This window comes from Kocuria sp. ChxB, assembly GCF_044359605.1.
GTDB classification, from domain to species: domain Bacteria; phylum Actinomycetota; class Actinomycetes; order Actinomycetales; family Micrococcaceae; genus Kocuria; species Kocuria rhizophila.
Map to the genome: position 1 here is coordinate 517,621 of NZ_CP121123.1, position 115,343 is coordinate 632,963.

The 115,343-nt window shown below is 71.1% G+C and carries 100 protein-coding genes and 4 tRNA genes (2 of these 104 only partly in view); 26 read left to right on the plus strand and 78 right to left on the minus strand.

Features of this window, described 5'->3' with window-relative positions; translation table 11 throughout:
- Window positions 1–866, plus strand: the 3' portion of a protein-coding gene (locus P8S73_RS02210) for a beta-ketoacyl synthase (RefSeq protein ID WP_029603089.1). It extends 397 nt beyond the left edge of the window; the window shows 866 of its 1,263 coding nt (coding positions 398–1,263); its start codon lies beyond the left edge, outside the window; the stop codon is at window positions 864–866.
- 360 nt (window positions 867–1,226) lie between these two features.
- Here P8S73_RS02210 and P8S73_RS02215 read toward each other — a convergent pair whose 3' ends face one another.
- The 19 genes from P8S73_RS02215 to ftsY all read right to left on the minus strand — a co-directional run bounded on the left by P8S73_RS02215 (window position 1,227) and on the right by ftsY (window position 20,081).
- Window positions 1,227–1,730 (minus strand): DUF3145 domain-containing protein, encoded by a 504-nt coding sequence (locus tag P8S73_RS02215; protein WP_019308985.1) that lies wholly within the window; start codon window positions 1,728–1,730, stop codon window positions 1,227–1,229.
- Between the two features lie 204 nt (window positions 1,731–1,934).
- Entirely contained in the window at window positions 1,935–3,092 is a 1,158-nt protein-coding gene (locus P8S73_RS02220) for a tyrosine-type recombinase/integrase (protein ID WP_019308984.1), read from the minus strand.
- The gene (dprA, locus tag P8S73_RS02225) at window positions 3,064–4,341 is read right to left on the minus strand and encodes a DNA-processing protein DprA (RefSeq protein ID WP_019308983.1); all 1,278 of its coding nucleotides are present in this window, start codon (window positions 4,339–4,341) and stop codon (window positions 3,064–3,066) included. The genes P8S73_RS02220 and dprA overlap by 29 nt, the downstream gene beginning before the upstream one ends.
- On the minus strand, window positions 4,338–5,897 hold the full coding sequence (locus tag P8S73_RS02230; protein ID WP_019308982.1) for a YifB family Mg chelatase-like AAA ATPase: 1,560 nt from the start codon (window positions 5,895–5,897) through the stop codon (window positions 4,338–4,340). Before P8S73_RS02230 ends, dprA begins: the two co-directional genes overlap by 4 nt.
- Window positions 5,898–7,882: 1,985 nt before the next feature.
- Window positions 7,883–8,248, minus strand: coding sequence for a YraN family protein (locus P8S73_RS02235; protein ID WP_019308980.1), 366 nt, complete (start codon window positions 8,246–8,248; stop codon window positions 7,883–7,885).
- Window positions 8,249–8,617: 369 nt separating this feature from the next.
- A complete protein-coding gene (locus P8S73_RS02240) occupies window positions 8,618–9,376 on the minus strand; it encodes a ribonuclease HII (protein WP_019308979.1) in 759 nt (252 codons plus the stop codon).
- A complete protein-coding gene (gene lepB / locus P8S73_RS02245) occupies window positions 9,373–10,134 on the minus strand; it encodes a signal peptidase I (RefSeq protein ID WP_019308978.1) in 762 nt (253 codons plus the stop codon). The genes P8S73_RS02240 and lepB (P8S73_RS02245) overlap by 4 nt, the downstream gene beginning before the upstream one ends.
- Before the next feature lie 86 nt (window positions 10,135–10,220).
- Complete coding sequence (gene lepB, locus P8S73_RS02250; protein WP_181950971.1) at window positions 10,221–10,910, minus strand: signal peptidase I; 690 nt, start codon at window positions 10,908–10,910, stop codon at window positions 10,221–10,223.
- Window positions 10,911–10,920: 10 nt separating this feature from the next.
- Window positions 10,921–11,283: a 50S ribosomal protein L19 gene (gene rplS / locus P8S73_RS02255; protein ID WP_019308976.1), complete on the minus strand. Its 363-nt coding sequence runs from the start codon at window positions 11,281–11,283 to the stop codon at window positions 10,921–10,923.
- Window positions 11,284–11,458: 175 nt separating this feature from the next.
- Window positions 11,459–12,304, minus strand: a complete 846-nt coding sequence (gene trmD / locus P8S73_RS02260; protein WP_039100514.1) for a tRNA (guanosine(37)-N1)-methyltransferase TrmD — start codon at window positions 12,302–12,304, stop codon at window positions 11,459–11,461.
- 3 nt (window positions 12,305–12,307) lie between these two features.
- Window positions 12,308–12,877: a ribosome maturation factor RimM gene (gene rimM, locus P8S73_RS02265; RefSeq protein ID WP_039100513.1), complete on the minus strand. Its 570-nt coding sequence runs from the start codon at window positions 12,875–12,877 to the stop codon at window positions 12,308–12,310.
- A gap of 125 nt (window positions 12,878–13,002) precedes the next feature.
- Window positions 13,003–13,245: an RNA-binding protein gene (locus P8S73_RS02270; protein ID WP_029603087.1), complete on the minus strand. Its 243-nt coding sequence runs from the start codon at window positions 13,243–13,245 to the stop codon at window positions 13,003–13,005.
- 2 nt (window positions 13,246–13,247) lie between these two features.
- The gene (gene rpsP, locus P8S73_RS02275; protein WP_019308972.1) at window positions 13,248–13,676 is read right to left on the minus strand and encodes a 30S ribosomal protein S16; all 429 of its coding nucleotides are present in this window, start codon (window positions 13,674–13,676) and stop codon (window positions 13,248–13,250) included.
- A 200-nt stretch (window positions 13,677–13,876) separates the two neighbouring features.
- The gene (locus tag P8S73_RS02280) at window positions 13,877–14,794 is read right to left on the minus strand and encodes a hypothetical protein (RefSeq protein WP_039100512.1); all 918 of its coding nucleotides are present in this window, start codon (window positions 14,792–14,794) and stop codon (window positions 13,877–13,879) included.
- On the minus strand, window positions 14,791–15,285 hold the full coding sequence (locus tag P8S73_RS02285; protein ID WP_047978140.1) for an NUDIX hydrolase: 495 nt from the start codon (window positions 15,283–15,285) through the stop codon (window positions 14,791–14,793). The genes P8S73_RS02280 and P8S73_RS02285 overlap by 4 nt, the downstream gene beginning before the upstream one ends.
- 6 nt (window positions 15,286–15,291) lie before the next feature.
- Entirely contained in the window at window positions 15,292–16,857 is a 1,566-nt protein-coding gene (gene ffh, locus P8S73_RS02290) for a signal recognition particle protein (protein ID WP_039100510.1), read from the minus strand.
- Between the two features lie 192 nt (window positions 16,858–17,049).
- Window positions 17,050–17,388 carry a P-II family nitrogen regulator gene (locus P8S73_RS02295; RefSeq protein ID WP_019308968.1) on the minus strand — a complete coding sequence of 113 codons (339 nt, stop codon included), beginning with the start codon at window positions 17,386–17,388 and terminating at the stop codon, window positions 17,050–17,052.
- A complete protein-coding gene (locus P8S73_RS02300; protein WP_396350472.1) occupies window positions 17,385–18,698 on the minus strand; it encodes an ammonium transporter in 1,314 nt (437 codons plus the stop codon). The genes P8S73_RS02295 and P8S73_RS02300 overlap by 4 nt, the downstream gene beginning before the upstream one ends.
- Before the next feature lie 264 nt (window positions 18,699–18,962).
- The gene (gene ftsY, locus P8S73_RS02305; protein WP_059281891.1) at window positions 18,963–20,081 is read right to left on the minus strand and encodes a signal recognition particle-docking protein FtsY; all 1,119 of its coding nucleotides are present in this window, start codon (window positions 20,079–20,081) and stop codon (window positions 18,963–18,965) included.
- Between the two features lie 31 nt (window positions 20,082–20,112).
- Between ftsY and P8S73_RS02310 the strand changes: the two genes are divergently transcribed.
- Both P8S73_RS02310 and P8S73_RS02315 read left to right on the plus strand, forming a co-directional pair.
- Complete coding sequence (locus P8S73_RS02310; RefSeq protein WP_059281892.1) at window positions 20,113–21,480, plus strand: MFS transporter; 1,368 nt, start codon at window positions 20,113–20,115, stop codon at window positions 21,478–21,480.
- Window positions 21,477–22,082, plus strand: coding sequence for a hypothetical protein (locus tag P8S73_RS02315; RefSeq protein WP_059281893.1), 606 nt, complete (start codon window positions 21,477–21,479; stop codon window positions 22,080–22,082). Before P8S73_RS02310 ends, P8S73_RS02315 begins: the two co-directional genes overlap by 4 nt.
- A 47-nt stretch (window positions 22,083–22,129) precedes the next feature.
- Here the strand turns inward: P8S73_RS02315 and smc are convergent, their stop codons facing one another.
- Window positions 22,130–25,774 (minus strand): chromosome segregation protein SMC, encoded by a 3,645-nt coding sequence (gene smc, locus P8S73_RS02320; RefSeq protein WP_396350473.1) that lies wholly within the window; start codon window positions 25,772–25,774, stop codon window positions 22,130–22,132.
- 285 nt (window positions 25,775–26,059) lie between these two features.
- Between smc and P8S73_RS02325 the strand changes: the two genes are divergently transcribed.
- From P8S73_RS02325 to P8S73_RS02335, 3 genes are all read left to right on the plus strand, one after another.
- On the plus strand, window positions 26,060–27,085 hold the full coding sequence (locus P8S73_RS02325; RefSeq protein WP_019308962.1) for a 3-oxoacyl-ACP synthase III: 1,026 nt from the start codon (window positions 26,060–26,062) through the stop codon (window positions 27,083–27,085).
- A 26-nt stretch (window positions 27,086–27,111) separates the two neighbouring features.
- Window positions 27,112–29,841 (plus strand): alpha/beta fold hydrolase, encoded by a 2,730-nt coding sequence (locus P8S73_RS02330; protein WP_396350474.1) that lies wholly within the window; start codon window positions 27,112–27,114, stop codon window positions 29,839–29,841.
- A gap of 272 nt (window positions 29,842–30,113) precedes the next feature.
- Window positions 30,114–31,235, plus strand: a complete 1,122-nt coding sequence (locus P8S73_RS02335) for an NAD(P)-dependent oxidoreductase (protein ID WP_235005052.1) — start codon at window positions 30,114–30,116, stop codon at window positions 31,233–31,235.
- Window positions 31,236–31,380: 145 nt separating this feature from the next.
- On the opposite strand, the gene mutM is transcribed toward P8S73_RS02335, so the two are convergent.
- The 5 genes from mutM to coaD all read right to left on the minus strand — a co-directional run bounded on the left by mutM (window position 31,381) and on the right by coaD (window position 34,468).
- Window positions 31,381–32,310: a bifunctional DNA-formamidopyrimidine glycosylase/DNA-(apurinic or apyrimidinic site) lyase gene (mutM, locus tag P8S73_RS02340; RefSeq protein WP_019308959.1), complete on the minus strand. Its 930-nt coding sequence runs from the start codon at window positions 32,308–32,310 to the stop codon at window positions 31,381–31,383.
- Window positions 32,311–32,317: 7 nt separating this feature from the next.
- A complete protein-coding gene (rnc, locus tag P8S73_RS02345) occupies window positions 32,318–33,022 on the minus strand; it encodes a ribonuclease III (protein WP_396350475.1) in 705 nt (234 codons plus the stop codon).
- Window position 33,023: 1 nt separating this feature from the next.
- Window positions 33,024–33,227 carry a 50S ribosomal protein L32 gene (rpmF, locus tag P8S73_RS02350; protein WP_012398114.1) on the minus strand — a complete coding sequence of 68 codons (204 nt, stop codon included), beginning with the start codon at window positions 33,225–33,227 and terminating at the stop codon, window positions 33,024–33,026.
- Between the two features lie 2 nt (window positions 33,228–33,229).
- The gene (locus tag P8S73_RS02355) at window positions 33,230–33,820 is read right to left on the minus strand and encodes a DUF177 domain-containing protein (RefSeq protein ID WP_019308957.1); all 591 of its coding nucleotides are present in this window, start codon (window positions 33,818–33,820) and stop codon (window positions 33,230–33,232) included.
- Window positions 33,821–33,997: 177 nt separating this feature from the next.
- Window positions 33,998–34,468: a pantetheine-phosphate adenylyltransferase gene (gene coaD / locus P8S73_RS02360; protein ID WP_059280915.1), complete on the minus strand. Its 471-nt coding sequence runs from the start codon at window positions 34,466–34,468 to the stop codon at window positions 33,998–34,000.
- A gap of 180 nt (window positions 34,469–34,648) precedes the next feature.
- On the opposite strand from coaD, the gene P8S73_RS02365 reads away from it, so the two are divergent.
- Entirely contained in the window at window positions 34,649–35,890 is a 1,242-nt protein-coding gene (locus tag P8S73_RS02365; RefSeq protein ID WP_059280914.1) for an aminotransferase class I/II-fold pyridoxal phosphate-dependent enzyme, read from the plus strand.
- 43 nt (window positions 35,891–35,933) lie between these two features.
- Here the strand turns inward: P8S73_RS02365 and P8S73_RS02370 are convergent, their stop codons facing one another.
- From P8S73_RS02370 to thiL, 4 genes are read right to left on the minus strand one after another with little or no spacing between them, the layout of a single operon-like run.
- Window positions 35,934–36,554, minus strand: a complete 621-nt coding sequence (locus tag P8S73_RS02370) for an RsmD family RNA methyltransferase (RefSeq protein WP_059280913.1) — start codon at window positions 36,552–36,554, stop codon at window positions 35,934–35,936.
- Complete coding sequence (locus tag P8S73_RS02375) at window positions 36,551–38,941, minus strand: ATP-dependent DNA helicase RecG (RefSeq protein WP_224764818.1); 2,391 nt, start codon at window positions 38,939–38,941, stop codon at window positions 36,551–36,553. The genes P8S73_RS02370 and P8S73_RS02375 overlap by 4 nt, the downstream gene beginning before the upstream one ends.
- Complete coding sequence (locus tag P8S73_RS02380) at window positions 38,938–39,885, minus strand: DAK2 domain-containing protein (RefSeq protein WP_224764819.1); 948 nt, start codon at window positions 39,883–39,885, stop codon at window positions 38,938–38,940. The genes P8S73_RS02375 and P8S73_RS02380 overlap by 4 nt, the downstream gene beginning before the upstream one ends.
- Window positions 39,875–40,981, minus strand: a complete 1,107-nt coding sequence (gene thiL / locus P8S73_RS02385; RefSeq protein WP_059280912.1) for a thiamine-phosphate kinase — start codon at window positions 40,979–40,981, stop codon at window positions 39,875–39,877. Before thiL ends, P8S73_RS02380 begins: the two co-directional genes overlap by 11 nt.
- Before the next feature lie 86 nt (window positions 40,982–41,067).
- Between thiL and P8S73_RS02390 the strand changes: the two genes are divergently transcribed.
- Entirely contained in the window at window positions 41,068–41,718 is a 651-nt protein-coding gene (locus P8S73_RS02390; protein ID WP_396350476.1) for a DUF3515 family protein, read from the plus strand.
- Here the strand turns inward: P8S73_RS02390 and P8S73_RS02395 are convergent.
- From P8S73_RS02395 to leuC, 7 genes are all read right to left on the minus strand, one after another.
- Entirely contained in the window at window positions 41,709–42,803 is a 1,095-nt protein-coding gene (locus P8S73_RS02395) for a sulfite oxidase (protein WP_059280911.1), read from the minus strand. The genes P8S73_RS02390 and P8S73_RS02395 overlap by 10 nt on opposite strands.
- 46 nt (window positions 42,804–42,849) lie before the next feature.
- On the minus strand, window positions 42,850–44,001 hold the full coding sequence (locus P8S73_RS02400) for a D-alanine--D-alanine ligase family protein (protein WP_396350477.1): 1,152 nt from the start codon (window positions 43,999–44,001) through the stop codon (window positions 42,850–42,852).
- On the minus strand, window positions 43,998–45,068 hold the full coding sequence (locus P8S73_RS02405; protein ID WP_019308947.1) for an NAD(P)H-dependent glycerol-3-phosphate dehydrogenase: 1,071 nt from the start codon (window positions 45,066–45,068) through the stop codon (window positions 43,998–44,000). The genes P8S73_RS02400 and P8S73_RS02405 overlap by 4 nt, the downstream gene beginning before the upstream one ends.
- Window positions 45,065–45,877 carry a 1-acyl-sn-glycerol-3-phosphate acyltransferase gene (locus tag P8S73_RS02410; RefSeq protein WP_070638375.1) on the minus strand — a complete coding sequence of 271 codons (813 nt, stop codon included), beginning with the start codon at window positions 45,875–45,877 and terminating at the stop codon, window positions 45,065–45,067. Before P8S73_RS02410 ends, P8S73_RS02405 begins: the two co-directional genes overlap by 4 nt.
- A gap of 112 nt (window positions 45,878–45,989) precedes the next feature.
- Window positions 45,990–47,309 carry a UDP-N-acetylglucosamine 1-carboxyvinyltransferase gene (murA, locus tag P8S73_RS02415; RefSeq protein ID WP_019308945.1) on the minus strand — a complete coding sequence of 440 codons (1,320 nt, stop codon included), beginning with the start codon at window positions 47,307–47,309 and terminating at the stop codon, window positions 45,990–45,992.
- 97 nt (window positions 47,310–47,406) lie between these two features.
- Window positions 47,407–48,006 (minus strand): 3-isopropylmalate dehydratase small subunit, encoded by a 600-nt coding sequence (gene leuD / locus P8S73_RS02420; protein WP_019308944.1) that lies wholly within the window; start codon window positions 48,004–48,006, stop codon window positions 47,407–47,409.
- Between the two features lie 42 nt (window positions 48,007–48,048).
- Window positions 48,049–49,521 carry a 3-isopropylmalate dehydratase large subunit gene (gene leuC, locus P8S73_RS02425; RefSeq protein ID WP_019308943.1) on the minus strand — a complete coding sequence of 491 codons (1,473 nt, stop codon included), beginning with the start codon at window positions 49,519–49,521 and terminating at the stop codon, window positions 48,049–48,051.
- Window positions 49,522–49,676: 155 nt separating this feature from the next.
- On the opposite strand from leuC, the gene P8S73_RS02430 reads away from it, so the two are divergent.
- Window positions 49,677–50,489: an IclR family transcriptional regulator gene (locus P8S73_RS02430; protein ID WP_019308942.1), complete on the plus strand. Its 813-nt coding sequence runs from the start codon at window positions 49,677–49,679 to the stop codon at window positions 50,487–50,489.
- A 30-nt stretch (window positions 50,490–50,519) separates the two neighbouring features.
- Here P8S73_RS02430 and P8S73_RS02435 read toward each other — a convergent pair whose 3' ends face one another.
- From P8S73_RS02435 to P8S73_RS02495, 13 genes are all read right to left on the minus strand, one after another.
- The gene (locus P8S73_RS02435; protein WP_327062835.1) at window positions 50,520–52,181 is read right to left on the minus strand and encodes a GTPase; all 1,662 of its coding nucleotides are present in this window, start codon (window positions 52,179–52,181) and stop codon (window positions 50,520–50,522) included.
- The gene (locus P8S73_RS02440) at window positions 52,178–53,932 is read right to left on the minus strand and encodes a dynamin family protein (RefSeq protein ID WP_396350478.1); all 1,755 of its coding nucleotides are present in this window, start codon (window positions 53,930–53,932) and stop codon (window positions 52,178–52,180) included. The genes P8S73_RS02435 and P8S73_RS02440 overlap by 4 nt, the downstream gene beginning before the upstream one ends.
- A gap of 138 nt (window positions 53,933–54,070) precedes the next feature.
- A tRNA-Glu gene (locus P8S73_RS02445) sits at window positions 54,071–54,143 on the minus strand.
- A gap of 160 nt (window positions 54,144–54,303) precedes the next feature.
- Window positions 54,304–54,375 (minus strand) — tRNA-Gln (locus P8S73_RS02450).
- Window positions 54,376–54,571: 196 nt separating this feature from the next.
- Entirely contained in the window at window positions 54,572–56,092 is a 1,521-nt protein-coding gene (gene gltX / locus P8S73_RS02455; RefSeq protein ID WP_121566099.1) for a glutamate--tRNA ligase, read from the minus strand.
- Window positions 56,093–56,197: 105 nt separating this feature from the next.
- Entirely contained in the window at window positions 56,198–56,971 is a 774-nt protein-coding gene (locus tag P8S73_RS02460) for a fumarylacetoacetate hydrolase family protein (RefSeq protein ID WP_290147580.1), read from the minus strand.
- A gap of 104 nt (window positions 56,972–57,075) precedes the next feature.
- Window positions 57,076–58,173, minus strand: coding sequence for a branched-chain amino acid aminotransferase (locus tag P8S73_RS02465; protein ID WP_039101916.1), 1,098 nt, complete (start codon window positions 58,171–58,173; stop codon window positions 57,076–57,078).
- Window positions 58,174–58,277: 104 nt separating this feature from the next.
- Window positions 58,278–59,366, minus strand: a complete 1,089-nt coding sequence (locus P8S73_RS02470; RefSeq protein ID WP_039101917.1) for a 3-isopropylmalate dehydrogenase — start codon at window positions 59,364–59,366, stop codon at window positions 58,278–58,280.
- A 252-nt stretch (window positions 59,367–59,618) separates the two neighbouring features.
- Window positions 59,619–61,172 carry a methionine--tRNA ligase gene (metG, locus tag P8S73_RS02475; RefSeq protein WP_144999943.1) on the minus strand — a complete coding sequence of 518 codons (1,554 nt, stop codon included), beginning with the start codon at window positions 61,170–61,172 and terminating at the stop codon, window positions 59,619–59,621.
- A gap of 211 nt (window positions 61,173–61,383) precedes the next feature.
- Window positions 61,384–62,409, minus strand: a complete 1,026-nt coding sequence (ilvC, locus tag P8S73_RS02480) for a ketol-acid reductoisomerase (protein WP_121566095.1) — start codon at window positions 62,407–62,409, stop codon at window positions 61,384–61,386.
- A gap of 116 nt (window positions 62,410–62,525) precedes the next feature.
- Window positions 62,526–63,035 (minus strand): acetolactate synthase small subunit, encoded by a 510-nt coding sequence (ilvN, locus tag P8S73_RS02485; RefSeq protein WP_019308931.1) that lies wholly within the window; start codon window positions 63,033–63,035, stop codon window positions 62,526–62,528.
- Window positions 63,036–63,038: 3 nt separating this feature from the next.
- Complete coding sequence (locus tag P8S73_RS02490) at window positions 63,039–64,916, minus strand: acetolactate synthase large subunit (protein WP_047978538.1); 1,878 nt, start codon at window positions 64,914–64,916, stop codon at window positions 63,039–63,041.
- A gap of 271 nt (window positions 64,917–65,187) precedes the next feature.
- Complete coding sequence (locus P8S73_RS02495; protein ID WP_019308929.1) at window positions 65,188–66,159, minus strand: NAD(P)-dependent oxidoreductase; 972 nt, start codon at window positions 66,157–66,159, stop codon at window positions 65,188–65,190.
- A gap of 164 nt (window positions 66,160–66,323) precedes the next feature.
- On the opposite strand from P8S73_RS02495, the gene P8S73_RS02500 reads away from it, so the two are divergent.
- Window positions 66,324–66,399, plus strand: a tRNA-Lys gene (locus P8S73_RS02500).
- Between the two features lie 179 nt (window positions 66,400–66,578).
- Here the strand turns inward: P8S73_RS02500 and P8S73_RS02505 are convergent.
- Window positions 66,579–67,067, minus strand: a complete 489-nt coding sequence (locus P8S73_RS02505; RefSeq protein ID WP_102613448.1) for a MarR family winged helix-turn-helix transcriptional regulator — start codon at window positions 67,065–67,067, stop codon at window positions 66,579–66,581.
- Between the two features lie 265 nt (window positions 67,068–67,332).
- Between P8S73_RS02505 and bcp the strand changes: the two genes are divergently transcribed.
- The 8 genes from bcp (at window position 67,333) to P8S73_RS02545 (ending at window position 75,393) form a co-directional block, all read left to right on the plus strand.
- On the plus strand, window positions 67,333–67,806 hold the full coding sequence (bcp, locus tag P8S73_RS02510) for a thioredoxin-dependent thiol peroxidase (protein WP_135009960.1): 474 nt from the start codon (window positions 67,333–67,335) through the stop codon (window positions 67,804–67,806).
- 310 nt (window positions 67,807–68,116) lie between these two features.
- Window positions 68,117–68,198: transfer RNA gene (locus P8S73_RS02515), tRNA-Leu, on the plus strand.
- A 57-nt stretch (window positions 68,199–68,255) separates the two neighbouring features.
- Entirely contained in the window at window positions 68,256–69,869 is a 1,614-nt protein-coding gene (locus P8S73_RS02520) for an ABC transporter substrate-binding protein (protein ID WP_135009958.1), read from the plus strand.
- A 110-nt stretch (window positions 69,870–69,979) separates the two neighbouring features.
- Window positions 69,980–71,464, plus strand: coding sequence for a malate:quinone oxidoreductase (locus P8S73_RS02525; protein WP_019309318.1), 1,485 nt, complete (start codon window positions 69,980–69,982; stop codon window positions 71,462–71,464).
- A 254-nt stretch (window positions 71,465–71,718) separates the two neighbouring features.
- Window positions 71,719–72,108 carry a MarR family winged helix-turn-helix transcriptional regulator gene (locus tag P8S73_RS02530; protein WP_019309319.1) on the plus strand — a complete coding sequence of 130 codons (390 nt, stop codon included), beginning with the start codon at window positions 71,719–71,721 and terminating at the stop codon, window positions 72,106–72,108.
- 175 nt (window positions 72,109–72,283) lie between these two features.
- Window positions 72,284–73,363 (plus strand): YihY/virulence factor BrkB family protein, encoded by a 1,080-nt coding sequence (locus tag P8S73_RS02535; protein ID WP_396350479.1) that lies wholly within the window; start codon window positions 72,284–72,286, stop codon window positions 73,361–73,363.
- A gap of 252 nt (window positions 73,364–73,615) precedes the next feature.
- A complete protein-coding gene (locus P8S73_RS02540; RefSeq protein WP_019309321.1) occupies window positions 73,616–74,713 on the plus strand; it encodes an S-(hydroxymethyl)mycothiol dehydrogenase in 1,098 nt (365 codons plus the stop codon).
- Window positions 74,710–75,393, plus strand: coding sequence for an MBL fold metallo-hydrolase (locus P8S73_RS02545; protein WP_348614471.1), 684 nt, complete (start codon window positions 74,710–74,712; stop codon window positions 75,391–75,393). Before P8S73_RS02540 ends, P8S73_RS02545 begins: the two co-directional genes overlap by 4 nt.
- Window positions 75,394–75,612: 219 nt before the next feature.
- Here P8S73_RS02545 and P8S73_RS02550 read toward each other — a convergent pair whose 3' ends face one another.
- From P8S73_RS02550 to P8S73_RS02560, 3 genes are read right to left on the minus strand one after another with little or no spacing between them, the layout of a single operon-like run.
- On the minus strand, window positions 75,613–76,902 hold the full coding sequence (locus P8S73_RS02550; RefSeq protein ID WP_396350480.1) for a hypothetical protein: 1,290 nt from the start codon (window positions 76,900–76,902) through the stop codon (window positions 75,613–75,615).
- A gap of 9 nt (window positions 76,903–76,911) precedes the next feature.
- Window positions 76,912–80,148 carry an AAA family ATPase gene (locus P8S73_RS02555; RefSeq protein WP_396350481.1) on the minus strand — a complete coding sequence of 1,079 codons (3,237 nt, stop codon included), beginning with the start codon at window positions 80,146–80,148 and terminating at the stop codon, window positions 76,912–76,914.
- Window positions 80,145–81,365, minus strand: coding sequence for an exonuclease SbcCD subunit D (locus P8S73_RS02560; RefSeq protein ID WP_070638392.1), 1,221 nt, complete (start codon window positions 81,363–81,365; stop codon window positions 80,145–80,147). The genes P8S73_RS02555 and P8S73_RS02560 overlap by 4 nt, the downstream gene beginning before the upstream one ends.
- 398 nt (window positions 81,366–81,763) lie before the next feature.
- On the opposite strand from P8S73_RS02560, the gene P8S73_RS02565 reads away from it, so the two are divergent.
- From P8S73_RS02565 to P8S73_RS02575, 3 genes are all read left to right on the plus strand, one after another.
- Entirely contained in the window at window positions 81,764–82,477 is a 714-nt protein-coding gene (locus P8S73_RS02565) for a DUF6318 family protein (RefSeq protein WP_396350482.1), read from the plus strand.
- Window positions 82,478–82,803: 326 nt separating this feature from the next.
- Window positions 82,804–83,583, plus strand: coding sequence for a PKD domain-containing protein (locus P8S73_RS02570; protein WP_059281167.1), 780 nt, complete (start codon window positions 82,804–82,806; stop codon window positions 83,581–83,583).
- A gap of 148 nt (window positions 83,584–83,731) precedes the next feature.
- Window positions 83,732–84,793 (plus strand): ADP-ribosylglycohydrolase family protein, encoded by a 1,062-nt coding sequence (locus P8S73_RS02575; RefSeq protein WP_070638401.1) that lies wholly within the window; start codon window positions 83,732–83,734, stop codon window positions 84,791–84,793.
- A gap of 109 nt (window positions 84,794–84,902) precedes the next feature.
- Here the strand turns inward: P8S73_RS02575 and P8S73_RS02580 are convergent, their stop codons facing one another.
- From P8S73_RS02580 to clpS, 8 genes are all read right to left on the minus strand, one after another.
- Window positions 84,903–85,484, minus strand: coding sequence for an exonuclease domain-containing protein (locus tag P8S73_RS02580; RefSeq protein WP_065118191.1), 582 nt, complete (start codon window positions 85,482–85,484; stop codon window positions 84,903–84,905).
- Between the two features lie 41 nt (window positions 85,485–85,525).
- Complete coding sequence (locus tag P8S73_RS02585; protein WP_121566089.1) at window positions 85,526–86,386, minus strand: phosphotransferase family protein; 861 nt, start codon at window positions 86,384–86,386, stop codon at window positions 85,526–85,528.
- A 2-nt stretch (window positions 86,387–86,388) separates the two neighbouring features.
- Window positions 86,389–87,078, minus strand: coding sequence for an RdgB/HAM1 family non-canonical purine NTP pyrophosphatase (rdgB, locus tag P8S73_RS02590; RefSeq protein ID WP_047979172.1), 690 nt, complete (start codon window positions 87,076–87,078; stop codon window positions 86,389–86,391).
- Window positions 87,068–87,877 carry a ribonuclease PH gene (rph, locus tag P8S73_RS02595; RefSeq protein ID WP_396350483.1) on the minus strand — a complete coding sequence of 270 codons (810 nt, stop codon included), beginning with the start codon at window positions 87,875–87,877 and terminating at the stop codon, window positions 87,068–87,070. The genes rdgB and rph overlap by 11 nt, the downstream gene beginning before the upstream one ends.
- A gap of 10 nt (window positions 87,878–87,887) precedes the next feature.
- The gene (locus tag P8S73_RS02600) at window positions 87,888–88,727 is read right to left on the minus strand and encodes an MBL fold metallo-hydrolase (protein WP_019309332.1); all 840 of its coding nucleotides are present in this window, start codon (window positions 88,725–88,727) and stop codon (window positions 87,888–87,890) included.
- A gap of 26 nt (window positions 88,728–88,753) precedes the next feature.
- Window positions 88,754–89,647: a glutamate racemase gene (gene murI / locus P8S73_RS02605; protein WP_039101935.1), complete on the minus strand. Its 894-nt coding sequence runs from the start codon at window positions 89,645–89,647 to the stop codon at window positions 88,754–88,756.
- Window positions 89,648–89,715: 68 nt separating this feature from the next.
- Complete coding sequence (locus P8S73_RS02610) at window positions 89,716–90,276, minus strand: DUF2017 domain-containing protein (RefSeq protein WP_019309334.1); 561 nt, start codon at window positions 90,274–90,276, stop codon at window positions 89,716–89,718.
- On the minus strand, window positions 90,276–90,578 hold the full coding sequence (gene clpS, locus P8S73_RS02615) for an ATP-dependent Clp protease adapter ClpS (RefSeq protein ID WP_047979176.1): 303 nt from the start codon (window positions 90,576–90,578) through the stop codon (window positions 90,276–90,278). The genes P8S73_RS02610 and clpS overlap by 1 nt, the downstream gene beginning before the upstream one ends.
- A 112-nt stretch (window positions 90,579–90,690) precedes the next feature.
- Here clpS and P8S73_RS02620 point away from each other — a divergent pair, with 112 nt between their 5' ends.
- Together P8S73_RS02620 and P8S73_RS02625 are read left to right on the plus strand one after the other, a co-directional pair.
- The gene (locus tag P8S73_RS02620; protein ID WP_102613441.1) at window positions 90,691–92,031 is read left to right on the plus strand and encodes a nicotinate phosphoribosyltransferase; all 1,341 of its coding nucleotides are present in this window, start codon (window positions 90,691–90,693) and stop codon (window positions 92,029–92,031) included.
- Window positions 92,032–92,045: 14 nt separating this feature from the next.
- Window positions 92,046–92,663: an isochorismatase family protein gene (locus P8S73_RS02625; RefSeq protein ID WP_102613440.1), complete on the plus strand. Its 618-nt coding sequence runs from the start codon at window positions 92,046–92,048 to the stop codon at window positions 92,661–92,663.
- A 170-nt stretch (window positions 92,664–92,833) separates the two neighbouring features.
- On the opposite strand, the gene P8S73_RS02630 is transcribed toward P8S73_RS02625, so the two are convergent.
- The 5 genes from P8S73_RS02630 to P8S73_RS02650 form a co-directional block, all read right to left on the minus strand.
- Window positions 92,834–94,615, minus strand: a complete 1,782-nt coding sequence (locus P8S73_RS02630) for a DEAD/DEAH box helicase (protein WP_047979171.1) — start codon at window positions 94,613–94,615, stop codon at window positions 92,834–92,836.
- A gap of 423 nt (window positions 94,616–95,038) precedes the next feature.
- Complete coding sequence (locus P8S73_RS02635) at window positions 95,039–95,383, minus strand: DUF3039 domain-containing protein (RefSeq protein ID WP_223246102.1); 345 nt, start codon at window positions 95,381–95,383, stop codon at window positions 95,039–95,041.
- 32 nt (window positions 95,384–95,415) lie between these two features.
- Complete coding sequence (locus P8S73_RS02640) at window positions 95,416–97,071, minus strand: hypothetical protein (RefSeq protein WP_259897459.1); 1,656 nt, start codon at window positions 97,069–97,071, stop codon at window positions 95,416–95,418.
- A 170-nt stretch (window positions 97,072–97,241) separates the two neighbouring features.
- Entirely contained in the window at window positions 97,242–98,036 is a 795-nt protein-coding gene (locus P8S73_RS02645; RefSeq protein ID WP_396350484.1) for an ABC transporter ATP-binding protein, read from the minus strand.
- A 712-nt stretch (window positions 98,037–98,748) separates the two neighbouring features.
- Complete coding sequence (locus P8S73_RS02650) at window positions 98,749–99,759, minus strand: tetratricopeptide repeat protein (protein WP_039101941.1); 1,011 nt, start codon at window positions 99,757–99,759, stop codon at window positions 98,749–98,751.
- 144 nt (window positions 99,760–99,903) lie between these two features.
- Here P8S73_RS02650 and P8S73_RS02655 point away from each other — a divergent pair, with 144 nt between their 5' ends.
- From P8S73_RS02655 to P8S73_RS02665, 3 genes are all read left to right on the plus strand, one after another.
- Window positions 99,904–101,088 carry an AI-2E family transporter gene (locus P8S73_RS02655; protein WP_223246093.1) on the plus strand — a complete coding sequence of 395 codons (1,185 nt, stop codon included), beginning with the start codon at window positions 99,904–99,906 and terminating at the stop codon, window positions 101,086–101,088.
- Between the two features lie 157 nt (window positions 101,089–101,245).
- On the plus strand, window positions 101,246–101,941 hold the full coding sequence (nucS, locus tag P8S73_RS02660; RefSeq protein ID WP_019309344.1) for an endonuclease NucS: 696 nt from the start codon (window positions 101,246–101,248) through the stop codon (window positions 101,939–101,941).
- Between the two features lie 299 nt (window positions 101,942–102,240).
- Window positions 102,241–102,444 carry a cold-shock protein gene (locus P8S73_RS02665; RefSeq protein ID WP_012398055.1) on the plus strand — a complete coding sequence of 68 codons (204 nt, stop codon included), beginning with the start codon at window positions 102,241–102,243 and terminating at the stop codon, window positions 102,442–102,444.
- Window positions 102,445–102,737: 293 nt separating this feature from the next.
- On the opposite strand, the gene murA (P8S73_RS02670) is transcribed toward P8S73_RS02665, so the two are convergent.
- The 12 genes from murA (P8S73_RS02670) to P8S73_RS02725 all read right to left on the minus strand — a co-directional run.
- Entirely contained in the window at window positions 102,738–104,021 is a 1,284-nt protein-coding gene (murA, locus tag P8S73_RS02670) for a UDP-N-acetylglucosamine 1-carboxyvinyltransferase (RefSeq protein ID WP_059281197.1), read from the minus strand.
- 217 nt (window positions 104,022–104,238) lie between these two features.
- A complete protein-coding gene (locus P8S73_RS02675; RefSeq protein ID WP_019309346.1) occupies window positions 104,239–104,517 on the minus strand; it encodes a F0F1 ATP synthase subunit epsilon in 279 nt (92 codons plus the stop codon).
- Window positions 104,518–104,520: 3 nt separating this feature from the next.
- Window positions 104,521–105,987, minus strand: a complete 1,467-nt coding sequence (atpD, locus tag P8S73_RS02680) for a F0F1 ATP synthase subunit beta (RefSeq protein WP_019309347.1) — start codon at window positions 105,985–105,987, stop codon at window positions 104,521–104,523.
- 42 nt (window positions 105,988–106,029) lie between these two features.
- On the minus strand, window positions 106,030–106,941 hold the full coding sequence (locus tag P8S73_RS02685) for a F0F1 ATP synthase subunit gamma (protein ID WP_059281178.1): 912 nt from the start codon (window positions 106,939–106,941) through the stop codon (window positions 106,030–106,032).
- A 58-nt stretch (window positions 106,942–106,999) separates the two neighbouring features.
- Entirely contained in the window at window positions 107,000–108,625 is a 1,626-nt protein-coding gene (atpA, locus tag P8S73_RS02690) for a F0F1 ATP synthase subunit alpha (RefSeq protein WP_019309349.1), read from the minus strand.
- A 171-nt stretch (window positions 108,626–108,796) separates the two neighbouring features.
- The gene (locus P8S73_RS02695; RefSeq protein ID WP_047978492.1) at window positions 108,797–109,609 is read right to left on the minus strand and encodes a F0F1 ATP synthase subunit delta; all 813 of its coding nucleotides are present in this window, start codon (window positions 109,607–109,609) and stop codon (window positions 108,797–108,799) included.
- On the minus strand, window positions 109,609–110,160 hold the full coding sequence (locus P8S73_RS02700) for a F0F1 ATP synthase subunit B (protein ID WP_019309351.1): 552 nt from the start codon (window positions 110,158–110,160) through the stop codon (window positions 109,609–109,611). The genes P8S73_RS02695 and P8S73_RS02700 overlap by 1 nt, the downstream gene beginning before the upstream one ends.
- A gap of 48 nt (window positions 110,161–110,208) precedes the next feature.
- The gene (atpE, locus tag P8S73_RS02705; protein ID WP_019309352.1) at window positions 110,209–110,412 is read right to left on the minus strand and encodes an ATP synthase F0 subunit C; all 204 of its coding nucleotides are present in this window, start codon (window positions 110,410–110,412) and stop codon (window positions 110,209–110,211) included.
- A 114-nt stretch (window positions 110,413–110,526) separates the two neighbouring features.
- Entirely contained in the window at window positions 110,527–111,318 is a 792-nt protein-coding gene (gene atpB, locus P8S73_RS02710) for a F0F1 ATP synthase subunit A (protein ID WP_019309353.1), read from the minus strand.
- Between the two features lie 407 nt (window positions 111,319–111,725).
- On the minus strand, window positions 111,726–112,355 hold the full coding sequence (locus P8S73_RS02715; protein ID WP_141564910.1) for a hypothetical protein: 630 nt from the start codon (window positions 112,353–112,355) through the stop codon (window positions 111,726–111,728).
- Window positions 112,352–113,470: a glycosyltransferase family 4 protein gene (locus P8S73_RS02720; RefSeq protein ID WP_102613436.1), complete on the minus strand. Its 1,119-nt coding sequence runs from the start codon at window positions 113,468–113,470 to the stop codon at window positions 112,352–112,354. Before P8S73_RS02720 ends, P8S73_RS02715 begins: the two co-directional genes overlap by 4 nt.
- Window positions 113,467–115,343: the 3' portion of a nucleoside-diphosphate sugar epimerase/dehydratase gene (locus tag P8S73_RS02725; RefSeq protein WP_019309357.1), read on the minus strand. It continues 175 nt past the right edge of the window; 1,877 of the gene's 2,052 nt are visible here — the last part of the coding sequence; its start codon lies beyond the right edge, outside the window — the gene reads right to left on this strand; the stop codon is at window positions 113,467–113,469. The genes P8S73_RS02720 and P8S73_RS02725 overlap by 4 nt, the downstream gene beginning before the upstream one ends.

The following is a 115,343-nucleotide window of genomic DNA, read 5'->3' on the forward strand; positions in this document are numbered from 1 at the left end:
ACCGCCGTGTCAAGCCCATGACGGTTCCCATGCTCATGCCCAACGGCAACGCCTCCTCCGTGAGCATGGAGTTCAAGGCCCGTGCCTGCGCCATCACACCCGTGTCAGCCTGTGCCTCCGGGACCGAGGCCTTCTTCCAGGGTCTGCAGCTGATCCGCTCCGGCAAGGCGGACGTGATGATCGTGGGGGGCGCCGAGAGCGCCATCCACCCCATGAACATGGCCGCCTTCAACTCCATGCAGGCGCTGTCCCGCCGAAACGACGAGCCCGAGCGGGCCTCCCGCCCCTTCGACATGGACCGTGACGGATTCGTCATGGGCGAGGGCGCTGGTGCGGTGATCCTCGAGTCCGAGGAGCACGCCAAGGCACGTGGCGCCCGGATCTACGCCGAGCTGGCCGGTGCCGGGCTCAGCTCGGACGCGTTCCACATCACGGCTCCGGCCACCGGTGAGGCCGGCGGCCCCGCCCGTGCCCTGCGGGAGGCCATGGAATCCGGGGACTTCACCCCCGCGGACGTCAAGCACGTCAACGCCCACGCCACGTCCACCCCGGTGGGTGACGTGCCCGAGGCGAGTGCCCTGCGTGTGGCGTTCGGGGACGCAGTGGACCAGATGGCCGTGTCCGCCACCAAGTCGATGACCGGCCACCTGCTCGGCGGATCGGGTGCCGTGGAAGGTGTCCTGGCCGTCCTCGCCCTGACCGAACGGGTGGCGCCCTGCACCATCAACCTGGAGAACCAGGATCCGCGCATCGACCTGGACGTGGTCACCACGGCGCGGGAGCTGCCAGCCGGTGACATGGTCGCGATCTCCAACTCCTTCGGGTTCGGCGGTCACAACTCCGTCGCCGCTTTCCGGTCGATGTAACGGCGCCCCGGGCTCCCTCTCGGGGTCAGGAAGCGCGCCCGTGACAGAGCCCCGGTGCTCCCCGCTGTGGGGACCACCGGGGCTCTGTTGTTGTCAGGCCTGAGCCGCGCGGTCGGGCGTGAGCTGGGCGCACCGGTTCGCGGTGACGAACAAAGGAACTGCGGCGCCCCACACCGGTTCTTCCGGAGGGATCAGAACCCCCAGGTCATCGATTGCACCACCTCACCAGAGACGGCCCCCGCCACTGCGCCGTGGTGGGGGGCAGCGAGCGCCGTGGGGGGGGTGCAGCGCGCGCCGCGGACGGAGGTGCGGCTGCGCTGCCCGGGAGGCGTGTGTGCAGGTGGTCGGGCGTGCCCTCGATCAGCCCACGCGGTGGAGCCAGCGCACGGGGGCGCCCTCGGCCGCGTGGCGGAACGGTTCGAGCTCTTCGTCCCAGGCCTCACCCAGCGCAAGCGAGAGCTCCTCCACCACGGCGGCGGGGTCTCCCCCGGCCGCCTCGAAGGCGTAGCGGATCCGGTCCTCACTCACGCAGATGTTTCCGGCTACGTCCGTGGTGGCGTGGAAGATGCCCAGGTCCGGGGTGAAGGACCACCGGGACCCGTCACTGCCCTGGCTGGCGTTCTCGGTCACCTCGAAGCGCACCCGGCCCAGGGTGCGAAGGGCGGACGCGAGAAGCGCACCGGTGCCCGCACGGCCGGACCACTCGAGTTCGGTACGGACGCAACCCGGCTCGGCGTTCTGCGGGGTCCACTCGAGATCCGTCCGCCGATGCGACACGGATTCCAGTGCCCACTGGATGTGGGGGCAGAGCGCCTGGGGCGCGGAGTGCACGTAGAGCACTCCGCGCGTGGTGGGTGAAGACATAGCCTGTTCCTCCATCGTGTAGGTACGTCTTCCCCAACGTCCTGCTCGGAGGTTCAGCGCTGCCAGCTCGGCGCCGTGATGCAGTTGAAACGAGCGAGGTGACGTCCGCCACGGATTCGAGGCCGGGGCGAACTTCCGCACTCTGGTTCATTGTCCAGCAGGGCCCACCCACGGTCAACCTGGTGGGCACTGCGAGCTCGAATGTCAAGCTCGGGGGTGAGCCTGTGAGTACGCCTTTCGGAGCCGATCGACGGACACGTGGGTGTAGATCTGCGTGGTGGCCACGGTGGCGTGGCCCAGGAGCTCCTGCACGCTGCGCAGGTCCGCTCCCCCGTCCAGCAGGTGGGTGGCCGCGCTGTGCCGCAGGCTGTGGGGGCCGCGGGCGCCGGTGTCCGGAACGGTGTCGAGCGCCCTCGCGACGACCCCCCGGGCTACGCGCGGATCGATGCGCGCCCCACGAGCCCCGAGGAACAGGGCATCAGCGGCGCGCGGCCCTGCCAGGGCCGGCCTCCGGTGCTCCCAGAGGGCGAGTGCTTCCCCCGCCCTCTGTCCGTAGGGCACTCGCCGTTGTTTGTTCCCCTTGCCCGTCGCGGTGAGCACGTGCTGCGTGCGGTCGAGGTGGGCACGGTCCGCCCCCACCAGCTCGCCGATGCGCGCACCCGTGGCGTAGAGCAGCTCCAGCAGGGCCCAGTCCCGCGCGGCCAGCGCGGCAGCCCTTTCGTCCTCGTGCTCCCCCAGCGCCGTGTCCGCGAGAGTCTCCAGCATGGTGGACAGTGCGGTGGCTCCGACGACCTCCGGCAGGTGGCGGGCGGGGCGGGGGCCTTTGAGCCCGGCGGCCGGATCGTGACGCAGGCCCTGGGTGTCCACGGCCCAGCGGAAGAACGTGTGCACAGCGGCGATGCCCCGGGTGATCGAGCTGCGGGCCAGTCCCCGCTGGTGCCGGTCGGCGAGCCAGCCGCGCAGGGCGTCCCTGTCCAGCAGGTCGATGTCGTCGATGCCCGTCCCATGCATCCAGCGCGACAGGTCCGCGATGTCGGTGGTGTAGGCCCGAACCGTGTTGTCGCTGCGCGAGCGCTCGAGACCGAGATGGGCACGGAATCCTGGCAGGTAGTGATCGAGCGGCCCGGGTTCCGTGCTCGTCGCCGGGGACGTCCGCTCGGCGGCGTCGACGGGCCGGGAGGCGCGCGTGCGGGGAGCGGCTCTCCCGTTCGTGGCTGCTCGTCCCACCGCGACGGTGCGCTCGACCGCCGAGGGACGTCCCCCAGCGGGTGTGCGTCCGCCCGGGGTGGGAGGTCCGCCAGCGGGTGTGCGCCCGTCCGTGAAGGTGCGTCCGTCAGCGGGGGTCTCGTCCTGGCCGGCCATGCTGGGAGCCTACTCGTCGCCACCCCAGGAGCGAGTCCGTGGCCAGGCCGCGCTCCCGGAGAGTGACCAGACCGGCGAGGACGTCCCCCGGCGCCAGCCCCGAGACGCGGCAGAGCGACGAGGGATCCGCATCGCGGTGCAGGGGCAGGGCGTCGAAGAGGCGCAGCAGCTGGGGGTCCAGGTCGTCCTCGGGACGACGGTCCAGACCGCTCGCGCCTGGGTGGGTCTCGTCGGGCGGGGTGCCCAGCGGTGCCACGAGCTCGAGAACCTCGCTCCCGTTGCTGACGAGCACCGCGTGGTCCTCCCGCACGAGGCGGTGGCACCCCGCCGAGCTGCCCACGAGCACGTCACCGGGCACGGCCGCCACCTCCCGGGAGAGCCCCGCGGCGTGCCGCGCCGTGTTCAGGGATCCCGAGCGCCATGCGGCCTCCGTGACCACAGTGGCGCACGTGAGGGCCGCGATGATCCGGTTGCGCTGAAGAAACCTGTACCGGGTGGGAGCGCACCCGAAAGGCACCTCGCTCAGCAGCAGGCCGCGCTGGCAGATCCGCCCGAGCAGCTCGGCGTTGCCCGCGGGGTAGAACCGGTCCACACCGCAGGCCAGGACCGCCACGGTGGCCCCGGGCCCCGCAGCCGTCTGCAATGCCGTGGTGTGCGCCTCGGCGTCGATCCCGAAGGCGCCCCCGGACACCACGCACCGGTCGGCCGCCACCAGCTCCTGGGCGATGCCCCTCGTCACGGCGGCACCGTACGCGCTGGCGTTGCGGGACCCCACCACGGCCACGCTGCCCCGGAGACGTCCCAGAAGCGCCCGGTCTCCGCGTCCCCACAGCACGATCGGCTGCTGCAGCCCCAGATCAGCGAGCTGTACGGGCCAGTCCGGGTCCTCCGGAATCACCGTCCAGGCACCGATGCGCAGGGCGTGGCGCTGCTCCACGTCCGTCGCGGGGACCGGCAACCTGGACCGCCATGCCTCGAAGCGGGCGGTCAGGTCGGGAGTCCGGGAACCCGGAAGCCACTCCTGCGTCGCCTTGTGCAGCACGGAGCGCAGGGCGCGAGTGGGTTCCTGCAGCTCGGTGATGCTCCGCCACAGCACCTGGGGCCCAAGCGCGTGCAGCAGGAGCAGTCCGGCCGTGTCGCTCGGTTCGATGATGCGGGCCAGACGAGTGCGGCACGCCCTCACGTCCTCCGTGGAATCGGCCGGGTGCTGAAAATCTGCAGCGTTCTGGCTGAACTGGTCGCCGGTCATGTCGTCACCGTGGTCTTGAAGTAGAGGGCCAGTTGAACGTGCTCGCGGGTGGGCACCACCGCGCCGTCGAGGTCCGCGAGGGTCCACGCCACGCGCAGGACCTTCACGAATCCCCGTGCCGTGAGCGCCCTGCGCTCCATGGCGGCCCTCAATGGCTCCACCGCGTCCGCACCCGGGGAAAGTCTGCGGCGCAGCAGCGCCCCGGGGACGCCGGCATTCAGACGGCAGCCCAGAGAACGCAGCCGTTCCTGCTGGGCGCCCCGGGCCTGCGCGACCCGCTGCGCCACGGTCGCGCTGCTCTCGGGAGCATCCCCCGACACCGCGCTGAGTTCGTGGTACGTCACTGCGGGCACCCGCAGCTGCACGTCCACCCTGTCCAGCAGCGGACCCGAGAGTTTTCCGAAGTAGCGGCGGCGCTGCACGGAGCTGCACGTGCACGCCTGTCCGGTGCCGCCCGCGTGGCCGCAGGCACAGGGATTGGCGGCCAGCACGAGCTGGAACGCGGCGGGATACTGCGCCACGGACTGGGCCCGCGCGATCGTAACCGTGCCGGACTCGAGGGGTTGTCTCAGCGCGTCCAGCACCCTGCGGTCGAACTCGGGCGCCTCGTCCAGGAACAGCACGCCACGATGGGCCAGGGAGATGGCACCGGGCCGCGGCATGCCGCTGCCTCCCCCGCACATAGCGGGCATCGTGGTCCCGTGGTGCGGGGACTGGAAAGGCGGCCGCCTGATCAGGGCCGAGCACCCGGAGTCCCCACGGAGGGAGTGGACCGAGGTGACCTCGAGCGAGTCCTCGTCCTCGAGGTCCGGGAGGATACCCGGCAGGCGCTCCGCGAGCAGGGTCTTGCCCGCGCCCGGTGGGCCGACCATGAGCAGGTGGTGGCCACCGGCGGCCGCGATCTCCAGGGCCTTGCGCCCTTCGATCTGACCCACCACGTCAGTCAGGTCCCGCGGATCCTGCTCCTGGGCCACCGCCCGCGTCTGCGGAGTGTGCGAGGGCCCCGGCCCCGGCGCGGCGGGCTCTACCTTGGCCGCAAGCGCGGGGTCTGCCCCGAACTCGACCAGCAGACGGGCCAGGTGCCCAGCTGAGCTCACGGTTGCGCCCGTGACGAGTTCGGCCTCCTCCCGGTTGGCATCCGCCACCACGACGTGTGGGCACCCCTCGCGCACGGCCGCGAGGACCGCCGGGAGCACTCCCCGGACGGGGCGCAGGGAACCGTCCAGCCCCAGCTCCGAGAAGAAGACGGTGTCCGGGGGGACACGCACCACGCCCTGGGCGCTGAGGACCGCCATCACGACGGCGACGTCGAAGTGTGAACCACGTTTGGGAAGTGTGGCCGGTGAAAGGTTCACCGTGATCTTGCGTGGTGACAGAGGGGCGCCGGCATGACGTGCCGCGGAACGGATGCGTTCCTTGGACTCGTTGACCGCCTGGTCCGGCAGACCGATGATCGTGAAGCCCGGCAGCGACTGCCCGATGTCCGCCTCCACGTCCACCACGTACCCCTCCAGACCGATTAGGGCGACACTGCGGCTGCGGGCGAACCCCTTCACCGCGCACCTGCCGGAGCGGCGCGGGACGGTTGGGCGAGAACTGATGTCATGGCACCCACCGTGCCTCCCCCGCCACTGAGGCCACCACGATTCCCGTGGAGTGTGCAGGGCGCTCACCGCGCCCAGGCGCGTCGAAGGCGTCAGAGAGTGCGGTGGCTCCTCAGGCCCGTCGATGGCCCGGGACTCGAGAGCGGTTCGGAGCAGATCGCGGGGTCCGCCGCGAGACCGCGCGTCGTCGACCAGCGCATCGTGGGATCCTCGGGACGGGCCTCTGGTGGCGGCAGCTCCCCCGGTTCTGACGCCGCGGGGGACGACGTCGGGGATGACCCGGGCGCCGTGGGTCCGTGCGCCGACCCAGGATGTGCTGTCGGCGCCCCGGAGGCGGGTTCTGGGGACGGGGATGATCCGGGCAGGCCGGGAGCGGGCGACGGCGCCGCAGGTGTCCTGGGCGCCGTAGGAGCCGGGGCCGGGAGCGCCGGAGGTGAGCCGGGCACGGTGTGACCCCGCGTGGGGGCCGGACGCGCCCGCGGCACGTCGGGAGCAGAGGTCTCGACGGGGGACGGCCCCGGCGCCGTGGGAGTCGGCGTCGCCGTCGGAGGGGCACTCGGCACCGGGGGATGCGGCATGTCGGGGGCAGGGGCCGGAAGGGCCGGAGCGACACTCGAAGGAACAGTTCCACTGGGCGCGGGAATGCTCGGGTCGGGCACTCCTGGGGACGGGCCCCCGGCGCCAGGTTCTCCTCCGCCGGGATCTCCGGGGCCTGGCTCCACGGGCCCTGGATCAACGGGCCCGGGGTCGGTGGGTCCGGGGTCCACCGGCCCGGGATCCACCGGGCCCGGGTCGATGGGCCCGGGATCGACGGGCCCCGGGTCCACCGGACCCGGATCACCCGGGCCGGGATCCCCTGGGCCGGGCACGATCGGATCCGGCTCGACGGGCCCGGGGAGGGCAGGGTCCACCGGCGCGCCCGGCGCGGGGGTACCGGACGGAGCAGGCTCCTCCGGCGGCGGATCCGGCAGGTCCCCGCCGGGCCCCACGCTCGACCCGTCCCCGGGGTCCTCCTGGTACTCGTCGTCCTCCAGCGGGATGCTGGGATCCCACGACTCCGTGCCCGTGCCCCCGTGGCGCCCCGTGTCGGGCTGCAGCCGCACCGGTGCGGCTTCACGGTCACCGATCACGGGAACGAGTTCGAGGCTCGCGAAGCGATCGGGGATCCCGTCAATGTCCCCCACCAGCACGTTGCGTCCCTTCTGCCCGGCGGGGACGGGGCCCGTGGCGGCGTCCGCCGCGTCGGCGATCCGGCGCTTCACCTTGCACGCCTTCTCCCGGGAGAGGGTTGAACCGTCCGGCGCCCGGTAGGCGCCCTCGAAGGACCGGGGCTGCCACTTCTCGACCGCCCGTGACACGTGCTCGAGCTGGTAGGTGGCGCCGTCGCGCGCCGTGAGGATGAGGCGGCTCACGGAGACGGGTGAGTGGCCCCGGGTGTTGTCGATCTCCACCGAGGCGTAGGTGGCCCGTTCGACCCCCGCCTCCCGCCGCAGCCGTTCGAGCTCGTCACTGGAAGGCACCGCCGCGGGGACCGTGATCCGCACGGTGGCGCCGTTGGGCAGTGACGCGCGGAAAGTGCCGGGGTGCAGGTCGCCGTCCGCCGAGACCACGGATGAGCTGACGGTGGGATGCCCGTTCGGATCGTTGCCCGTCTGGGAGCACGCGACGACGCCCAGTGCCACGGCGGCCGCCACAGCGGTGGCAGACAGCGCATGCGGCAACCACGCAGCGGTTCTCATGCCATTCCCCCGTCCACGGACTCCTGGTTCCTGCCCCGTCATACCGTGACACGCCGCACAGGGGATCTCCTAATGCACGGTGCATCCACGTGAATGTGTCCACCCCGGAACAGCATCAGCGGGCCGCATGACGTGTTACGTCGCGGTGGGCGGCTCTGCCCCGAGCGGCCGGACGGCCCGGCCGGGGTGGCCCCGAGGTCAGAGCCAGCCGATGGAACCCACGTGCTCCACACGCGGAGAGGACCCTCTGGGCCAGTGCACGGCAACCACGTCCACGGACGGGACCCCGGCCTGACCGTTCTCACGGGCCCAGGCACGGGCGAGGACGTGGAGGCGCCGGAGCTTCTCGGCACCCACAGCCTCACACGGGTGGCCGAAGTCCCCTCCGGTGCGTGTCTTGACCTCGAAGACCGTGACGGCGCCCTGGCGTTCCGCCACGATGTCCAGCTCGCCCCGTGGGCGCCCCGGGGACGGCGCCGGTCTCCAGTTGCGGTCCCTCACGGTCCATCCGGAGCGCTCCAGCAGGCCGGCGATCAGTTCTTCGCCGGCTCGCCCGGTGCTCATGTGGGGAGCCCCGGGTGGGTTCGGGCTCGACGGGTGGTCGGGGCGGTGGGCTGCGGGCGCGGTCATGACCCCACTGTGGGGCCGATCAAGGCGCAGCGGCACCCCGGGCCCGCTGCTGTGGAGGTCGGATCGCGGCCGGCGCGAGGAGCTCGCCGAGCCACAGGGCACACCCGCGCTCCCCCGGGCCGACCGGACGACCGGCCCGCTCAGCACTCCCTGTCGCAGAGCCGCGTGCACCCAGGCCGCAACCGCTGCCCGACCGCTGAAGCCACCGTGCGAACGCCGACCACGGAGAGCACCGCGCGAACGCCGACCGCGGAGCCCACCGCGCGAACGCCAACCGGGGCTCCGCAGAGCTCTCGGCGCGAACTACCCCGCGCCCAAGTTCCAGCTCAGCCGGTGGTGGTCGGTGGTGCCCCGTTCCGCGAGCGCGGCACGGTGAGCCGCGCTGCCGTATCCCTTGTTGGACGCCCAGTCGTAGTCCGGGTGCTCCCGGTGCAGCTCTCCCATGAGGGCGTCGCGTTCGACCTTCGCCAGGATCGACGCGGCGGCCACGCTCACGCACTGCGCGTCCGCCTTCACCAGCGTGTGCACCACGGCAGGCAGCTCGACCGGGTCCTCGGCCTGGCCCAGCACCGCCGGAGCGTTCAGCCAGTTGTACGAGCCGTCCAGGATCAGTGCGTCCACGGGCACGCCCGCGGCACGCACCGCCTTCAGTGCGCGCAGACCGGCGAGCCGCAGTGCGGCGTTGATCCCCAGCTCGTCGATCTCCCGCGGCTGCGCGTGGCCGACCGCCGTGGCCGCGGCCCACGCGCCGATCGTGGGTGCCAGTGCGGCGCGGCGGGCGGGGCTGAGGGCCTTGGAGTCCCGTACGCCCTCCCAGGGGTGCGGCGCGCGCGGTCCCGGACCGTCCGGCGTCGACGGCGCCTGCCCGCCCTGGGAGGCGCCCGCCACCGATTTTTCCGCGAGCAGGGCTGGGACGTCCAGCACGACGACGCCCACGCTCGCGGGACCTGCCAGCGCACCGCGGCCCACCTCGTCCATCCCCGCCACGAAGCGCGCCCCGCGCTGAGCGAGCAACACCTCCACGTCGAGGGTGGTGGCCGGGGCGGAGCGCGCGGGGCTCACTGCCCGCCGGCCGCGGGGACGTCCTGGAAGGTCTGCTCGGGGTTGTGCAGGAACTGGAACCGGTCCAGCGGCCAGGCGATCACGAAGGCCGTGCCCACGATGTCATCCTCGCTCACGAACTGGGTGCCGGTCTCGATGTGGAAGCGGGAGTCCGCCGAGGCGTTGCGGTGGTCGCCCATCACGAAGACCTTGCCCTCGGGAACGGTGACGTCGAAGGCGAAGTCGGAGGGCGCGGCTCCGGGGTAGATGTAGGGCTCGTCGAGCGGCTGGCCGTTCACGGACACCTTGCCGGAGGCGTCGCAGCACGTCACGTGGTCGCCGCCCACACCGATCACGCGTTTGACGAGGGCCTGCTGGCTGCTGTCCGGCAGCAGACCGACGAATTCGAGGCCCTCGCGGACGGGCCCGGTGCGGGTCTCCGGGGCTTCGGGCAGCCAGCCCTGGGTGTCGTCGAAGACCACGATGTCCCCGCGGTCGATGTGACCGGTCTTGGCACCGATGACGTTGACGAAGATGCGGTCGTCCAGCTCGAGGGTCTGCTCCATGGAGCCCGAGGGGATGTAGTAGCCGCGCACCAGGAAGGTCTTGACCACGAAAGCGATGACCACGGCGAGCGCCATGACGATCAGGACCTCCCGGACCGCGTTCCACCCCGGGGACCTCTTGGCGCCGCTGCCGCCGCTGCCGCGCCGCGTGGGCTGGGCGGCGTCGTCATGGGGGTGGGCGCCGTTCGCGCCGGCGTCGTGCTGCTCAGCCACTGCACTGTCCTTCTCTGCGTTCTGACGGTTCCGGGTGGGAGGTGCCGGGAGGTGCTGCCACGCTCACCGGCAGGTGCGGATGCGGTTCACTCCTCGAGAGAGCGGGCCCGGTCCAGCGGCCACACCACTCTCTCGGCCGTGCCCACGATGCGCTCCGTGCGGATCAGACCACCGCCGGGGGCACCGAGAAGCGAGCGGGAGTCCACCGACACGCTGCGGTGGTCGCCCATGAGCCACACCCGTCCCGGGGGGACCTGCACCGTGAACCGGATGTCCGACGGTGCATCACCAGGGTAGACGTAGTCCTCGTGCTGGGGCTGACCGTTGACCGTGATCAGGCCCTCGGCGGTGCAGCACGAGACGGTGTCCCCGGCCACCGCGATCACCCGCTTGACGTAGATGGTGTCCGAGCCGGTGAGGCCGAGCCACTGTCCCACGGTGTCCGCGGCCTGCTCGTACCAGGGGTCGGAGGAGTGCAGCGGGTCCAGGGAGCCTCGGCCGTCGAAGACCACGAGATCACCCCGCTGGATGTTGTCCTCGGACTCGAGCTTGTTGACGAGGACCCGGTCTCCGCCCTCGAGCGTGGGCTCCATGGAGTCCGAGCCCACCCAGTACACGTCCAGCACGAACCCGCGCACGAGCACCGTGACCACGAGCGCGGTCACGAGGGCGGCTGCGATGACGCGCAACCACCAGCGTCGTGCGGAAACGGGCCGTCTCACGGCAGAGGACCCGGCAGGTGCCGGGTCCTCTGCGTGTTCCGTGTGCTCAGGCACCCGGTGAGTCCTACTTGCTCGAGGCGCTCGACTCGCGCTTCTCGCGGATGCGAGCAGCCTTGCCGTGACGGTCGCGCATGTAGTACAGCTTGGCGCGACGGACGTCGCCGCGGCTCACGAGCTCGATCTTCTCGATGATCGGGGAGTGCACCGGGAAGGTGCGCTCCACGCCCACACCGAAGCTGACCTTGCGGACCGTGAAGGTCTCGCGCACGCCGGAGCCCTGACGGCCCATGACGAAGCCCTTGAACACCTGGACACGGGAGCGGTTGCCCTCCACGATGTTCACGTGCACGTTCAGGGTGTCGCCGGGACGGAAGTCGGGGACGTCGTCGCGCAGGGACTTGGCATCAAGCTGGTCAAGAATGTTCATGATGTGACTCCTCGTGATCGCCGCAGGTCTCTCACGTGTGGTTCGCGCGCCACCCCGCGGGGTGCACGTGCTCCAGGTTCCGGGACAGGACGTGAAGTGGCCGTCCCGGGCGGTGCGTCGTTGGTCGCTCTCCCCCCTGCGGCAGGGGCGTGCCCGACGCACACACAGCCGTCCATTATGCCATATCGGACGGGTCCTCCGGTGCGCCCTGCGGCGTGGTGCGTTCGGAGCGCCGCCACTGCCCGCCGGCCACGGTGAACCCCTCCTCGGCCAGCACCGCGAGGTCCGCGCGGTCCAGGGTGGCCGGGTCCAGTGCCAGGACCATGTCGGGGCGGCGGCGTGCGGTGCGCACCAGCTGCTGGTCGCGCCGCCAGCGCGCGATCCGCCCGTGGTGCCCGGACAGCAGCGTGTCCGGAACGGTGCGCTCGCGCCACTGCGCGGGCTTGGTGTACACCGGGTACTCCAGCAGCCCGCCCGTGTGGGACTCCTCCGCCAGGGACTCGGGGTTGCCGATCACCCCCGGGATCAGCCGGGTCACGGCCTCGACCATCGCGAGCACGGCCACCTCTCCCCCGTTGAGCACGTAGTCGCCCAGGCTCAGGGGGCGCACCCGCACCTCGTCCCGCGCCCAGTCGATGAAACGCTCGTCGATCCCCTCGTAGCGCCCGCACGCGAAGACCAGGTGCTCCTCCTCGGCCAGCTCGTACGCCACCTCCTGGGTGAACACCTCCCCCGCCGGGGACGGCACGACCAGCACGGGGCGCGACGACGCCGCACGGCCCGCCCCCGCACCGGCCCGCACCACGGTCTCGAGGGCCTGCGCCCACGGCTCGGGTTTCATGACCATGCCCGCGCCGCCACCGTAGGGGGTGTCATCCACGGTGCGGTGCCGGTCCGTGGCGAACTCGCGGGGATCGGTGACCTGCAGGCTGAGCAGACCGTCGGTCACGGCCTTGCCGATCAGGGAGAGCTTCAGGGGCTCCAGGTACTCGGGGAAGATGCTCAGGACGTCGATGCGCACGGGTCAGTCGTCCTCGCCGAGCTCGAGGAGTCCGGGGGGCGGGGTCACGAGGACCAGCCCGCGGTCCAGGTCCACCTCCGGGACGATCTCCTCGACGAACGGGATGAGGACGGCACGCCCGCCCTTCTCCGGGGTGATCTCCAGCAGGTCCTGGGCGCTGCCCTGGATCAGCGCCTTGACGGTGCCGATCCGTGCCTCGTCGCGGGTGAGGTCCACGGCCACGAGGCCGAGGAGGTCGTCCTGGTGCCACTCGTCGTCCTCCAGCGGGAGGTCCGCGACCTCCGCGTAGAGCTCCAGCCCGCGGGCGGCCTCGGCCGCGTTGCGGTCGCGGATCTCCTCGAACCGGGCCACGAGGACGTCCTTGTTCCAGCGGTGCCCGCCCACGGTCAGGCCCTCGACACGCAGGGGTTCGGGGCGGTCGGCGCCCTGGCCCCGTCGGCCGCCGCGCGCCTGCTGGACGCTCAGCACCGAGCCCGGCGCGAAGCGAGACTGCGGATCATCCGTGAACAGCTCCACGGTCACTTCCCCCCGCACACCGTGCGGCTTGCCGATCCGGGCCACCCGAACGCTCATGTCTTCTCCTCCAGGGATGTCCTGCTGAGTGCTGCGCGGTCCGTGTCCGGGGACCGCAGCCGGTATGCACACGGCCCCCGTTCCCCTCGGGAGGGAACGGGGGCCGTGACGAGTGGTGCGTCCGCTCAGCGGCGGCGGTCGGTGTCGACCACGTCCACGCGCACGCTCTCGCCGGAAGCCAGTGCCGAGACGACGGTGCGCAGGGCCTTGGCCGTGCGTCCCGAGCGCCCGATCACGCGACCCAGATCATCCGGGTGCACGCGCACCTCGAGCGTCTCGCCGCGGCGGTTGTCGCGGGAACGCACCGAGACATCCTCGGGGTTGTCCACGATGCCACGGACCAGGTGCTCCAGGGCTTCCGCGAGCATGCTCACTCTGCCTTCTCGGCGTCGTCCTCTGCGGGAGCGGCGTCCTCGGCGGGTGCCTCCTCGGCCTTCTCAGCCTTGGGGGTGATGGCCTCGGGAATGATCACGGAGCCGTTGTCCGGGGCGACGAACGGGGTCTTGCCCTCGGGCTGCTTCAGCGTGCCCTCGGCACCCGGCAGGCCCTTGAACTTCTGCCAGTCGCCGGTGATCTTCATGAGAGCGAGCACGGCCTCGGAAGGCTGCGCGCCCACACCGAGCCAGTACTGCACGCGATCGGACACCAGGTTGATGTACGAGGGGTTCTCGGTCGGCTGGTACACGCCGACCTCCTCGATCACGCGACCGTCGCGCTTCTTGCGGGAATCGACGACGACCACGCGGTAGCGGGGATCGCGGATCTTGCCCATACGCTTGAGACGAATCTTGACTGCCACTTGTGTGGTTACTCCTGTTTCGAATGGAATCGGTCACCGCACACGCCAGCCCGTGGGGCGGGCAGCACGTGGGTTTCCTGTGGACACGAAGTCACGCGCGGTGAGAGGGTCCGCACGGCTCGAGTACCCGTCCATTGTGCCACAGCTGTCAAACCGGCCGGCGCACGCGGTGACGGGACGCGAGCGGGGTGGCGGAGGGCTCAGTGCTTCCTGCGTGAGCGGACGGAGGCCCACAGAGCGGCCTGCAGGGCGGCGTCGGACAGCATGAGCGCGGAGGCCGATCCCAGCACCTTGGCACTGCGTCCACCCCGCGCGGCCAGACCGGCCAGCCCCGCGCCGAGCACGGCTTCCGCGCTGCCCAGGGCGAGCAGCAGTCCTGGCCTGCGGACGTAGGCCCGCTGGAGGCGGGAGAGCACGTCCGAGCCGCTGGGCTCGACGCTCGCGGCGTCCAGCACGGACAGTGCCGCGGGGCGGGGCTCGTGGTGGGTGACCCCGTCGAGCTCCGAGACCTCCCGCTGGCCCTCCACGATCTTCGCGGCGACCACGGGCAGCCCGAGCAGCTGCAGCACGGACTCCAGCAGCAGGGCGGAGCTCGCCGTGCGGGCGTAGTTCTCCAGCCGTGCCGTCTGAGCGGGATCGAGGTCGCACAGGGACGCAATGCTCGCCGCGGCCGTGAGGTTGCCCCCGGGTGCCGACGCCGCGGCGTCGCCGCCCGTGCCACGGTCCTCGGGGGGCCCGTCCGACCCCGCGGCGTCACGCGCGCCCGCCAGCAGCCCCGCCACGGAGTCCTCGTGGACGGCGGGCCAGCGCAGCGTGGTGGACTCTTCGAGCTCGTCGAACTGGGTGCCCCAGTCCTCATGGGCATCGAGCGCGGCCACGGGTGGGTAGACGCGCAGCGCGCGTGCGCTGCCGTCCGAGTCCAGGCGCACGGCGATGCTGCGCGGGTCCCCCGCGGCGGCCAGCCCGGCAGGATCCACACCCTCCGGAAGCACGACCGCGGACCAGCCGTCCCGTGAGACGGCGGTGAAGCCGAGACCGAGGGCGGACGCCACGAACGGGAGCTCGGGGGCGTCCGCGAGCACGAGCACCACGGTGCGCGGCGCGGGCCGCTCGGTCATGAGCGTGAACCCCCGTGCATCACGCGCTCCACCACGGTGCCGGCCTCGAGGGCCTCGATGGCGGCCCGCAGGTGCTCGGCCATCCCGGCAGGCATGACCGTCTCCAGGTCCTCGGGCGCCACCCAGCGGTAGGACAGCAGCTCCTCCTCCTGCACGGTGATCGGGGTGTCGGACGAGATGGTGCCGCCGTCGTAAAGGAACGAGACCGAGTCCCCCCACATGCCCATGCCCACACCGTGGCTCACGGCGATGAGCCGACCCTCGGGCAGGTGCAGTCCGACCTCCTCGACCACCTCGCGGAAGCACCCGGTGCGCGGGTCCTCCCCCGCCTCCACCGTGCCGCCGGGCAGGGTCCAGCCGTCCTTGTAGTTGGGCTCCACCGCAAGCACCCGGCCGTGCTCGTCACGGATGACCGCGGCGGAGGCCAGCCGCCGGGTGGGCAGCGTGGCGATGAACTCGCGCAGCTCGTCGTCGGGGAGGTACGAACCCATGGATGCCTACTTTCCGAGGAACTTCTCGAAGCCCTTGGGCAGGTTGAGCGACTCGGCGTCCAGGTCCTTGCCCTGGGCGCCGAACGCGCTGCCCTTCGCGGCCGGCTTCTGCCCGGACGCGAGTGCCGCCTGCTCCTGGGCCCGCTTGGCGGGGTTGCCGGAGCGCGAACCCTTCTTCTTGGCCTTGCCCTTCTTGGCGGCACCGCCGCGGCCCATGCCGGGGATCCCACCGGGCATGCCCGGAACGCCCTGCCCGGAGGCCAGGCGCTTCATCATCTTCTGGGCCTGGGCGAAGCGCTCCATGAGCTGGTTGACCTCGGAGACCGTGACGCCGGAGCCGCGGGCGATGCGGGCGCGGCGGGAGCCGTTGATGATCTTGGGGGCCACGCGCTCGTGCGGGGTCATGGAGCGCACGATGGCCTCCACGCGGTCGATCTCGCGCTCGTCGAAGTTCTCCAGCTGCTCCCGCATGCCGGCGGCGCCCGGCATCATGGCGAGCATCTTCTTCATGGAGCCCATCTTGCGCAGCTGCTGCATCTGCGCCAGGAAGTCCTCGAACGTGAAGTCCTCCTGATCGGTGAACTTCTTGGCCATCCGCTCGGCCTCAGTCTTGTCCCACTGCCGCTCGGCCTGCTCGATGAGCGTGAGGACGTCACCCATGTCCAGGATGCGGGAGGCCATGCGGTCCGGGTGGAACTGCTCGAAGTCCCGCACGCCCTCGCCCGTGGAGGCGAACATGATGGGCTTGCCGGTCACCGCGCGCACGGACAGCGCCGCGCCGCCGCGGGCGTCGCCGTCCAGCTTGGAGAGCACCACGCCGGTGAAGTCCACGCCTTCGTCGAAGGCCTTGGCGGTGTTGACGGCGTCCTGACCGATCATCGCGTCGATCACGAACAGGACCTCGTCCGGGTCCACGGCGTCGCGGATGTCCCGCGCCTGGTTCATCAGCGCCTGGTCGATGCCCAGGCGCCCGGCGGTGTCCACGATCACCACGTCGTAGAGCTTGGAGCGTGCGAAGTCCACACCGTCCCGGGCGACCTTCACGGGGTCACCCGTGGGGTCGTCGAACTCCGAGGTGGCGCCGGGCTCCGGGGCGAACACGGCAACACCCGCGCGCTCACCCACGACTTTCAGCTGGGTCACGGCGTTGGGGCGCTGCAGGTCCGAGGCCACCAGGACGGGCTTGTGCCCCTGGTCCGTGAGCCACTTGCCCAGCTTGCCCGCCAGGGTGGTCTTGCCGGCACCCTGCAGGCCCGCGAGCATGATCACGGTGGGTCCGGTCTTGGCCAGGTTGATGCGGCGGGTCTCGCCGCCGAGGACGTTCTGCAGCTCCTCGTTGACGATCTTCACGACCTGCTGGCCGGGGTTCAGCGCCTCGGAGACCTCCGCGCCGAGCGCGCGCTCCTTGATGACCGCGGTGAACTCCCGCACCACGGGCACGGCCACGTCCGCCTCGAGCAGGGCGCGGCGGATCTCCCGCACGGTGGCGTCGATGTCCGCCTCGGAGAGCCTGCCCTTGCCGCGCAGGTTCTTGAACGTTGCTGTGAGCCGGTCGGACAGTGAATTGAACACGGGGAGGTCGCTGCTTTCCTCGGACGACGGATGATTCGGTGTCCCAGGTTAGCAAGCGGGCGCGGGCCCGCGCGCACCGCACGGCGGCCCCAGGTGCCGGAGGCCGCCGCGGGTTGCCCGTGGCCGCGGCCGCGGCACGGGCGGAGCGGTCGTGGGGTGGCCGGGGCGCGAAGCCGTCGGCCGCGCCGGGACTCAGAGGGCGACGTCGTCCCGCTCCCCCGTGCTCACGCGCACCGCGTGCTCCACGGGGGTGACCCACACCTTGCCGTCCCCGGGTTCACCGGTGCGGGCGGCGCCGACGACCACCGTGACGACCTCCTGGGCCTCGGCGTCCTCCACGACCGTCTCGATGCGCACCTTCTCCAGCAGGTCCACGGTGTACTCCGCGCCCCGGTACACCTCGCGGTGCCCGCGCTGCCTGCCGTAGCCGTGCACGGTGAGCACGGTCATCCCCTGCACGCCGTAGCTCTCGAGGGCGTCCTTGACGTCACTGAACTTCTCCGGGCGCACCACTGCGGTGACGAGTTTCACGAGATTCTTCCTTTCACGGGGACGGGAGCCTCGGCGGTGCCGGGCAGTGGGCGGTGGGTGCCGTGGCCCGCGAACGATCCGGTGGCCTCGTCCTTGAGCGAGTACGCGGACTCCGCGTGCTGCGTGAGGTCCACGCCGATGATCTCGTCACGGCGCGTGATGCGCAGCCCCATGGTGGCCTGGAGCACCAGTCCGATCAGCAGCGTGAGCACGCCCGTGTAGAGGGCCACGAACCCGGTGGCCGCGAGCTGCGAGCCCATGAGGCCCCAGCCGCCCCCGTGGAGCAGGCCTGCGCGTCCCTCGGAGGGGACCGCCAGGAATCCCAGCGCCACGGTGCCCACGATGCCCGAGACCAGGTGCACGCCGCACACGTCCAGCGAGTCGTCCAGCCCGATCCGGTACTTGAACCCCACCGCGAGCGCCGAGAGCACACCGGCCACAGCCGAGAGCCCGATCGCACCCAGCGGGGTCACGTTCGCGCACGCCGGGGTGATGGCCACCAGGCCGGCGACGACGCCCGAGGCCGCCCCGAGCGACGTCGCGTGGCCGTCCCGGATCCGCTCGGTGAGCAGCCAGGAGAGCATCGCGGCGGCCGGGGCCACCAGCGTGTTGGTCCAGACCAGGGCGGCCTGCTCCACGGTGGTGGCGGCCCCGGCGTTGAAGCCGAACCAGCCGAACCACAGGATGGCCGAGCCCAGCATGACCAGGGGCAGGTTGTGGGGGCGCTGCCCCGAGTCCCGGCCGAAGCCGCGGCGGGCCCCGATCAGCAGGATGAGCACGAGGGCCGCGACGCCCGCGTTGATGTGCACGGCGAGCCCTCCCGCGAAGTCGATGGGCTCACCGACGATCCGTCCCAGGGCGCCCTCCTCCGAGAACAGCCCGTCGCCCCACACCATGTAGGCCAGCGGGAAGTACACCAGGGTGACCCACACGAGCGTGAACACCACCCACGTGCCGAAGCGCGTGCGGTCCGCGATCGCGCCGGAGATCAGCGCGACCGTGATGATGGCGAACGTCACGGAGAAGTCCGAGGCGAGCAGGTCCTCGGTGCCGAGCAGACCCTGCAGCCCCGCGTGCGCGAACGGGTTGGCCGTGAGCCCGCCCAGCACGGGGTCGCCGCTGAGCATCGACGCTCCCCACAGCACCCACACGACCCCCACCACGCCGAGGGCCGCGAAGCTCATCATCATCATGTTCAGCACGCCCTTGGCCCGGGTCATGCCTCCGTAGAACAGTGCCAGCCCCGGGGTCATGAAGAACACGAGCCCCGCTGCCACCACCATCCACACGTGTCCGGCGGTCAGTTCCACCCGGATCACCTCGTCCCTGTCTCGTGCGAGCACATCCTTTGCGCTTCCGGGGACCAGTCAACGGCGCCCGTGTTACCGCCGGGTTCGCCAGGGCGTAACGAGCGTGTTTCGAATGCGCCGCTCGTGTGACGCACACGTTAAACCGGGGTGCCGCATCTCACATGGTGGGCACGGGGCGGCCCCCGCCAGAGCGGTCCGCACGCAACGACGGCGCCCGCCCCCGGGAAGGGAGCGGACGCCGTCGTGGTGCGGGAACCGGGGACGTCAGTCGATGATCGCGTCCACGAACTGCTCGGCGTTGAACGGCGCGAGGTCGTCCGGGCCCTCCCCCAGGCCGATGAGCTTGACGGGCACGCCGAGCCCGCGCTGGATGGCCACCACGATGCCGCCCTTGGCGGTGCCGTCCAGCTTGGTGAGCACGATGCCGGTGATGTCCACGGCCTCGGCGAAGACCCGTGCCTGGGTCATGCCGTTCTGCCCGGTGGTCGCGTCGATCACGAGCAGCACCTCGTCCACCGCGGCGGCCTTCTCGATCACGCGCTTGACCTTGCCGAGCTGGTCCATCAGACCGGCCTTGTTCTGCAGCCGGCCGGCGGTGTCCACGAGCACGACGTCTGACTCCTGCTCGATCCCGGCCTTGACAGCGTCGTACGCCACGGAGGCGGGATCCGCGCCCTCCTGCTCGGAGCGCACCGTGGGCACGCCCACGCGGGCGCCCCACGTCTCGAGCTGGTCCGCGGCCGCGGCGCGGAACGTGTCCGCCGCACCCAGCATGACGTCCTTGTCCTCGGCCACGAGCACGCGGGCGAGCTTGCCCACCGTGGTGGTCTTGCCCACGCCGTTGACGCCCACCACGAGCACCACGGCGGGCTTGCCGGGAGCGGACTCGGTGCGCAGGGAGCGGTCCAGGGTGGGGTCCACGAGCGCGAGCATCTCCTCGCGCAGCATGGTCTTCAGCTGCGCGGGGTCCTTGGTGCCGTCCACGCGCACGCGCTTCTTGAGGTTCTCCACGAGCTCCAGGGACGCGTCCGTGCCGAGGTCCGCCATGAGCAGCGTGTCCTCGATCTCGTCCCACGTGTCCTGGTCGATGCGCTCGCGCGAGAGCAGCACGAGCAGGCCCTTGCCGAGAACGTTGTTGGACTTCGCGAGCCGACCGCGCAGCCGCGCCAGACGACCGCGCGCGGACTCGGGGCGCTCCAGGGTGCTGACGGGGCGGTCCTCGACCACCTCGCCCTCGTCCAGACCCGGCACGTCGTCGAGGTCCCGGGTGCCCTGGTACCCGCCCTTCGGTGCCTTGGGCCTGCGCAGCAGCAGCACGCCGAACACCACGAGCAGCACCACCACCGCGGCGGCTATCACGATCCACATCAGTTCAGGAGTCATCACCCGTCTAATCTCCCATAAACTGCCAGGCGTGTCCCACCCCACGCCCCGCTCTCCCGGCTCCTCCGGCTCTTCCGGCGACGACGCCGCACGGCACCTCCCGGGCCCTTCTCCCCTTCCCGTGGCTCCCGGTTCCGACGCCCCGGCGCCGGACGCCTCCGCGCCCGCCGCGCCCACGGGGCAGAAGGTCCCCGAGCCCATCAAGGTCCTGATCGCGGCGGCCTTCGTGATCGCCCTGGGCTACGGCCTCGTGGCCCCGGTACTGCCCCAGTTCGCCGCGAGCTTCGGTGTGGGCGTGGCCGCGTCCTCCGCGGTGATCAGCGCGTTCGCGCTGTGCCGGCTGGTGTTCGCGCCCGCGAGCGGTGCGGTGGTCAACCGCATCGGCGAGCGCCCCACCTATCTGATCGGGCTGATCGTGGTGGCCCTGTCCTCCGCGGCCACCGCGTTCGCCCAGACCTACTGGCAGCTGCTCGTGTTCCGGGGGCTCGGCGGGATCGGCTCCACCATGTTCACGGTCTCCGCGATGGGGCTGATCGTGCGGCTCGCTCCGCGGCACATGCGGGGGCGGGTGTCCGGCTACTACGCCACGGCGTTCCTGCTGGGCGGGATCCTGGGCCCGGTGCTCGGCGGCTTCCTGGCCGGGCTGGGCATGCACGCGCCGTTCCTGATCTACGCGGGCGCCCTGATCGTGGCGGTGCTCGTGGTGTGGCTGCGGCTCAGGGACGAGACCCTCGGAGCCAAGCGGACCGGTGCCGCCCAGCCACCCATGCGGGTCCGCGACGCGCTCGACGCCGGTGCCTACCGCGCCGCGCTCGCCTCCAGCTTCTCCACGGGGTGGACGGCCATGGGCGTGCGCGTGGCCCTGGTGCCGCTGCTCGCGGCCCAGGTGGTGGGCGAGGGACCCGCCGTGGCGGGACTGGCCCTGGCACTGTTCGCGGTGGGCAACGCCGCCGCGCTCACGGTCACGGGGCGCCTGACCGACCGGCTGGGCCGCAAACCCCTGGTACTCACGGGTCTTGCGGTGTGCGGGCTCTCAACCATCGGCGTGGGCTTCAGCACCTCCGTGGTGGCCTTCGCGGTGCTGTCCCTGCTCTCGGGCGTCGGTTCCGGCACGCTGAACCCCGGCCAGCAGGCGGCGGTGGCGGACGTGATCGGCCCGGACCGCGCGGGCGGCAAGGTGCTCTCCCGGTACCAGATGTGCGCCGACGCCGGGCAGATCGCGGGCCCGGTGATTGCCGGGGCGCTGGCGGACGCCGCGGGCTTCGGCTGGGCGTTCGGGGTGTCCGGGGCGCTCATGCTGCTTGCCGCGCTGGCATGGCTGCCGGTGCGGGAGACGCTGCCGGAGACCGCCCTGTCAGAGGCGCGCCGACCCCGTCCAGGCGGGACGGACGGCAGATGACGAGGTCGGGGAACCCGTCCCCGCGCCACAGTGCGCTGATCCGCTTCCTCGTGATGTTCGTCGTCACCCTGGTGCTCAACGGTGTCCTGAAGGAGCTGTGCAACCGGGGCATCCTCACCACCCCGATGCTGTTCGGACTTCTTGCGGTCGTCCTGCCGGGAGTCTGGGTCCTCCTCCGCCACTGGTGGATTCCCTGTGTCTCCCGGGCCCGCCCGCAGCACGAGCGGATGGTCACGGAGGCCCGCTGGGCGTCTCCCCTGGCACCCGGGGCCGTGATCCAGCGACTGCGCACGGAGTTCGTCGCCCCGGAGTTCCGGACGGTCGCCACGGACTCGGCATTCCACATCGCCACGGGCTCCGACGAGACCTTCCGGTGGCGGGGTGCGGGGTCGATGAAGGGCTGGGAGGCATTGCCGCTCGCTATGGACGTCGTGCTCACCGCCTCTCCGACCGGGTGCGGCATCGTGGCGCTGGCCCGGGACGATCTGGGGTGGTACGAGAAACCCCCGGAGTTCTTCGTGGAGAAAGAAGTTCGGCGCCGCGGCGCGGCCCTCATCCGCCGCGCACGAGCCGTCACCGAGGCCCCAACCACAGACGGCTGACGCGATGGCCGCCAGGGCGACCGGGCGGCGTCGTCCGCGGGGACCGACTAGCGAAGCTCCGAGAGCTGCTGGCCCACCACCAGGCTCACACCGTCCCCGCGCATGGACACTCCGTAGAGGGCGTCCGCGATCTCCATGGTGCGCTTCTGGTGGGTCACGATGATCAGCTGCGAGCTCTCCTTGAGCTGCTCGAAGATGGTGAGCAGCCGGCCCAGGTTGCGGTCGTCCAGGGCGGCCTCCACCTCGTCCATCACGTAGAACGGGGACGGCCGGGCCTTGAAGATGGCCACCAGCAGCGCCAGGGCGGTCAGCGAGCGCTCGCCGCCCGAGAGCAGGGACAGCCGCTTGATCTTCTTTCCCGCGGGGCGCGCTTCCACCTCCACGCCGGAGTTGAGCAGGTCGTCCGGGTCCGTGAGCCGCAGCCGCCCCTCGCCCCCGGGGAACAGCGTGGCGAACACGGACACGAACTGCTCGGCGGTGTCCCGGTAGGCCTCCGCGAAGACCTCCTCCACGTGCTGGTCCACCTGGCGGATGATGTTGCGCAGGTCCGTGCGCGAGTTCTTGACGTCCTCCAGCTGGGTGACCAGGAACCTGTGCCGCTCCTCGAGCGCCGCGAACTCCTCAAGTGCGAGCGGGTTCACCTTCCCCAGCGCCCTGAGCTGCTTCTGGGCCCGCTGCAGCCGGGTCTCCTGCTCCTCCCGTCGGAACGGGGTGCCGGGATCGGTCATGCTGGGCAGGGCGAGCTGCACGGAGCCGCCGGAGTCCTCCGCGGTCTGGGCGGCCTCGATCGCGGCGTCCGCGTCCGGGACCGGCAGGTGGGGACCGTAGTGGTCCACCAGGAAGTCCGGAGTCATCCCGAGCTCCTCGAGAGAGGTGGCCTCCAGACCCTCCAGCCTGGCGCGGCGTTGCGCGAGGTCCAGCTCCGCGCGGTGCAGCTTCTCCGTGAGCTCGGCGAGCTCCGTCCCCACGCGGTCACGCTCGGTGCGCAGCCGCTGGGCGGCCTCGTCCAGCCCGGCGCGGCGCGTCTCGATCTCGTCCCGCTCAGCAGCGGCCTCCCTGGCCGATGCCTCCGCGGACTCCCGAAAGTGCGCGGCGGCGGTCTCGACGGCACGCGCCACCGCGGCCTGCACCCGGCGCCGCTCGGCACGCCGGGCCGCTTCCGCGCGTGCCGCGCGCTCGGAGCGCGCGGCACGTGCCTGGGCCTCCGCCCGGGACACGATGTGACGGTGCTGCTCCTCGAGCCCGCGCAGCGCGAGCCGCGCCTGCGTCTCGGCCTCCCGGGCCGCCTTGGCCCGCGCCTCGGCCCGGTTGCGCTCGGCGGCGGCCTCGAGCTGCTCGCGTTCCAGGCTCTCCTCGTCGCCGGTCTCCACGGCCTCCGCGCGCCGCAACGCCTCGTCCAGCTCGGCGGCGCGCCGGGCGAGCCGTTCCTCGGCGGTCGTGAGCACCTCCCGGCGCCGCGCCAGCTCGGAGTCCGCCGACGACGCCGTGGCCTCCGCCCTGCTCGACGCCGCACCTGCCGCGGCGGCGTCCTTCTGCGCACGCTGCAGGTCCCGGGTGGCCTCGCGCGCCTCCTGGACGGCGGCCGCGCTGTCCTGCTCGGCACTCCGGGCGGCCTCCGCGGCGCGCCGCGCCGCCGTCTCCAGCGCGGTGGTCTCCCCCTCGGCCTGGTCGAGCAGCGCCATGATCTCGAGGTTGCCCGCCGCCTCCGTGGCCCCGCCCTGCACGCGGTGGCCGCCGTAGACGTCCCCGTCCCGGGTGACCACGCGCACGCCGCGACCCGCCTGGCCGAGGGCGCGGGCGGCGTCGAGCATGGTGAGTGCGGCGGAGGCGTCCGGGACCAGGACCGTGGTGGCCAGCTCGGCACGCACGGCGGCCAGCACACGGTCCGCAGCCGCGGCGTCGTCCGTCACCGCGGCGGACAGCACCGCCCGCGCGAGAACGCAGCCGTCGGGCAGCGGGAGCTCCGGGGGCTCGGACGCGTGTGCTTCGTCGGCGACCAGCAGGTGGACCCGCCCGGACCCGGCGTCGGCCAGGTGGGCGAGGATCCGCGCGGCGCCCGTGTGGGAGGCCACCGCGAGCGCGTCGGACCACGGCCCCAGTGCGGCGGCCACCGCGCGCTCCCAGCCGGGGGCCACGCGCACGGAGCGGGGGACGTCCCCGAGCACGGGCACCACGTCCGCCACGGAGGCGGAGCCGTCCGGCTGGCGCAGGGACTGCCGCAGGGTGTCCACGCGCACGGTGTGGGTGTGCAGCTCGCTCGCGCTCTGCTGCCGCCGGGCGTCCGCCGCGCGGGACAGCGCGCGGGCGGCGTCGGCCCTCTCCTCGGCGTCACGGGCGCGCTCGGCGGCCTGCTCGGCCCGGGCCGTCGCGCTCTCGGCGGCCTCCTGCAGGGAGGAGGTCTCCAGACGGGCCCGCTCCGCGCGCTCCACCACGTCCGAGATCTCCCGGCGCACGCGCTCCACGTCCGCCTCAGCCGAGCCCACCCCGGAACGCGCCGCGGTCACGGCGGCCGCGAGCCGCGCCTGACCCGCGCGCCGGTCCGCGGCCTGCCGCACGAGCTCCGCAGAGCGCTTCTCGGCGGCCCGCGCCGCGTCCTCCGCCTCGGCGCGGGACTGCTGGGCACGCTCCAGACCCTGCTGGGCCTCGGTGACCCGCTCGGCCAGCTGCTCTGCCTCCGCGCGGGTGCGCGCGGCCTGCTCCTCCAGGGCGTCCGCGTCCCGTCCCTGCGCGGGGGCCTCCTCGGTGCTGCCCAGCAGCCGACGCCGCTCCTGGGCCAGGGTGGCCAGGGCCCGGTAGCTGTCCCGCACCGTGCTCAGCTCGTACCAGCTCGTGCGCGCCTCGTTCAGTGCCGGAGCGGTGCGGGCGGCAGCCGCCTCCGTCTCCTGCAGCCGACGGGCGAGCTCCGCCGTGGTCCTCTCCAGCTCGTCACGGCGCTCCCGCGCGGCCGCTCCAGCGCCCTCGTCCGCCTCCATCCCCGCGCGGGCCGCCACGACGTCGTCCGCGAGCAGCCGGGCGCGGGCGTCCCGCACGTCGTACTGGATGCGCTGGGCCTTCCGGGCCGTGCGGGCCTGGCGCCCCAGCGGGGTGAGCTGGCGTTCGATCTCACCGGTGAGGTCCTCCAGGCGGTCCAGGTTCTGCTGCACCGACTCCAGCTTGCGCAGGGTCTTCTCCTTGCGGCGGCGGTGCTTGAGGATCCCGGAGGCCTCCTCGATGAACCCGCGGCGGTCCTCCGGGGTGGCCTGCAGGATCCGGTCCAGCTGGCCCTGGCCCACGATCACGTGCATCTCGCGGCCCAGCCCCGAGTCCGAGAGCAGCTCCTGGATGTCCAGCAGGCGGCACGAGCGGCCGTTGATCGCGTACTCGGAGCCGCCCGAGCGGAACAGGGTGCGCGAGATGGTGACCTCGGAGTACTCGATCGGCAGGGCGCCGTCGGCGTTGTCGATGGTCAGGGACACGTGCGCGCGGCCCAGTGCGGAGCGGGCGGAGGTGCCCGCGAAGATGACGTCCTCCATCTTGCCGCCGCGCAGGGACTTGGCGCCCTGCTCCCCCATGACCCACGCGAGGGCGTCCACCACGTTGGACTTGCCGGAGCCGTTGGGACCCACCACGGCCGTGACACCCGGTTCGAAGTGGAACGTGGTGGCGGAGGCGAAGGACTTGAAACCACGCACGGTGAGGGTCTTCAAGTGCACGCGGGGGATCTCCTGGGTCTGGCGGTCGGCTCTTCGGGAGGCCGTGAAGGGGTGGGCCCCGATTCTACCCGGGGTCCGCTCGGACCGATCCGGTGCCGCGGTGCCGCCCGGCGCGGGACCGCATCCAGGCACCGCGGGACGAACGCGGCGCGCACCCCGAGGAACCTGTCAGACAGGACCGCTAGACTGGGCCGGTCCAGCCCGCTTGTTCACCCGAGCGCCGAGGTCCATCACGAACGATCGATTCCTTGACGGTACGGGTGGCGTCTGATCGAAAGCGCCACATTGACCGGTAACTCCACCATCAGAAACCGCAACGCCGCCATCCTGTCGGTGACCAAGACGGAAGCGGACGTGGTGATCCCGTCCACCCGGTTCGATGAGGAGTTGGCCAAGACCTTCACACGGCTGCGCCTTCCCAAGGGTCTGCTGGAGCGGCTCGCGGGCATCAAGGAGCGCCGCGGCTGGGCCCCCGGACGCCACTTCACCGACGGCGCCACCGAGGCCGGCCAGGCCGCCCTGGAGAACTCCGGCATCCGCCCGGAGCAGATCGGACTGTTCATCAACGCGTCCGTCACGCGCGACAACTACGAGCCCGCCGTGGCCGTGGGGATCCACGAGCGCCTGGGCCTGCCCAGCTCCGCCCTGAACTTCGACATGACCAACGCGTGCCTGGGCTTCGTCAACGCCCTCACCGTGGCCTCCTCCATGATCGACGCGGGCGCCATCGAGTACGCCCTCGTGGTGGCCGGCGAGGACCCCTCCCCGTGGCACGAGGCGGCCATCGCACGGCTGAGCGAGGACGACATCACGCGCGAACAGGTGGTCCAGGAGTTCGCAACCCTCACCCTGGGCTGCGGCGCCGCCGCCGCCGTGGTGGGCCCCGCGGACCGCCACCCGGACGGCCACCGGATCGTGGGCTCGGTGACCCGCGCCGGCACCGAGTTCAGCCGCCTGTGCGTCGGTGGCTGGGACGGGATGTTCACGGACGCCACCGGTCTGCTCAACCACGGTGTGGGACTCGTGGTCGAGGCGTGGCTGGATGCGGAGCGCGACGGCTGGGACTGGCGGAACATGGATTCCTACGTGACCCACCAGGTCTCCAACTCCCACACCAACAAGCTCATCGAGGACATGGGGATCGACGCCGCCAAGGTGCCCCTCACGTTCCCGTACTGGGGCAACGTGGCCGCCGCCGCGCTGCCCATGACGCTCGCCCTCGAGTCCGAGCGGTTGGAACCCGGAGCGCGGGTGCTGTGCCTCGGCGTGGGGTCCGGGCTGAACACCACCCTCATGGAGATCGCCTGGTGAGCACCCCGAACCCCCGAGGAGGATCCATGTCCCCGCAGCACCCCGGCGCTGAGCGCCTGCCCTTCACCGAGACCCCCCTGCCGGGGATCGACCCGGCGTGGTCCACGGCGCTCTCCGTGCCCTCGTCCGCGCCCGTGGAACCGGTGGCCGGCCGGAAGCGGCGGTGGCACGTGCTGGACAATCGCGAGCAGATCGAGCGCTCCGGCCGCACCCCCCGGGGCATCGTCCTGGCCGTGCACGGCAACCCCACGTGGTCCTACCTGTGGCGGGACGTCCTGCGCGCGGCGAACGAGCTGGAGCACCCGTGGCGCGTGGTGGCCGTGGACCACCTGGACATGGGATTCTCCGAGCGCACCGGACTCTTCCGCCGCCTCGAGGACCGTGTCCAGGATCTCGGCGACCTCACCGCCACTCTGGGGATCGACGGCGCCGGACTGCCCGTGGTCACCCTCGCCCACGACTGGGGCGGGCTCATCTCCCAGGGCTGGGCGCAGGAGCACCCCGCGATCCACGCGGCCACCGTGCTGACCAACACGGCGGTGCACCACGACAACGCCGAGCCCATCCCCTCTGCACTGCGTCTCGCCCTGAACAGGGCAGTGCACGAGCCGCTGACCTCCGGGAGCACCGCGTTCCTGGACACCACGCTCGCACTGTGCGATCCCGCGGCGTCCAAGGACGTCAAGCGCGCCTACAAGGCTCCCTACACCTCCCGTGAGCGCCGCGAGGGCATCGCCCACTTCGTGGCGGACATCCCCGCCGCCGAGGACCACCCGTCCCACGCCGCCTACGAGCGGATCGCGGGGCGGATGAGCGCGCGCGAGGTCCCCACGCTGCTGCTGTGGGGCACCGGGGACCCGGTGTTCCAGCAGCGCTACCTGGACGACCTCATGCGCCGCGCCCCGCACGCGGACGTGCACCGCTTCGAGGGCGCCAAGCACCTGCTGCCCGAGGCCCGGGACATCGCCACCCCGCTGTTCACGTGGCTCGAGGAGCGCTTCGGGGACGCCGAGCCCGTCGTCGAGACCCACCGCGAGCAGCGGGCCCGCGGCCGCGCCGCGTTCGTGCCGTTCTTCGCGGAGCTGGACGCGCGGCGTCGTGACGACTCCCCCGCCGTGGTGGACATGGGCCCCGTGGCCACCACCGTGGACGGCTCCGCCCCCGAGCTGGACATCCGGCGCAGTGTGAGCTGGGCGCAGCTCTCCGCCTCCGTGGACCAGCTGGCCGTGGCCCTGCTGCGCACCGGGGTGCGCCCCGGGGACCGCGTGAACCTCATGGTGCCGCCCGGGTCCATGCTCACCACGCTGATCTACGCGTGCCTGCGCATCGGTGCGGTGATCGTGGTGGCGGACCAGGGCCTCGGCCGCCAGGGACTCACCCGGGCGCTGCGCGGCTCCTCGCCCCGCTGGTTCATCGGCATCCGCAAGGCCCTCGTGGGCGCGCGGGCCCTCGGCTGGCCCGGCACGCGGATCGCCGCGGACGCCATGGACCCCGTGTCCAAGAAGCTGCTGGGCGTGGCGCACACCGTGCCCGAGCTGATGGACTCCGTGACCACGGTGTCCCCGGACGAGATCCCCGCCGTGAACCCGGACGCCGAGGCCGCCGTGCTGTTCACCTCCGGTTCCACCGGCCCGGCCAAGGGCGTGGTGTACACGCACCGCCAGATGGCCGGGATGCGCGACACCATCCGTGACACGTACGGCCTGCGTGCCGGCACCGGGCTCGTGGCGGGCTTCGCACCCTTCGCCCTGCTGGGCCCCGCCCTGGGCGCGGCGTCCGTGACGCCGGACATGGACGTCACGAGCCCCAAGACGCTCACCGCGCGGGCGCTGGCGGAAGCCACCATGGCCATCCGCGCGACCGCCGTGTTTGCCTCGCCCGCCGCGATCGCCAACGTGCTCGCCACGGCGGACGAGCTGGCCCCCGCCGAGCGGGACGCCCTCGCGCGCGTGGACCTCATGCTCTCCGCGGGCGCCCCCATCCCGGAGGAGCTGCTGGCCCGGCTGCAGGAGCTCATGCCCGCCGCCGAGCTTCACACGCCCTACGGGATGACCGAGGCGCTGCCGCTCACGGACGTCAGTCTGGGAGTGATCCGCACCGCCCGTGAGGACGCGCAGGCGGGCATGGCCGGTGCCGGCGGCGGCGTGTGCGTGGGCACCCCCGTGGCGGGTGCCGAGCTGGGCGTGCTGCCGCTGCGCGCGGACGGTTCCGTCTCCCCGGAGATCGTCACCACCCCCGGCGTCACCGGCGAGATCGTGGCCCGCGCCCCGCACGCCAAGGACCACTACGACCGGCTCTGGATCACCGAGCGTGCCTCGGACGGGACCCCGGGCTGGCACCGCACGGGCGACGTCGGGCACTTCGACGCCCGTGAGCGGCTCTGGTACGAGGGCCGACTGGCGCACGTGATCACCATGTCCGACGGCCCGGTCTCCTCCGTGGCGGCCGAGCACGCCGCGCAGACCGTCCCCGGGGTCGGCCGCGCCGCCGTGGTGGGCGTGGGTCCTGCTGGGTCCCAGTCCGCGGTGGCGGTCATCGAGACCGATCCCGCCGCGTCCGCACCGGCGCTGGCGTCCCCGGAGCTGACCGAGCGCATCCGGACCACGGTGCACGCCACCACGGGCTTGCCCGTCAGCGCGGTGCTGGTGGTCCCGGAGCACCCCACCGACATCCGTCACAACTCCAAGATCGACCGAGCCGAATTGAGTGACTGGGCCGAGCGCGCCCTGGCCACCGGAAAGCTGAGTTCACTGTGAGCGACGATCCCCGCGACACCCCCGCACAGCCCAGCGGCACCGGGCGCCACCGCGCACCGGCCACCGACGCCGCCCGCCCGGCTGCGGCGCCCCGGCCCACCTCCTCGGCGTCCTCGCCGGCCTCGTCCGAGCCTTCCGCTCGGCCCGATGCCCAGGGTGCTGACGTCTCCGGCTCCGCACAGATCGCGGACCCGGACCGCGGCGGTGCCACGGTGACCCACGGCGAGCTCGACGGCACGGGCCGCACCGTCCTGGTGACGGGCGCGTCCGGAATGCTCGGCGGCGACGTCGCCCGCGTGCTGCTTGCGCACGGCTGGAAGGTGCGCGTGTTCCAGCGCGGTCACGCTCCCGTGGCCGAGCGCGAGGGCGTGGACGAGGTGCTGGGTTCGGTGACCGATCCCGAGGACGTGGCCCGCGCACTGGACGGCGTGGACGACGTCGTGCACCTGGCCGCCAAGGTCTCCTTCACCGGGGACTGGTCCGAGTTCGTGCGCGTCAACGTCACGGGCACGCGCATCCTGCTGTGCCAGGCGCAGAACGCCGGCGTGAAGAACGTGGTGTTCGTGTCCTCCCCCTCCGTGGCCCACACCGGGGTCTCGATCGAGGGAGCGGGCGCGGAGCCCGCTGACCCGGAGAATGCGCGCGGCAACTACGCCCGTTCCAAGGCTGCGGCCGAGCTGCTGGCCCTGAGCATGGACGGGCAGCGGGACCTCAAGGTGGCCGCCGTGCGCCCGCACATCGTGTGGGGCCCCGGGGACACGCAGCTCGTGGAGCGCGTGGCGGACCGTGCGGCCGCCGGGCGCATGCCCAACCTTGACCACGGTGCCGCGATGATCGACACCACGTACATCGACAACGCCTCCGAGGGCATCGTCCGGGCGCTGCAGCGCATCGACCACGTGCACGGCCGGGCCCTGGTGCTCACCAACGGCGAGCCGCGCCCCGTGGGCGAGCTGATCGCCCGGATGTGCCGGGCCACCGGCTCTCCCGCGCCCACGCGCTCGGTGCCGGGCAAGGCGGCGCGCCTCGCGGGCCGCGTGATCGAGACCGTGTGGCCGCACCTGCCCGCCAAGCTGCGCGCGGGCGACGGAGAGCCGCCCATGACCGAGTTCCTCGCCGAGCAGCTCTCCACGGCGCACTGGTTCGACCAGAGCGAGACCCGAAAGCTGCTGGACTGGACTCCGTCCGTGAGCCTGGACGAGGGCTTTGCCCGGTTGGCCGCGTACTACCAGGACCACCCGCGCCCGCAGCGCAACACCGGGTCGGTGTCCCTGGAGCGCGTGGAGGACGTCGCGGACGAGCAGCGCGCCCGCGCCGAGAGCGCCTCGGTGGCCTCTGACAGCGAGAACAGCAACCTGTCCACGGACCTGCAGAGCGTGCGCTCGCTGGAGTGATGTTGTCCTCTCTGAGCGCCACGGTGCCCGCGACCGCACGGTCGCGGGCACCGCTCGTTCCGGGCCGCGGCAGATCCGCCACCGATGGGTCAGGGACGGCCTCACGGGACCGGGACCGCCCACCCCCTGTGGCTCACGGCGGGGGCTACGCTCTGAACCGCCTGGGCCGCCTCTGGCACCGCGAGCACCGGTACGAGGAGCGGTTCGCGAACTGCTCGCGCACGATCACGCCGTCCTCCCCTGCCGCCGCGCAGCGCGGGCAGGGTTGCCCCGCCCGGCCGTAGGCGTTGAGCGAGCGTGAGAAGTACCCGGACTCCCCGTTCACGTTGACGTACAGCGAGTCGAAGCTCGTGCCGCCCGCCGCCAGCGCGCGGCGCATGACCTCCTGGCACGCCGCCACCAGTGCGCGGGTGCGGGGCGCGGTCATCGTCTCGGTGGGTGCGGCCCAGTGCAGCCGGGCGGCCCACAGAGCCTCGTCCGCGTAGATGTTCCCGATCCCGGAGATCAGCCCCTGGTCCAGCAGCGCGCGCTTCAGGCCCGTGCGGCGTCGTCGCAGGGCGGTGTGGAAGGCGTCCACGTCGAAGAGCGGGTCCAGGGGGTCGCGCGCAATGTGCGCGGCGTGCTCCGGCACCGTGCCGTGACCGTCCGTGCTGGGCACGAGCGGATCGAGCAGCATGCCGCCGAAGATCCGCTGGTCCACGAACCGGGCCTGCTCCGGGAGGGCGGCACCGGCGTCGTCGTGGGCCGGAGAGAGGGCGAGGCGGATGCGCTCGTGGCGCGGCTGCGGCTGGTCCGCGGAGGCCACCAGGAGCTGGCCGCTCATGCCCAGGTGCACGAGCAGCGCCTGCGACGGCTCGCTGCCGGGGCGCTCCCGCAGCGGGAGCCACAGGAACTTGCCGCGCCGCTGTGCGGAGTCCACGCTCAACCCGGCCAGGCGCTCCTGGAAGTCCAGGACACCAGCGGTGTGGCGGCGCAGGGAACGGGCGTCGAAGACCTGCACGGACTCGACGGTGCGGCCAACCACCCAGCGCTCGACGCCGCGGCGGACCACCTCGACCTCGGGCAGCTCGGGCACGGTGCGCTCAGCCCTTCGCGGGCAGACGTGTGGCCAGGGCCTCGCACGCGGCGGCGGCCGCGGCGCGCTCGGCGGCCTTCTTGGACGTGCCCTCCCCGTGGCCGAGCACCTGCCCGTCCACCACGGCATCCGCCGTGAAGTGGCGTTCGTGGTCGGGGCCGGTACCCTCCACCTCGTAGCGCACGGTCCCCAGACCGTGCTGTGCCACGAGCTCCACGATTTGGGTCTTCCAGTCCTTGCCCTCGTGCAGCACCCGGGTGTCCTCGAGCAGGGGGATCATCATCCGCAGCACAAGGTCACGCGCGGGCACGGGCCCCAGGGACTCGTACACGGCGCCGATGACGGCCTCCGTGGTGTCCGCGAGGATCGATGCTTTGTCACTGCCGTGGGTGCGCACCTCGCCCTTGCCCAGGCGGATGTGCGGGCCCAGCCCCAGGGAACGGGCCACACCGGCCAGCGCGCGGGCGGAGACCACCGAGGCGCGCAGCTTGGCCAGGCGCCCCTCGTCCCACTCGGGGTAGCGGTGGTAGATCTCGTCCGTGACCGCGAGCTGCAGCACGGCGTCCCCCAGGAACTCCAGGCGTTCGTTGTGCACCTCCCCCGGGTGCTCGTACGCGTAGGAGCGGTGCGTCAGCGCAATGCGAAGCGTCTCGGTGTCGAGATCGACACCGAGACGCTCAAGCAGTTCGCCGGGATCCGGCAAAGCGGTCACCTTACGCGTCAGCGACCTTGCGACCCTTGTACTCGTAGAACAAGGGGGTGCCGGCGGAATCGGAGACCAGCTTGGCCTGGTGCGGCAGGCTGTAGCTGACCTTGCCATTCTCCACGGTCTTCACCAGTTTGGGGGCCTGAGCCTTCCACTGGGACCGGCGCATGCGGGTATTCGCACGGGACATTTTCCGCTTGGGAACAGCCACGGCTATCTCTCTTCTCTCGTGTCGGTTGTCGGCTCCGACGGTTCCGGATCCTCCGAGTCGGTCAGCAGCCCTGCGAGGGCGGACCAGCGGGGATCCTTCACGTCGTGGTGGTGCTCCGGGTCGTTCTCGAGCCGTGCGCCGCACTGGGCGCACAGGCCCGGGCACTCGGCCCGGCACACCGGTTGGAACGGCAGCTGAGTGATCACTGCGTCCCGAAGCATCGGTTCGAGGTCGATCTCCTCGTCCCGCACCTCATACACTTGCTCGTCCTCGACGTTCTCGTCACCCTGCGGAGACGGTTCGAAGACGAAAAGCTCTTGCACGTCGACCGGTAGTTCGTAGTCAATGGGGTCGAGGCATCTGCTGCACTCCCCGTGAACACTGACGATCACGGTTCCGGACACCAGGATACCGTCGTGGACGGATTCCAGGCGCAGCTGCAGCTCCATGGGCGCGCCCTCGGGCGAACCGATGAGCGCCGTACCGAAGTCCTTCGGTGCGGGTGCCTCGACATCCAGGGTGTCCATGGTCCCCGGGCGGTGTTGCAGCTCCCTGACGTTGTACGCGAGGGCTGAACTGTTGCGGTGATTCACGGAACTCCTGGCTAACGACACTGGCCGACAGAATATCCTAGCACGCGGCAGGACCGCGGTTCATCCCGCAGCACTGCCCACGCTCTGCCCACGCTCTGCGCGGGCCCGCGTAACCGCGCGCGGGCAGGCAACTGCGGGTCGCGGCCCGCCCGGCGCTCCCGGTCCGACTCCGACCGCTCAGCGGATCTGGATGGCGTGCAGCACCTCGGGCGGCACGAAGGACGCGATGTCCCCGCCGAGAGCGGCCACCTCCATGACCAGGGAGGAGGACACGTGCAGCAGTGAGGGTTCCCCGGGCAGGAACACGGTCTCCACGCCGGTCAGCGAGCGGTTCATGGTGGCCATGGGCAACTCGTAGTCGTAGTCCGCGCCGTTGCGCAGACCCTTGACCAGGGCCACGGCCTCCCGGCGCTCGGCGTAGTCCGCGATCAGTCCGGACTCCAGTGGCTCCACGACCACGGCGGGCTCGTCCGCGAAGACCCGGCGCACCAGCTCGATCCGCTGCGCCTCGCTGAAACGGTGGCTCTTGTTCGGGTTCGTGGACACCGCCACGACCACCTCGTCGAAGATGTGGGTGGCGCGGCGGATGACCGCGCAGTGACCGAGGTGCAGGGGGTCGAAGGAACCCGGGCAGATGGCGCGTCGCATGCGCCCACACTAGCGGCACCGGGCCTCGTCCGGGGTCTGAGATCCCGGCCGCGCCGAGCCGCGCACCACCCGAAAGTGGGCACCCGCGTCCACGGTTGAACCAGGAGCACAGCTCCACCGATGCTCCACCCGCAGGTGCCCACCCGCGAGCGGTGAGGTGGGAGTTCCTAGACTGGGCCCATGACATCCGCCGCTGAGAACCTCTCCTCCCCCGCGTCCGCCGTCCGCGCGCCCTGGCAGCGCATGGCCGCCGGCGGAGGGCTCCTGGACGCCGCCGGGGGCCTGCGCTCCACGGTGTTCGAGGAGATGACAGGCCTGGCCCGGCGCACCGGATCAATCAACCTGGGCCAGGGCTTCCCCGACTTCGATCCGCCGCAGCAGATGCTCGACGCCGCGGCGGCCGCCCTGCAGGCCGGTCACCACCAGTACGCCCCCATCATCGGGGTCCCCGCGCTCCGTGAGGCCATCGCCGCGCACCAGGCCACGCACTACGGTCTGGACGTGGATCCGGACACGGAGGTGCTCGTGTGCGCCGGCGCCACCGAGGGCGTCACAGCGGCGCTGCTGTCCCTCCTGCAGCCCGGCGACGAGGTGGTGCTGTTCGAGCCCCGCTACGACCTCTACGGCGCCGTGGTGGAGTTCGCGGGAGCCACCGCGGTCCCCGTGCCGCTGCTGCCGCCCGCGTTCACACCCGACCCCGACGACGTGCGCGCGGCGTTCTCCCCGCGCACCCGCGCCGTGGTGCTCAACGACCCCCACAACCCCACGGGCACGGTGGCCTCCCGGGAGTTCCAGGAGCTGGTCGTGGAGCTGGCCACGGAGTTCGACGCCGTGGTGGTCACCGACGAGGTCTACGAGCACCTGCGCTTCGACGGGCCCCACCGGCCGCTGAGCACTCTCCCCGGCGCGGCGTCGCGCACGCTGAGCGTGTCCTCCGCGGGCAAGACGTTCTCCGCCACGGGGTGGCGCGTGGGCTGGGTGACCGGACCGCGTGAGCTGCTGCGCGGCGTCGTGGCCGTGAAGACGTACCTGTCCCACAGCGCGGCGGCCCCGCTGCAGCACGCCGTGGCGGCCGCCCTCTCCCTGCCCCCGCAGTTCTTCGACGGCCTCCGGGAGGACTACCGCGAGCGCCGGGACGTGGTGGTGTCCGGTCTGCGGGCCGCGGGTCTCACCCCGCCCGAACCGCAGGGCACGTTCTTCGCGGTGGCGGACGTGAGCGACCACTACCCCCTGGCCGGTGTGGCCGACGCTGCCGGGCTGGCCCAGCACTGGGCAGAGAACGCGGGCGTCGTGGGCATTCCGGTGTCGGCGTTCGCGGGCCCCGCCAACCAGGGTCTGTACGCGGACTGGCTACGGCTCGCCTTCTGCAAGCGCACGGACGTGCTGCGCGCCGCGATGGCCGGGCTGGTCGCGGCTCTCTGAGCCCGCCCGCCGCGCGGTCTCCCGTGCGGCGGGCGACGATCCGTCAGCCGTGCGCGGCGCCGCCCTCGGCCGCGTCCTGTGCGGTGGCCGTCGCCGACTCCTCGTCCGCCTCCAGGTACCAGATGACCGTCTCCCCGTGCTCGCTGGTCTCGAAACGGCGCAGCCCCTTTGGCCACGCCGGTTCCCCGGTGCGTGCCGACCGCTCGACCGCGATCACCCCGCCCGGCCCCAGCCTCCCCACGAGCAGCGAGAGCATGCGCGCGAGCTCCTCGTTCTCCAGCGGATAGGGCGGATCCGCGAGCACGAGGTCCCAGCGGTGGAAGGGAGCCCGCCCGAGGTAGCCGGCGACGCCGGCGTGCACCGTGGTGATCTTCACCCCGGGGCACGACGCCGCCAGCAGCGCCGCGTTCTCCCGGCACACCCTGGCCGCGGCCCCGGCCTTCTCCACGAGAGTGACCGTGGAGGCCCCCCGGCTGGCGGCCTCCAGCCCGAGGGCGCCGGAGCCGGCGAAGAGGTCCAGCACGCGGGCGTCCTCGCACATCCCCCACGCGTCCAGCCTGCCGAACAGGGACTCCTTGACGCGGTCCGTGGTGGGCCGGGTGGCCGAGCCCGGCACGGATTTGAGGTACTGTCCCCCGGCGCGGCCGGCAATGATGCGTGTCATCCTCGCTCCAGAAATGCTTGTCGGTCCTCGTCCAGCACACGCTCGATGCTCTCCCGCAGCACGGGGTGGTTCCCGAGCCCTGGGTCCTCCCGGATGACGGCCTCCGCGGCGTTCCGGGCCCGTGCCACGAGCGCCTCGTCCCGCAGGGCGCCCACCCAGCGCAGCCCGGAACGCCCGCCGGACTGGGAGGCCCCGAGGATGTCCCCCTCCTTGCGGAGCTTCAGGTCCGCCTCCGCGAGCTCGAAGCCGTCCGTGGTGGCGGCCACCGCCTCCAGCCGGGCCCGCGCGGGGTGGTCCGGTGCCACACGGGTGACCAGCAGGCACGTGCTCGCGTGCTCGCCACGTCCGATCCGGCCCCTCAGCTGGTGGAGCTGGGAGATGCCGAAACGCTCCGGGTCCACCACCACCATGAGCGTGGCGTTGGGCACGTCCACCCCCACCTCCACCACGGTGGTGGACACGAGCACGTCCACCTCGCCGGCGTCGAACGCCGCCATGGTCTCGGCCTTCGTGCCGGTGTCCTGGCGCCCGTGCAGCACCGCGATCCGCGCGGAGCGCAGCTCGGGCTGGGCAGCCACGAGCTCCTGGAGCCACGCCACGGTGGCGGGTTCCGGCTCCTCCTGCTGGGCCTCCAGGGAGGCGCGCAGGGACGCGAAGGGCGGCAGGGCGGCGTCGTCGCCGATCTTGGGTGCCACCACGTAGACCTGCCGTCCTGCGGCCACGTGCTCCGCGGCGAGGGACCAGACCCGGCGCTCCCACGAGGGCCCGTGCTCCGCGAGACCCACCACGTGGGTGGTGATGGGGCGGCGGCCCCCGGGCAGCTCGCGCAGGGTGGAGACGTCCAGGTCCCCGAAGACCGTCATGGCCACGGTGCGCGGAATGGGCGTGGCGGTCATCACGAGGGTGTGCGGTGTGCTCGCGGCCTTGCCCCGCAGGGCGTCCCGCTGCTCCACGCCGAAACGGTGCTGCTCGTCCACCACGGCCAGCCCGAGGTCCGCGAACTGCACGTTCTCCTGGATGAGGGCGTGAGTGCCCACCACGATCCCGGAGGCCCCGCTCGCAATGTCCAGCAGGGCCCTGCGTCGCGCGGGCACGGACATGCTGCCCGTGAGCAGGGTGACGCCCGTGGCCAGGGAGTCCCCGCCGAGCCGACCGGGCTCGGCGAGCGGGCCGAGCGCGGCCGTGATCTTCTCGTAGTGCTGGGTGGCGAGCACCTCGGTGGGCGCGAGCATCGCGGCCTGGCCACCGTGGTCCACCACCTGCAGCATGGCACGAAGGGCCACCACGGTCTTGCCGGACCCCACGTCACCCTGCAGCAGCCGGTTCATGGGCGCGGTGCCCGCGAGCTCGTCCGAGATCTGCTCCCCCACCTCGCGCTGTCCAGGGGTCAGCGCGAACGGCAAGGCCGCGTCGAAACTCGCGAGGATTCCGTCCTCGCGCGGCGGGCGCGGATCCGCCGGGTGGGACGCGTGCTCCGCCCGCCGGCGGACGAGCTCGGTCTGCAGAACGAACGCTTCCTGGAAGCGGAACCGACGGCGGGCCCGCTCGTACGCCTCGACCGTCTCGGGGCGGTGCAGGTCCCGGTAGGCCTGGCCCAGGGGCGGCAGCTCCTCCGCGTCCCGCAGCTCCGGAGAGAGCGGGTCCTCGAGAGAGTCCAGGTCAGCGGTGAGCAGCAGCTGCTGCACCACCTTGCCGATCCTCGGCGTGGTCAGCTTGCCGGCCTCCGGGTACACCGGGATGGGCATCAGCTCACCGGTCTCCGACGAGGCCCCGGACACGGCCTCGGGGGTCTCCACGGGCGCGTAGTCCGCCCCCGTCATGGACAGCTCACCCCGGTAGAACTCGGGTTTGCCCGTGAACAGGGCCAGGGATCCCACCGGGAGGTCCTTCTGCGCGGAGTAGGCGTTGAAGAACGTGATCTTCAGCTGGGCCCCGGAATCATCCGCCACCACGACGTCCGTGAGACTGCGCCGGGGATCGCTGCGCATGCGGCGGGTGCTGGAGGACTCAACGCGGGCCACGAACGACGTCCGTTCCCCGGCCACGAGGTCCGTGAGCGCCTGGATCCTGCCCCGGTGGATGTAGCGCCGCGGTGCGTGGTCCAGCAGCTGGCCCACGGTGGTGATTCCGAGGTCCTTGGCGAGCAGGGCCACGGTGGAGCGCGGCGAGGAGCCGGGGACGTAGCGGGTGAGCGGCTGGTCCAGCAGCCCCACGAAGGCCGAGTGGGACCGCGTCTGCGCCGGGGGCGGGGCGGGGGCCTCCTCTGCGGTGGCCCCCGGGTCCGGGGGCGGCGCCGCCTGCGGTTGCCGAGCGGTCGTCCGCGCAGTACGACCGTCCCCGGGCGGCATGTCCAGGGGCAGCGGCTCGGGCACGTCCCGGGTGGTCACCGGGGCTCCGCCGCGAGGGTGGTGACGGTGACGTTTCGCGCGGTTCCGCGGCCCCGCATCAGGTCCAGGGCGGTCTCCGGGTCTGCCACGTGGACGTGCACGCGCCACGTGTAGCCGTCCTCGTGGTCTCCCACGGCGCTCACGATCACGCTGCTGCCGGCGTCGTCCAGCTCGTGGCGCAGCTCGGCGGCGTCCAGGGCGGAGAGGTCCATGGTGCCCATGACCTCGTACCCGTCCTGACGCTCGAGGGTGGTGTCCGAGAGGGGGTGGGTGTGCTGGCGGATGACCTCCGCCACGGGGTCCTCGGCCGTGGGGTGGCCCGCGAGCGCGGTGCGCAGCGCGCTGAGCACGATCAGCATGCCCAGGGCCCCTGAGTCCACGGTGCCGCGCTCGGCGAGCACGGGGATCTGGGTCACGGAGTCGATCACGGCGCACGTGGCGGCCGCGACCACGAGGTCGAGCCACTCCACGAGCTGCTGGTTGGAGCCGTCCGCGGAGGTGTCGGGGACCGGGACGGCGCCGGCGGCGTCGAGCACGGACAGCATGGTGCCCGGGACGGGCTCGGTGAGCGCGGACGAGCAGCGCACGTGGGCCGCCATGAGCGCGGTCTTGAGCTGCTCCGCCGTGAGCCGGGTGCTGCCCTCCACCACGCCTCCCATGGCGGTGAGGGTGAGTGCGGCGAGCATCCCGGAGTTTCCGCGCGCCTCCTCGAGCGCGGCCTGCCCCGCGTACACGAGCAGCTCCCCCACGTCCCTGCCCTCGATGAGGTGGGCGGCCTCCGCCGCGTGGCCCACCGTGATGCTGAGGTTCGAGCCCGTGTCCGCGTCCGCCACGGGGAACACGTTGAGGTTGTCCAGCACGTCCGCGTGCCGGCGCAGCTCCCGGTGCGCGGTGTCGAGCCAGTCGCGCACCTCGGTGGTGGAGGAGCCTGGCTTATGGCTCAAAGTGATCCCATCCTTCAACGACGTCGCGCCCGAGCCACTCTGCGGGGGCCTGTCCGGCAATGGTCACGGCCGGGCTCGGCGCATCCGTTCCGGGGCGCGGATCCGGGGTGGGCCCGTCCCTGTGCCGCCCTCCCGCGGGGTCCGCGGGCGCACACGAGCCTATCGCACGGACCCCGGGAGGCAGCCGGGAATCCACAGGCAGCACCGCGAGCAGACCGTGGTCCTCCCCGCCTGTGAGCACCCACTGCCACGGGTCCACCCCGGCGGCCTCCCCGGCCCGCCGCAGCCGGGTGACGTCCGGCTCCAGGGCACCCGGATCGAGGTCGATGCGCACCCCGCTGGCGCGTGCGATCCGCCCGGCGTCCTTCAGCAGGCCGTCGGAGACGTCCAGCATGGCGGTGGCGCCGGCCCGGGCCAGTTCCCGCCCGGCTGTCACGGGTGGTCGCGGTCGCAGCTGCGCCGTATGCAACTCCCGCCGCTCGTCCGCGGGCACCGCGTCCCAGCTCCCCGGCACGGGGCTCTGCAGGGCGTCGAGCCCGGCTGCCGCGCACCCCAGCACGCCCGCGTGCACCAGCACTCCCCCGGTCCGCGCACCGCTGCGCAGCACGGGGTTCTGCTCGCAGCGCCCCAGCACGGTGGCGGTGATCGACAGCTCCTCTCCCCTTCCGAGGTCGCCGCCCACCAGGGCGCACTCTCGCGCCCCGAGGACTTCGAACGCCCGGGACAGCCCGGCGGCGAACTCGGTGACCCACGCGACGGGCGTGTCCCCGGGCAGGGTCAGGGAGACGACCACGGCCGTGGGCACGGCGCCCATCGCGGCCACGTCCGCGAGGTTCTGGGCCGCGCACTTGTGGCCGAGGTCAGTTCCCGAGGTGCGCTCGCCACTGGGCCACACAGTACGGAAGTCCTGGTCCAGGGTGAGGGTGTCGGTGGTCATCACCACGCGTCCCCCCGGGGCGGTCACCACGGCGCAGTCGTCCCCCGGACCCACCTCCACGTGGGGTCCGTCCGTGGTGGCCGCGGGGAGGAAGGCCTCCAGCAGGCGCGCCTCACCCACCTCGGAGACCGTGGCCGTGTCGGCGCTCTCGTGCGTCATACCCGCACCCTAACCAGCGGCTCCGACGCGCTGGAGCGCGCCCGCACCCACCCGGCTCCGAGGCCCGGTCCACTATCCTGGGCCCCATGGTCTCCCCGTTCCGACGCCGCTCCGTCCTGTCCACCGCGCGCACCACCACCTGCGTCGCAGCAACCCCGGGGACGGAGACCCCCAGGGCCGGGCGCACCGGGGCCGGGTGCACCGGGGACGCTCAGGGAGGGACGCACCCGGCGGCCTCGTCCACCGGCCCACGACGCCGCCTGGCCGTGGGCGCCGCGGCCCTCACGAGCGCCGTCGTGCTCACCGGCTGCGGCTCCACCGTGACCGTGGACCCCGCTCCGGACGCCGCGAACCCCGACTGCGCACCCGTGATGCTTGCCATGCCGGACGAGGTCAGCGGCATGGAGCAGCGGGAGACGTCCAGCCAGGGCACCACCGCCTACGGGGACCCGTCCGCGATGATCGTGCGCTGCGGCGTCGAGGAACCGGGTCCCACCACGGAGCCGTGCACGGACGTGAGCGGCGTGGACTGGCTCATCTCGCAGGTTCCCGGCCAGGAGAACCAGTGGCGGGCCGTGACCTACGGTCGTTCACCCGCCGTCGAGGTGCTCTTCGACGGGCAGCGCGTGCCGTCCTCGACCGCGCTGGTGGACACCGGCTCCGCCGTGCAGAGCATCCCCCAGGAGCGCAAGTGCGAGTCCGTGGCGGACGTGGAGCAGGGGCCGGCTCAGCCCTGATCCCCCGCTGGGTTGACCCGCACGCGGGCCCACGAGTTGTTCACGTACCCCTTGGGGTTCCACAGCGTCCGCGCGGACTCGGGCTGGCACGCGCCGGTGGTGTCCCAGGCCCGCGCCACGAGTGTGTGGGGTCCCGGCCCGGCCAGGTCCACGGTGGTTTCCCAGTGCCGCCACGCCCACGGTGACGGCACGGGACCGAGCTCCGCGGCCTGCCACGAGTGCCCGCCGTCCGCGGAGACGTCCACGCGGGCGACGCCGCGGTCCTCCCCCGCGTGCGCGTAGCCCGAGACCCGCACCTGCCCGGCGCCGACCGCCTGGCCGGGCTCCGGGGCGAGGATGTCGCAGTTCAGGGCCACCGGGCCCAGGGAGATCCCGTCCCCCGGCCCCGCCGCGTCCGGGTCCGCCTCCGGCTCCAGCACCCGGTACGCGGTGGCCTGGAAGTAGTTCTCGGACGGCTCGGCGCGCACCGTGACGCGCGTGACCCACTTGACGCTGCGCGCCCCGATCCAGCCGGGGACCACCACGCGCACGGGCCCGCCGTGCACCGCGGGCAGCGGGGCGTCGTCCATGGCCCACGCGAGCAGCACCTCGTCCGCGAGTGCCTTGGACAGCGGCACCGAGCCGCCGTAGTGCTGGGGAGGGTCCGCGATCTCGGAGACGTCCGGCGCCTCGAACTCCACGTGTCCCGCGGAGTCCTGGACGCCCACCGCACGCAGGACGTCCGCCAGACGCACGCCCGTCCACCGGGCCGTGGACGTGGCACCGGGACCCCAGGGGTCCTCGCCCGGGACGTCACGGACCTCCAGGAATCCCTCCCGACGGTTGCCCGCGCACTGCATCGTGGCAGTGACCGTGTGGTGCGCGAACTCCTCGCGCAACCGCTCCAGGGTGAACCGCGCGGGCTCGGCCACCAGTCCGGTGACCTCCAAGGTCCACGTCGCGGCGTCGAGCTGCGGAACGGGTCCGTGGTTGCGCACGTAGAAGGAGTCCGCCGGGGTGAGTGTCTCGTGCAGTCCGGCTCGCGGGGGTTCGGCGTTGTACGGGTCGCTCTCGTGGACGATCATGTCCTCGCGCTTGCACCACACGGTGTGCCTCTCTGCCGTCAGGCCCCTGGCACGGGGCGGTTGCCGGTCAGCGTAGTCCCACGGGCCGTTCGAGGGCCAGGGTGATGAGCTCGTCGATCAGGGTGCTGTAGTCGATCCCGGAGGCCGCCCACATGCGCGGGTACATGGAGATGGGCGTGAACCCCGGCATGGTGTTGATCTCGTTGATGACCACGCGCTGGTCCTCGGTCACGAAGAAGTCGCAGCGCGAGAGCCCCTCGCCGTCCACGGCGTGGAACGCGCGCACGGCGTCACGGCGCAGCGTCTCGATCACGTCCTCCGGCAGCCGCGCCGGGCACGAGAGCGTGGCGCCGTCGGACTCCACGTACTTGGCCTCGAAGTCGTACAGGGCGTGGCCGTGCACCTCGATCTCGCCGGGCAGGGAGGCTCGCGCCTCGTCCGTGCCGTGCCCGCCCAGCACGGCGCACTCGATCTCCCGGCCGTCGATGCCGGCCTCGACCACGAGCTTGAGGTCGTGCTCGCGCGCCGTGGCGATCGCGGCGTCCAGCTGGGAGGGCTCGTCCACGCGCGTGATCCCGAACGACGAGCCGGCGCGCGCCGGCTTCACGAACACCGGGAAGCCGAGCTCTGCCACACGATCGCGCACGCCCTGCGGATCGGTGCGCCACGTGCGGTCGTGGACCACGGTGTACGGGCCCACCTCCAGGCCGGCGGCCTCGAACGCGAGCTTCATGAAGTGCTTGTCCATCCCGATGGCCGACGCCGCCACGCCGCACCCCACGTACGGCAGGTCCGCGAGCTCCAGCATGCCCTGCAGCGTGCCGTCCTCGCCGAACGGCCCGTGCAGCAGCGGGAACACCGCGTCGATGTGCCGCCCGCGGGACAGCGGAGCCCCGTGCTCGGAGGTGTCGTGGATCAGCAGCCGGCTGTCCCCGGCCTGCAGCGGGAGGCTCACGCGGTGGGGGCCCACGGGCAGCTGCGCCATGGGCTGCTCGTCCAGCAGCGCCTCGAGCTCCTCCTGGGAGCACAGGAACCACGCGCCGTCCGGGGAGATCCCCACGCTCACCACGTCCCAGCGGTCCCTGTCGATCGCGCGCAGCACGGACCGGGCGGTGATGAGCGAGATGGAGTGCTCGGACGAGCGGCCGCCGAAGACCACGGCGATGCAGGGCTTCTCACCCTCCGCCGTGGCCTCCGGGGTCTCGTGGGTGGTGCTCATGCGGTGTTCCCTTCGGATTTCAGGTCTCGGCCCAGCAGTCGGGGGGCCAGTTCGTGGACGGGTGTCTCGCCCCTCAGCACGCTCACCACGGCCTCCGTGATGGGCATGTCCACGCCGTGGCGCCGTGCCAGCTCCAGCACGGCGGGGGCGGACTTGATCCCCTCGGCGGTCTGGGTCATGGCGTCCTGCACCTGCGCGAGGGTCAGCCCCGCGCCCAGGAGCCTGCCGGCCGTGTGGTTGCGGGAGAGGGAGGACGAGCACGTGGCCACCAGGTCGCCCATGCCGGAGAGACCGGACAGGGTGGTGGTGCGGCCACCGAGGGCCAGGGCGAGCCGCGTGGTCTCCGCGAGGCCGCGCGTCATGACGGAGGCCTTGGAGTTGTCCCCGTACTCGCGGCCGTCGCAGATGCCCACGCACAGGGCGATCACGTTCTTCACGAGCCCGCCGATCTCCGTGCCCACCACGTCCGTGTTGGTGTACGGGCGGAAGTAGGGCGCCGCGCAGCAACGGGCCACCCACGCCGCGGTCTCGTGCTCCGGCGCCGCCACCACGGAGGCCGTGGGCTCCTCCCGGGCGATCTCCATGGCCAGGTTCGGTCCGGACAGCACGCACGTGCGCCGGGCCCAGTCCTGCTCGGGGACCCCGGTTGCCTCCGCGAGGACCTCGGCGATCACCTGGGTCATCCGCAGCCCGGTGCTGGACTCCAGGCCCTTGGCCAGGGACAGCACCACCGCGTCCGGCGCCACCGCCGGGGCGGCGATCTCCAGCTGGGCACGCAGCGCCTGCGCGGGGATCGCGGCCACCACGAGGTCCGCGCCGTCCAGGGCCTCGGAGAGGTCGCTCGAGACCGTGAGTGCTGCGGGCAGGTCGATCCCGGGGACGTAGCGCTCGTTGCGCCGTTCGCGCGCCATGCGCTCGACGGCCTCGGGGTCACGGCCCCACAGGCACACGGTCCGCTCGGCACCGGCGTCCACGGCGGCGTCGGCGAGGACCTTGGCGAAGGTGGTGCCCCACGATCCGGCGCCGAGCACCGTGATCCTGGCGGGTCCCTGCGGACGCGCGCTCACGGGGCCACGCTCCCGCCGGCGGAACCGAGGTCGTCCTCGGGCACCGCGGCGTCGCCCGGGTCCGACGACGCCGCCCGGCGGGGCGCGCGCGGATCGAGCAGTTCCTGCGGCGCGGGCTCACCGCGCAGCTCACCCAGCAGGCGGGCCACCGTGACCATGATCGTGGCCGTGGCGGTCGCGAGCTCCTCGCTGCTCGGCTCCCCCGGGTGCTTCAGCCCACCGGGCACCAGGTCGGAGGCACGCAGGGGCTCACCCACGATCCCGTCCACGCGCTTGGGCGGGAAGGGCTTGGCGGTGCGGTGGCCCTGGGGGTCCCGGTAGACGATCTCCTGGTCCCCCCAGTGCACCATGGGCACCACGGGAACGTCCGCCTGCAGCGCGAGGCGCGCGGCACCCGTGCGCCCGCGCATGGGCCACATCTGCGGATCGCGCGTGATGGTGCCCTCGGGGTAAACGATGATCGCTCCCCCGCTGGCCAGCTCCGCGAAGGCGGCCTCCAGGGAGTCCTTGGCCCGGGAGGTGCCCCGGTAGACGGGAACCTGCCCGATCCGCGTGAGCACCGGGCCCAGCACGGGCACCCGGAACAGGGACTCCTTGGCCAGGAACCGCGGCATCACGCCCGCCTTGTAGACCGCATAGGCCACGGTGATCGGGTCGATCTCCGTGAGGTGGTTGGAGACCACCACGAAGCCGCCGGACGCGGGGATGTTCTCCGTGCCTCGCCAGCGCGGCACCGCGAGCGAGCGGTACGCGGGGATCACGGCCGCGGCGATCAGCCGGAACGTGGATCGTTGCGACGTTCTGCTCATCCGGAGACCCCCTCCTCGGGCAACGGTGCGCGGGAGACCCGCGCGGTGTGCGGTGCACCCGGGAGGACCGGGGCGCGGCGGCCGCAGTGCCGGACGCTCAGGACACCGGGCGTCACTGCTCGGTGACGTCGAAGTTGGCGCCCAGTCCGCCCAGCTTGTCGGTGAAGTGCTCGTAGCCCCGCTTGATGAGCTCCACCCCGGTCACCGTGGACACGCCCTCGGCGGAGAGCGCCGCGATCAGGTGCGAGAAGCCGCCGCGCAGGTCCGGGATGTTGATGTCCGCCGCCTGCAGGGGCGTGGGTCCCGAGATCACTGCGGAGTGCAGGAAGTTGCGCTGCCCGAAGCGGCACGGCACGGAGCCCAGGCACTCGCGGTGCACCTGGATGGTCGCTCCCATGCGGTTCAGGGCGCGGGTGAAGCCGAAGCGGTTCTCGTACACGGTCTCGTGCACGATGGACACGCCCTTAGCCTGGGTCAGCACCACCACGAGCGGCTGCTGCCAGTCGGTCATGAACCCGGGGTGGACGTCCGTCTCTACGATCAGGGGGTTCAGGTCCCCGCCCGGGTGGAAGAAGCGGATGCCGTCCTCACGGATGTCCAGCCCGCCGCCCACCTTGCGGAAGGTGTTGAGGAAGGTCATCATGTCCGCCTGCTTGGCGCCGGCCACGAAGATGTCCCCGCCCGTGGCCAGGGCCGCGGAACCCCACGACGCCGCCTCCATGCGGTCCGGCAGGGCGCTGTGCACGTAGCCCTGGAGCTCGGGAACACCCTCGATGCGGATCACGCGGTCCGTCTGCACGGTGATGAGCGCGCCCATCTTCTGCAGGATCGCGATCAGGTCCATGATCTCGGGCTCGGTGGCCGCGCCGCGCAGCTCGGTGTGGCCCTCGGCGCGCGTGGCGGTGAGCAGCACCTGCTCGGTGGCGCCCACGGAGGGGTAGGGCAGGTCGATCTTGGCACCGTGCAGCCCGTGCGGGGCGCTCATCCGGATGCCGGAGTCCAGCTTCTCCACCTTGGCACCGAAGTTGCGCAGCACCTCCAGGTGGTAGTTGATCGGGCGGTCCCCGATCCGGCAGCCACCGAGATCCGGGATGAACGCCTCACCCAGTGCGTGCAGCAGCGGACCGCACAGCAGGATGGGGATGCGGGAATCCCCCGCGTGGGCGTCGATGTCCGCGTGGCGCGCCCGCGTCACGTTGGTGGGGTCCAGCGTGAGGCGCCCCAGGGCGTCGTCGCGGGTGACCTCCACTCCGTGCAGCGACAGCAGGTCGGTGACCACCTCGACGTCTTTGATCTCCGGAACGTTGCCCAGGGTGGAGGCCGAGGCGCCGAGCAGCGCGGCCACCATGGCCTTGGGGACCAGGTTCTTGGCGCCGCGTACCGTCACCTGACCCGTCAGCGGAACTCCGCCGGTGATGCGCAAAGAAGTCATGACCTACCGATCTGGGGGAAGTGATCTCCCGCGCGCGGAACACGCACGGGACCTCGACATTCTACCGGCCCGGACCGGCTCCCGGTCCAGCCGGCTGTCAGACTCTGGCGGGGAGCGTGGTGGGCTTGTACTTCGGCCTGTCCCGCTCGTAGGCCTCGATGTCCGTCTCCCGCTGCAGGGTGAGACCGATGTCGTCCAGGCCCTCCATGAGCCGCCAGCGAGTGTAGTCGTCGATCTGGAACGGCACGGTCACGGCTCCGCAGGTCACGGTGCGGGCCTCGAGGTCCACCTCGACCTCGATGCCGGGCTGCTCCTCCATGAGCTTCCACAGCAGCTCGACGTCCGACTGGTCCACCTGCGCGGCCAGCAGGCCCTGCTTGCCCGAGTTCCCACGGAAGATGTCCGCGAAGCGCGATGAGATCACGGTCTTGAAGCCGTAGTCGCGCAGCGCCCACACCGCGTGCTCGCGGGAGGATCCGGTGCCGAAGTCGGAACCGGCCACCAGGACCGAGGCGTTGGCGTACTCCGGACGGTTGAGCACGAAGTCGGGATTCTTGCGCCACCCGGCGAACAGGGCGTCGTCGAAACCCGTCTTGGTGATGCGCTTGAGGTAGACGGCGGGGATGATCTGGTCCGTGTCCACGTTGGACTGCTTCAACGGGGCGGCCACGCCGCGGTGGGTGGAGAACTTCTCCATGGCTGTGTCCCTCTCTGCTGGTGCTGCGGGCGGCTGTGGTGGTCAGACGGCGGGCTGGAGCCCGGAAGGCACCGCGGTCTCCTCACGCACGGGCTCCAGGTCCGACGGTGCGCTGAGCGTCCCGCGCACGGCGGTCGCCGCCGCGACCACCGGGGAGACCAGGTGGGTGCGCCCACCCTTGCCCTGGCGTCCCTCGAAGTTGCGGTTGGAGGTGGAGGCGCAGCGCTCCCCCGGGGCCAGCTGGTCCGGGTTCATGCCCAGGCACATGGAGCACCCGGCGAAACGCCAGTCCGCGCCGAAGTCCCGGAAGACCCGGTCCAGGCCCTCCGCCTCTGCCTGCAGCCGGACCTTCGCGGAGCCCGGGACCACCATCATCCGCACGTTCTCCGCCTTGCGGCGCCCCTTCAGGATGTCCGCGGCCGCACGCAGGTCCTCGATCCGCGAGTTGGTGCACGAGCCCAGGAACACCGTGTCCACCGGGATCTCCTTCATAGGTGTGCCGGCCTCGAGGCCCATGTAGTCCAGGGCGCGGCGGGCGGCGTCCTTGGCGTTGTCGTCGCCCGCGTCCTCCGGGTCCGGCACGGGCTGCGACAGCGGCACACCCTGGCCGGGGTTGGTGCCCCACGTGACGAACGGCTCCAGCTGGTCCGCGTCGATGAAGACCTCCCGGTCGAACTCCGCACCCTCGTCCGTGTGCAGGGTGCGCCAGTACTGCACGGCGGCGTCCCAGTCCTCGCCCTGCGGCGCGTGGGGGCGTCCCTGGACGTAGTCCATGGTGACCTCGTCCGGGGCGATCATGCCCGCACGGGCACCGGCCTCGATCGACATGTTGCAGATGGTCATGCGGGCCTCCATGGACAGCGCCCGGATGGCGGAGCCGCGGTACTCCAGCACGTACCCCTGACCGCCGCCGGTGCCGATCTTGGCGATCACCGCCAGGATGATGTCCTTGGAGCTCACCCCCGGCTTGAGCGTTCCCTCCACCGTGACGGCCATGGTCTTGAACGGTGCCAGCGGCAGCGTCTGGGTGGCCATCACGTGCTCCACCTCCGAGGTGCCGATCCCGAACGCGAGCGCCCCGAACGCCCCGTGCGTGGAGGTGTGGGAGTCACCGCACACCACGGTCATCCCGGGCTGGGTCAGGCCCAGCTGCGGGCCCACCACGTGCACGATTCCCTGCTCGGCGTCCCCCAGGGAGTGCAGCCGGACGCCGAACTCCTCGCAGTTGCCGCGCAGCGTCTCGATCTGTTTGCGGGAGGTCTCGTCCGCGATGGTGGAGAAGATGTCCTCGGTGGGGGTGTTGTGGTCCTCCGTGGCGATCGTCAGGTCCGGGCGTCGCAGGCCCCGGCCGGCGAGCCGCAGGCCCTCGAAGGCCTGGGGGCTCGTCACCTCGTGGAGCAGGTGGAGGTCGATGTAGAGCAGGTCCGGGCGGCCCGCCTCGCCCCGGCGGACCAGGTGGTCGTCCCACACCTTCTCCGCGAGCGTGCGCGGTGCGGCGGTGTCCGTGGTGCTCATCTCTGCTCTCCTTGCCTCTCGGGTCCCGGGCGTCCGCGGGGCCCGGGCGTCGGGCGGCCGACGGGTGCGGCCGCTGGACCCATCGTCCCGGCTGCCCGCGGCCAGTTCCAGCCCGTGGACTTGCTTCTCGCATTGTGAGACGTCACTATCGGAGCATGGACACCACGCACGCGATGGACCCCACCGGCGCCCCCCTGGGTTCTCCCCTGGGTGGTCTGGGCACCGGGTCCCGGTTGAACGACGAGCCCACGCACTCCTCCTCGGGGGTGGGCGTGATCGATAAGGCCTCCCTCATCCTGGACGCCCTCGAGGCCGGGCCGGCATCCCTGGCGGACCTGGTGGAGGCCACGGGACTCGCGCGCCCCACTGCGCACCGTCTCGCGGTCGCCCTGGCCCACCACCGCTTCGTGGGCCGGGACGTCCAGGGGCGCTTCGTCCTGGGTTCCCGTCTGGTGGAGCTCGCCTCCGCCGCGGGCGAGGACCGGCTCATCTCCGCCGCGGCACCCGTGCTGCTGCAGCTGCGGGACAGCACCGGCGAGTCCTCCCAGGTGTTCCGCCGCCAGGGCGAGTGGCGCGTGTGCGTGGCCTCGGCCGAGCGGCCCATCGGTCTGCGGGACACGATCCCCGTGGGCACGCAGCTGTCCATGAAGGCCGGTTCCGCGGCCCAGGTCCTCGTGGCGTGGGAGGACCACGCGCGCCTGATCGAGGGTCTGCAGCACGCCCGCTTCTCCGCCACCACGCTCGCCGGGGTACGACGCCGCGGCTGGGCCCAGTCGATCGGCGAGCGCGAGGCGGGCATCGCGTCCGTCTCCGCCCCCGTCCGCGGGCCCTCGGGCCGGGTGATCGCCGCTGTCTCGATCTCCGGTCCCATCGAGCGGCTGTCCAAGCAGCCCGGTCAGAAGCACGCGGACGTGGTGGTCCAGGCCGCCCGCCAGCTCACGGAGGCCGTGCGCGTCAGCGCGGCGTGAACGCCGGGCGGCACGGGGAAGCTCGGTGTCTCAGACCGCCGTGGCCGCTCGGGTGAGTGCCTCGCGGAACTCCTGGTGGGCGTCGAGCTCGGCGCGCACCGAGGCCTCCACCGCCTCTGCTGCGGCCTCGCGCACGGACCGCAGCAGGCGGCGTCGTACGCGAGAGGCCCGTGCGCGGGAGGCGAGTGAGGCGAGCACCGCGCCGGTGAGGGCCAGGAACAGGGCGAGCACCACCCCGGCCACGACCATGAGCGTGGGCACCGGCAGGGGGAAGCCCTCCACCGTGGGCGGCGGGGGCAGCTGCAGCTGGAAGTAGTCCGCGAGGAACAGCCCGAGCAGCCACAGCAGGCCCAGGACGGTCACGGCCATCGCCAGCCACTGCAGGACGTCGAACACGATCCACCACCACGAGGACGTGCGTGCGGAGAACTTCGTGCGCGCCACGGCCTGGTCCAGGGCGTCGGGCAGCCGCTCCTCGTGACGCCGGGCGGCACCGCGGACGCTGCGACGCCACGGCTCCCCCGCACCGTGGGAGACCTGGTCCGCGAAACCACGCACCGCGGAGTCCGCCGAGGCCTTCTGGGCCGCGTTCATGGGCGGCAGGGAGGTGCGGTGCACCCCGGGGTCCGAGTGCCGGTCGTGGGTCTCGATGTGCAGCCGCTTGAGGGGGTCCTTGCGGAACCGGGAGAGCCACCGGGTGGCGATCCAGCCCGTGTGGCGCCCGGCCCGCAGCCGGTACGAGCGTGCGGCGGCGTCGGCCACCATGTCGATCCCCGCCGCGCGGGCGAGCCCGGCGGTGAGCCGCTCGCTCGCATCCTTGTCGATCCCGTGGGGATCACCCTCCCCCGCGGCGCGGGCGAGGTTCTGCGCGGCGTGTACCACGTCCGCTTCCAGACGCGCACCCGCGGCCGCCCGCCCGGCGGCCACCTCGTGGATGCGGGCGCGCAGTGCGTCCACGCCCTCCCCCGTGCGCGCCGAGACGGCGACCGGGGCGCTGGACCCGGTGGCGGGCAGCCCGTCCTGGGCCAGCAGCTCCCGCAGCGAGCCGAGCACCGTGGGGACGTCCCGTTCCGCAAGCCTGTCCGCCTGGTTGAGGACCACCATGGTGACCGCGCCGTGGCGGGAGAGCGGCTGGACGAAGTCCTGGTGGAGCACCGCGTCCGCGTACTTCTGCGGGTCCACGACCCACACCACCACGTCCACGAGACCCACCATGCGCTGGACGATCTCCCGGTGCTCGCGGGTCACGGAGTCGAAGTCGGGGAGGTCGAGCAGCACGAGACCACCCGTGGTGGTGGCCGCCCCGCGACCGTGCCCCGAGGTCACGCTCAGCGCCGGGCCGACCACGTGGCGCTCCGCCACGTCGAGCCAGTCGAGCAGGGGCTGGCTGCCCTCGTCCCCCCACACCGCAGCCAGCGGCGCTGACGTGGTGGGCCGGCGGGCGGCCGTCCGGGCGAGCTCCTGGCCCACCACCGCATTGAACAGGCTGGACTTGCCGGATCCCGTCGCGCCGAAGAACCCCACGACCGTGTGGTCAGCGGACAGCGCCCGCCGCTGGCCCGCACGGTCGAGGGTCTGCCGGGCCTGCTGGACCACGGCGGCGTCGAGCCGGCCCTCCGCGATGTCCGTGGCCGTGGCGAGGCCCGTGATCCGTTCGGAGAGCGTGGGTGCGGTGCGGGTGCGGGGGCTCACAGGGCCTCTCCCTCCGTGCGCAGGCGGGCGGCGGCGGCGTGCAGCGCCTCCGCCGTGGGATGCTCTCCCAGCTCGTCGAGCCGGTCCAGGAACGTGCGCGCGCGGTGGTCCAGCAGGGCCCTGATCCTGGTCTCCAGGTTGCGGCGCGCCTGCTCGCTCATCCGGCGCACGGCGTCCTCACCGAACACCGCCTCGAGCAGCTTGGTGCCCACCACCCCGGAGCCGCCGGCGATCCCCACCTCCAGGCCGGTGAGACCGCCCGTGGTGGAGAACACCGCGATCATGAGGATCACGGCCAGGGCGTTCACACCCATGGACATGGCCCGCGCCCGGGTGCGTTTGCCCGCGCCCTCCTGCTGGATCATGAGCATCACGTCCGACTGCCAGTCCCGGATGCTCTGGGCGACCTCCTGCGGGAACTCGGGCGGCAGCGCCGCCAGGTCGCGCCCCGCGAGCAGCACCTGCCCGGCTGGCTCGTCCCGCCAGCGCCGCTCCGAGAGCTCGGCGGCGCGTGCCGTGTTCTCCACGACCACCGCCTGCAGGCCCGTCTCGATGGCCTCCTCCACGCGCACCTCGGGCGCCGGGCGGCCCGTGAAGAACGCGGACATCCGGTCCCGCACCCGTCCGATTCCTGCCTCCAGGCCGCGGAAGAACTCTCCGGTGCCCACGAAGTCCTGCCAGCGCGCGAGCACCTCCCCGCGCAGCAGGGTGCCGTCGCGCGTGGAGTCCACGACCGCCCGCAGCGCCTCGTCGAAGGCGGTGGTCACCTCGCGGCGCAGGTGCTCCTCGGTGTGCTCCTGGGCCGCGGCGGCCTCCGCGGTGCGCTCCGTGGTCTCGGCGAGTTCGCGCACGGCGCCGCCGAGCGTCCGCGCGGCGATGTCCGAGCGCGCGTGGGCGTCCGCACCGAGCGCCTCGAGCCAGTCCCGCAGTGGCGCGACCGCGGCGGGCGGCAGCATTCCCGTCTCGTTGAGCGGGGACTCCTCCACCACGAAGATCGGGGCCCCGTTCAGCCCCTCGGCATCCAGCATCCGCCGCAGGTCCTCCTCGATCTCCGCCGCCGACGCCGCCTGCACCCGGTCCAGGACCACGGCCACCGTGATGTCCCGGCCGGCGGCGTTGCGCAGCAGCTGCCAGGGGACGGCGTCCGCGTAGCGGTTGGCCGTGGTCACGAACAGCCAGAGGTCCGCGGCGGAGAGCAGCTGGGCCGCGAGCGCCCGGTTCTCGTCGGAGATCGAGTCCACGTCCGGTGCGTCCAGGATGGCCAGACCCTCGGGGATGCTCTCGTCCCCGAGCAGCACGAGCGAGCCGGTGTCCTCCACGGGGCCGGAGCCGCCGAAGGCCGCCCCCGGTGCCTCCGAGGAGTCGGTCATCGTTCCGCGCACCCGCGCCAGGTGCGGCAGCACCCGCTGGGTGGTGAACGCCCCGGCGTCCCGCGGGTGGTGGATCAGCAGGGGCCGCCGCGTGGTCGGGCGGATGGCGCCCGAGCGCGTCACGGGGTGGCCCACCAGGGCGTTGACAAGCGTGGACTTGCCCGCACCCGTGGAGCCGCCCACCACCGCGAGCAGCGGTGCGTCCAGGGAACGGACCCGGGGCAGGACGTAGTCGTCCAGCTGGGCCACGGCGCGGGCCGCGTTCTCGCGCTGCTGCGGGGCGCTCGCGGTGGCCAGCGGCAGAGTGGTGGCGCGGAGCAGGTCGCGTGCTTCCTCCAGTGCCTCGATGAGTGGCACGGCGGGCGTGGTCTCAGTGTTCACACGGTCATTGTGCCAGTCGTCACGGTCCCCCACTCACTCCCCACGGCCGGCCGGCAGCGCGGGCGCGGCACAGGGAGCCATCCGGACCTGGCATGCAGAAAGCCCCGGCTTCCCAAGGAAACCGGGGCTTTCACTGCGTGACCCCAGCGGGATTCGAACCCGCGTTACCGCCGTGAGAGGGCGGCGTACTAGGCCGCTATACGATGGGGCCGTGTACTTTCAGAATGATCTGGAACGCGTGCTCCGCTCATTCCTTCGTTGACGCACCAAACAGTAGCATCAACGCTGTCGTGGTCCAATTCCACCGGAGTGGCCGGAGGACCTGCCGTGCATACTCGTTCCCACACAGAAGGTGAGGGGTGCGATCAGCGCTGGGATACCAGGACTCGAACCTAGAACGACGGTACCAGAAACCGCTGTGTTGCCAATTACACCATATCCCAATGGTTGTCACCCGGCTCAGCTGCTCAGTGCCGCGCAACGAGCAATAACTATACCCACTCGGCGCTCCCCTGCCAAACCGGTCCGGGCGGAACCGCTCCCTCTGCCGAGGGTGCGTCCCCGCCCGGTCCGGTGTCCGGCGTCGAGCGCGTGGGGACCGGACGGCGTCGCGCGCCGGCGGCCCTGCAACGGGCCCGTTCAGTCCTGGGCGAGACGGGCGCGCAGCGCAGTCAGGCGCGCGAGCGTGGACTGCCTGCCCAGGATCTCCAGGGACTCGAAGAGCGGCGGGGAGATCCGCTGGCCGGACACGGCGGTGCGCACGGGGCCGAACGCGAGCCGCGGTTTGATGCCCAGCCCGTCCACGATGGCCTCGCGCAGTGCGGTCTCGATGGCCGCGGCGGTGAAGTCCTCCAGCGGCTCCAGCGCCGCCAGTGCGGCGTCGAGGACCTGCGGTGCGCTCTCCTTGAGCTGCTTGGCGGCATCCTCGGCCACCACGATCTCGCCGTCCGAGCGGAACAGGAAGCCCAGCAGACCTTCGGTCTCGCCGAGCAGGTTCATGCGCTCCTGCACGAGCGGCGCGGCCTGGTCCAGGATCTCGTTCTCGCGGGGAGTCAGGGTCTCCCCCACCAGTCCGGCGGCCTGCAGGTACGGAACGAGGCGGTCGCGGAAGTCCTGCGGGTCCAGCATGCGCACGTGGGTGCCGTTGATCGCGGTGGCCTTCTTCACGTCGAAGCGGGCCGGGTTGGCCAGGACGTCGTGGATGTCGAAGTTCGCCACGAGCTGCTCGACCGTGAAGATGTCCTCGTCCGCGGACAGGGACCAGCCCAGCAGGGCCAGGTAGTTCAGCAGGCCCTCGGGGATGAAGCCGTTGTCCCGGTGGTGGAACAGGTTGGACTCCGGGTCGCGCTTGGACAGCTTCTTGTTGCCCTCGCCCATCACGTAGGGCAGGTGGCCGAACTCCGGGATGAACTCGGCCACGCCGATGGCCACGAGCGCGCGGTACAGCGCGATCTGGCGAGGGGTGGAGGACAGCAGGTCCTCCCCGCGCAGCACCTGGGTGATGCCCATGAGGGCGTCGTCCACGGGGTTCACCAGGGTGTACAGCGGCGTGCCGTTGGCGCGGGCCACCACGAAGTCCGGGACGGAGCCGGCCTTGAACGTGATCTCGCCGCGCACCAGGTCCGTGAAGGAGATGTCCTCGTCCGGCATGCGCAGCCGCAGCACCGGCTGGCGTCCCTCCGCCCGGAAGGCGGCCTTCTGCTCGTCCGTGAGGTCGCGGTCGTAGTTGTCGTAGCCGAGCTTGGGGTCCTCGCCCTTGGCGCGGTGGCGCTGCTCGACCTCGTCGGGGGTGGAGAAGTCCTCGTAGACGTACCCGCTTTCCACCAGCTTGGCCAGAACGTCCTGGTAGATCTCACCGCGCTGGGACTGCCGGTAGGGCTCGTGCGGGCCTCCCACGTTCACGCCCTCGTCCCAGGTGATCCCCAGCCAGTCCAGGGCGTCGAGGATCTGCTGGAAGCTCTCCTCGGAGTCACGGGCGGCGTCCGTGTCCTCGATGCGGAACACCAGGGTGCCGCCCGTGTGGCGTGCCCAGGCCCAGTTGAACAGAGCGGTGCGGATCAGGCCCACGTGCGGGGTGCCCGTGGGCGACGGGCAGAAGCGTACGCGCACGGGTGCGTCGGCGGGAACGGTGGGGTGCAGGGTGGAGGCGTCGTCAGTCATGATGGCGCCATTCTACGACGCCGGGTGGCGCCGCCTCACGGACGCCACCGAAGACGCCGCGGTGCCGCGGCGGCGTCGTCCACAGCTGAATGTCGATCCCGGGTGCTAGCGGCGCAGCACCGTGGTGAGCTCCCCAATTCCCTCGATCTGCACCGAGAGCTGATCGCCCTCGTCCACCGTGCCCACGCCCGCGGGCGTTCCAGTGAGGATCACGTCACCGGGCAGCAGCGTGAACGCCTCGGAGACGTAGGAGACCAGGGTGGGGACGTCGAAGACCATGTCCTCGGTGCTGCCGTCCTGCTTGAGCTCGCCGTTCACGGACGAGCGCACGGACAGTGCGGCGGTGTCGAGCTCGGTCTCGATCCACGGGCCCAGGGGGCACGCACCGTCGAAGCCCTTGGCCCGGGCCCACTGCCCGTCCGTGCGCTGGGCGTCGCGGGCGGTGAGGTCGTTCGCGGCGGTGTAGCCGAACACGACCTCCGGCACGCGCTCCACCGGGACGTCCTTGCACATGCGCCCAATGACCACGGCGAGCTCGGCCTCGTAGGAGACCTCCTCCGTCCAGACCGGCAGGGTGACCGGGTCACCCGGGCCAGAGACCGCCGTGTTGGGCTTGAAGAACAGCAGGGGCCGACTGGGGACGTCGTTGCCCATCTCGGCGGCGTGGTCCGCGTAGTTGCGACCCACGCACACGATCTTGGAGCGCGGGATCACGGGCGAGAGCAGCCGCGCCTCGGAGACCGCCACGGTGCGGTCCAGCTCCTGGACCCCCACGTAGAGCGGGTCCCCGGTGAGGTAGCGCAGGGTTTCCTGGCCCGGCTCCCCGTGGACGGTGCCGTAGTGGATCTCGTTGTCGTGTGTGAACCGTGCGATGCGCATGCCCACAGGCTACACAGCCGCCCCCGGTCCGTTCACCACGGACAGGGGGCGGCTGCCGACCCGCGGGCCTGGTGGGGCCCGCGGGTCTGGGAAGACCGTCCGGCTCAGACCAGGCGGGTCAGCCAGCCGTGGGTGTCCTCCGCCTTGCCGGTCTGCACATCCAGCAGCTGCTGGCGGATGGCCATGGTCACCTCACCGGGCTTCTCGTCCTCCGAGCCAATGACCTCGTCGTGGCTCACGAGCCGGCGCACCGGCGCGATCACGGCCGCGGTGCCGCACGCGAACACCTCGGTGAGGTGCCCGGAGCGCTTGCCCTCGCGCCACTCGTCCAGCGTGAAGGCGCGCTCCTCCACCTGCAGACCGCGGTCCTTCGCGATCTGGATGACGGAGTCCCGGGTGATGCCCTCCAGGATGGTCCCCGTGAGCTCCGGGGTGACCACGCGGCCGTCGTCGAAGACGAAGAACACGTTCATGCCGCCGAGCTCCTCCACGGCACCCCCGCGCTCCTCGTCTAGGAACAGCACCTGGCTGCAGCCGTGAGCGTCACCCTCCATCTGGGCGATCAGTGACGCCGCGTAGTTGCCACCGCACTTGGCGGCGCCCGTTCCACCCTTGCCGGCCCGGGCGTACGTCCCGGAGAGCCAGATGTCCACGGGCTCCACGGTGCCGAAGTAGTTGCCCGCCGGGGAGGCGATCACGGAGAACAGCGCCTCCTTGGAGGGGCGCACCCCCAGGAAGGGCTCGGTGGCGATCATGAACGGCCGCAGGTACAGGGACTCGCCGTCACCGGAGGGAACCCACGCCTGGTCCTGGGTAACGAGCTCCCGCACAGCGTCCACGAAGGTCTCCTCGGGCAGCGTGGGCAGCGCCAGGCGCTGGGCGGAACGGTTCAGGCGGGCGGCGTTCGCCTCCGGACGGAAGCTCCACACGGACCCGTCCCCGTGCCGGTAGGCCTTGAGACCCTCGAAGATTTCCTGCCCGTAGTGCAGCACGGACGTGGAGGGGTCCAGGCTGATCGGGCCGTAGGGTTGCAGCCGCGCGTTGTCCCACCGGCCGGTGCCCTGCTGGACGTCCCCCTGCCAGTCGATGCAGACCATGTGGTCCGTGAAGAACTTCCCGAACCCCGGGTTCTGCAGGACCGCCTCGCGCACCTCGTCCGTGGCGGGGTGCGGGTTGAGCTGCCTGGCGAATTCTGTGGTCACGAATGTTCTCCTTCGACCGTTCGGGTCACGCTCCGTGGTGGTGCGGACCGGACGTGATGTGTGTCTCTCACAGTATGCAGGGTCGTGCGCACCCGCCGTGGCAGCTACGCGCCGTCCGCGCCCAGCTGCGCCACGACGTCGTCCCCCGCCTGCGCCGTGCTCCGCCGGGTGGTGCCGCGCAGGCGCAGGTCCTCGCGGACGGCGCGGTCGATGCGCGCGGCGAGCTCCGGGTGACCGAGGTGCTCGAGCATCATGGCCCCCGCAAGGATCGCGGCGGTGGGCTGGGCGGTGCCGGTCCCGGCGATGTCCGGGGCGGAGCCGTGCACGGGTTCGAACATGGAGGGGGCGGTGCGGTCCGCGTTGATGTTGCCGCTCGGCGCCAGGCCGATCCCGCCGGTGACGGCCCCGGCCTGGTCCGTGAGGATGTCCCCGAAGAGGTTGTCGGTGACGATCACGTCGAAACGCGCCGGATCCGTGGTCATGAAGATCGTGGCCGCGTCCACGTGCATGTAGTCCACCGTGACGTCCGGGTACTGCTCTGCGACCTGGTCCACGGTGCGCTGGTAGAGCCGGCCCGCGTTGACCAGCACGTTGTGCTTGTGGACCAGCGTGAGCTTCTTGCGTTCCCGGCTGCGCGCCAGCTCGAACGCGTAGCGCACCAGGCGGCGGACCCCGTGGGCCGTGTTGACGGAGACCTCGGTGGCGATCTCGTGCTCCGTGCCCGTGCGCAGGGTTCCGCCGTTGCCCGCGTAGAGCCCCTCGGTGCCCTCGCGCACCACCACGAAGTCGATGTCGCCGGGCTCGGCGAGCGGACTCGTGGTGCCCGGGTACAGGGTGGCCGGGCGCAGGTTGATGTAGTGGTCGAAGCCGAAGCGCAGCTTGAGCAGCAGGTCGCGTTCCAGGATCCCGGAGGGCACCCGCTTGTCGTTGGGAGCGGCACCCACGGCACCGAAGAGGATCGCGTCATGAGCGCGCAGCCGCTCCATGGTGTCGTCGTGGAGCACCTCGCCCGTGGCCAGCCAGTGCTCGGCCCCGAGCGGGTACTCCGTCCTCTCCAGGGTGATCCCGGCGGGCTCCGTCACGGCGTCGAGGACCTTGACGGCCTCGGCCACCACCTCCGGACCGATCCCGTCGCCGGGGAGGACGGCGATCGAGTGGCGGCGGGCGGTCTCGGCGGCAGTGGTTTCGCTCATGGGCCCACAGTAGGGGCGTGCGGGCGGCCGTATCCACATCATGAATGCCCGTTCCACATCGTGAGACCGAGGCCCGCCCTTCCGCGTTGTCGTGGCGGGCGCGGCCACCCGCGGGAACGACGCCGCCCGCCGACGCCGCGGGGTGCGGCACCGACGGGCGGCGTCGAGCTGCGGGAAACGCATCACCCGTGGACGCGGCGTGGTCCGTGAGCAGGATGCAGTCCACGGACGCGGCGCGCCCGCTCGGAGGGGTCAGTCCGCGAGCGCGGCGGGCTCCTCGTAGCGCGGGAACACACCGCTCGGCTTGGGCAGCGCCGTGCCGGGGGCCAGGCGCGTGCCCAGGGCGGAGAACATCCGTGCCTCACCCTCGGGCTGGCCGAGCTGCTCCAGCAGGCGGGCCATGGAGCCGGGCATCACCGGCTGCACCAGGATGGCCACGATGCGCAGCACCTCGGCGGTCACGTACAGCACGGTGGCCATGCGCTCGGGGTCGGTCTTGCGCAGCACCCACGGCTCCTGCGCCGTGAAGTAGCGGTTTGCGGAGGCGATCACGCGCCACACGGACTCCAGCCCGCGGTGGAAGGCGAGCGCGTCGAAGGCCGCCCGGTAGTCGGCCACCACGTCCTCGGCCTGCTGGAGCATCGCGAGGTCCTCGGCCGTGAACTCACCGGGCTCGGGAACCTCCCCACCGAGGTTCTTCGCGACCATCGAGAGGCTGCGCTGGGCCAGGTTGCCGAGGTCGTTGGCCAGGTCCGAGTTGATCCGCCCGGCAATGGCGTCGTGCGAGTAGTTCCCGTCCTGGCCGAAAGGCACCTCGCGCAGCAGGAAGAACCGCAGCTGGTCCAGCCCGTACTCCTCCACCATCGCGTGGGGGTCGATCACGTTGCCCACGGACTTGGACATCTTCTCGCCCTGGTTGAACAGGAAGCCGTGGGCGAAGACCTTCCGCGGCAGCTCGATCCCCGCGGACATCAGGAACGCCGGCCAGTACACCGCGTGGAAGCGCGCGATGTCCTTGCCGATCAGGTGCACGGACGCGGGCCAGAACTCGCGGAACAGCGGCGCGTCCGTGTCCGGGAAACCCAGCCCGGTGAGGTAGTTGGTCAGCGCGTCCACCCACACGTACATCACGTGGTCCGGGTTGCCCGGCACGGGCACGCCCCAGTCGAAGGTGGTGCGGGAGATCGAGAGGTCCTGCAGTCCCCCGCCCACGAAGGACGCGATCTCGTGCGAGCGGGTCTCGGGCTGCACGAAGTCCGTGCGGTACAGCTCCAGCAGGCGGTCCTGGTAGCGCGAGAGCCGGAAGAAGTAGCTCTCCTCCTCGGTCCACGTCAGCTCCGTGCCGGTGCCGATCGAGTAGCGCTGCCCGTCCGCGCGCACCTCGGTCTCGTCCTCGGCGTAGTAGGCCTCGTCCCGCACGGAGTACCACCCGGCGTAGGTGTCCAGGTAGATGTCGCCGTTGGCCTCCATGCGCTTCCACAACTCCTGCGAGGCCGCGGCGTGGTCCTCGTCCGTGGTGCGGATGAAGCGGTCGTAGGAGATCCCCAGCTCGTCGTCCATCTCCCGGAACCGTGCCGAGTTCGCGTCCGCGAGCTCGCGCGGGGTGGTGCCGAGCTTCTCCGCGGTCTGCTGCATCTTCTGCCCGTGCTCGTCCGTGCCGGTCTGGAACCGGGTGCCGAACCCGTCCAGGCGCTTGAAGCGCACCAGCGTGTCCGCGGCGATCGCCTCGTAGGCGTGGCCGATGTGCGGCGCTCCGTTCGGGTAGGAGATGGCCGTGGTCGCGTAGAAGGGGTTCAGCTGAGTCACCCCTCCACTCTATCGACCCGCGCCCACCTTCCCCGCCCGGTGCTCCGCCGCGCACCGGCCCCGGACCCGCCACCGGGCCCGCCGCTCCCGCGCACGGCACCACCTGGTACGACGACGCCGCGGTGCGCGTCCCGTGGGAGGCGCACCGCGGCGTCGTCGTGGGCTTGACGTGTACCCGCCGTCGCGGGCGACGGGACCGCGCGAACGCGGATCAGCGCGCGGCGGTGCCCTCGGTGTAGTCCGCGTCCGTCTGCTCCCACGCGAACAGCGAGCGCAGCTTGCGACCCGTGGTCTCCACCGGGTGCTGCTCCTCCTTGGCGCGCAGCTCCTTGAACTCCTTGGCGCCGGAGGCCTGGTCCTTCATGAAGCGGTCCGCGAAGGCGCCGTTCTGGATGTCCGCAAGGACCTCCTGCATGCGCTCCTTGACCTCGGGCTGGATCACGCGGGGACCGGAGACGTAGTCGCCGTACTCGGCGGTGTCGGAGCAGGACCAGCGCTGCTTGGCGATCCCGCCCTCGACCATGAGGTCCACGATCAGCTTGAGCTCGTGCAGCACCTCGAAGTACGCGATCTCGGGCTGGTAGCCGGCCTCGGTCAGGGTCTCGAAGCCGTACTGGACGAGGTGGGAGACGCCGCCGCACAGCACGGCCTGCTCGCCGAAGAGGTCCGACTCGGTCTCCTCGGTGAAGGTGGTCTCGATGACGCCGGCGCGGGTGCCGCCGATCCCCTTGGCGTAGGACAGGGCGAGCTGCAGGGCGTTGCCGGAGGCGTCGACCTCCACGGCCACCAGGTCTGGCACACCGCGCCCGGCCTCGAACTCGCGGCGCACCGTGTGGCCGGGACCCTTGGGGGCGACCATGGCCACGTCCACGCCCTGGGGCGCCTCGATGTAGCCGAAGCGAATGTTGAAGCCGTGCGCGAAGAAGATCGCGTCGCCCTCCTGGAGGTTGTCCTTGATGGACTCCTCGTAGACCTGCGCCTGGACCTGGTCCGGGGTCAGGATCATGATGACGTCCGCCTCCTTGGCGGCGTCGGCGATGCTCATCACCTGCAGCCCCTCGGCCTCGGCCTTGGCGCGGGACTTCGAGCCCTCGTTGAGGCCGATGCGGACGTCCACGCCGGAGTCGCGCAGGTTCAGCGCGTGGGCGTGGCCCTGCGAGCCGTAGCCGATGATGGCCACGGAGCGGTTCTGGATGATCGAGAGGTCGGCGTCGTCGTTGTAGTAGATCTTTGCCATGAGCTTGCTCTGTCTCCTTGGGTAGCGGGTGGGGTTCTCGTGGGGCCCGACGCCGCGGGGCGGCGGGCCGGTCCGGGGTGCCCGGTCGACGGTGCGAGCCGGCAGGGCCCGGTGGATCAGTGGCGCAGTGCGCGGTCGGACATGGACTTGGGGCCGCGGCCCAGGGCCACGGTGCCAGCGCGGACGATCTCCCGGATCCCGAAGGGCTCCAGGACGTCGAGCAGCGCGTGGATCTTGTCGCGGGAGCCCGTGGACTCGATCACCACGGACTCCGTGGAGACGTCCACGATGGTCGCACGGAAAAGGTCCGCGGCCTGGGTGACCTGCAGCCGGGTGGCGGCGTCCGCGCGGACCTTGACCATGATGTGGTCGCGCTGCACGGAGGACTCCGGGGTGAGCTCCACGATCTTGATCACGTTGACCAGCTTGTTCAGCTGCTTGGTGACCTGCTCGAGCAGCTCACCGTCCGCGTCCACCACCACGGTGATCCGGGAGATCCCGGACAGCTCCGTGGGGCCCACGGCCAGGGAGTGGATGTTGAAGGCGCGGCGGGCGAAGAGTCCCGCCACCCGGGTCAGCACGCCCGGCTTGTCCTCCACCAGGACGGAGAGGGTGTGTCGGCTCATGGGTCAGTCCTCCGTGTTCCACTCGGGCGTCATGTTGCGGGCGATCTGGATCTGGTCGTTGGAGACCCCGGCGGGGACCATGGGCCACACCATGGCGTCCGCGGAGACCACGAAGTCGATGACCACCGGGCGGTCGTTGATCTCCAGCGCCTTCTGGATGGTGGCGTCCACGTCCTCGTCCCGCTCGCACCGCAGGGCCGCGCAGCCGTAGGCCTCGGCGAGTTTCACGAAATCCGGGATGCGGCGCGAGTCGTGGCCCGTGTTCAGCTCCGTGTTGGAGTACCGCCCGTCGTAGAACAGGGTCTGCCACTGGCGCACCATGCCCAGCGAGGAGTTGTTGATCACCGCCACCTTGATGGGGATGTCGTTGATCACGCACGTGGCCAGCTCCTGGTTGGTCATCTGGAAGCAGCCGTCCCCGTCGATGGCCCACACCACGCGGTCCGGCTGGCCCACCTTGGCGCCCATGGCCGCGGGGACCGCGAAGCCCATGGTGCCCAGGCCGGCCGAGTTCAGCCACTGCCGGGGCCGCTCGTAGTCCACGAACTGTGCGGACCACATCTGGTGCTGGCCCACGCCCGAGGCGTATACGGCCTCGGGGCCCGTCAGAGCGGAGATCCGCTCGATCACGTGCTGCGGGCTGCCGTGGCCGTCCTCCGTGCGGGTGTAGCCCAGGGGGTAGGTCTCCGTGAGGGAGTCCAGGGCCTGCCACCAGGTGCTGAGGTCCGGCGCCCCGGTCTCCTCGAACTCCTGGCGCACCGCCTGGGTGAGGTCGGGGATCACGGACGCCAGGTCCCCGACGATCGGCACGTCCGCGATCCGGTTCTTGGAGATCTCCGCGGGGTCGATGTCCGCGTGGATCACCTTGGCGTTCGGCGCGAAGGTGTCCAGCTGGCCGGTCACGCGGTCGTCGAAGCGTGCACCCAGCGTGATGAGCAGGTCCGCCTGCTGCATGGCGTACACCGCGGGCACCGTGCCGTGCATCCCGGGCATCCCCAGGTTCTGCCGGTGGGAGTCCGGGAAGATCCCGCGGGCGGTCAGCGTGGTGACCACGGGGGCACCCGTGAGCTCCGCCAGCTCCGCGAGCTCTGCCGGGGCGTTGGCGCGCATGGCGCCGCCGCCCGTGTAGAGCACGGGACGCTCGGCGGCGGCGATCAGCCGCGCGGCCTCCCTGATCTGCTTGGAGTGCCCCCGCGTCACCGGGCGGTAGCCGGCCAGCTCCACGTGCGGGGGCCAGCTGAAGGTCAGCTGCCCCTGCTGGGCGTCCTTGGCCACGTCCACGAGCACCGGGCCCGGCCGGCCCGTTGACGCCAGGTGGTAGGCCTCCGCAAGCACCCGCGGGATGTCCTCGGGGTCGGTCACCAGGTAGGAGTGCTTGGTCACCGGCATGGTCATGCCCACGATGTCCGCCTCCTGGAAGGCGTCGGTGCCGATCGAGGAGCTCGCCACCTGGCCCGTGATGGCCAGCATGGGGATGGAGTCCATGTTGGCGTCCGCCAGGGCCGTGACCAGGTTGGTGGCACCGGGACCCGAGGTGGCGATGCACACGCCCACCCGGCCCGAGGCGAGCGCATAGCCCTCGGCGGCGTGGCCAGCACCCTGCTCGTGGCGCACCAGCACGTGGTTGATCTTCTCGGTGTCCAGCAGCGGGTCGTACGTGGGAAGGATCGCGCCGCCGGGCAGCCCGAACACGTCCGTGACGCCGAGCATCTCGAGCGAGCGGATGATCGCCTGGGAGCCCGTCATCTGCTCAGGGGCGACGACGTCCGCGGCGTGGCCCGTCAGGTGGACCCGGTCCGAGTCCGCGGTCTGGGCAGTGGGCCCGGACGGGGTGCTCCGCTGGGCCATCACCGCCGGTGAGATCGGCTGGTCCTTGCTCATGGGGCTGTGTCCTTACGTGCGTGGTGGTGACGGTGCCGGACGGGGTGGTGTTCGGCGGGAGAGGGCGGGGGTGGTGTCCTCGTACATGAATAAAGGCCCTGTCCACGGGTTCCGTGGGCTGAGGGCCTTGGCGGTGTGCGCGTCGCAGCTCCTCAGGCCGGTCGTCCAATGAGGACGACCAGGACGAGGACCTGGATGATGCGCTGTGCCGAATTCATGTCCCCATGGTGTGACGCAGCGAACCCGAGTGTCAATCGGCGGACAAGTCATCTCACATCATGAGACGACCGGGCTGGACCAGGAACTGCGGCGAGCGCCCCTGACGCAGACGCTCCAGCTGCTCCAGGACCAGGCGCCGCATCCGGGGCCGGTAGGACGCGTTGGAGCCGCCCACGTGGGGCAGCACGATCGACCCCGCAGCGCCCATGAGGGGGTGCTCGCCGGGCAGCGGTTCGGGATCCACCACGTCGAGTGCACACCTCAGCCGTCCCGCGCACACCTCGGACGTGAGGGCGGCGGTGTCGACCACCGGCCCCCGCCCCACGTTGACCACCAGGGCGTCGTCGGGCAGCCGGGAGAGCATCTCCCGATCCACCAGACCGACCGTGGAAGCCGTGAGCGGCAGCGCGAGCACCAGGATGTCCGTGCGGGGAAGGATCTCCCCCAGCTCGTCGGTGCCGTGGACGTGGCCGGCGGCATCGTCCCGCGCGGAGGAGGCCACACGCGTGAGCTGCACCTCGAAGGGCCGGAGCCTGGAGGCCACCGCGCCGCCGATCTCCCCCACCCCCACCACGGTCACCCGTGAGTCCGCGACCGCACGGGAGTGGTAGGTCCGGTACACGCCCTCGGCCTGCTGCCGCACACCGCGGTCCAGCTCCCGCTGCGCCGCAATGATCAGCCCCAGGGCGATCTCCGCGGTCCCCGCGGCGTGCACCCAGCCGGCCGCCGCGAGAGCGGTGCCTTCCCCCAGGAGCTCGGGAACGCCGTCGTACCCCGTGGACTGCAGCTGCAGGAGCGAGACGTCCCGCAGCACCGAAGGGTCCTTGCGCCACCTGTTGCTGTCGTAGGGAGCCACCGCGATGTCCACCTCGTGGCGTGCACACCCCTGCGGCTCGCCCACCAGGTCCCACAGCACGCACCGGAAGTCCGGCGCCTCGGCGGCGACCTCCTCGAGCAGCCACGGGTCCGGCAGGGACAGGACCGTCAGGGAGTCGAGCGGGACACGATCGGCGGGGTCACTCATGTCCGTGATTCTACGGCGGGAGCACGGGTGCGGGAGCCGCGGGACAACCGGCGAGGAACCGCCCCGACCCCCGATTTGACTCCCCCGGTCGGACTGCTAAAGTTATCTCTCGTTGCGAGGGAGAAGGCAACGGCGAAACGCCAAAACTCGAACCAGCAGCACCCGCGCCTCTAGCTCAATTGGCAGAGCAATTGACTCTTAATCAATGGGTTCAGGGTTCAAGTCCCTGGGGGCGCACCACGTCGAAAGCCGGACCGCATCAGCGGTCCGGCTTTCGTCATGTTCGCAGTGCGCACGGTACGCCGTGCGGGTTCCGAGCAGGGCGGGATCCTCGCCCCCCGCAGTCGAAGGCCGCCAGGCCCTGCGGGTGACGTGTCGCCGACGGCCGCGCAGGGCGGATCAGCGACGGCGAGCCACGGTCAGTGGGTCTGCAGACCCCCGCAGTTCTTCGCGTCGCACGCGGCGCGGTCCTCCTCAACCTCCCGGCGCCAGCGCGCACCGCCGAGGGATGAGATGATCTCCACGAGCCGGCACCGGAACTCCTCGTCGGAGTCCTGGCCGCCACCCAGCAGGCCCTGCTCGATGTGTGCGGCACGTTCCAGCACACCCTCCCCCACCGGAGAGATGCTCACCACGTGGGAGCGGCGGTCGCGTTCGTTCTTGGCGCGGGAAATGTGCCCGTGGGCCTCGAGCCGGTGCAGGGTCTTGCCCATGGTCTGCGCCTGGACGCGCACTTCCTGCGCCAGCTGCGCCTGGGTCATGCTGCCCTTCGAGTGCAGGACGTCCAGAGCCATCACGCCGGCGTGGGTGACCCCGAGGGACGCGAGTTCCTCGTTCCAGGCGTGCTCCACGAGCCGTGCCGCGGTGGACAGCAGACGGTTCGTGGGCCACTGGTTCCTGTACGACATAAGACGATTGTATCCACTCGGTGCGTTTCGGACTCTTTACAGTAAAGCGCGAGGGCAGTCAAGATGCCGCGGGAAGCCGCTCCCCCGACGGGGCGTTTCCGCAGGCGCACGACGTCGATTCGATCGACCCGCAACGGCAACCCCCCCCGGTCGCCGGGATCCCCGCAGCGCGCCCGAGCATGGCATGCTCGATCTGCACCCCTGCACTGTACGCGAGGTTGCACAATTTAGGGAACATCTGTCACCACACACGGAGGACTGCAGCATGAGCGCGCGCCTGAACCCAGGGGACACCGCCCCCGACTTCACCCTGTCCGACGCCCAGGGCCGGTCGGTGTCCCTGCGCGAGCTGCGCGGGGAGAACGTCATCCTCTACTTCTACCCGCGCGCGGCGACCCCCGGATGCACCACCCAGGCCTGCGACTTCCGGGACAACCTGGCCTCCCTCTCCGGCGCGGGCTACCGCGTGGTCGGGATCTCCCCCGACGCCCCCGCCGCCCTGGCGGAGTTCACCGCCGACCACGATCTCGGCTTCCCCCTGCTCTCGGACGAGGACCACAGCGTGGCGGAGGCCTACGGCGCCTGGGGCGAGAAGAAGAACTACGGCAAGGTCTCCGAAGGGCTCATCCGCTCCACGGTGGTGCTGGACGAGCAGGGCACGGTGGCTCTGGCCCAGTACAACGTGCGCGCCACGGGGCACGTGGCCAAGCTCCGCAGGGATCTGGGCATCGACTCCTGACCTCAGCGCCGCCCCGGGCGCGTCCTGGGACAGGGGCGCGCCGCGCGTCCGCGGCGCCACGGTGCGCGGACGACGCCGCCAGCCCACCTCCGCCCGCACGGGCACCCCGCACCGCGCGCGCCACCCGGCGTGAGAGCTCCGCGCTGCCCCGTCCGGGGAACGTGGCACCGCCCCGGCCGAGCGGCGTCGGCCCGTCGTGACGGCGCGGCGCGCACCCCCCGCTCTCCCGGCGAAACCCGGGCGACGACTGGTTAGGATGGGGGACGATCTCGGGAGGTCGTGTGGGTGACCACCGGCACGCCCGAGAACGGCGCGAGTGGTGGAACTGGCAGACACGCAGGATTTAGGTTCCTGTGCCTCACGGCGTGCGGGTTCGATTCCCGTCTTGCGCACAGCACGGCTGGGGACCGCCACCCAGAAGACGACCAGAACGGCAGGAAGGTGCGCGGGTGACGGCTGAGAAGGCTTTCGGGCGACGCACGCTCTTCGCTGCCGCCGGCCTCGGTCTCGGCCTCTCGATCTCGGGATGCGGGGACAGGAGCACCCGTTCGGGGGCGAGCACACCCCCACCGCAGGCATCCTTCGTGCTGGCACACGCCGCGGCACCCACGGGGCTGGATCCCTCCCGGCGCACGTCCCAGGAGACGTCACGGGTCTCCACCCAGGTCCTGGAGGGTCTCGTGGCCGCGGACCGCTCCACGGGCGAGCCCTCCCCGGCGCTCGCGGAGTCCTGGGTGGTCGCGGACGACCGGCGCTCCGTCACCTTCACCCTGCGCGAGGACGTGACGTTCCACGACGGCACGGAGTTCGACGCGGCAGCGGTCAAGGCCAACTTCGACAAGTGGCAGGCCCAGGCGGAATCCCCAGAGGCCTGGGCACGCCAGTGCGCGTTCGCCACCACGTTCCGCCACGGTTCACCGGACCCGAGGGTCAGCACGTGCTACGCGGGAGTGGACGTGGCGGACGAGCGCACCGTGGTGCTCCGACTGACCCGCCCCTACACGCCGCTGCTCTCCGCGCTCACCCAGCCCGCCTTCGCCATGTCCTCCCCCGAGAGCATCCGCGCGGGCACCGAGGACCAGCACCTCGTGGGCACCGGCCCCTTCAGACTGGACTCCGCAACACCCGAGTCCGTGAAGCTGCTCGCCCACGAGGACTACTGGGGTGAGCTCGGAAGCGTGGGAACTCTCGAGCTGCGGGTCGTCCCCGATCCCGAGGTCCGCTGCGCGGCCCTGCTCACGGGCGAGGTGGACGCATACGACCTCGTGGGGCTGGACGACTTCGCACCGCTCGCGCGGGAGGGCATCCAGGTGCTCTACCGGGACCCCTACGCCGTGTCCTACCTGGGACTCAACCAGCGGGTCCGTGCGTTCCAGGACCTGGACGTGCGCCGAGCCGTCGCCGCCGCCATCGACCGCGGGTCACTGGCCAAGTCCCTGTACCCCAACGGGACCAACGTGGCGGACCAGTTCGTGCCCGCACGTTTCAACGTCAACGGGGACAACCTGCAGATCCCCGGCTACGACCCCCAGCACGCCAAGGACCTGCTCAAGAAGAGTTCCTACCGTGGCGAACGGCTGCGTTTCCTCTACCCCCGCCACACGTCCAGGATGTACCTTCAGGAACCGGAACGGGTGTACGCCCAGATCTCGGCGCAACTCACCCGCGTGGGCTTCCGCCTGCAGCCGGTGCCCATGGACTGGGACGAGGGCTACCTCGATGCGGTGTCCACCCCGGATGGGGACCACGCGTTCAGCCTCCTCGGGTGGAGCGGCAGCTTCCGGGACCCGGACAGTTTCATGGCCCCGCTGCTCAGCGCACCGCAGGCGCGCCTGGGGTTCGACGACGCCGGGCTGATGACCGCGGTCAACCGCGCCGCGGGCATGCCCCAGGGCGATTCCCGCACCAGCGCGTACAAGACCCTCAACGACCGCGTGTCCGAGGAGATGCCGGCCGTGCCGCTGTCCCACCCCGTCTCCGCGGTGGCCGTGAGCTCCCGGGTGGTGAACTACCCGCTGACCTCCACGGGCTTCGAGCGCTTCAACGATCTGGAGCTGGCCTGAGCCACGTCGCGCCCGGCTCGCGCGTTGGGAGTTGACCCTGGCTGGGGATACCCTGGACCGTGAACGTCCAGGCGCAGTGCCGCGCCGCACATGCACGCACGGGAGAAACAGTGACTTCACCTCAGCCCACCGAAACCGCCGATGTCGTCCTCGTGGGCGCCGGCATCATGAGCGCCACGCTCGCCACCCTGCTCAACGACCTCCAGCCCGACTGGAAGATGGTGGTCCTCGAGCGTCTGGACGCGGCTGGGCTGGAGAGCTCCAACGCCTGGAACAACGCCGGCACCGGGCACTCCGCCCTGTGCGAGCTCAACTACGCCCCGCAGGCTGCCGACGGAACCGTCAGCGCGGACAAGGCGCTGAACATCAACGAGCAGTTCCAGGTGACCCGCCAGCTCTGGAGCTCGCTGGTGGAGAACGGCACGCTGCAGGACCCCGGCTCCTTCATCAACTCGGTGCCCCACATCTCCATGGTCTTCGGTGAGGAGCACGCGAACTACCTGCGCGCGCGCTACGACGCCTTCAAGCCGAACAAGCTGTTCGAGCGCATGGAGTTCACCGAGGACCGCAGCGTGATCGCGGACTGGGCTCCGCTGACGATGCACGGACGCGGCGCGGGGCGGGTGGCCGCCACCTTCGCTCCCGAGGGCACGGACGTGGACTTCGGCGCGCTCACCAACCAGCTGCTCGACCACCTCCGGGGGCGCAACGTCTCCGTGCAGTACGGCCAGCAGGTGACCACCCTCAAGCGGCAGAGCGACGGTTCGTGGCTGGTGTCCGTGGAGGACCGTCTCAACAGCGACAACAACCGCGTGATCCGCGCCGGGTTCGTGTTCCTGGGCGCGGGCGGCGGTGCGCTGCCGCTGCTGCAGAAGTCGGGCATCAAGGAGGCCAAGGGCTTCGGCGGCTTCCCCGTGTCCGGCCTGTTCCTGCGCAACACCGACCCCACCGTCACCGCGCAGCACAACGCCAAGGTCTACGGCCAGGCCTCCGTGGGCGCGCCTCCGATGTCCGTCCCCCACCTGGACACCCGGTACGTCAACGGACGCCGCGCCATCATGTTCGGCCCCTACGGAGGGTTCAAGCCGAACTTCCTCAAGAAGGGGTCCCTGCTGGACCTGCCCAAGAGCGTGCGCGCGCACAACCTCTACCCCATGACCCGAGCCGGGATGGCCAACCTCGACCTCGTGAAGTACCTCATGGGCGAGCTGACCAAGACCCGGTCCCAGCGGATCGACGCCCTGCACGAGTACTACCCCACGGCGGACGGGTCCCAGTGGGAGCTCATCGAGGCCGGGCAGCGCGTCCAGGTCATGAAGTCCGACCCCAAGAAGGGTGGCGTGCTGCAGTTCGGCACCGAGCTGGTCACCAGCGCGGACGGTTCCATCGGGGCCCTGCTGGGCGCCTCCCCCGGAGCGTCCACGGCCGTGCCGATCATGCTCAACCTGCTCTCCCGCTGCTTCCCGGCCAAGCTGTCCGAGTGGGAGCCCCGGATCAAGGAGCTGATTCCCGCCTACGGCGTCAAGCTCAACGACAACCCGCGGCTGGCTGACGAGATCATGGGCCACACCGCGTCCGTTCTCGGCATCGACTGAGACCACCACAGTCTCCCGCGGGGGCCGTTGCGCTGCGTGCGCAACGGCCCCCGCGCCGTCGTGTGCCCCTTTGCGTGGACAGGCACGAGGCCCCCGGCCAGAAGTGTGGACACGTCCCGGGAGATATGGGAAAGCCCGCCCTCGTAACATGTAGATAACGTTCATAGGGGGTGAACGTTGCTACAAAGGGGGAAAGAATGACGTCAAGGGGGAGTATCGAGGCGTGGGATGCTTTGAGTCGCTGCCATGTGTCAGTGACCAGACAACTGCAGCGGGACGTTGACCTCCGCGGGCTGTCACGCCGCGAGTTCGAGGTGCTGGCCACACTGTACGGGTCGGATCGCAGCGGACTGAGGCTGCGGGACCTCAACAGCCACGTGCTGCTGACCCAGTCCAGTCTGTCCCGCATGCTCGAGCGTCTCGAGAACAAGGGGCTCGTGACCCGCCGACAGGACTCGCAGGATCTGCGAGGAGTGCGAGTGGGACTCACGGAGGCGGGGGCGCAGCTCTACGAGCAGATTTCGGCGGACAACGACCAGAAGGTCGCGGCTGTGGTCAGCACGGCGCTGGACGCCCAGGAGATCCGCGTGCTCACACGCCTCAGCGAACGCATCCACCAGTACGCGCTGTCCCTGTCCCGCTAGGAGGGACCGGGCCGGCGCCCGGCGGAGAACCCGCGCGACCGCGACCGTGCCAGTCCACGGGCGCGGTCGCGCTCCCATTCGGTGACACACGCAGGAAGGCCGCGCACAGTTAGTACACTGACTCGCAGCACCTGCACCTCGCAGCCCCGTCTCTTTCCCCCTCGAGAGGACCCCCATGACCGACCAGAACCTGGAGTCGACCGCGGCCCGGGAGGACTCCGCTCCCCACCCGGACCACGACTCCAAGCCCGACTCCCCCGGCAAGCTCAAGGGCCAGTCCTGGGGGTATGTCCTCAAGCGCGCCCTGTCCGAGTTCACCAAGGACGGCTGCACCGATCTCGCGGCCACCCTCACCTACTTCGCCGTGCTGTCCATCTTCCCGGCGCTGCTCGCGCTGGTTTCTCTCCTCGGCGTCTTCGGCCAGGGTGAGGCCACGACCAAGGCGATCCTGGACTTCCTGAACCAGTACGCCCCCTCGTCCCTCGTGGAGCTGCTGTCTGAGCCCATCTCCCAGCTGACCACCCAGTCCGGCGCAGGTCTCGCCCTCGTCGTCGGTGTGGCCGGTGCCCTGTGGACCGCGTCCGGGTACACCGGGGCCTTCTCCCGCTCGATGAACCGCATCTACGAGGTCTCCGAGGGGCGCCCGTTCTGGAAGCTCAAGCCCGTCATGCTGCTGATCACCCTCATCGTGGTGCTGATCGTGGCCGCCATCATGGTCATGGTCCTGCTCTCGGGTGACCTCGCCCAGACACTCGGCGACGCCGTGGGGCTGGGTTCCACCGCCGTGACCGTGTGGTCCTGGGTCAGGATCCCCGTGGCCCTGTTCCTGCTGGTCCTGCTGATCGCCATTCTCTTCTACGCCACCCCGAACGTGCAGCAGCCCAAGTTCAAGTGGATGAGCCCGGGTGCGGCGATCGCCCTGGTCTTCATGATCGTCGCGGGCCTCGGCTTCGCGTTCTACGTCTCCAACTTCGCGTCCTACAACGCCACCTACGGAGTGATCGGCTCCGTGATCATCCTGCTGCTGGGGCTCTGGATCATGAACAACGCGCTGCTCTTCGGCGCCGAGGTGGACGCCGAGCTCGAACGCGGTCGTCAGCTGCAGGGCGGCATCCGTGCCGAGCGCACCATCCAGCTCCCCCCGCGGGACACCATCCAGGTGAAGAAGCTGCGCGCCAAGGAGGAGAAGCTCGAGGCCGAGGGTCGCAAGATCCGGCTGCACACCGAGCACGTGGACTACTCCGAGAAGGACTGACCCGCACCCTCCCGACCGCCCAGGCGATCGGCACCCCGGGGCCCGCACGACACGATCGTGCGGGCCCCGTCGCGCACTCGGGATCCGTGGCCGGGGGCGGTGGGCGGCGGCGTCGTGGGCAGCTGTTCCTGCGCGGCGCAGCACCGTGATGTTCACCGCGCGGCGAATCCCCGCGGAGCGGCTGCGCGGCGCGGAGCGGACCGCGCATACTGGGAGCGACAGGCAACCGAGCAGCACGACGGAGGCAACTGCATGCACAAGGTCAAGGGAGTAGTGGTGCGGGCGGCAAACGAGCCCGCCACGGTGGAGACCATCCTGGTTCCGGATCCGGGGCCGGGAGAGGCCCTGGTGGACGTGCTCACGTGCGGCGTGTGCCAGACGGACCTGCACTACAAGGTGGGCGGGGTGGGGGACGACTTCCCCTACTTGCTGGGGCACGAGGCCACTGGCGTGGTCAGCGCGGTGGGCGAGGGCGTCACCGAGGTCTCCGTGGGCGACCACGTGATCCTCAACTGGCGCGCGGTCTGCGGGGAGTGCCGCGCGTGCCGCAGGGGTGAACCCTGGTACTGCTTCGACACCCACAACGCCACGCAGAAGATGACCCTGGAGGACGGCACCACCCTCGAACCGGCCCTGGGCATCGGGGCCTTCGCGGAGAAGACGCTGGTGGCCGCCGGTCAGTGCACGCCGATCGGCACGCCCCTCGAGGACGAGCAGTACGCGGCCGTGGGGCTGCTGGGCTGCGGCGTCACCGCCGGAATCGGCGCCGCCATCAACACGGGGGCCGTGCAGCGGGGCGAGTCCGTGGCCGTGATCGGCTGCGGCGGCGTGGGCACGGCCGCGATTGCCGGGGCGGCGCTCGCGGGAGCCACCACGATCATCGCGGTGGACGTGGACGACGACAAGCTGCGGACCGCGCAGCGCCTCGGTGCCACCCACACGATCAACTCGCGCACCACCGACGCGGTCGAGGGCATCCGCGAGCTCACGGGTGGGTTCGGTGCGGACCTCGTGATCGACGCCGTGGGGGTCGCGGACACGTTCATGCAGGCGTTCCAGGCACGGGACCTCGCGGGGCGCGTGGTGCTCGTGGGCGTTCCGAACCCGGGTACCACGGTCGATCTGCCCCTGGACGAGGTGTTCTCCCACGGCGGCTCCATCAAGTCCGCGTGGTACGGGGACACGCTGCCCTCCAGGGACTTCCCGATGCTCGTGGACCAGTACGTCCTGGGGCGCCTGGACCTCGACGCCTTCGTGTCGGAGCGCATTGCGCTCGACGACGTCGACCAGGCCTTCGAGACCATGTCCTCCGGCAAGGTCCTGCGCTCCGTCGTGGAGCTCGACCGATGACGCGGCAGCCCGAGACCGTGCTCACCGACCCCCGCGGTGGCGTGACCGTGGAGAAGTGCGTCACCGAGGGGACCTTCAACCTCGACGGCGGCTCGTGGGAGGTGGAGAACAATGTGTGGATCGTGGGCACTGCCGCGGAGTGCGCCGTGATCGACCCCGCCCACGACCCCGGTGCCGTGCTGGAGGCGGTGGCAAACCGCACCGTGACCCACGTGCTGCTGACCCACGGGCACGACGACCACATCAAGGCCGTGCGGCAGTTCGTGGACCGCCTGGGCGGGGAGACCCCCGTGCTCATGAGCCACGAGGACCTCATGCTGTGGCATGCGGTGCACCCCGACGGCCCTGCTCCGGAGCCGCTCTCCGACGGTCAGCAGCTCCTCGCGGGATCGGTGGCCCTCACCGTGCTGGCCACCCCCGGGCACTCCCCCGGTTCTGTCGTCTTCCATGCTCCGGACCTCGGGGACCACGGGGTGCTCTTCACCGGCGACACCCTGTTCCAGGGAGGGCCCGGGGCCACGGGGCGCTCCTACTCGGACTTCCCCACGATCATCGAGTCGATCGACGAGCGCCTGCTGAGTCTGCCCGAGGGCACCCTCGTGCTCCCCGGTCACGGTGACTCCACGACCATCGAGGACGAGAAGCCACACCTCCCCGAGTGGATCGCGCGCGGTCACTGACCCGCCGCACCCCACGCGGAGGGCCGTCGTTCTGCTGGGCGACGGCCCTCCGCGTGCCCGGACGGACCCGAGGTCGGCCGGCCCGGCTTTGCGGGAGCCGCTGTCTCCTGGCCCACGTCCTTCGAGTTGCTGTCTCCGGGGCCGCTTACTGGGGGCCCGCTTCCGCAAGGGCCTCTGTCCCCGTCCTCTCCCCCACGGCCCGGTGGGCCGAAGATCTTCTCAGATCGTGGGGTCCGTCCCGGGCGCGCGGCGCAACCCGTGGCTGAAGACGAGAGCGCTGCCCAGCAGCAGCATGGCCGCGGCCACGGGGATCATGGCCGCGGTCATGTAGTCGAAGTACACCCCCAGGTAGGTGCACACGATCAGTCCGATCGCGGTGGCCGCTCCCGTGGCCACGTTCATGAGCGCGACGAGCCCCATGTAGCCGTGGGCCATGTCTACCTGCCCCGCGCAGCTGTGGATCGCCAACAGGCACGGGCCGGAGAAGAACCCCACGGTCATGAGCACCATGGCGTAGCCGACGGTACCGGAGGGTCCGGAGAGCAGCATGGTGGTCAACAGGGCACCCGTGGCCACGAGCACCCACGTGTTGGACGCCGTGATCCTGTGGCGGAACCGCACCGCGAGGCTTGAGCCCACGGCGGCCCCGAAACCCAGCAGCGCGTACATCACACCCATGGACTCCACCGTGTCCAGGGACACGGAGTAGACCGCCAGGCACCCCTGGGCTGCGCCCAGCAGCGCGTTCAACGCCGCGATGCCGAACAGCACACTGTGCCGGAGCCGGAAGACGGCGGCCTGTTCCCGGTGCCACGACCACGATCCCCGGAACCAGAGGTTCACCGGCATGTTGGCCTGGGGGTGCCGGGCGGAGGGGTGCAGGACGAACAGTGCCATGAACACCACGGACAGCACCGCCGAGACCTGCAGCACGGATGAGGGACCCGTCACCACGGCGAGCAGCCCGGAGAGGGCGGCACCGAGGACGGTGGCGAGCGCCTCGTTCACCGATTCGCGCCGCATGGCGGCTCCAAAGGCCTGCGGGCGGTCCTCCCCCTCGCACACCGAGGCCCAGCGGAGCCGCGCCGCGAGACCCATGGGTGCCAGGGAGAGGCCTGCAATGAAGAAGGGCAGGAACTCCTGCACCCCGTCCCTCGAGGGCGTCACCGTGGTGATGTCCACCCGGGACAGCTGCCACATGACCGTGCACTGGATCACCGCGACGGCCGCCAGGATCCACAGCCGCCACCGCACCGTGGCGAAGACCGCCATGCCCATGGCGCACACCGCCATGCCCGCGCAGAGTGCTGCGGAACCGAGCGCAGCGGCCCACGCCGAGGACGAGGTGACGGCAAGCCAGGTCAGGACGCCCAGAGGGGCCATGACCTGGGGCAGGCGCAGCAGCAGAGTGATGGCGCTGAGCTGACGGTCGCTGCGCACCCAGCGCTCCCGCGGAGTCGGGGCACCGGAGGGGCGCTGGAGGGCGGCGCGCGAGGTCAGAGAGTTCACGCCGCCAGCCTACTGGGCGGTCAGGGGACCGGCTGTGACCGCCAGGTGCGAACCCTGGGGGGTCTTGGTCACGACCAGCTGGGTGTCGATGCGCTGCTTCATCTCGCTCACGTGGGAGACCACACCGATCACGCGGCCGTCGCGGCGCAGCCCGTCCAGAGTCTCGAGGACCTGTTCGAGGGTCTGCTCGTCGAGGGACCCGAAACCCTCGTCCACGAAGAGCGTGTCGATCTCCTGACCGCCGGCCTCTGCTCGCACCACATCGGCTAGGGCCAGCGCCAGCGCCAGAGAGGTGAAGAAGGATTCACCACCGGAGAGGGTCTCGGTTCCTCGGCGCGCCCCGGTCCAGGAGTCGTCGATCTCCAGTCCGAGCCCCGACTTGCCACCACCGCGGGTCTGGTCCGTGTGAACCAGGGTGAATCGACCGGAGGACATGCGGGAGAGGTGTTCGGACGCGACCGCCGCCACGTGCTCGAGCTTCGCCGCGAGCACGAACGAGGTCAGTGTCATGCGCAGCGTGTTCTCGGAGGAGGTGGCGGTGGCGACGTCCGCCAGTCCGCCCAGACGTTCCGCTCTCTCCCGTGCCACCCGGTGCGCGGCCTCCTGCGCCGGCACGTCAGCCGCAGCGGCGTCGAGATCGCGGCGCAGCGCGTGCAAGCCCCCGAGTTGCTGGGTGAGCCGGTCACGCAGCTCCTCCAGGTCTCGGCACCGGGCCGCAGCCCGTTCCATCGCGTGGTCCGTGAGCTGCGCACGGTCCTCCTCGGAGAGCCGCGCGGCCCGTTGCATGTCCTGGGTCGCGAGTTCGGCCTCGACCCGCGCAACGTCACGCGTCCACTTCTCGTGCCATGCTGTGAGCTCAGCGGCATCGCGGTCCTCCAGGATGGCTCGCAGCACCGCGTCCTCCGACGCGAACGGCGAGGCCTCCAGGGCCTTCTCCACCGCGCGTTCGGCGGACTGGGCCTCGTGACGCGCGCGTTCCAGCACGCGGTGCTCGGTGTCCCATACCTCAACGGTGTCCGACAGAGACTCCGCGCTCTCCAGGAAGGAGGCTGCCGAGGGGAAACCCCGCAGGCTGGCAGCCAGGTGAGCCCGTTCCTGCTCGTCGTGCTCCGCCATGGCCTCCACCCGAGTCCTGGCAGCTGTCACGTCCGCCACCTTCCGGGCAAGCACCGCCTCGCACTGCGCGACCCGGTCTCGGGTCGAGGCCAGAGTGGTGGCGGTGCGTTCCACCTCCGACAGCCGCGCGTCCAGCTCAGCTTCCGCGGCCTCGGCAGCGCCTGCCCTCTGCACGACCGCCTCGAGATCCGGATCCGCCGCGCGCGCCAGCGCCTGCGATGCGGTGTCCCGCGCGTCCTGCCACGCGGCGTGTGAACGGTCCGCCGCCGCCTGAGCGCCTTCCCTGGCAGCTCGAGCTCTGTCCAGGACCTCGGCGCTGACGTCCTCCCCGGAGGTGGCGCTCGCCGGTTCCGGATGCTCGGTGGACCCGCAGACGGGGCAGGGGTGCCCGGGGCTGAGCTCCTCGGCCAACGACGCCGCCGCCCGGGCATAGCGCTGCCCCTCCAGCTCCTCCACGCGCAGCGCCGCGACGCGCCGGGACTTCTCGTCCTGTTCGTAGGCGCTCCGGCACCGCTCCTCCACGGAGCGTGCCTGTGCGTACTCACGGCTCGCCGCCAGCGCGTCCCGGCAGGCGCGGGCCCGGTCTCGAACAAGTGCCTCGTCCTTGACCCCCGCCAGGAGCGCGCTGTGAGCCTGTTCGGACTTCGCCAGCTCGGTCCGTGCCGCGCCCAGACCCTCGCGCACACGGTGCTCCTCGGTTTCGAGGACAGTGAGCCGTTCCTGCTGCGCCAGCATGTCCTGGTGCTCGCGCTGCGCGGCCTCTGCACGCTCGACCAGAGCGCGCGCGGTCTCTCGGGCGGCCACGACGGCATCTCGCAGCTCGGAGGAGAACTCCCCGCGGTCGAGCTGCTCGTCCAGCAGCGTGGCCGCATCCCCCAGGACCCGGCGGGCTGTCGTTCCCGACGCGCTGCTGACCGCAAGGCCCTCCCGAAGCCCCGTGACGCGCGCCGCCGCGGCGCTGACCGTGGCCACAGCCTCTTGCGCGCCGGTGATCATCTCCCGCAGACCCGACGCGGCCTGGTGGTCCCGCAGCCGGGCCACTGTGGTCTCGGCCCGATCGGCGTCCTGCGCAAGTTCCATCCGCTGGTGTTCCAGCCGGGCATACCGCCCCGCCTGCTCTTGGGTGCGCTGCAGCTGGGCCAGTTGCTGCTGGGCCGCCGCGTGGTCCTCGGCTGCTTGGGACCGCGCAGTGGTCAGGGTGTCCTCCACCAGACGGCAGGATGCCTGGAGGTGACCCCAGCGCACCTCGGCCGTGTCGTCCTCGGCGGTCGGAGCGCCGTCGGCCGGGAACGTCCCGGGTGCGGGAGTTCGCCCGCCGTCCCGCGGAGCGTCGGCCATCCCGGTGGTTGCCCGCCTGTTTCCACCAAAGAGCCCCTCCGCCAACGCCCCGTCCGCATGTCCGGGGACGTTTTCCTGGGCGTCCGAGGGCAGGTGCTCAACCACGAGCGCCACCCGATCACGGAACCGCTCGAGCTGGTCGTGGGTGCGCTCAGCCTCCGCTTCCGCCTCGCGCAGATCCGCCCGTGCACTGTCAGCGCGCACCTTGAGCTCGTCCTGGATCCGCGCGTAGACATCCGTTCCGAACAGGGTCTCCAGCAGCTCCTCCCGGTCCTTGGAGCCCGCCTGCAGGAAACGGGCGAACTTGCCCTGGGGCAGCATCATCACCTGGGTGAACTGCTCTCGGTCCAGTCCGATCGCGTGGTGGATCATCTGCCCCACGTCATCCGGGCGGTACCCCCGTTCCGACCATTCTCCGTCCACGAGCTCGCGCAGCAGCACCGTGGCGTGCCGTTCGCTCCACCCCGACGCCGCCCGGGTGGACGGCTCCCGCCACGCGGGAGTCCTGCTCACGTGCCAGCGACGGCCGCTGGCCGTGAACTCCAGCTCCACGCGAGGCGCAGTGTGCGGATCCGCGTGGTCGCTGTGCCCGGCCTTGCGGCCACCCTTGGCCGCGGTAGTGGGGCCGGTGCCGTACAACGCGAAGCAGATGGCATCCAGGACACTCGTCTTTCCGGAGCCCGTCTCCCCGTTGAGAAGGAACACGCCGGCGGCGTTGAGCGCCGCGAAGTCCACGGATTCATGACCCGCAAAAGGCCCGAAGGCGGTGATCTCCATCCGGTGCAGCTTCATCTCTGCGCCCCTGCGCCCGCCACCGATGCCACGACATCGTGCACATCCTGGGCCTCTTCTGGTGACAGTCCGCGGTGCCGGACGTGGTCGTAGAACCTGGCGCACAGTTCCTCAGGGCTGGCCGCCTCCGCCACCTGGGCGCTGTACCTGCGCGGCGACAGGCTGCGTCCTCCCTCGGGCTCCCAGCGCAGTTCCACCGTGCGGGGGAAGCGCGTGCGGACGCGCTCCATCGCGACCGCCGGCCGTTCGGGATCCGTGAGAACCACCTGGCACCACGCATCCTGCGCGGCGGCGTTTTCCGGGGCGGAAAGCAGCGTGTCCAGAGGTCCACGCAGTCGCGCGAGGCGAAGTCCGGCTTCGTGCTCGAGTTCCTCGACCTTCCTCACCCCCGGGGCGCCGATGTCCACCAGCCACGCACCCTTGGTGTGGGACGCCTCCGAGAAGGAGTAGGCCACCGGAGAACCGCTGTAGCGCACGGTGTCCGTGACCCGCTGCCTCCGGTGGACGTGTCCCAGTGCGGTGTAGTCGTGTTCGGCGAAGACCTCGGCGGACACGGTGCCCAACCCCCCGGAGTCCACCACTCGTTCCGAGTCCGTGGGTTCGGCGCCCGTGACGAAGGCGTGCGCCATCACCACGCTGGGGATGCCAGCCCTGGTCCGTTTGTCCACGGCAATGCCCTGGGCCACCGCACCGAGGACTGCCTGGTGCGTTGGAGGGCAATCGAGCAACGGCGCCACGGCCCGGGGTTCCAGGTACGGGATGCCGTACACCGCCACGGCGTCCTCGTGAGTATCCCCGTGATCTCCCGCGTCTTTCAGGGCGACGGACGGCGCTCGTTCCGCTGTCACCGAGCCGTTCCTCTGGCGGAACACCACGGGCCGCTCTGCTCCAGCCACGGATGTCAGGAGGTGCACACCGCCGTGAGCCATGATTTCTGCCCCGAATCCGAGCCGCGCCGGAGAATCGTGGTTGCCGCTCGTGAGCACCACCTGCGCCCCCGCCGCACGAATCCCTCCGAGGGTGGCGTTGAGCAGCTCGACCACCTCCGTGCGTGGTTGAGCCCGGTCGTAGACGTCCCCTGAGACCAGAACCACGGCCACCCCCCGCTCTTTCACCCACTGCACGATCTCGGACATCGCCCGCCGCTGGACGTCGAGAATGTCGACCCCGTGAAACGTCCGGCCAAGGTGCCAGTCGGAGGTGTGCAGTATCAGCATGCATCAAACGTAACGGGGGTCTCAGACACTCATAAGGGCTCTCACGCATGGCGCGCCCGTGTCCCGCTCCGGGTCGACGGCATCGCGCCCACGTGCACCGGGTCGGACCCTGCGTTCTCCGTGATTTCTCATGAACCGCGCCCGGACGTCTGCGGCCACGTCGAGACCCATTCAGGCACGGGCGGGGCGTCACACCCCCCCCCTGACGTGCAGTCGTGCATCTGCATCATTGGAGTTGTCCACATTTGCTCGCCGACCACTCCCGCGGCGGCAGTCTTCACCCTATGCTCTGGTGATTGTCAGGTGCATCACACCGATTCGACAACGACAACAGGGAGAGTGCGTGAAAGATGCTGCACACGGGTACGGCACGAACGCGAGCGCGGACTCTGGCCCTGGTGGGCCTCGGCATCCTCGTCCTGGGGGGTTGCGGGGCCAGCCCGCAGGACAACACCGCCGACACCCAGGCCGCTGAGACGTCCTCCTCCGCGTCACCCTCACCGGAAAGAACCGACACCGGTTCCGCGAAGCCGACAAGCACAGCCACCCCCACGAAATCGAGCAACGCGGCCCTGCCCGAGGACTGGCGGCCCGAGGAGCCCACCGTCCTGGCCACTGGGCAGAAGGTGCCAGACGACTACGAGCCCGCCACGCTGGAGCACCCCGCACGCAACGTACCGAAGCCGGTCATGCCCCCCGAGGCAAAGGAGGAGACTGAGGCGGGCGCGCAGGCCTTCCTCAACTACCGAGCGGATGCGCAGTGGTACTCCATACAAACAGGGGATACTTCGCTCGTCATGGAAATTACCTCGACTGACTGTGCAGAATGTCTTGAACAATACGAGGCATACGAAAAGATGTATAGCGAAGGAAACTGGGCCGCAGGTGGATTTGAAACTGCGAAGATCGAACCACATTCATTCACAAAGCGCCCAGATGGTGGCTACAATTTGCCGGTAAGGATTAAGAGTTCAGGTGCGACAGCGATCGTTGACGGCAAGATACCGCGACGCCAACTACCGTTCGACTCATCCGAGGGCTTCGATGTTTACCTATACCGAGAGAACGCCCAATGGGTATATCTCACCGGGTCCCCCAGGGGATCACTCTGATGCGCACCCAACGACGACCTGCGGCGCTGTTGACTATAGCGGCCTCAACTTTCTGTCTAACCATTACGCCCCCTGCAGTGGCCGACGAGCCGACGCTTCCAGATTTTGGAATAGGTTCCAAGGAGAGCCAGTTATTTACCGAATCTAGTGCACACGGGTCCATAATCGACGTCAAGATCGAAGGACGGGTGAAGTTTTCCGGGCGCGGAATTCCGGGCACCTCGAACGCGTCCGACGCCTCTGGAGCATCGGGGGGAGATTCACCTGGCGGAGCATGGAACCCCGACACCGATCCGGCCTTTCAAAAGGCTCTCCGCAACCGGTTGATGTCCGACGACGACTCCATCTTCTTCAACGCCCGCATGATGGACACCGCCAAGAACAAGACGGTCTACGGCCTCCAGGATCCCTGCACCGGCGACAAGGGCGCCGCCCTGCGCAGCTGCCGGGCCCAGCAGGAGTGCACGGACGATTCCGGCCAGACCGGGGTGTCCATGGACATCGTCGTGGGCGGGGCATCGGACGGCGCGCGTTCACCTCGAGGTACTCAGATGTGCGTTTCTGATGCCCAGGCCGGCGGCGCGGGAGACGACGGCTACGTGCCACTGCCCACGTTCACCCTTCAGGACTTCCAGCGCCTCGCGGTGGCTCCGGCGGAGAACCACGTGCAGCCCGCCCCGGACACCTTGAAGAACATGAACACGAATGTCTACGCCGTGGCGCAGCCGCAGACGTTCGAGACCACCCTGGGTGGCTACCCCGTGTCGGTGCGCGCCTACCCCGCCCAGTACACCTGGAACTACGGGGACGGGGCGTCCCTGGGCCCCACTCCCCTCACCGGCGCTCCCCTGCCGGAGGGTGCGTGGGACACTCCCACGGACACCTCGCACGTGTACACCTCAACCGGCGACTACTCGGTCACCCTCACCACCTCGTTCTACGGTGAGTACAACATCGCGGGGACGGGGTGGCAGCCCGTGGCGGGATACAACCAAGTGACCTCCGCCCCCGTGCAGCTGAGCGTCTGGCGTGCCACCGTGCACAACGTTGCGGACGACTGCCGGGTGAATCCCGCCGGGGTGGGCTGTCCCGGGGCCTCCCGCTGACCTTTGGGACGCCTCCAAGCCCGCGGCACCTCGCCAGGGTGAGAGACCACCTCGTCCTCCTGCCCGCCGGGGCCGTGTGTCTGCGGTGTTCGTGTGCTCGCCATGCCCTCATGGTCATCACACCGGCGAGTCTTCCTAGACTGGTCCCATGACCATCGAGAACACACCCGAGCTGCTGGCACGAGACCAAGGACTGGACGCGACGTCGCACCGGTACCCGGACCTGGTCCGCGGAGTGGTTCTCGCGCCGTGGATCGCCGCGGGCACGGACCGGCCCGACCAGGCCACGCAGCTCGCCGCACGCACGGTGGCCGCGCTGGACGAGGTGGCGGGCTGGGCCAACGACGGCCAGAGTGCAGACCCCACCGCGTGCGCCTGGCTGTCCTACCTCCGGTGGGCCGTGACCAACGGCGCGCAGCTGCCCGACCACGCCCCGCACCCGCCATCCGACGACCTGGACCGCCACCATCCAGTCCTCGCCGCCCCGGGAGAGCACTCCGGCGACTCCTTCGACGCGCTGGCCACCGGCTCGCTCGGAGAGGTCGTGCGACCTGTGCTTCCCGCCGCGGACAGCCCCGAGGTTCTCGCGCGCACGGCTCCTTACGGCATGGTCCCCACCATCGGGTGGAAGACCCTCGTGGCTCTCGCCGTGGATTCGGCCGCCATCACCCACGGCAGCCCGGAGGCGCAGACCGCCGCCGTGGGCATGGCCCTCGCGGTCCACGCCGCCGCCCGCGCGGCAGAGACCGGTGCCACCGTGAAAGACGTGCTGGCCGAGACCGCTCGGGTGTGCGCCGTCGTCACCCGCCCCGCACCCCGCACCCTCGAGCTGCTGGCGCAGTGCACGGAACCGGACTCACGGCGCGAGCTGCTGGCCGCGGCACCGGATCTCGCCGTACGAGGCGAGCACGCGGCGTCGACGGCCCTGGCTCTAGGACTTGCCGCACTGGCGGACGCCGCCTCCTCGCAGTCCCCGGCCTCAGCCACTCCGGGGGACGACGCCGCTCGACGCGCCTCTGCGGCGCTGCCCGGGGACACCCCGGTCCACACCGCGGCCCGTGCCGTGGCCACCACGGTGGCCGCTGCCATGTGGGGGCTCAGCGGCACGGATCCGGCCGCCCCCGAAGCACCAGGGACGTCCGCTCGTGATGCCACCCGGGCCGATCTCCTGGCGCTGGCCGACGAGTGGATCTCCCGCTGGTGCGCCTGACCCCGTGGTGATCGTGGCAGGCCGGGGCTGAGGCCTCCGAGTGGATCGCACCAGGGGTGCCCGGCGGGTCGCAGTGGTCAGGCGACGTGGAAGGGCGCGCCCGAACCGGCTACAGGTCCGCGCGCTGCATCCGCACGCCGTAGTGAGACACCAGTTCCGCCATGCTCTCCGCCCCGCTGCGTCGGGCGAGGTCCAGCACGATACCGGCGCAGGCAAGGGAGTCGCTCAGGGCGTTGTGGTGATCACGCACCTCCGCCCCGGCCGCGCGCGAGGCGTTCGGGAGGGAGTACGAGCGCAGCGTGTACGCCGCCCGCGCCAGCCTCAGGGTGCAGGCGTAGTCCCAGACCCGGGATGCACCCCCGCACGCGCTGTTGGCGGCCTTGATGACACCGGTGTCGAACACCGCGTTGTGGGCCACCAGGACGGAGTCCGGGTCCTCCGGGGAGATGTTGTCGCACATCCAGTCCCAGAGCTGGTCGAACGTGGGGGCGTCCGCCACGTCCGCGGGCTGAATCCCGTGGATGCGCACGTTGCCCCGTTCGAAACCGTCGTGGCCCGCGGGAGGCCGGATGAGGGAGTACCGGGTGTCGACCACCCGACCGTCCCGGACGCGCACCACTCCCAGGGCACAGGCCGAGGCGAGGCTGCGGTTGGCGGTTTCGAAGTCGATGGCGGTGAAGCTGACGGACACGCTGTGAGCGTACGGCCCCACTCCGACACGATGAGGGTGGCTCAGACGGCCGCCACGGCGCGCGACTCGTACCAGGCGTCCGCCTTCTCGACCGCCTGGCGGACCTGGGCGGCGTCGAGCTCGTGGTGCAACGCGTAGGCCACGGCCTGCAGCGGGAAGATCCGGGCGTGCAGGCGCGCCCGTTCGTAGCCGACCTCGTCCGTGGCGTCGCGCACGCTGGGCCAGCCGAACCACAGTCCCAGGGAGGCAATGTCGTACGCGGGGTCGCTCAGGCACGCGTGGTCCCAGTCGATGACGCCCACCAGGTGCTCCCCCTGCCACAGCATGTTGGAGCCCATGAGGTCCCCGTGGACGAGCTGGGGCGTCACGTTCTCGAGCGCCACGAGGTCCTCGATGGCGTGCAGCGCCCGGTCCCTGCTGCGTGGCAGCAGCCGGGGAAGCACCTGCTCCAGCAGGACGTGGCGACGCCGGTGCCCGCCCCAGTGCTGCCCGGGGCGGTCCAGCCACGGCTCGGCGGCCCGGGCGTCCGCGCGGCCGATCTGTTCCAGCACTCGGCGCAGCTGACGGGGGTCCACGGGTCCCGGAGCCCGGGGTGCCCCGGGGATCCACGTCATTCCGACGGCCGTGTAGCGGCCGTCCTGGATCACCGGCGTCAGCGGTCGGGGCACCGTGAAGTCGAACTCCGGCAGCCTGGACAGCGCCCGCGTCCGACGCCGGACGTTCTCACCGGAGGTGGGGTTCTTGGCGATGCGCACACTCATCATGTGGCCCGCGTTGACCACGATGTGCGCCGAGCCGCCCGCGTGCAGCTCCCAGTCGGAGCGCTCCACGGAGACACCGGCCTCCGCCAGAACCGCTTCCACGGCGTTGGCGAAGGGGAGGTGTCCGCAGGCGAAGGTCATGGTCAGGCCTCGGGCTCCGATTCGGGCGAGGCACCCGGAACGGGTGCGGCTGCGCGCTCCTCGTGGCCCAGGACGCGCAGCAGGTGGGGCAGCATCGCCGCCATGGCCCGGCCGCGGTGACTGATGCGGTTCTTGTGCTCTGCACCGAGTTGGGCGCAGCTCGCGCCACCCTCCCCCTCGGGCGCGAACACCGGGTCGTAGCCGAAGCCGTTCTCGCCCACCGGACCCGGGAGGATCCTTCCCGGCAGCTCTCCCGTGACCACGTGCTCGGTGCCGTCGCGGGGGTCCACGAGAGCGGCCGCGCACACGAAGCGAGCGCCGCGGTGCTCGGGGGCGATGTCCCCGAGCTGGGCGAGAAGGAGACGGAGGTTCGCGGCGTCGTCGCCGTGCTGCCCGGCCCAGCGCGCGGAGAAGATCCCTGGGGATCCTCCCATGACGTCCACGGCCAGTCCGGAGTCGTCGGCGAGCGCCACGAGGCCGGACTCCGCGGCTGCGGCACGCGCCTTCAGCAGCGCGTTCTGCTGGAACGTCACGCCGGTCTCCACGACGTCGCCCAGCCCGGCCGTGCCGGCGTCCACCACAAGCTCCGGGTCACTGAGACCCGCGGCGGCGAGCATGGCGCGCAGTTCGCGCACCTTGCCCTGGTTGTGGGTGGCCAGCACCACGCGGGCGCCGGGGACCTCACCGACCACGGGTGCTCTCCAGGGTCTCGCGCTGGATCTCGGCGAGCTGGGCGCACCCGGCTACCGCCAGGTCCAGCAGCGCATCCAGCTCGTCGCGGCGGAACGGGACACCCTCGGCGGTGCCCTGCACCTCCACGAAGTCGCCGGAGCCGGTGACGACCACGTTCATGTCGGTCTCCGCGCGGACGTCCTCCACGTAGGGCAGGTCCAGCATGGGGACGCCGTCGATGATGCCCACGGACACCGCCGCCACCGAGTCGGTGAGGGGGTTCACGCGGCGCTTGAGCACGCCGTTGTCGTGGGCCCAGTTGATGGCCTCCGCGAGCGCCACGTAGGCACCCGTGATGGAGGCGGTGCGGGTTCCGCCGTCGGCCTGCAGGACGTCGCAGTCGAGCACCACGGTGTTCTCGCCGAGGGCCTCGAGGTCGATGATGGAGCGCAGCGAGCGCCCGATCAGCCGGGAGATCTCGTGGGTCCGCCCGCCGATCTTGCCCTTGACGGACTCTCGTGCGGACCGGGTGGAGGTGGCGCGCGGGACCATCGCATACTCGGCGGTCACCCAGCCGCGCCCCTCTCCCTTGAGCCAACGGGGCACGCCCTCCGTGAGCGAGGCGGTGCACAGCACACGGGTGCCTCCGAACTCGATCAGCGCGGAGCCCTCCGCCTGCTCGGACCAGCCCCGGGTGATCGTGATGGGCCTCAGCTCGGCCACCGTGCGCCCGTCGGCGCGGACCACGTCCGTGGTCGAGCGCTCGCCCTGGCCCGTGGAGTTCGCGGTGGATCGTGCCGGATCGGTAGGCGCAGTCATGCGGATCAGCCTAGTCGTCGGCCCCGGCGCGTGCCAACGCATCGAACGACCGGTCGGTCGGGCCGGACACGCGGTAGCTCCTGGCCGGCCGCGCCACGGAGACCGGCCCGTCGAAGGCCTCGCACGCCTCCGCCTCTGCCGTGCGCGGGTCGTTCCACACGGGCAGGTGCGTGAGCAGCAGACGCCGCGCTCCCGCCTCCGCGGCCGTCCGGCCCGCGCGCCGGCCCGTGAGGTGGATCCCCCGCAGGTGGTCCTCGCGTCCCTCCTCGTAGGCGGCCTCGCACAGGAACACGTCAGCGTCCCGGGCCGCCACCACGAGCTCTTCGCAGGAATCGGTGTCCCCGGAGTAGGTGAGCACCTCCACACCCTCCGGACCCCGGTGCTCGACCCGCAGGGCGAACGGCTCCGGGCACGGGTGGTTCACGGGGAACGGCGTCACCGTGAACGGGCCCACCGTCACGGGCTGCCGGGGCTGCCACACGTGGAAGTCGAACTCCGTGGCCATGGAGTGCTCCGGGGGCAGCATGTGCAGCTGGTTCAAGTAGGTGTGCGTCGCGGAGGGCCCGTAGAGGGGGATGGTCCCTGCGTTCCATCCACGGGGATCCCACTTGACCGCCACGTGCAGACCGCCCACGTCCACGCAGTGGTCCGGGTGAAGGTGGGAGAGCATGATCGCGTCAATCTCGTGCAGGTCGATGTAGCGCTGCAGCGTGCCCAGGGCGCCGTTGCCCATGTCCAGCACGATCCGCCAGATCCGTCCGTCTGCGTCCTCCCCCGACACCAGGTAGCAGGACGCCGGGGAGTCCGGGCCCGGGAAGCTGCCCGAGTTGCCGACCACGGTGAGGATCATGGAGTTGCGACCTTTCTGCTGCCGACTCAGCGCTGAGCCGGGTGGATCGTGGAGAGGGAGCCGGTGGGGTACTGCTCGGCCACGGACGAGGTGTGGCGGACGCGCAGCACCTCCGGGCCCAGGAACCGCTGGGCCAGTCCCTCGAAGCTCACGGGGTCGCCCGTGGCCAGGAACTCGTGGTGGGGTGCCAGCGCGGGATCACGCTCGAGGCCGTTGTCGAGCAGGCTGCGGTACACGTCCCGCGCGGTCTCCTCCGCCGAGGACACCAGGTTGACGCTCTCCCCCATGACGTAGGAGATCACCGCGGTGAGCAGCGGGTAGTGCGTGCAGCCGAGCACGAGGGTGTCCACCTGGGCGTCCTTGAGGGGCTGCAGATACTCCTGGGCGGTGCGCAGCAGCTCCGGACCGGAGGTGACCCCGCGCTCCACGTACTCCACGAACTCGGGGCACGCCACCGAGGTGATGTCCAGCTGGGGTGCCGCCGCGAACGTGTCGTCGTACGCGCGGGACCCGATGGTGGCCTCGGTGCCGATCACGCCCACGCGCCCGGTGCGGGTGGTGGCCACGGCGCGGCGCACGGCGGGCTGGATGACCTCGGTGACCGGGATGTCGTAGCCCCGCGTGTAGCGTTCGCGCGCGTCGCGCAGCACCGCGGCGGACGCCGTGTTGCACGCGATCACGAGCAGCTTCACGCCGGAGTCCACGAGGTCGTCCATGATCCGCAGCGCGTTCGAACGCACCTGGGCGATGGGCAGCGGACCGTACGGGCCGTGGGCGGTGTCCCCCACGTAGAGGATCTCCTCGTTGGGCAGCTGGTCGATGATGGACCGGGCCACCGTGAGACCGCCCACTCCGGAGTCGAACACCCCGATGGGCGAGTTGGGGTTCGGACCGGTGGGAGAACGGTGCTCAGCCTGCATAACGGAAAACTGTAGTGCGTCCGGGTGAGCACCCCGAACATGAGACGAGGCGTGCTTCCGATGCCGCGTCACGAGGACGGGAGGGTCTTCAGCAGCGCCTCCATGAGCGTCTCCTGCAGCCACGAGACGAAGTTGTACACCACGCCCATGTACTGCTCCACGGTCTGCGCCGTCCCGAAGTCCGTGAGCTCCGCCACCCGCTCGGCGTCCTGCGGGGAGTCGATCCCCAGCCGGGACGCGAGCACCAGGCGGACGTCGTTGAGTGCGCGTGCAACGTCCTGCGCCTGTTCCGTGGTCAGCACCACGGGATCGGACTCCAGGGCGAGCGAGGACGCCCGCAGTGCCGCGATCCGGCGTTCGCGCAGCGAGCGGTCCGTGAGCCTGCGGAACTCCGCGGCCTGCTCGGGGTCCGACGACGCCGCGGGCAGCAGTCTGCGCAGCGCGGGGTCCGTGGGCTCGGCCACGTCCTCGTCCCAACCCACGAGCGCCTCCAGGGGGTCGTCCGTGTCGCGCGGCTCGGGCGCGAGCGTCTCTGCCACGTCCGAGAACAGCTTCTGCAGCAGACGCACCTCGGGGGCCTCGAAGCGGCCCACGATGCCCTTGCGCGTGCGCTTGAACCCGCGCGCCATCAGTTCTCCCCCGCCTTCTCGTAGGTGGCCCACAGGCCGTAGCCGTGCAGTGCGCTCACGTGGGCCTCGGCCTCCTCCAGGGAGCCGGTGAAGACGATCGACCGGCCCTGGTGGTGGACCTCGAGCATGAGCGTGCGGGCCTTGGCGTCCGTGAACCCGAAGTGCGAGCGGAAGACGTACACCACGTAGCTCATGAGGTTCACGGGGTCGTCCCAGACCACCACGTTCCACGGCACGTTCACGGCGGTGAGCGCCTGCTCCTCCCGCGTGAGCTGCGGGGACTCCGCAGGCGCGGCACTCATGAGCACGGCGGGGGCGGGGACACGGCCCCGGAACTGGTAAGTGAGCATCGTTTCCATGGTAGCCGGGGGCGTGGTGATGTGCGCACGGCGAGCGCCCCACTAGGCTGGCAGGGTGAACGAGCACAGCTATTCCTGGCACCCGCAGGCCACGTCCCTGCTGACGGACCACTACGAGCTGACCATGCTGCAGGCAGCCCTCCGAGCGGGCACGGCTTCACGCCGCAGCGTGTTCGAGGTCTTCACCCGCCGCCTGCCGCACGGTCGGCGCTACGGGGTCTTCGCCGGGGTGGGTCGCGTCCTGGAGGGCCTGGAGCAGTTCCGCTTCACGGACGAGCAGCTGCGCTTCCTGCGGGACACCGGCGTGGTGGACGCCGCCACCGTGGCCTACCTGGAGAACTTCCGCTTCACGGGCCAGATCCGCGGCTACGCGGAGGGCGAGACCTACTTCCCCCACTCCCCGCTGCTGAGCGTGGAGTCCTCCTTCGCGGAGGCGTGCGTCCTGGAGACCTACATCCTGTCCGTGCTCAACTACGACTCCGCCGTGGCCTCGGCCGCGTCCCGCATGGTGGGCGCCGCCGGGGACCGGCCGTGCATCGAGATGGGTTCACGCCGCGCCCACGAGCAGGCTGCCGTGGCCGCCGCCCGCGCCGCCGTGGTGGCCGGTTTCGAGTCCACGTCCAACCTGGAGGCGGGCTACCGCTACGGCGTGCGGACCGTGGGCACCGCCGCCCACTCCTTCACCCTGCTGCACGACTCCGAGGAGCAGGCCTTCCGAGCCCAGCTGGACGCTCTGGGAGTGTCCACCACACTGCTCGTGGACACGTACGACGTCGAGCGGGCCGTCCGCCTCGCCGTGGACATCGCCGGTCCGGACCTCGGCGGGGTGCGTCTGGACTCGGGCGACCTGGTGACCCAGGCGGCGTCGGTGCGTGCGCTGCTCGACAAGCTCGGCAACCCGAACACTCGCATCACGGTCACGAGCGACCTGGACGAGTACGCGATCGCCGCCCTGCGCGCCGTACCCGTGGACTCGTACGGCGTGGGCACGCGCCTGGTGACGGGCTCGGGAGCCCCCACGTCCTCCATGGTCTACAAACTCGTCTCGCGGGAGGGCGCGTCGGGCACCATGGAGCCGGTGGCCAAGGCTTCCTCGGGCAAGGCCTCCGTGGGCGGCGAGAAGTACGCTCTGCGGCGCCGCAGCGCCGAGGGCCTGGCCACCCACGAGCTCGTGGGCATTTCCCACGAGCCCCACGACGACGGCGACGACCGTCCCCTCCTCGTGGACTACGTCACCGGCGGGGAGCTGCACGACGGCTTCACCGGCCCCGAGGGTGTGCAGCGGGCCCGACGGCGCCACGCCGAGTCCGTGGCGGAGCTGCCGCGGGCGGCACGCAGGCTCTCCGAGGGCGAGCCCGTGATCCCCACCGTCATCGAACCAGGAACCGCTCACTGAGCAGGGAGGACACCGTGCGCACTGCACTGCTGATCGTCGACGTCCAGAACGACTTCTGCGAGGGCGGCAGCCTGGCCGTCGCCGGGGGCGCCGCGGTGGCCGCGGGGATCTCCGAGCACCTCGAGGACCACCACGCGGACTACGTGGCCGTGGCCGCCACCCAGGACTGGCACGTGGACCCGGGAGAGCACTTCAGCGACACCCCGGACTTCGCCACGAGCTGGCCCGTGCACTGCGTGGCGGACACCCCCGGCGCGGCGACCCACCCCGATTTCGACACCGAGCACGTCACCGAGTTCTTCCGCAAGGGCGCGTACGACGCCGCCTACTCGGGTTTCGAGGGGCTGTCCGCCCCGGACGTGGACGTGCCCATGGGAGAGCCGGAGGAAGCCGCGGACGAGGACCGTGTGAGCCTGGACGACTGGCTCCGGGAGCGGGACGTCGAGGCCGTGGACGTGGTGGGGCTCGCCCTGGACCACTGCGTGCTGGCCACCGCCAAGGATGCAGTAGATGCCGGCTACGAGACCCGGCTGCTGCTGCCGCTCACGGCGCCTGTCTCAGCGGAAGGCGGCCAGCGCGCCGTCGCGGAGCTGGAAGCCGCGGGCGTGGAGGTCGTCACCGACCTGGCCTGACGTGTCCCTGCCGGGCGCGGCCCAGTGGGCCGCAGCTCGGCGTGGGAAGGGAACCGGCTCGGATCGGGAGGCGGTGCCGAGGGCGTCCGCGCGCGTCTGCGAGGGCCGAGCGCCCGCAGGATGGCGCGCGGGGCGTCGAGGACCCGACCGAGCGGCGTCGTGCACGGGACCTACTTGCGGCCGATGAACCAGCGCTGCAGCATTGCGAGGCGCGCGTTCAGCTGCTCCTCCGACGCCTGGGCCACGGGCGGACCACCGCACTTGGTGCGCAGCTCGTTGTGGATCACACCGTGCGGGGTGCCCGTGCGGGCGGACCACGCCGAGACGTTCTTGGACAGCTGGGCCCGCAGGTCCTTGAGCCGCCGGTGGTCCGGGACCGCGGGCTGCTGGGGGGCCGTGCCACCGCCCTGGCGCTGCGCCGAGCGCGACTGGCGCTCCCGCAGCAGCTCGGAGACCTGCTCGGGATCCAGCAGGCCGGGGATGCCGAGGTACTCGGCCTCCTCCTCCGAGCCCACGGCGGCGCCGCCACCGAACGCACCGCCGTCGAAGAGCACACCGTGGAAGGACGCGTCCGAGTCCAGGGCCTGGAAGTTGCCCTGTGCGAGCGCGGACGACGCCCGCTCCTCGCGGTTGGCCTCCTCCAGCAGGTCGTCGTCCCAGCCGCTCTCCATGGGCTGGTCGAAGTCCACGACGTCGGGCACGCTCTTGGGCTTGTCGAGGGCGTGGTCCCGCTCCTCCTCCATGGAGTTGGCGAGCGCCATGAGCACGGGCACCGACGGCAGGAACACCGAGGCGGTCTCCCCGCGCTTGCGGGCGCGCACGAAGCGGCCCACGGCCTGGGCGAAGAACAGCGGCGTGGACGTGGAGGTCGCGTAGACGCCCACCGCGAGGCGGGGCACGTCCACCCCCTCGGAGACCATGCGCACGGCCACCATCCAGCGCTTGTCCGACTCCGAGAACTGGTCGATCTTGTTGGACGCGGCCTTGTCGTCGGAGAGCACCACGGTGGGCCGCTCCCCCGTAAGGGCGTGCAGCTGCTCGGCGTAGGCCTTGGCGTCCTGGTGGTCGGTCGCGATCACGAGCGCTCCGGCGTCCGGCACGGTGCGGCGCACCTGGGTCAGGCGCTGGTCCGCGGCGCGCAGGACGGACGGGATCCACTGGCCCTGCGGGTCCAGGGCCGTGCGCCACGCGTGGGACGTGATGTCCTTGGTGAACCCCTCCCCCAGCTGGGCGGCCATCTCCTCGCCCGCGGAGGTGCGCCAGCGCATCTGCCCGGAGTAGGCCATGAAGATCACGGGGCGCACCACGTGGTCCTGCAGGGCGTTGCCGTAGCCGTAGGTGTAGTCCGCCGTGGAGCGGCGGATGCCGTCCCCGTCCTCCTCGTAGCGCACGAACGGGATGGGTGAGGTGTCCGAGCGGAAGGGCGTACCGGTGAGCGCGAGCCGCCGGGTGGCCGGCTCGAAAGCCTCGCGCAGCCCGTCGCCCCAGGACAGCGCGTCGCCGGCGTGGTGGATCTCGTCCATGATCACGAGCGTGCGTCCGGCCTCGGTCCGGGCCCGGTGCAGCAGCGGCTTGTTCGCCACCTGCGCGTAGGTCACGGCCGCGCCCATGTAGCCGCGGCCGTGCTGACCGTCCGCGTTCTTGAAGTTGGGGTCGATCGCGAGCCCCACGCGTGCCGCGGCATCGGCCCACTGGCGCTTGAGGTGCTCGGTGGGGGTCACCACGGTCACCCGCTGGACCACGCCGGCGTCGTGCAGCTTCTTGGCCACGGTGAGCGCGAACGTGGTTTTGCCGGCACCGGGGGTCGCCACGGCCATGAAGTCCCGGGGCTGAGCCTGCTCGTAGCGCTGGATGGCCTCCGCCTGCCACGCACGGAGCTTGGGTGCGGTGCCCCACGCGGCCCGGTCCGGGTACGCCGGAGGCAGGTCCGCTGCCGCCCCGAAAAGGGACATCTGATCGCTGTCTGACACGTGGTGCTCGTCCTCTCCGCGCCCTGTGGCGCGAGTTTCCACCGTTTCTCCGGGCACCGTTTCCCCGGACGACGCCGCCCGGTCCCGTCCGCGGCCCCGGCGTGCGCCCTGCCCGTCCGCTCGCCTGCCCGATCCGTTCGCGCGTCCGCGGACCCGTGGTCCATCCACGACGCCGCGGCTCGAGAACCGCGGCCTCTCGTGTGGTGCCGGCACCCCGTGCCAGCACGCGCTGCGGCCGGGCGCCGACGCACCGCGACAGTCTCCGGTGACGCAGACACGCCGGGGGCGGGGCCGTGCCGCCGCGCGGCGTCGTCCAGGCCGCCACCGGTCGGCACGGCAACGGCGCCCGCTGTGCGGGCGCCGCCGGTGTCCCGCGGGGCGGGACGGGGTGCTGCGGTGGTGCTGTCAGTTCTCGGGCTTGTCCTTGCCGGGGCGCAGACCCTGGTAGATCTCCTTGCACTCCGGGCACACCGGGAAGCGCTGGGGATCGCGTCCGGGGGTCCACACCTTGCCGCACAGCGCGATCACGGGTTCGCCGGACAGTGCCGACTCCATGATCTTCTCCTTGCGGACGTAGTGGGCGAACCGCTCGTGGTCACCGGGCTCCGCGAACTGGCGGGTCTCTTCCCGCTCGATCGTGTCGGTTCCCCCCACGGTCTCCGTGCCGGACTCGGTGCTGTTCAGAACCCGGGAGGACCGCGAGAAGGGGCCCCCGACGTGCTGGGCTTCGGTGGTGTCCATGCCGTCCACTCTACCCCGTGCGCCGTGGGCGGGTGTCCGGGTCACCGGTACCCGGAGACCTCCTGCAGCAGCTCGGGACCGCGGGCGTCCAGCCACTTCCCGCCCAGTCGTACGCCCAGCCACAGCAGCACGAGGCCCTCCACGAGCCCCACCGCGAGCGCCAGCCAGCTCCACACCGCAGCCCCTGAGCCGAGGTGGACGAACAGCAGCACGAGGGGCGGCAGTGCCAGCAGGAGCATGAGTCCCATGACGACGAACTGGACCACCAGGTTGAGGATGGTGAAACCCTGTGGAGTCTTCATGGGCGAGGCGCCCGGCGGCGGTGTGGGATACGTGTAGCGCGCCGAGACCACGGAGACCACTCCGGCGCCGCCGAGCAGGAGAGCGGCACACGTGCCGAGCAGCGCGGGCAGGGCCTGCCACTCGTGCACCCGCAGCATCCACATCACCACGCCCAGACCCACGAGCGGCGTGGCCACGATCAGCATGGCCACCACCCGGCCCAGCCGGTCAGCCCGCCCGGGCACGGAGGCCAGCAGGTGCAGGCTGAACGCGCTGTTGTCGTAGGAGATGTCCGCCGAGATGGCGTAGGACATGAGCAGGGCGATCATCATGGGCAGCAGCCACATGGCGAAGCCCCCGTCGCCACCCAGGAACCACAGTGCCGCACTGATGGCCGGGATCATCAGCAGTGACGCCGAGTACCGCGGGTCCCTGAGCCAGTAGATCAGGCAGCGCGCGGCCACCGCTCCCCACGGCGTGGCGGGGAAGCGGTCGAGCGCGCCGATGCCCGCCACGGACCTGCCCGTGGCACGGGCGGCTCCCCCGGCGGCGTCGGCCAGTGCCCGGTCCAGTGCGAACCGGGCGAGCCCCACGAGCACCGCGAGGGTGGCCAGCACGATGAGCAGCCGGAGCAGGGCGGCGCCCCAACGACCCGCCGCCACGTCACCGGGAATGGCCCAGACCGCACCCAGGGGCGTCCAGGACAGCACGGCGGCCCACCCGGGCAGCCGGTCCCACACGCGTTCCACCCCGGTGGCCACGGAGGTGAAGATCGGGGCCAGCAGGACGATGAGGAGCAGACTGAGAATGGAGAGGATCTCCGTGGAGCGCCGGCTCTTGGCGATCCGGGCAGCCAGCGCGGCGGCGCAACGGGACCCCGTGAACGCCAGCAGCGCGGCCAGCACAGCGCACAGCGCGGCGGCGGCCACGGCGGGGGCGGAGGAGCGCCAGCAGAGCAGCCATCCGACCAGCGCGATCACCGTGAGGACGCCGGGAATCCCGATGACGGCTCCGACCGTCTGACCAGCCAGCACACCCGTGGTGCTCAGCGGGAACAGGCCCAGCCGGGCGGGGTCCAGCGTGGCGTCTGCTTTGGAGGTGAGCACAGGGACGAGCCACCAGCCCAGCAGCACCGTGGCGCCCACCAGGGTGGATGCCGCGGTCACCACCTCGAGGGGTTCGGAGCCCAGGAAGAACATCGCGCTCAGCAGCATCGCCAGAACGGACAGGGCGTACAGCCCGCCCAGGATGGTGCCCACCAGCACCCACGTGGAGCGGGTGAGGGTGTTGACGAGGATGCGCCACTTCAGTCCCGCCAGCCGCCGGGCCTCCTCCAGCACACCCATGCGGTGGGTTCCACGCTCCTGCCCGGACGACGCCGGGCGCACGGACTCGGGGACGGCGGCGTCGGGCACGGGTTCCTGCCCGTCGGGCGCGACAGGACGGTCGATCGCCCCGCCCGGCCCCGCCGTGCCATGGGTCCTGGCGGAGGCACGGGTCCCGGGGTCGACGCCGCCCGGCACGGCGGCCGCGCCCTCGTGGCCCTCCGCCGCCGGCTCCGGCAGCCCGCCGCTGGGGGTGTGTTTCACTCCGGACGAAGCCACTGCAGTCCCTCCCCCGCCTCGGTGCGACCGCCCACGAAGGACACGAAGCGGTCTTCCAGGGACATGCCGTCGCAGACCTGCTCCATGGTGCCCTGGGCCAGCACGCGCCCCTGGTCCATCACGGCCACGTGGTCGCACATGCGCTGCACCAGGTCCATCACGTGACTGGAGACCACCACGGTGCCGCCGGACTGCGTGTACTGGTGCAACAGCGAGCGGATGTTGGCGGCGGAGACCGGGTCCACGGACTCGAACGGCTCGTCCAGCACGAGCAGGCTGGGCGCGTGGATCATGGCGGCGGCGAGCGCGATCTTCTTGGTCATGCCCGCCGAGTAGTCCTGCACCTGGCGCCCCGCGGCGTCCTGCAGGTCCATGGCGGTGATGAGGTCCTCGGTGCGCTCCTTGACCAGCTGCCGGTCCATGCCACGCAGCAGACCCGAGTAGGCCACGAGCTGACGGCCCGTGAGCCGGTCGAAGAGGTGGGCGCCGTCCGGGAGCACGCCCATGCGGCGCTTGGCCGTCAGGGGGTCGCGCCACACGTCCGCGAGCTCGTCCCGGCGGCCGCCTCCCACGAGCACCTGCCCGGAGGTGGGGCGCAGCAGGCCGGTGGCCATGGACAGCGTGGTGGTCTTGCCCGCACCGTTGCGGCCCACCAGACCGTAGAACGAGCCGCACGGCACCGTGAGGCCCACCCTGTCCGCAGCGGGCCGCGACCCGTGGTCGTAGACCTTGGTGAGCTGACGCACCACGAGCGCGACGGCGGCTGGTTGCCGCACCGCCGGTCGTGGGGCGTCGGACTCCTGGCCCTGCGGCCAGGTCGGGCTCTGAGTCGGCGCCGGGGCTTCATGCGGTGCCGCCGTCTGGGACGACACCGGTTCGTGTGCCAGGGCCGAGCCGTGCTCGGGCGTGCGGGTCCGGGAGCCCTCGGGAGATGCCGTCCCCTGTCCCGGGGCCACGCTGGTTCGCACACCCGGCCCCGAGTCGTCGTGCGGGGCCCACGGCGCGGACACCGAAAGATCTCGTGGGGTTCCGGGCTCAGCCGGGAGTGTGGCGTCCGCAGCGGGCTCGCGGCGCGGCGGCGTGGGTCCGTTCGGTGGGATGCTCATGGGCCCAACGTACTCAACGCCCGGTGCGCGCGCGGCATGTTGCGCGGCACCAGGCACGTCCCAGAAGACGTCCAGGCACGCGACGGGCGCCCTCGGCACGGAGGGGAGGCGGGCCGACCCCGGGCGTGTCCCGGCCCGCGGGGGGCGCGCACCGCAGAACGGCCTGCCGCTCCCACCCAGGACGAACCGACGACGGCGCGCCCGGCCACCTCGCAGGCCCGCCCGGACGGGCGGCGCGGACCCCCGCGGGTGGCCATCGCGGGCCCGCCCGAGTGAGCATCGCTGGCCCGCCCGGATGACCAGCCAGGGCCCGCCCCGGGTGACTGGGCCGAGCAGACCAGCGAGCCTGGAACGGCCGCCCGGGCAGACGGCGGGCGGGCCCCTAGAACAGGGCGCGCATCAGCTGGGCCCGCGCGGCCACCACACGGGGATCGTCCGCACCCACCACGTCGAAGAGTTCCACCAGCCGGGCGCGCGCGGCATCCTTGTCGTCACCCGCCGTGGTGCGCACGATGGTGAGCAGTCGTCGGAACGCGTCCTCCACGTGCCCTCCTGAGAGGTCGAGGTCCGCGACGTCCAGGGCGGCCTGCACGTTCGAGGGGTCCGAGGCCGCGGCCTCGCGCACGGCCGCCGCGTCCATGGCGCTGACGCGCTGCAGCAGGTGGACCTGCGCGAGGGCCAGCTTGGCCTCGTGGTCCCCCGGGTTCTCGGCGAGCGCCTTCTCGTAGCACGCCTGAGCGCCGTCCAGGTCTCCGGCCTCGAGCTTCTCCACAGCCTCGGCGTGCAGCGGGGGCAGGGGCGCGGGCTCCTCCGTGGCGGTGGGCTCGGCCGTGCCGGTCACGCCGTTCTGCTGGGCCAGGCTCACGAGCTCCGTGAGAAGCTCACGCACCTGCTGCTCGGGAACGGTGGAGTTCACGAGCGGGACCACCCGGCCGCCCAGCAGGGCCACCACCGTGGGAACCGTCTGCGCCTGGAAGGCCTGCGCGATCTGCGGCTCCGCAGACGCGTCCACCGTGCCCAGGAGCAGACGACCCTGGAACTCGTCCACGACCGTGCTCACCACGTCCACGAACGACTCCGACTCCGGGCTCTGCGGGGCGTGCAGCACCACCACCACGGGATAGGAGGTGGAGGCCTCCGCGTACTGCTGGAAGTTGCCGGTGGTCAGCACCACCCGGTAGCTGGTGCCCGCCCCCGTGGACGACGCCGCTGCCCCGCGTTCTCCTCGCCCGGCACCCTGGGCGCCCAGGTCCACCGCGCCGCGCACGGAGGCCGGCACGGCGCTCTGCGCCCCGGAGGCTGCGGACGCGGCTCCACCGGGCTGCGGGCCGCCGACCGGTCCCGCCGAGCTCGGCGCACCCTGGGGACGCGGGGAACCGGGGAATTCGCTCATGAGTACCTCCTGGTGTCCCGCCCACTGCGGGGGCGGGGGTCGTGGTCCATCCGGCTCGCGTGAGCGCACGCGTGCCCTGCTGGTCCCATTATGGGCACGGCGGCACGGAGCGAGCCCACCCAGCACGCGTTGTACGCTTCCCGCGTGAGCACATCCTCCGGTCCCCACGAGCCGCCCAGCCGCTTGCGCCCCTCGCGCCACAGGTTCGAGGTGCCGCCCGAACCCGCACCCGTTCCCGCGGAGGAACGGGAACGGCGCGCGCCGTGGGACCGCCCCGTGGCGGACCGCTTCCATCCCGTGCAGAACGGCTTCCTGCTCACGGTGGGGGTCGGGTTCGCCCTGCTGGGGTACTACGTGCTGACCAACGTGGGCGGACTGGTGGGCTGGATCGTCACGGCGGCGTTCATCAGTCTCGGCATGGACCCGCTCGTGCGCTGGCTGGAGTCCAAGGGAATGCCCCGCTCCCTGGCGGCAAGCGCCGCCATCATCGCGCTGGCGCTCGTGGTGACCGCCTTCATCCTGCTGGCGGTGCCGCGGATGGTGGACCAGGCCCAGCAGCTGGCGGCGCGCGTGCCCGAGTTCGTGGACAGCTTCACGCACTCGGACCTCTACCACGCCCTGAACGAGCGGTTCGACATCGAGGCCTCCGTGCAGAACGGTGCCGCTGGCCTGCAGGAGCGCCTGGCCTCGGACGGGAACTTCCTGGGCGGGATGTTCGGGTCCGTGGTGAGCGCGGGAGGGGTGGTGCTCAACGGCATCACGGGGACCCTGATCGTCATGGCCCTCACGCTGTACTTCCTCTTCTCGTGGCCCACGATCAAGGCGTGGTGCTACCGTCTGGCGCCCGCCAGCAAGCGCGCCCGGGTCACCCACCTCGGGGACCGGATGGTCAACGGCGTGGGCAACTACGTGATGGGTCAGGCCTGTGTGGCGCTCATCAACGCCACCGTGGCGTTCGTCCTGATGACCATCACGGGGGTCCCCTACGCGTCCCTCCTGGTCCTGCTCGTGGGCCTGCTCGCCTTCATCCCGCTGGTCGGCGGGGTGATCGCCGGGGTGGTCGTGAGCCTGGTGGCCACGCTCGGCGGCTGGAACACGGTGGTGCCCTACGCCCTGTGCTACTTCGGCTACCTGCAGGTGGAGGCCTACCTGGTCTCACCGCGGATCATGTCCCGCGCGGTCGCGGTGCCCGGCGCAGTGGCCATCGTGGCCGTGGCCGCCGGCGGCGCCCTGTGGGGCGTGCTGGGCGCGCTCATCGCCATCCCCACGGCCGCCGCCGGTCTGCTCCTGGTGCGCGAGGTCTTCGTGCCGCGCCAGGACGCCCGCTGAAGCCTTCCCCCACGACGACGCCGCGCCGCCTCCGTGCATCCTGCGTGGCCGCCCCGCCCCCGCCCCCAGGGGGCGGGGCCCAGCGCCACCCACGGCCACGCACGGTCCGCGCGACCGGTGGGTCCGCCACGAGTGCGCTGACCGTTAAGCTGTCCGGGTGCGCCTAGTGATTGCCGACTGCTCCGTCCGCTACGAGGGGCGGCTCAATGCCCATCTGCCCCTGGCCCGGCGGCTCATCATGCTCAAGGCCGACGGCTCCGTTCTCATCCACTCGGACGGCGGTTCCTACAAGCCGCTGAACTGGATGAGCCCGCCGGCCACCCTCCGCGTCCGGGAGCCCTCCGAGGACCTCGCGGCGGAGGGCGTGAGCGAGGTGTGGGAGGTCCAGGCGGGCAAGTCCGACGACCGGCTGGTCATCCACGTCATGACGGTGCACAGCCAGCTGCACCACGACCTCGGGGCGGATCCGGGCCTGGTCAAGGACGGCGTGGAAGCAGACCTGCAACGGCTGCTGGCCGAGCAGATCACACTCCTCGGCGAGGGCGTCTCGCTGGTCCGGCGCGAGTACCCCACCGCCATCGGGCCGGTGGACATCCTCGCCCGGGACGCGAACGGGGCCACCGTGGCCGTGGAGCTCAAGCGTCGGGGCGACATCGACGGCGTCGAGCAGCTCACCCGCTACCTGGAACTCCTCAACAGAGATCCGCTGCTGCGCCCCGTGCGCGGGGTCTTCGCGGCGCAGCAGATCAAGCCCCAGGCGCGCACTCTCGCGCTCGACCGCGGCATCGAGTGCCTGAGTCTCGACTACGACGAGATGCGCGGCAACGTGGACACCCAGTCCCGGCTCTTCTGACCCGACGGCACTGGGGGCCGGGGCCCTGTTGCGCGACGTCGACCGAACGGCCGGGCGGGTCGGCGCGGCCACACGTGCTAAGCCGTCTGATGACTGTTGACCACCGCGCAACAGTGTGTGATGCTTGTAGCGTTCTCGCATCATGTTTGACATGCTCGCAGGAATGGTAGCGAGCGTGAAGTTCTGACTGGCGCTGTGGCACAACACTTACGTGAGCCGCATCCACAGCCTTCTCGCGGTACCAGTTCAGGTGCACATCCATGTGCACGCACTATTACTCCAGAAGGAGATGCCCCATTATGGCTCAGGGCACCGTTAAGTGGTTCAACGCAGAAAAGGGCTTCGGCTTCATCACGCCGGACGACGCTGATGGCGACGTCTTCGTGCACTACAGCGAAATCCAGTCGGGCGGCTTCCGCACCCTCGAAGAGAACCAGCGCGTCGAGTTCGAGATCGGTCAGGGCCAGAAGGGCCCCCAGGCCACCGGCGTGACCGTCATCTGACAGTCCCCCTCGAACACGGAAAATCCCCGGTGCCACACGGCACCGGGGATTTTCTCATGTCACGGCGAGGTCGTTCGGTGCCAACCCCGCCGTGCCTGTGGAGCCACCCTCAGCCAGCCCGCGACGGGCGCCGCGCTCGGGTCCCCCGCAGAGGACGTCCTGGGTTCCCAACGAGCTGAGCGCACAAGGGGGTGAGCTCGCTGGGCGGGTGCACGGGGCCGTCAGGAATCACCGTGACCCGAGCGGCGTCGTGCCCGTGCAGCGTCACCCCGTGGGAGCGCGGTCGACACCACTCAGCCCCGAGAAGGGTGGATGCGCCGCTGCACGTCCGCTCCGGCGCGGGCCAGATGCTCCACGAAGTGCTCGTAGCCGCGGTCGATGTGCTCGATGCCCGACACCTCGGTGACTCCCCCCGCCGCCATGCCGGCGATCACGAGAGCAGCTCCCGCGCGGATGTCCATGGCCTCCACGGGTGCCCCGGAGAGCTGCGAGGCCGCCACGCCGTCCACCCGCGCATGGTGCCCGTCCAGGTGCACCCGCGCGCCGAGCCGCTCGAGCTCGGCGGTGAAGCCCCAGCGGGCCTCGAAGACGTTCTCCGTGATGATTCCCGACCCCTCCGCCACGGCGTTCAGCGCCACCACGAACGGTTGGAGGTCTGTGGGGAAGCCGGGGTACGGGAGGGTGGAGACGTTGATGGCACGCGGCCGGCTGGGGCCCTGGACCGTGAACCGGCCCTCCGCAACGTCCACGTCGCACCCCGCGGCACGCAGCTTGTCGAGGACCACCCCCAGGTGGGACGGCTCCGCTCCCCTGATCTGCACGCGTCCGCCCGTCACGGCCGCGGCGAAGGCCCACGTGCCGGCCACGATCCGGTCAGGCACGGTGCGGTGCGTGACCGGGCTCAGCCGTGGCACACCCGTGATCGTCAGTGTGGTGGTGCCCAGTCCCTCGATCTGTGCACCCATGGCCTGCAGCATGCGACCGATGTCCACGATCTCGGGTTCCCGCGCCACGTTCTCCAGCACCGTGGTACCCCGGGCGGTGGTCGCGGCCGTCATGAGATTCTCCGTGGCGCCCACCGAGGGGTACCCGAGCCGGAAAGAAGCTCCGGCAAGTCCTTCCGGGGCGGACGCGCGCAGGAAACCACGCTCGATGCCGAGCTCCGCGCCCATCGCCTCCAGACCCGCGCGGTGCATGTCGAGACCCCGGGTTCCGATGGCATCGCCCCCGGGCAGCGCGACCTCTGCACGGCGGCACCTCGCCATCAGCGGACCCAGCACCGAGATGGAGGCGCGCATGGCCCGCACGAGGTCGTAGTCCGCCTGGTGGCCCAGCTCCTCCGGGACCTCGATGACCACCTCGTGCTCGGCGGGCGAGTAGTCGACCTCGCAGCCCAGACGGCGCAGCAGCTCCGCCATCACCGTGACGTCCTGGATCTCGGGAACGTTGGTGATGGTGGAACGCCCCGGGGCCAGCAGCGCCGCCGCCATGAGCTTGAGCACGCTGTTCTTTGCCCCGAGGACCGGCAGCTCGCCGTTGACCACGGTGGGCCCGTGAACCTCGATGGTTTCTTCCACGTTTTCCTCCTCGTCCACGACCCTCACTCGCGGTGCACTCGTTGTGCGGCAACGGTGGGTCAAGCTCCCCACCCCCGCGAGCGGGGCTGGGGCCTGCACGGCAAGGAACCACGACGGCACGGGCCGCGGAACCTGTGCGCAGGCGGTGCCCGAACGACGTCGACCCCCGTACCCCGCACGGGGCACGAGGGTCGACGCTGACCGGTGCGCTGATGAATCAGGCGGACTGCTTCTCCGAGTCCAGGGAGACCGTGTCAGCCACGATGGTGACCCGGTTCTGGTCCACGGACACCAGACCGGAGTCGATGCGGCCGGTCAGCCGGTCACCCTCCACCCGGTCGATGGCGAACTCCCCCGGCTTGAGCAACCCCGCCATGGACTGGTGGCCCGGCATGACGCCGATGTCACCCTCGGTGGTGCGCACGCGGACGAGCCGCGCGGCACCTGCCCAGATCTTGCGATCTAGGGCGACGATTTCCACGATGAGTTCAGCCATGGCTTACTTCTCGCCCGTCTCGGCCTTGATCTCGTCCCACTGACGCATGACGTCGTCCAGGCCGCCCACGTTGTAGAAGGCCTGCTCCGGAACGTTGTCCAGCTCGCCGTCGCAGATCTTGCCGAAGGCCTCGATGGTCTCCGCGAGGGGAACCGTGGAGCCCTCCACACCGGTGAACTGCTTCGCGGTGTAGGTGTTCTGGGACAGGAACTGCTCGATGCGGCGTGCGCGGGACACCACGACCTTCTGCTCCTCGGAGAGCTCCTCCACACCGAGAATCGCGATAATGTCCTGCAGCTCCTTGTTCTCCTGCAGGATCGACTTCACGCGGGTGGCCACGTCGTAGTGGGTCTGGCCCACGTACTGCGGATCCAGGATGCGGGAGGTCGAGGACAGCGGGTCGATCGCCGGGTACAGACCACGGGACGCGATGTCACGGGAGAGCTCGGTGGTCGCGTCCAGGTGGGCGAACGTGGTCGCGGGAGCCGGGTCCGTGTAGTCGTCGGCGGGCACGTAGATCGCCTGCATGGACGTGATGGAGTGGCCCCGGGTGGAGGTGATGCGCTCCTGCAGCACGCCCATCTCGTCCGCGAGGGTCGGCTGGTAGCCCACGGCGGAGGGGATGCGACCCAGCAGGGTCGAGACCTCCGAACCGGCCTGCGTGAAGCGGAAGATGTTGTCGATGAACAGCAGCACGTCCTGGTTCTGCACGTCGCGGAAGTACTCCGCCATGGTCAGACCGGTCAGTGCCACGCGCAGACGCGTTCCGGGCGGCTCGTCCATCTGGCCGAACACGAGAGCGGTGTCCTTGAGAACACCCGCCTCCTCCATCTCGACCCACAGGTCGTTGCCCTCACGGGTGCGCTCGCCCACACCGGCGAACACCGAGGTGCCACCGAAGTTGCGGGCCACACGGGTGATCATCTCCTGGATGAGCACGGTCTTGCCCACGCCGGCGCCGCCGAACAGACCGATCTTGCCGCCCTTGATGTAGGGGGTCAGGAGGTCGATGGACTTGATGCCCGTCTCCATCATCTCGGTGCTGCCCTCGAGCTCCGCGAAGGACGGCGCCTTGCGGTGGATGGGCCAGCGCTCCTGGATGTCCAGCTCGTCGGTGGGCATGTCCAGGGCGTCACCCAGGACGTTGAAGATGTGGCCCTTGACCACGTCGCCCACGGGCACGGAGATGGGCGAGCCGGTGTCCTGCACGGGCGTGCCGCGCACCAGACCGTCGGTCTGCTGCAGGGAGATGGCACGCACCACGTTGGTGCCCAGGTGCTGAGCGGTCTCGAACGTGATCCGGCGGGGCTTGCCGTTGAAGTCGTAGTCCGCGGTCAGGGCGTTGTAGAGGTCCGGAACCTGGTTCTCGGGGAACTCGACGTCGACCACGGGTCCGATGACTCGGGCGATGCGGCCGACGCCGCCGCGCGAAACCGGCTGGGCCGCCTGGTCGTTGATAGTGGCAGTCATTTCTCTCACTTCGTTTCGGCTGGCAATGGGGAGAGCGCGGGCCTAGAGGGCCTCGGCGCCACTGACGATCTCTGTCAACTCGGTGGTGATCTCCGCCTGACGGGCGTTGTTCATCAGGCGTGTGTACTTCTTGATGAGCTCGGTGGCGTTGTCACCGGCGGCCTTCATGGCGCGCTGACGGGACGCCAGCTCGCTCGACGCCGCGTGGCACAGCGCGGAGTAGACCCGGGCCCGGACGTACCTCGGCAGGATCTCGTTGAAGACTTCCTCCGGGTTCGGCTCGAACTCGAACTGGTTGGCGTGCTCGCGCAGATCGTCGAACCGCTCCGAGACGTCGTCCCCGAGGTCGTTGGCGTCCGAGATCTCCAGGGGCAGCAGCCGCAGGACACGGGGTTCCTGGCTCACCATGGAGTTGAACTGCGTGTAGACGAGGAGGACCTCGTCCACGCCGTTCTCCTCGTACGCGGCACTGATGTCGTGCATGAGGCGCTCCGTGAGCTCCTCGGCGCGCTCCGTGCTCGCGCTGTCCGTGTTGCCGGTCCAGAAATCGTCGTAGTCACGGTGCCGGAAGTCGAAGTACGCCTTGGCCTTGCGCCCCACCAGGTAGATGTGGGCTTCCTTGCCCTGCGAGCGCAGCAGCTCCAGCAGCTCCTCCGTGCGCTTGAGCACGTTGGAGGAGTAGGACCCTGCGAGGCCGCGGTCCGAGGTGAAGACCATGACGGCGGAGCGCCGCACCTGGTCCGGGACCGTGGTCAACGGGTGGGAGATGTTGTGCTGCGTGGCGATCTGGGAGGCCGCGCGGGTCAGCGCGTTGGCGTACGGGTACGCACCTTCGAGACTCTGACGGGACTTGCTGATGCGCGAGGTCGCGATCATCTCCATCGCCTTGAAGATCTTCTTCATGGACGAGGTGGACGCGATCTTCTGTCGGTAGACCCGAATCTGCGCTCCCATGGGCTTTTCCTTTCGGCACCGCGGTGGTGCGCCGACGGACGGCGCACCACCTCAACGGTTACTTCTTGACGATCGTTTCCTGGTTCACGGAGCTCGAGCCCAGGGACTCGTGCTCCTCGACACCGGCCTCGATCCCGTGCTTGGAACCGTGGAAGTCCCGCTTGACCTCGGCCACGGCCGTCTTCAGCGCCTCGATCGCGTCGTCCTCGAGCTTGCCCGTGGAGTTGATCGAGTCCATGACGTTGGTGGTCCGGCGCACCTGGTCCAGCAGGGCGCGCTCGAAGTCGCCCACGTTGGCCACGTCCACGTCGTCGAGCTGGCCGGTGGTGCCCGCCCAGATGGAGACGACCTGGTCCGCCACGGGGTACGGCGTGTACTGGGGCTGCTTGAGCAGCTCCATCAGACGCTCACCGCGGGTCAGCTGCTGGCGCGAGGCCGCATCCAGGTCGGAGGCGAACATGGCGAACGCCTGCATGGAGCGGTACGAGGCCAGGCTCAGCTTCAGCGTGCCGGAGACCTTCTTCATGGCCTTGACCTGCGCGGCACCACCCACGCGGGACACCGAGATGCCCACGTCCACGGCGGGGCGCTGGTTGGCGTTGAAGAGGTCCGACTGCAGGAAGATCTGACCGTCGGTGATGGAGATGACGTTGGTCGGGATGAACGCCGAGACGTCGTTGGCCTTGGTCTCGATGATCGGCAGCCCGGTCATGGAGCCCGCGCCCAGCTCGTCGGAGAGCTTGGCGCAACGCTCGAGCAGACGGGAGTGCAGGTAGAAGACGTCGCCGGGGTACGCCTCGCGTCCCGGCGGGCGGCGCAGCAGAAGGGACACGGCCCGGTAGGCCTCGGCCTGCTTGGAGAGGTCGTCGAACACGATCAGGACGTGCTTGCCGCCGTACATCCAGTGCTGGCCGATGGCCGAGCCGGCGTAGGGGGCGAGGTACTTCAGACCGGCCGACTCGGAGGCCGGGGCGGCCACGATCGTGGTGTAGTCCAGGGCGCCGTTGTCCTCGAGCGTCTGACGCACGGCCGCAATGGTGGAGGCCTTCTGACCGACCGCCACGTAGATGCAGCGCACCTGCTTGTCGACGTCACCGGACTCCCAGTTGGAGCGCTGGTTCAGGATGGCGTCCACCGCGATGGCGGTCTTGCCGGTCTGACGGTCGCCGATGATCAGCTGACGCTGGCCACGCCCGATCGGAATCATGGCGTCGATCGCCTTGATGCCGGTCTGCAGCGGCTCGTGCACGGACTTTCGCATAGTCACGCCCGGAGCCTGCAGCTCCAGCTCGCGGCGGCCGTCCGTGGCAATGGGGCCGAGGTCGTCGAGGGGCTCGCCCAGCGGGTCCACCACGCGGCCGAGGTAGCCCTCGCCCACGGGCACCGAGAGCACCTCACCGGTGCGGTGGACCTCCTGGCCCTCCTCGATGCCCTGGAAGTCGCCCAGCACCACGACGCCGATGTCGCGGGTGTCGAGGTTCAGGGCCAGGCCCAGCACCCCGTTCTCGAACTTGAGCAACTCGTTGGCCATGACGGAGGGCAGACCCTCCACACGGGCAATGCCGTCCGCTGCGGACGACACGCGTCCTACTTCTACTCGTTCCACGTTGCCGGGATCGTAGGACGCCGCGAAATCGTTCAGCGCGCTACGGACTTCATCGGCATTGATGGTCACATCGGCCATCTGCTGTCCCTGCTCTCTACGTCGTGTGATCATCGACTCGACGATGACCAAGCTTGTTCTTGTCGCGATGCGTTGCCCCATCGCCGTGCGACCGCGTGTGCGGCCCGTGGAGGCAACGCGACGGGACTCCGGCTCGCACCGGCTCCCCGCGATCCTCGCTCCACGAGAGGATCAGGCTCCGATCCGCTGCTCCAGCTGGTTCAGCCGGTGCGTGAGCGAACCGTCGATGATCTCCTCACCGACCTGCACGCGCAGGCCACCCACCAGAGCCGGGTTGGTCTCGGTGGTCAGCTTGAGGTCCCGTCCGTACAGCCGGTTCAGCCGGTCGCGCAGGGCGTCCAGCTGGTCCTGGCGCAACGGCCGGGCCGACTCCACACGGGCGATCCACCGCTGCTGACGGTCTGCCACCCACTGGGCGAACTGTTCCAGCAGGCGACCGGGGAGGGCCCCCCGGGGCTCGCTGGCTGCGCGTTCGATCAGCAACGCGGCCTCCTCGGAACCCGGCGTGCTCAGCCGACGGGCGAGGGTGACCTTGGCCTCCGCGGACGCCCGGGAGTCCGAGAAGGCGCTCTGCACCTCGGCGGACCGGTCCAGCATGGACTTGAACCGGATGAGTTCGTCCACGAGCGACTCGAGGGCGTCCCCGCCGCCGCGGTTCTCGGTGGCGGCTGCCGCCACGAGCACTGCGGTGCGCTCGAGGGCATCACCCAGCTGACGCTCGGTGGTGCTGCGCTGGGAGGCGAGCTCCGCGGCGATGTCCACCGCCACCTCGTGGGCCCGGCCGTCGAGGAGGGAGTGCACGAGACGAGCACGGTCCTCAGCGGGGCGGGAGGGATCCGTCAGGGCCCGGCGCAGAGCGCCGTTCTGGTCCACGATGTCCAGGATCTCGAACAGCTGGTGTGCGATCTCCGGACTCGCGGACGGTGCCCAGCGGTCCACGTCCACGGTGAGCGGACGATTCGGTTCGTTCGATGCTTCTGCCATTACCGTGCAGCTCCCGTGCGGCTCTGCTCGGCGTCCAGGTCCGCCAGGAAGCGGTCGACCACGCGGTTGGCGCGGTCGTCGTCGTTCAAGGACTCCCCGACGATCTTGGACGCAAGCTGTGTTGCCAAAGTGCCGACCTCGTCGCGCAGGGAGACCACGGCCGCCGCACGCTCGGCCTCGATGGCCTTGTGAGCGTTCTCGGTGATCCGGGCGGACTCCATGTTGGCGCGGTCCTTGAAGTCCGCGAGGATCTTCTCACCCTCGGAGCGAGCTTCCTCACGGATCTTCTGGGCCTCGAGGCGAGCGCTCTCGAGCTGCTGGTTGTACTCGTCGCGAGCAGCCTTCGCCTCGGCCTGAGCGGCCTTGGCCTTGGCAAGTCCACCCTCGATGGCCTCCGAGCGGTCCTTGTAGACCTTCTCGAACGCCGGGACGATGTACTTGATCGCGATGAAGAGCAGAATCACGAACCCGATGAAGGTAATCAGCATTTCCCAGGTGTCCGGGATGAGAGGGTTCTGAGCCTCTTCCGCTGCCATCACCATTGCGTTCATGAGCGCGATTCCTGTTCTCTAGTTAGGGCTTGTCCGATGGGCATTGCCCTACATGATGAAGGCGAGGACCAGGCCCAGGATGGCCAGGGCCTCGACCACGGCGAAGCCCATGAAGAGCATGGGCTGCAGGACGCGCTGGGACTCGGGCTGGCGGGCCACGGACTGCATGTAGGCAGCGAAGATGAGACCCACGCCGATGCCACCGCCGATGGCAGCGAGACCGTAGCCAATGACGCTAAGCGAACCTTCCATTGTGGATATTTCCTTTCTGGGTGCCCGCGGGTGCGGGCCGTGGTGCCGTTACGGGAATCGTAAGCAGGCGATGGTCAGGGGTGAGCGGCCCGGGGGTCGCGCTCCTTCGTGGGGCTAGTGCCCCTCCTGCAGTGCGCCCTGTACGTACACGGCGAACAGCAGGGTGAAGATGTAGGCCTGGAGGACCTGGATGAGCAGCTCCAGGAAGTAGATGAACAGTCCGAGGACGATGCCGAAGACCGATCCGCCGATCCCCACGATGCCGCCCACCTCGGTGGCCAGGTACGCGGTGAGGCCCGCGGCCACCATCATGGCCATGTGGCCCGCGAACATGGTGGCGAACACACGCAGCGCGTGAGTCACGGGACGGATGATGAGGTTCGAGAGGAACTCGAGGGGGATGAGGATCACGTAGAGGATCTTCGGGACGTTCGGGGGCATGGTCATCTTGACCATGAACTGCCCGAAGCCGTGCCGGCGGATGCCCACGAAGACCCACACGACGTAGGCGATGGCGGCCATGACGTATGCCGAGCCCGGGTGGGAGAAGGTGGGCAGCTGCACGAGGGGGATGGACCCGAACAGGTTGTTCACCAGGATGAAGAAGAAGAAGGAGAACAGCAGCGGGATGAAAGGGCGGAAGTCCTTCTCGCCGATGATGTCCCGGCCCAGGTGGTTGCGGACGAAGCCGTAGCCCATCTCGCCCAGGTACTGGCCCTTGGAGGGAACCATGGCGCGACGGCGGATCATGTACATGAAGCCCGCACCGATCAGCACCACGGAGAAGAGGATCAGCAGCGACTGCTTACCGAAGGCGAGGGACCCCACTTCGAACAACGGGGGAAGATGCATGTCTTCCGTGGAAGGGGCCACGAATTCGGCCGGAATCCTCAGGGCGGGGTTCAATACGGGTCCTTTCTGCGGTATCCAGACCGGTCACACTCCGGGCCGGTGGCCCGGATCAGATGACTTCGTTGTCTCCGACGTGGTCTTCTGCGGGGCGTGGCTCCGATTCAGCGCGTCCCTCATGTGGAGGTAGCCAAGGTACACCCCGGCGGACGCGCCGAAGACGGCTCCCGCGATCACAATCCACCGTGTTCCCAGCAGGTGATCCAGGAGCCAGCCTATCAAACTCCAAAACGCCGCACCGACCACGACATACAGCAGCACGGCGAGTCCTCCGCTCAGGCCGCCGCGCTCCACGAGCTCTCCCGCAGTGTAGAGGGAGTCCTGTCGCGCGGAGTCGACGTGTCGCTGCGAGGCGCCCCGCGCGGAGCGGGGTTTCCGGGGGTCCTGGGGGCCCGGCGAGGAGTTCATGGGGTGTGCCTTTCAGGGGTGCCCACGGGCGGTTGACCGGACCCGTGGAGCGCGTCGTGGTGGCGGCCGGGTGCTTCCCGGCCGAGGAGCGTGGTGGCCGCACCGGACCGGGGACCGGGTGCGTCGCGCGGGGACGGTGCGGCAGCGGCGTCGTCGTGCGCGGCTGCGGAGTCCGCTCCCCGGGCGGATCGTGAGGCCAGGAGCGCGCGCGTCTGCTGCCCGGACACGCGCCCCGTGAGCCGGGCGAAGCGCACGAGCGCGAGCACGAGGCCGACCAGCGCGGCGCCCAGGAACACGCCGGGGACCAGCCAGGCGGGGGGCGCGAGCGTCAGGAGCAGTCCACCGGCCACGAGCACCTTGAGCAGGTACAGGCCCGCGAGGGCAGGCGCGGTGGCCGCGGGCGCGACGCGGAACATGTGCGCGGCCACCAGCACGGTGGTCGCGGAGCTCGCCGTGACCAGACCGGCCCCGAACGCGGCCGAGCGGATGCCGTCCGGAAGCTCCAGCACGAAGGCCGCCGCCATCGCGAGCGCCGCCGCCACGAGGGCGACCGCAGACCAGGTTCTCGCTCCGTGGCCGTAGGAGCTGTCACCTGCGGGAGCGGGGGTGTGGTCGGGCCCGGTCACGTGTCCACGCCCCGCCGAGCGGTGCGGAGACGTCCGAGCAGCGTGGGCGCCAGCAGGTACGCGACGACCACGGCGACCACCGCCACACCGGCGATGGCGGAGCCCGTGCCGTTGGCGCGCAGGCCGTAGAGGGAGATGACGCTCACGAGCACCGTGGCACCCGTGACCAGCAGGGACGCCTGGACGTGGGAGAGCCCCGCGTCCGTGAGCCGCTGGTACGCGTGCTGGCGGTGCGGCTTGTACCAGACCTCGCCGCGGCGGATCCTCAGCACGAGGGTCACCGCGGTGTCCGCGAGGTAGATCAGCAGCGGGGGCAGCAGGTACTCCACGTACACGCCGGAGAGGAACGCGCCGATCGCGGTGGCCACGACCGCTCCCCCCAGGACGTACGATCCGACGTCCCCCAGGAACACCGTGCCGCGCCCCAGGTTCCAGGGCAGGAAGCCGAGGAAGGCCCCGGCCACGGCCAGACCGGCGCAGACCATCCACGGCATGCCGTTCACGCCGCCGGCCCACGCGTAGAGCAGGCCCACCGCTGTGCCGTGCATGCCGGAGATGCCGTTGATCCCGTCCATGAAGTTCGCGATGTTGATGTACGCCACGGTGGCCACGACCCCCACGGGCCACCACCACGCGGGAACCCCGAGGGCCACGATCAGCGCGGCCGTGCCCAGCGCTCCGATCAGGGCCTGAACGCCCAGGCGCACGGTGATCGGCACTCCCCGGTAGTCCTCCGCCCAGCCGAGCGCGGCACTGGCAACCATCATGGCCAGCACCACCAGGGCAATGGAGCGGTCCACGGGGATAAGGCCGAAGACCAGCGCCCCCGCGTACGTGACCACCAGGGCGAGCGCCACGGCGAGGCCCATGCCGCGCAGGACCGGTCGGGTGTGGGACGAGCGTTCGGTGGGGACGTCGATCACTCCCCACCGCGTGAGCAGGGGCCGCACGGCGAACGGGAGCAGGACGGACAGCACGAACGCCACGCCCAGGGTCCAGGGCGCCAGCGTCAGCAGCAGCTCAAGGGCCTCGCCCTCGCTGAGGGTTGCGGGACCGGTCACCAGTCCGGGCAGCGGTGTGGCCAGGACCGCGGCGGGGCTCATCGCGGCGCTCACGATCCGCTCCCCCGGTCGTCCCCGTCGCGGGCGGCCCGCGACCCCTCGACGGGTGCGACGTGGCCGCCTCGCGCAGAGCTGCCGTCCCGCGGGACCGCATTCCCCCGGTGGGGACTGCCGTCGCGGGGCGCCGCGCCGTCGCGGTCGGGGGCGGCGCTCCGGCCGCCGCGACCCGACGACGCCGCGCTCTCGGCTGCGCGCGGCACGGAGAAGTCCGTGATGCGGGGCTGGGTGCTGGCAGGAACCTGCGGGATGGACCCGGTGAACAGCATGCCGCCGCGGACCTTCCACACGTGGCGGTCCAGGTTGGCGGGGTCCAGACGCTCGGCCCTCGCGTGCGAGATCTTGGGGTGGAAGGGACGTTCGTCCGTCTCCCCCGTGCCGATCAGGTCCTCGTGCAGCTTCTCCCCGTGGCGCAGCCCGGTGATCTCGATCCGGATGTCCTCGCGCCCGGACATGGACCGCAGGCGCTGCGCGATGTCCATGATCCGCACGGGCTGGCCCATGTCCAGGATGAGCACCTCTCCCCCGCGGGCGATCGCGCCGGCCTGGATGACCAGCTGGCACGCCTCGGGAATGGTCATGAAGTAGCGGGTCGCGTCCGGGTGCGTGACCGTGATGGGCCCGCCCTGGCGGATCTGCTCGGCGAACAGCGGGAGCATGGACCCGCGCGAGCCGAAGACGTTGCCGAAGCGCACGGAGGCGTAGCGCTTGCCCGTGCGGTCTCCCGTCCACGCGGTGAGCTTCTCCGCCACGCGCTTGGAGTGCCCGAGCGCGGTGGTGGGGTTCGCGGCCTTGTCCGTGGAGATGTTCACGAACACGTCCACGTCCACCGCGGCGGCGGCGCTGAGCACGTGCAGCGAACCCATCACGTTGGTCTTCCACGCCTCGTCCGGGTACTGCTCCAGCAGCGAGACGTGCTTCAGCGCCGCCGCGTGGAACACCACCTGGGGCCGGCGCTGCTCGAACACCCTGTTCACCGACTCCTCGTCACGGATGTCGCACAGCACGGTGTCGTTGCCGTCCAGCAGCCCGCGCCCGGTGATGGAGATCTGCGTGGCCTGCAGCCCGGACTCGTCCCGGTCCACCATGATCAGCTCCGCGGGCTCGAAGCCCACGAGCTGACGGCACAGCTCGGAGCCGATGGATCCGCCCGCACCGGTCACCAGCACCCGCTTGCCGGTGATGTAGCCCGCGATCGAGTCCACGTGGATGTCCACGGGGCGGCGTCCGATGAGGTCCTCCATGGAGATGTCCCTCAGGTCCACGCCCTGGTTCGCGCCCGTGAGCATCTCGCTCAGCGGCGGGACGGTCATCACGCGGGTGCCCGTTCCCTCCACGGCGTCGGAGACGCGGCGCATGGTGCGGGGGTCCACGTCCGCCACCGCCACGATCAGCACACCCGAGCGCGTGTGCTCGAGGACGGAGGCGGCGTCGTGCAGCGTGCCCATAACGGGCACGGAGGAGATCCGCAGGTGCTTCTTGGCGGGGTCGTCGTCCAGCAGGGCAACGGGCAGGAAGCCGGAGGCCGGGTCCTGCATCATGCGGTGCACCAGGAACGTGCCCAGCGCGCCGGCACCGAAGACCACCACGTTCTGGGCCTGGTCACCGGGCTTGGCCGTGGACTCCTGGTACATGCGCTTGAGGTAGCGGAACGCGGCCATGAGCAGGCACGCGAACGGGAACGCGATGAACCCCACGGAGCGCGGAATGCTCAGCGAGACGCCGAAGACCAGCAGCAGACCCTCCAGCAGCGCGGTCACGATCACGGTCACGACCACCAGCAGCTTGGCCTCGTCGAAGCTGCCGAAGGAGTATCGGCCCTTGTAGAGCGCGAAGGAGAACCCCACGAGCAGCTGCAGCACCACGGCCA

Excerpts from the sequence above, each read along its gene's own strand:
- ftsY (WP_059281891.1), bottom strand. The coding sequence starts at position 20,081 with ATGACTCCTGAACTGATGTGGATCGTGATAGCCGCCGCGGTGGTGGTG.
- atpE (WP_019309352.1), bottom strand. The coding sequence starts at position 110,412 with ATGGAAGGTTCGCTTAGCGTCATTGGCTACGGTCTCGCTGCCATCGGC.
- gltX (WP_121566099.1), bottom strand. The coding sequence starts at position 56,092 with ATGACTGACGACGCCTCCACCCTGCACCCCACCGTTCCCGCCGACGCA.
- P8S73_RS02235 (WP_019308980.1), bottom strand. The coding sequence starts at position 8,248 with ATGAGCACCGGGCGAGCCGGCGAAGAACTGATCGCCGGCCTGCTGGAG.
- bcp (WP_135009960.1), top strand. The coding sequence starts at position 67,333 with ATGAGCGCGCGCCTGAACCCAGGGGACACCGCCCCCGACTTCACCCTG.
- P8S73_RS02585 (WP_121566089.1), bottom strand. The coding sequence starts at position 86,386 with ATGACCTTCGCCTGCGGACACCTCCCCTTCGCCAACGCCGTGGAAGCG.
- P8S73_RS02610 (WP_019309334.1), bottom strand. The coding sequence starts at position 90,276 with ATGGCGCGCGGGTTCAAGCGCACGCGCAAGGGCATCGTGGGCCGCTTC.
- rimM (WP_039100513.1), bottom strand. The coding sequence starts at position 12,877 with ATGAGCGTTCGGGTGGCCCGGATCGGCAAGCCGCACGGTGTGCGGGGG.
- P8S73_RS02280 (WP_039100512.1), bottom strand. The coding sequence starts at position 14,794 with ATGACCGAGCGGCCCGCGCCGCGCACCGTGGTGCTCGTGCTCGCGGAC.
- murI (WP_039101935.1), bottom strand. The coding sequence starts at position 89,647 with ATGCAGGCTGAGCACCGTTCTCCCACCGGTCCGAACCCCAACTCGCCC.
- P8S73_RS02495 (WP_019308929.1), bottom strand. The coding sequence starts at position 66,159 with ATGAGTGACCCCGCCGATCGTGTCCCGCTCGACTCCCTGACGGTCCTG.
- rph (WP_396350483.1), bottom strand. The coding sequence starts at position 87,877 with ATGACTGCGCCTACCGATCCGGCACGATCCACCGCGAACTCCACGGGC.
- P8S73_RS02285 (WP_047978140.1), bottom strand. The coding sequence starts at position 15,285 with ATGGGTTCGTACCTCCCCGACGACGAGCTGCGCGAGTTCATCGCCACG.
- P8S73_RS02540 (WP_019309321.1), top strand. The coding sequence starts at position 73,616 with ATGCACAAGGTCAAGGGAGTAGTGGTGCGGGCGGCAAACGAGCCCGCC.
- P8S73_RS02330 (WP_396350474.1), top strand. The coding sequence starts at position 27,112 with ATGTCCCCGCAGCACCCCGGCGCTGAGCGCCTGCCCTTCACCGAGACC.
- P8S73_RS02270 (WP_029603087.1), bottom strand. The coding sequence starts at position 13,245 with ATGCTCGCGGAAGCCCTGGAGCACCTGGTCCGTGGCATCGTGGACAAC.
- coaD (WP_059280915.1), bottom strand. The coding sequence starts at position 34,468 with ATGCGACGCGCCATCTGCCCGGGTTCCTTCGACCCCCTGCACCTCGGT.
- P8S73_RS02665 (WP_012398055.1), top strand. The coding sequence starts at position 102,241 with ATGGCTCAGGGCACCGTTAAGTGGTTCAACGCAGAAAAGGGCTTCGGC.
- P8S73_RS02555 (WP_396350481.1), bottom strand. The coding sequence starts at position 80,148 with ATGAAGCTGCACCGGATGGAGATCACCGCCTTCGGGCCTTTTGCGGGT.
- clpS (WP_047979176.1), bottom strand. The coding sequence starts at position 90,578 with ATGAGTGCCGCGCCTGCGGAGTCCCCGCAGCTCACGCGGGAGGAGCAG.
- atpD (WP_019309347.1), bottom strand. The coding sequence starts at position 105,987 with ATGACTGCCACTATCAACGACCAGGCGGCCCAGCCGGTTTCGCGCGGC.
- P8S73_RS02335 (WP_235005052.1), top strand. The coding sequence starts at position 30,114 with ATGCTCGGCGGCGACGTCGCCCGCGTGCTGCTTGCGCACGGCTGGAAG.
- P8S73_RS02410 (WP_070638375.1), bottom strand. The coding sequence starts at position 45,877 with ATGAGCAGAACGTCGCAACGATCCACGTTCCGGCTGATCGCCGCGGCC.
- P8S73_RS02545 (WP_348614471.1), top strand. The coding sequence starts at position 74,710 with ATGACGCGGCAGCCCGAGACCGTGCTCACCGACCCCCGCGGTGGCGTG.
- atpA (WP_019309349.1), bottom strand. The coding sequence starts at position 108,625 with ATGGCCGATGTGACCATCAATGCCGATGAAGTCCGTAGCGCGCTGAAC.
- P8S73_RS02390 (WP_396350476.1), top strand. The coding sequence starts at position 41,068 with ATGGTCTCCCCGTTCCGACGCCGCTCCGTCCTGTCCACCGCGCGCACC.
- rplS (WP_019308976.1), bottom strand. The coding sequence starts at position 11,283 with ATGAACATTCTTGACCAGCTTGATGCCAAGTCCCTGCGCGACGACGTC.
- P8S73_RS02470 (WP_039101917.1), bottom strand. The coding sequence starts at position 59,366 with ATGAGCGAAACCACTGCCGCCGAGACCGCCCGCCGCCACTCGATCGCC.
- P8S73_RS02370 (WP_059280913.1), bottom strand. The coding sequence starts at position 36,554 with ATGACACGCATCATTGCCGGCCGCGCCGGGGGACAGTACCTCAAATCC.
- P8S73_RS02365 (WP_059280914.1), top strand. The coding sequence starts at position 34,649 with ATGACATCCGCCGCTGAGAACCTCTCCTCCCCCGCGTCCGCCGTCCGC.
- leuD (WP_019308944.1), bottom strand. The coding sequence starts at position 48,006 with ATGGAGAAGTTCTCCACCCACCGCGGCGTGGCCGCCCCGTTGAAGCAG.
- P8S73_RS02315 (WP_059281893.1), top strand. The coding sequence starts at position 21,477 with ATGACGAGGTCGGGGAACCCGTCCCCGCGCCACAGTGCGCTGATCCGC.
- P8S73_RS02400 (WP_396350477.1), bottom strand. The coding sequence starts at position 44,001 with ATGAGCACCACCCACGAGACCCCGGAGGCCACGGCGGAGGGTGAGAAG.
- P8S73_RS02630 (WP_047979171.1), bottom strand. The coding sequence starts at position 94,615 with ATGTCCCTTTTCGGGGCGGCAGCGGACCTGCCTCCGGCGTACCCGGAC.
- ilvN (WP_019308931.1), bottom strand. The coding sequence starts at position 63,035 with ATGAGCCGACACACCCTCTCCGTCCTGGTGGAGGACAAGCCGGGCGTG.
- P8S73_RS02600 (WP_019309332.1), bottom strand. The coding sequence starts at position 88,727 with ATGATCCTCACCGTGGTCGGCAACTCGGGCAGCTTCCCGGGCCCGGAC.
- dprA (WP_019308983.1), bottom strand. The coding sequence starts at position 4,341 with ATGACCGGCGACCAGTTCAGCCAGAACGCTGCAGATTTTCAGCACCCG.
- P8S73_RS02570 (WP_059281167.1), top strand. The coding sequence starts at position 82,804 with ATGTCCGACGACGACTCCATCTTCTTCAACGCCCGCATGATGGACACC.
- P8S73_RS02685 (WP_059281178.1), bottom strand. The coding sequence starts at position 106,941 with ATGGGAGCGCAGATTCGGGTCTACCGACAGAAGATCGCGTCCACCTCG.
- murA (WP_019308945.1), bottom strand. The coding sequence starts at position 47,309 with ATGACTTCTTTGCGCATCACCGGCGGAGTTCCGCTGACGGGTCAGGTG.
- P8S73_RS02575 (WP_070638401.1), top strand. The coding sequence starts at position 83,732 with ATGACCATCGAGAACACACCCGAGCTGCTGGCACGAGACCAAGGACTG.
- leuC (WP_019308943.1), bottom strand. The coding sequence starts at position 49,521 with ATGAGCACCACGGACACCGCCGCACCGCGCACGCTCGCGGAGAAGGTG.
- ilvC (WP_121566095.1), bottom strand. The coding sequence starts at position 62,409 with ATGGCAAAGATCTACTACAACGACGACGCCGACCTCTCGATCATCCAG.
- P8S73_RS02505 (WP_102613448.1), bottom strand. The coding sequence starts at position 67,067 with ATGTCGTACAGGAACCAGTGGCCCACGAACCGTCTGCTGTCCACCGCG.
- P8S73_RS02460 (WP_290147580.1), bottom strand. The coding sequence starts at position 56,971 with ATGCGCATCGCACGGTTCACACACGACAACGAGATCCACTACGGCACC.
- P8S73_RS02430 (WP_019308942.1), top strand. The coding sequence starts at position 49,677 with ATGGACACCACGCACGCGATGGACCCCACCGGCGCCCCCCTGGGTTCT.
- P8S73_RS02535 (WP_396350479.1), top strand. The coding sequence starts at position 72,284 with ATGACCGACCAGAACCTGGAGTCGACCGCGGCCCGGGAGGACTCCGCT.
- P8S73_RS02560 (WP_070638392.1), bottom strand. The coding sequence starts at position 81,365 with ATGCTGATACTGCACACCTCCGACTGGCACCTTGGCCGGACGTTTCAC.
- P8S73_RS02220 (WP_019308984.1), bottom strand. The coding sequence starts at position 3,092 with ATGGCCGGCCAGGACGAGACCCCCGCTGACGGACGCACCTTCACGGAC.
- P8S73_RS02215 (WP_019308985.1), bottom strand. The coding sequence starts at position 1,730 with ATGTCTTCACCCACCACGCGCGGAGTGCTCTACGTGCACTCCGCGCCC.
- P8S73_RS02490 (WP_047978538.1), bottom strand. The coding sequence starts at position 64,916 with ATGAGCAAGGACCAGCCGATCTCACCGGCGGTGATGGCCCAGCGGAGC.
- P8S73_RS02650 (WP_039101941.1), bottom strand. The coding sequence starts at position 99,759 with ATGAGCGAATTCCCCGGTTCCCCGCGTCCCCAGGGTGCGCCGAGCTCG.
- thiL (WP_059280912.1), bottom strand. The coding sequence starts at position 40,981 with ATGACGCACGAGAGCGCCGACACGGCCACGGTCTCCGAGGTGGGTGAG.
- P8S73_RS02695 (WP_047978492.1), bottom strand. The coding sequence starts at position 109,609 with ATGGCAGAAGCATCGAACGAACCGAATCGTCCGCTCACCGTGGACGTG.
- P8S73_RS02675 (WP_019309346.1), bottom strand. The coding sequence starts at position 104,517 with ATGGCTGAACTCATCGTGGAAATCGTCGCCCTAGATCGCAAGATCTGG.
- P8S73_RS02700 (WP_019309351.1), bottom strand. The coding sequence starts at position 110,160 with ATGAACGCAATGGTGATGGCAGCGGAAGAGGCTCAGAACCCTCTCATC.